Raw genomic sequence first — 114212 nt, forward strand, 5'->3', positions numbered from 1 at the left:
TAGGGCCCGGCTCACGATCATCTGGTCCAGCCATCCCCATTCGCCTTGGTATTGGTAGCTGCCGCTGTTGGGCGGCTGATCCATGCACATCAGGTTGAAGAGATCTGCTTTTTCGGAAAGCTCACAGACTACACGCAATCCATTGCGGATGCTGACATCGTCCGGATAGTCGTTGAAGTCGCCCATGATGAGCACTTTGGCCTTCGGGGTTGCGGTGAACAGATCGTCAAGTTTGGCGCACACCACGCGGGCAGCGGCCATCCGTTTGGGCGCGGAAACGCGCTCCCCTCCGCCCCTGCTCGGCCAATGGTTTTGGAACACGCGCAACGTATCACCGCCTGCGAGTTGCAGTTCCATATAAAGCACGTCGCGCGTGCGGTCGCTCCCGAGATCCACATGCAAAGGTCCCGCGTGCAGCACATTCGCGTAGGCTGAACGCACCAACAGGGCCACGTCGATCCCGCGCTCATCCGGCGAATCGAAGTGGACGATGGTATATCCCGCGTTCTTCAGCGGGCCGGTCCCGATCAGGTCCTTCAGTACCGTGGCATTCTCCACTTCCGCCAGCCCGATGATCACGGGTTGACCATCGCCGGCCCAGGTGATCGCCCCGGCCAGATGGTCCAGCTTTTGGCGGTAGCGGGCATCGGTCCATTGGAGCTTTCCTTTAGGCAGGAAATCTTCGTCGTTGATCGTGGGATCGTCCTTGGTATCGAAGAGGTTCTCCACGTTGTAGCTCACAACAGCCTGCCCTTTCATGGACTTCAGGGACTTCACGGGAACCGCCTTTCGCTGTGCAACGCTAGTTTCCTGCGGCACGGCCATGCCACAGCCGACACCGATCACCAAGGCGACAAGAAGCAGCCCCGGCCCATGCAACGCATTCATCGGCGGGACTTCACGCCCAGCACACCCAGTAGCCCGCGGGTGAGTTCGCGCAATGCGGTGCGGCCGAGCTGCCGGACCATGGTGTTCTTGCTGATCTTGTCCAGCACGCCGGGTTCCTCCTTCGTCGCTTTATTCTTCTTGGTCGGCGTTTCTTTCGAATCCGGTCCCCTTTCTTGATGTTCCTTCAAGCGTTTTTCGAGGATCTCCGCCGCACTCTCCCGATCGATCACCTCATTGTACTTCGGCGCCAGCTCGCTCTTGGCGACAAGGGCTTTCAGCTCGTCGGGCGTTAGGATGTCCATGCGTGTTCCGGGTGCGCGGACCAGCGTATGCGCGAGCGGAGTGGGCATGCCCTTGTCGCCGAGCACCGTCATCATGGCCTCGCCGATGCCCATGGAGGTGAGCAGTTCTTCGGAATTGTAAAAGTCGGTGAGCGGGTAGTTCTGCGCGGTCCTCTTGATGGTGGTGCGGTCCTTCGCTGTGAAGGCACGGAGGGCGTGCTGCACTTTCATGCCGAGCTGGCCGAGCACACTGTCCGGCACATCGCTGGGATCCTGCGTGCAGAAGTAGATGCCCACGCCCTTGGAGCGGATCAATTTGATGATGCTTTCGATCTGGTCCAGCAAGGGCTTCGTGGCGTTGTCGAAGATCAGGTGGGCCTCATCGATGAAGATCACGAGCTTCGGCTTGTCGGCGTCGCCCACTTCGGGGAAGGTGGAGTAGATCTCCGCCAGCAGGCAAAGCATAAAGGTGCTGAAAAGGCGCGGCCGGTCCTGGATGTCCGTGAGGCGCACGATGTGGATCACGCCCTTGCCATCGCGGAGCTTCAGCATGTCCGCCGGGTCGAAGCTGCGTTCACCGAAGAACGTGTCCGCGCCTTGCTGCTCCAGCTCGATCAGTTTGCGCATGATGGTGCTGACAGAAGCGCCGCTCACCTGGCCATACTCCTTCGCGATGTCGTCCTTGCCATCGCCGGTGGTGTAGATGAGCATGCTGCGCAGGTCCTTGATGTCCAGCAGCGGCCAGCCTTTGTCATCGCAATACTTGAAGATCAGGGACAGCACGCTGCTCTGCGTGTCGTTCAGCTCGAGGATCCGGCTCAAAAGCACCGGGCCGAACTCGCTGGTGGTGGCGCGGAGCTGCGCGCCGGGTTCCATGCTGAGGCTGAGCAGTTCCACAGGCAGAGTGAGGGGTTCCCACGCGATGCCCATCTTCTGCTGTCGTGCATCGATCTTGGGATTCCCTTCCGCCGGTGCAGCGATGCCACTGAGGTCGCCCTTGATGTCCATCAGCAACGTGGGCACGCCTTTTAGGGAAAGCTGCTCAGCGAGAACTTGGAGCGTTTTCGTTTTACCCGTTCCGGTGGCACCGGCGATGAGGCCGTGCCGGTTCATCATCTTCAGTGGCAATTTCACGGTGGTGCCGGGGGGGCATTCGCCGTTGAAGAGCGGGCCGCCAAGCTCGATGGTATCTCCTTTGAAGGTGTAGCCCGCCTGCATGGCGGCGGTGAGATCGGCGATGGTGGGCATGGTCACATACGATTTGAGGGAACGAAGGAAAAGAGAAAAGGGGCCAAAGCCCCGTTCCCCAGTAAAGAAAGTACTACCGTTCACCTGCCTGTGGTGCGGGCGATCGGCAATGTGATCACTTAAAGAGCTTTCCCAGCATGCCTTTCGCCATATCGGCCATGCCGCCGCTGTTGCCTGTGAGATCGCCGAGCATGCTGCTGAGCTTACTCGTGTCCCCGCCAACATGCTTGGTGATGAGGTCGGTGACAATCGGGAGCAACATGGCCGATACACCGCCGGCTTTATTGGCGTCCAAGCCCACTTGGCCGGTGAGTTTGCTCTGGAGCAACGAACCGACCTTGCCCAGGATACCATCGGCACCGGTGGTGTTCTGGCTGTTGCTGAAGAGGTTGGCAAGGTCGTCCATGCCGAATCCACCGCCGCCGGAGATGACCTCCTTTACGCTGGACGCGGCCGCATTGACCGAGCCGGAAGCCTGTTTCTGGTCGAGACCCAGCTTGGCCATCAGCGCGGGAGCGGCTTCTTTTTCGAGGGTTTGCAGGATCTGGTCGAACATGGTTGAGCGTATTGTGGTGGAAGGCCACCAAGTGAATGGAAGGAAAGCCGATGGGCGGCGCGATCTGCGGAAACCATCAACGATCGGTGAAGGTAGCCTGCGTCACCACGCCTCTCGCCCCGCTTGGGATTTTTAGCAGGTGCAGGGCTTCCGGAACGGCTGCCCGGAACACGCGATCGTTCAAAAGTATCCGGGCAGCGGCACCGGGACCGGGGTGGATGGCGGGCTACATTCGCCCCGTCAAAACGTTGACCCAACGGCTTCTGGAAGCCCGCAAGTGATCAACAGTTCAGCATGAAACTCACCTACTACGGACATAGCTGCATCGGCATACAGACCGGTGATGCGCAGTTGCTGTTCGACCCCTTCATTAGCGGCAATCCTTTGGCGAAGGCGATCGACATGGAAAAGATCCCTGCCACGCACGTGCTCCTCTCCCACGGCCACGGCGATCATGTGGCCGATGCCCAAGCCATCCTCAAGCGCACGGGGGCCATGTTGGTGAGCAACGCGGAGATCTGTTCCTGGTACGAGGCCAAAGGCATCAAACACGCCACCCCGATGAACATCGGCGGAGAGGCGGACCTTGGCTCTTTCCGTGTGCGCCTCACCGTGGCACAGCACAGCAGCACCATGCCCGACGGTGGTTCCGGCGGGGACCCGTGCGGCTTCGTCATCCGCACCGGCGAGGGCAACATCCACCACGCGGGCGACACCGGCCTGATGCTGGACATGCAACTGCTCAAGCGCTACAGCCTTCGCTTCGCCTGCCTGCCCATCGGCGACAACTATACCATGGGCTATGCGGACGCGGTTGAAGCCGCACGCTACATGGGCGTGAACACCGTGGTGGGCATGCACTACAACACCTTCCCGGCGATCACCATCGACATCGAAGCCGCCAAGACCGCCTTCGCCGCGGCCAATATCAACCTGCTCCTTCCCGCCATCGGGGAGACCATTGAACCCTGATCAAGAAAAACAAAGCACCCATGGCCAAGATCATCGCCATCGTCAACCAGAAAGGTGGGGTCGGAAAGACCACCACCGCGATCAACCTCGCCGCTTGCTTAGGCATCCTCGAGCGGCGGACGCTGATCGTGGACGCGGATCCGCAGGCCAACGCTACCAGCGGCACCGGCCTGGACCCGCGCGAGACCCAGTCCAGCATTTATGAGAGCATCGTCAACGGCGCCCCGGCAAAGGATGTGATCCAGACCACCGACAACCCGAACCTCGATATCCTGCCCGGCTCCATCGACTTAGTGGGCGCGGAGATCGAGATGATCGACATGGAGGAGCGCGAGCACCGCATGAAGAAAGTACTGGACCCGCTGCGCGAACTGTACGACTTCATCATCATCGATTGCTCACCGTCCCTCGGCTTGGTGACGGTGAACGCACTAGTGGCCGCGGACAGCGTGATCGTACCTGTGCAATGCGAGTACTTCGCTCTGGAAGGACTTGGCAAATTGCTGAACACCATCAAGATCATCCAACAGCGCCTGAACCCGGAACTGATGATCGAGGGCATGTTGCTCACGATGTACGATAGCCGCCTTCGCTTGGCCAACCAAGTGGTTGAAGAGGTGAAGACGCACTTCCAGCAGCTGGTGTTCGACACAGTGATCCACCGCAACGTGGCCTTGGGCGAAGCGCCGAGCCATGGGCAGACGATCATCATGCACGACGCCAGCAGCAAGGGCGCGGTGAACTACCTGAACCTGGCCCGCGAGGTCCTCCAGAAAAATGACCTGACGCGCATCAAGGAACAAGAGCGCACCATCGCCATCGCCGAGGAACAATGAGCAAAAAACGAGGCCTTGGGCGCGGATTGAGCGCCCTGCTGGAAGACCCCGGCACGGACATCACCGCGCGACATCCGGTACAAGACCCGAGTGCCCAACGCGTGGCGGGCAACACGGCGGGAATACCGGTATCGCAGATCGAACCGAACCCGTTCCAGCCACGCACTGTCTTCGCTCCGGAAGCCATTCTGGAGCTGGCACAGAGCATCAAGGAGCTGGGTATCATCCAGCCCGTCACCGTGCGCAAGTTGGGCTACGACCGCTACCAGCTCATCAGCGGCGAGCGCCGTTTCCGTGCTTCACAGGTGGCCGGCCTGGAAATGATCCCCGCGTACATCCGCATCGCCAACGACGAGAGCATGCTGGAAATGGCGCTGGTGGAGAACATTCAGCGCGAAGAGCTCGATGCCATCGAAGTGGCCATCAGTTTCCAACGGCTGCTCGATGAAGTACACCTGACGCAAGAAGGACTGAGCGAAAAAGTCGGCAAGGACCGCGCGACCGTCGCGAACTACCTGCGCCTGCTGAAACTTCCTCCGGAGATCCAACTGGGCCTTCGCCAACGGCAGATCGGCATGGGCCATGCCCGGGCTTTGATCACCATCGGCGATCCCCAAAAACAAGCCGAGCTCTACCGCCGGATCGTGGAAAGCCAGCTTTCCGTGCGCCAAGTGGAGGAACTCGCCCGTGAGGACAAACGCCCTGCGGGACGTGGATCCTCCACCGGCAAGAAGCTAAGCGCCACGCGGCACAAAGACCTCGGCAAAGAACTTTCCAACATGTTCGGCACGCGCGTAGCCGTGAAGCAGGCGGACGCTGGCAAAGGACGCATTGAGATCGCCTTCCGCAACGACGAGGAACTGGAGCGGATAAAGCGCTTGCTGGAGAGTCGTTGAGTTTCACTCAGGTACTCCGCCTCGGGACCCTGAGCTCATAAATTCCAACTCTTCCTGTCCGACCTTCGCACCATGGAGCATGCCACATGGATGCAACGTTGCTTGCAGCTGGCCGCTAACGGTGCGGGATCGGTGGCACCCAATCCCATGGTGGGCGCGGTGCTCGTGCAGGGCGACCGCATCCTTGCCGAAGGCTGGCACCGCGCACATGGCGGACCGCATGCCGAGGTGGAGTGCCTGTACACGTTCGGTGATGGCGCGATCCCGGCGGATGCCATGATGTACGTGTCCCTGGAACCCTGTTCACACACCGGCCTCACACCTCCTTGCGCGGACCTGTTGATCGCACGCGGCCTCCGCACCGTGGTGGTGGGTTGCACCGATCCCGATCCGCGCGTGGCCGGCCAAGGCATCGTCACGCTTCGCGGAGCGGGCATCGCCGTGATCACCGATGTGCTGGGTGAAAAATGCCGATGGCAGAACCGGCGTTTCATTACTTCCGTGGAACAACAACGTCCTTACATCATTCTGAAATGGGCGCGTTCCTCGGACGGCTTCCTCGATCAACATCCACGCAAGGGCCGCGCAGTACAGCGCATCAGCTCGTTCACTTCGGACGTGCTCATGCACCGCTGGCGCAGCGAGGAGCAGGCCATCATGGTGGGCAGCCGCACCGTGTTGAATGATGACCCACGGCTCAACGTTCGGCACGTGGCCGGGCGTTCGCCGATGCGCGTGGTGCTGGACCGGTACGCGGCTTCCCCTACGGCCTCCAAGGTCTTCACAGATGGTGCTCCTACCCTGCTCTTCACCGCGCAGAAGCGCACGGACGTGGAAGTGGAACAGGTGGTGATCGCGCCCGAAAGCGATCCGTTGTCGACACTGCTGAAGGAGTTGCATCGTCGCAAGGTGCGTTCCGTTCTGGTAGAAGGCGGCGGTGAACTGCTGGGGCATTTCATCGCTGCGGGTCTGTGGGATGAAGCCCGTGAGATCGTCAGCGACGTGCTCCTGCAACAGGGAACAGCCGCACCGAGGATGACCACCACTCCATTGCGATCGTTCACCTCGGGCAGTGATCACATCCACCTGTACACGCGTACGGAAGCACCTGACCCCGCATGGCATTGGTGATGCTCTCCGCGCTGTTCGGCGCGGTGCTCTTCGTCTTCTTCAAGCTCTTCGACAGGCGGAAGGTCCCGCTACTGCCGGCCATTGTGGTGAACTACTTAGTGGCGTTCCTTTTCGGCCTCGTTTACTCTAAGCCGTGGGCTGCGGGCGACATCAGCCTGTTGTGGATGCCTTCGGCATTGCAAGGCGGGCTCTTCATCCTGCTCTTTCAGTTGATCGGTCTTGCATCGCAGCGGATCGGCATATCCCCCACTACCGTGGCCAGTAAGATGAGCCTCGCCCTTACCGTGTTGATCACGGTCCTCATCTTCCGCGAACAGCCTTCTGCACTGGCGTGGAGCGGCATCGCACTTGCCGTGCTGGGCGTCACTTTCAGCAGTTGGGGCGGCGGCACGCGCGGCGCGAAAGGCTGGTGGTTGCTCCCGGTGATCTTCTTCGCCAGCGCCATCAGCGACGTGCTGATCAATGCCGCGCAACGCACCCGTGTCACGCCGATGACCGAAGCGGTCTTCCCCACGATGATCTTCGGCTTCGCCGCGCTCTTCGGCCTGGGCTGGCTGGTTTTTCGAACGGACCGCGTCGCGCTTCTCCATCCGCGCACTTGGTTCTGGGGTGCGCTGTTGGGCGGTGTGAACTACGGCTCCATCTACTTCCTGGTACTGGCGCTCTCACGTGGCGGTCTGCAGGCGAGCATCGTATTCCCGCTGGCGAACGTGGGCGTGATCCTCATCGGCACAGCCGCGTCCGTCGTGTTGTTCAAGGAGCGTCTCCACTTGGTGCATTGGGTGGGCATCGCACTCTCGATCGTTGCGCTCTGCCTCATCATTTCAGCACCGGCATGAGCAGCGACCGCTACTTCACACTGGCCGGGGAAAGCACGGGTGAGGTGCGCGAAAAAGCGAGCAAGTTCTTCGCCTACGCCTTCCCGATAGCGGATGAGGAGGACTTCAAAAAGCAACAGGTGGAGATCACGCGGACGCATCACACGGCCCGTCACATCTGCCATGCCTGGGTGCTCGGTGATGCCGGCGAACAGTACCGCTCCTACGATGCGGGCGAGCCTTCCGGCAGCGCGGGCAAGCCCATCCTCCGCCAGCTACAAGGCGCTGATCTCACCTACTGCGCGGTCGTGGTGGTGCGCTACTTCGGCGGAACCTTACTGGGAAAGGCGGGACTATCCCATGCCTTCGCGGACGCGGCGAAAGCAGCGCTGGCGAACAACAGCATCGTGGAACGTGTGGTACGTACGGAGCTAACGGTACAGTGTTCCTATGCGCAAGTAGAAGAGGTGAAGCGTGACGTGCTGCTCCGTGAAGGTGAAATTCTACAAGCGGATTACGCGGAACGCTGCCTGTTGCGCGTGGCCGTTGCACGCAGTGCAGTGGAAGGGCTTACGGAGAACTGGACGAGGATAGGTGTCGAGGTCAAGATGGAACACAGATGACGCAGGAAGATCAGATCAACACAGATCAAGTTTGGTGATCCGCGGATAGTGATCGGTGCCCCGATACATATCGGGGGGACTGCTGCCAACTGCCAGCTACAACCTCGTCAGCTATTTCAGCCTTCACGAAAAATGCGGCGCCAGCGCGACCAACAGCTCCTCCGGCGCGTGGCATAGCTTGTTCGTTTCCCGATCAATGAAGACTAAGGTGGTGACCGCCTCGTTGATCAATTCCCCCGCTTCATTGCGCACCTCGTATGCGAACTGGATGCGCACGGAAGGCATCGCTACGATGGTGGTGCGCACGGTGAGCAGATCATCATAGAAGGCCGGCTTGTGGTAGGTCACCTTGAGGTCGCGCACCGGAAGCATCACGCCTTCCTCTTCCATGCGGCGGTACGACATTCCCAGGCTCCGCAAGGCTTCCACGCGGCCCACTTCGAAATACTGTGCATAAGTACCATAGTAGACGTAGCCCATTTTGTCGGTCTCGGCATATCGGACGCGTACGGTGGTCTGGTGGCTGAACATGGGTCGGAATATAGGAAGGGATCTGCACAAAACAGTGCTCGACAACGTGGCTTGTATCCACTAACTTCACCGCCAAGCACCCTCCACCATGCAACTCCACGACCCTTCCAAAAGCACCCTGGGGGAGGTTCTTGAAAATAGGCGTTGCACATTCGGCTTTCCGCTTAGGCCCACGCATGTAATGCCTCTTGCCGGGATTCCCACACCCTTCGGAAACCCTTGGTGGGCGCGGGATACAGAAAACAGCACACTCGAGGCGGTTATCGCAAATAATTCGATCCGCGCAAATGCGAATGCACTTTTTTTTTCACCGTTCGCTGCTCATATTTGCCTCCCTTCTGAAAGAGGCCGACGCTTGAAGCGATCCGATACACACATCCCCACCAGAGTAAACCCACCGGTAGCACTATGAAGAAAGACCACGAAAAGATCTGGGGGCGGTGCCTCGATGTGATCAAGGACAACGTTAGCCAGCAGAGCTTCAAAACCTGGTTCGAACCGATCCGGGCGGTGAAGATGGCCGACAACGTCCTGACCATCCAGGTGCCCTCGCAGTTCTTTTATGAATGGCTCGAAGAGCATTACATCGGCCTGCTTAAGAAGATCATCCGCAAGGAGATCGGGGCCGAAGGGCGCTTGGAATACTCCATCATCATGGAGAACCGCATCAAGAGCACCAATCCATACACCGTGCGGGTACCGACCAGCAACGCACGCGAAGTGAAGAACCCGGCGGTGAGCCTCCCGATCGATGTGGCGAACAGCCCGATCAAAAACCCGTTCATCATCCCGGGCCTCCGCAAAATCAAGATAGAGAGCCACCTCAACCCCAACTACTCCTTCGAGAACTTCATCGAAGGCGACTGCAACCGGCTCGCGCGCAGCGCCGGGTTCGCCGTTGCCCAAAAACCCGGCGGCACCGCCTTCAACCCGCTACTGATCTACGGCGGCGTGGGCCTTGGAAAGACACACCTCGCCCACGCCATCGGCATTGAGATCAAACGCAACCACCCGGAGAAGACCATTCTCTACGTGCCCGCCGAGAAGTTCACCCAACAGTTCATCGAAGCGGTGAAGAACAACACCATGGGCGATTTCCAGCAGTTCTATCAGATGATGGACGTGCTGATCATCGATGATGTGCAGTTCCTTGCCGGAAAGGAAAAGACACAGGATGTCTTCTTCCACATCTTCAACCACCTGCACCAAAGTGGCAAGCAGCTGGTGATCAGCAGCGACAAGGCACCCGTGGAAATGAGCGGCATGGAGCAACGCCTGCTCTCCCGTTTCAAGTGGGGCCTTAGCGCCGACCTGCAGACGCCCGGCCTCGAGACGCGCATCGCCATCCTCCAGAAGAAGATGTATGCCGAGGGCATCGACCTGCCCAAGGACGTTGTGGAATACTTGGCGTACAGCATCACCACCAACATCCGTGAACTGGAAGGCGCCATGATCAGCCTCATCGCGCAGAGCTCCCTCAACAAGAAAGCGGTGAACCTGGAGCTCGCCAAGCAGATGATCGACAAGTTCGTGAAGAACACCGCTCGCGAGGTGTCGATCGACTACATCCAAAAAGTGGTGTGCGACTACTTCGACCTGCCGATCGAACTGCTGAAGAGCAAGACCCGCAAGCGCGAAGTGGTACAGGCCCGCCAGATCGCGATGTACTTCGCGAAGAAGATGACCAAGAGTTCACTGGCCAACATCGGCGCGCACTGCGGCGGAAAGGACCACGCTACCGTGCTTCACGCCTGCCGTACGGTGAACAACCTGCAAGAGACGGACAAGCAGTTCCGCGGCTACTTGGAGGACTTGGAGAAAAAGTTGAGCATCCACTGAAGGCGATAACGATCGCATTGGAAAAGCCCTGGAGTGATCCCGGGCTTTTTCGTTTCATGGACACTATTCAAGTAGCTCGCGCTCGGTTCCCTCCCCCTCAAATCGTGCGAGCGTCCGATATCCATCTGACCACGCGCGTCCGTTTACCTAGTTGAGGCGGTTTGTTCCCCCCTCCTGAGAAACGTCAACCGGCAGCACCGCGGCCCTCCCTACTTTGCCCGGCGGCAATGAGCTACTGCCGCAAGCGAACATGAGCGACCCCGTCCACCTTCACCAAGAACTCGACGTGCGCGTAATGGTGCCCATCGACCGGCACCGCACCCTGCTGAAACTGTTCAAGGAACTGCCCGTGGGTGAACGCTTCATCTTCATCAACGACCACGACCCTTTGCCGCTGTACTACGAGTTCCGCTCCATCCACGGGGATGTGGTGGGCTGGGAATACCTGCAGAGGGGCGGACACGATTGGAAGGTGATGGTGACGCGCCAAGAGGACTCCGTGGGGCGCGAATTCACCGATATCTCCACGCTGATGGACCTGCGCAAGATGGATCCGAAGGACCTGCGGCACGTGGTCTTCCATCGCTACGGCATGATGGAGGAGGGCCACATCATGGAACTTATCGCAGCGACGGATCCCACCGAGATCCACAACATCTTCCGCGACAGTTTCGATGGTGAATACACGTGGACGTACCGCAAACAGGAACCCGGCGAGTTCGTGGTACATGTCCGCAAGGAAGTAGGGAAGAAGCCGACGGAGGCGGCCACGAGCAGGGTGGTGAGCACCTTCGATGTGCGCCCGTACCACCCGGCCAAGCGCCACGAGATGGTCTTCGATTCGTTCGCTGAACTGGAGCCCGGCGAGGCCTTCATCTTCACCAACGACCACGATCCCAAGCCGCTCTACTACCAGATCGAAGCGGAGAACAAGTTGCCCTTCACCTGGGAATATCTGCAGGCCGGGCCGGAGGTGTGGCAGGTGAAAGTGGCCAAGACGAAGGCCTGAAGCGGAGCTTGCCGCTTCGACTCTTGTATTCCTCTTAACACGCATTGCCCGAAGGCCGTCGACCGGTTCCAGCGCCTCGGATCCTATAAAAGCATTGCAATACTTGTATTGGTCGATCCATGCTAACTTGCGCCCGATCATCCGATCACAAAGCAGAACCATGGAAACAACGACCGAGAACATCCTGGACGTGACCCAGCTGGCGCCGCCGGTGAAGCACTCCACCATCTTCGCACGCATCGCCGAACTGAAGGACGGTGAGAGCCTCATCCTCCACAACGATCACGACCCGGCACCGCTGCGCCACCAGTTGGGGCACACGCACCAGGACACCATTGGCTGGGAATACCTGGAAAAAGGCCCACAGTCGTGGAAGGTGAAACTGACCAAGCAACAGCCCCGCAACAACGAGGCGGGCCGGAACATCCTGGACGTGACCAAGCTGCCACCGGAGATCAAGCACTCCACCATTTTCGGGCGCCTCGACGCGCTGCAAAGTGGCGAGAGCCTGACCATCCACAATGACCACGACCCCGCCCCGCTGCGCTACCACTTACAGGCCGAGCATGGCGACGCCTACGGCTGGGAGTATTTGGAGCAGGGACCCGATTGGTGGAAGGTGAAGATCACCAAGCGCATCACCAAGGAGAATTCCGCCGAAGGGAACAACCTGGACGTTACCAAGCTGGCGCCCCGCGAAAAACACCCCACCATCTTCTCACGCTACCATGCCTTGAAGGAGGGCGAGAGCCTCACCATCCACAACGACCACGACCCCAAGCCGCTCTACTATCAGATGCAGGGCGAGATGGGCGACGTGTTCACTTGGGAATACCTGGAGCAGGGGCCTGCATGGTGGAGGGTGAAGATCATCAAGCGGCCTAGTGGCCAAGGCGCCGAAACGCTGGCGGAGATCGTGACCAAGGACATGGGGAAGGCGGAGGTATTCAAGAAGTACGGCCTTGACTTCTGCTGCAATGGGCACCTCACCGTGCGCGAAGCCTGCGCTGCCAAGGGTCTGGATGTGGTCCGGATTGAACAGGAACTGCGTGAAGGGAACCACGCGAGCACGTCAGCGGCACTGCCCTACAACGATTGGGGGATCGACTTCCTGGCTGACTTTATCGTGAACACCCACCACGCCTACCTGCGCAAGACCCTGCCCGACCTGCAGAAATATGCCGCCAAGGTGGAGGAAGTACACGGGATGAACCACCCCGAACTGCACCTCGTGCGCCGCTATGTGGATGAGGTGGCTGCGGAATTCAACGCACACCTGCCCGAGGAGGAGCGCAACATGTTCCCCTACATCAAGCAAATGGTGGCCGCCAAGAACAGCGGACAACCCTTGCCCGCCAGTACCATGGGGCGCTTCAAGGACAACCTGGACGCTTTGATGAAAGAGCACGCGCTTGTCGGTAGAAAGCTGGACCAGATCAATGAGGTGACCGAAGGCTACGGCCTGCCGGGCGATGCCTGCGCCAGCTACACCCTGCTCTACCGCATGCTGCACGAGCTGGAGGACGACACCCACGTGCATATCCACTTGGAGAACAACATCCTCTTTCCCAAGGCGACGGAACTGGAGAAGTCGTTCCACTAAGAACGGCAGCATTGATGAAGCGGGAAGCGATGCGCTGCCGTGCAGGCAAGGAGGTGGCCTCTTGCGCCCCGCTCCATCCATGATCCATCGAACACCCATGATCACGATCAACGCCAATACGAAGATCTCCGCGCTGCTGAAGGAAGATCCTGCGGCCTTGGAAGCCATCATCAGCCTCTCGCCCAAGTTCACCAAGCTGCGCAACCCGCTGCTGCGCAAACTGATGGCCTCGCGCGCCACCATCCGCATGGCCAGCAAGATCGGGGGCGTTAGGCCGGAAGCCTTCTTCGCCAAGCTGGAACCCTTGGGCTTCGTCATCGACAAGGCGGAGGCCGTGGAGGAAACCGTAGCGCCCACGCCCATGCCGGAGTTCATGAAGCACATCACGCCGGAGAACGTGCTGGAGCTGGACGTGCAGCCCATCCTGAACGAAGGCAAGGACCCCTTCACCCTGATCCTCGGAAAGGTGAAGGCCTTGGAGCCTCGGCAAACGCTGAAGATCATCAACGACTTCGAGCCCATCCCGCTGATCCTGCTGCTGGAAAAACAAGGCTTCAAGACCTACTCGGAGATGGTGGACGGTGGTTTATACCACACGTGGTTCTTCAAGGCGGATGCCAGCACCATCCCGAGCGCCACCGTGAAGGGCAATGCCGATGACTTCGATACGTGGGTGAAGAAGTTCGAGGGGCACACCACCACCATCGACGTGCGCCACTTGGAGATGCCCTTGCCCATGCTCACCATTCTGGACGAGTTGGATAAGCTCCCAGACGGCCAAGCACTCTACGTGGACCACAAGCGGATCCCCGTGTTCCTGCTGCCCGAACTGGAAGAACGGAAGTTCGAGTACCGCGCCAAGGAGATCAGTGAGGGCAACGTGAAGCTCTTCATCTTCAAGCCCTGAATGATAGGTCCGGCCCTGAGCAGCAACGTGGCCCGTACCACCTCGCACAAGGTGGTGATCCCGTTCTATGTCTATGCGGCGGTATCGTTCCTGGTGGCCACCGTTCTGCTGCTCACATCGCGCGGTGCCTTCACCGGCCATTATTTCCAGCCGCACATCCTGGCCATCACCCATGTGATGGCGCTTGGCTGGGCCACCATGATCATCTTGGGCGCCAGCCACCAACTGGTGCCGGTGCTGATCGAGAACGACCTCTACAGCACCAAGCTGGGCCATCTGTCCTTCGGTCTGGCCGCCGTGGGCATTCCGCTGCTGGTGTATGGTTTCTACACCTTCGACCTGGGTCTTGTGGCCCAATTGGGCGGCTCGTTGGTTACGGCTGCGGTGCTCGTCTACTGCGTCAACATCGCCCTCAGCATTTCCGATAGCAAACGGAAGAACGTCCACGCGGTGTTCGTCTTCACGGCCACCCTTTGGTTGCTGCTCACGGTGTCGCTCGGGCTGGCGATGCTCTTCAACTTCACTGCGTTCGTGTTGCCCCAGGACTCCTTGTACTTCCTCTCCCTGCATGCCCACCTCGGTCTGGTGGGTTGGTTCCTGTTGCTGGTGATGGGTGTGGGCTCGCGGCTGATCCCCATGTTCCTGATCTCCAAATACAGCGCCCCCCGGCTGCTGTGGGTGGTGTTCGCGCTGGTGAACACGGGACTCGTGCTCTACGGCCTGCTGTTCCTCTTCCATGCGGCGCCGGGCCTCAGCTTCGTACCCGCAGGCATGGTGCTGTTGGCCTTGCTGCTCTTCGCGTACTACTGCAGGCAGGCCTACACCCAACGCATCCGGAAGAAGGTGGACGACCAGATGAAGATCTCGTTGTTGGCCGTGGCCCTGCTGCTACTGCCCACGGTGGTGCTGCTGGCACTGATCGGCGTGCTGCTGGCCTCGTCCAGCGCACATGCCAATGTGGTGCTGCTCTACGGCTTCACCATCTTCTTCGGTTGGCTTACGGCGATCATTCTGGGCATGACCTTCAAGACCCTGCCCTTCATTGTCTGGAACAAACTGTACAGCCACCGCGCCTCACTGGGTAAGATGCCCAGCCCGAAGGACCTGTTCAGCGAGCGGGTGTACCGGGCCATGGCGCTGGCCTACCTGTTGGGCTTTGTCCTCTTCGGCTGCGGCATCCTCTTCGCTGCACCGATCCTGCTGGTGACAGGCAGCATCGCTCTGCTGACCACCGCGGTGCTGTACAACTGGAACGTCCTGCGTTTGGTGAACCACAAGCCTTTCCGAAAATGAACATCAAGACCAACAACGACGAAAAGTGCGAAACCGGCTTGGCCGCCTTGCGGTTCGTGGACGACCCCGAGATCGGTCTGAACATCGTGGACCTGGGCCTCGTGTACGGGCTGGAGTTCGGCGAGGAGGACGAGCACAAGGTGACCTGCACCATGACCCTCACCACGGAGTTCTGCCCCATGGGCGGATCCATCCAGACCAACATCACGGAAGCCTTGAAGATGGCATTCCCCGGCTATGAGGTGGTGGTGATCCTCTCCTTCGATCCGCCGTGGAGCCAGCAGCGGATCTCGGAGGCAGGACGCTTATTCCTTGGCGGTTAGTACACGATGCTCAGCCTCAGTTGCAAAGCCGCCATCAAGGCCGTGGTCTTCCTCGGCTCCAAGCTCTCGTCCGGCGAACGGATGGGCCTAAAGGAGGTGGCCGCGTTCATCGGTGAGAACGAACACACCGTGGGCAAGTTGCTGCAACGGCTGGTGAAGGAGGGGCTGATATGCAGCGTAAAAGGGCCGCGTGGTGGATTCTACCTCACGCCCGAACAGGTGGACTTGCCAGTGATCCGGATCGTACACGTGATGGATGGGGAGGACGTTTTCAAGCAATGCGGCTTGGGCCTCAGCCAATGCAGCGACAGCCACCCATGCCCCTTCCACGATGGCTTCAAGCCCATCCGCGAGGAGTTCCGCGAGCTGTGTGAAGCGCACCGGGTGCGCGATCTGTATGAAGGCGTGAACGACGGGCTGACGCATCTGGTGGGGTAAGCTGATCTGCCCGGGATCACTGGGACAGAAATTCAGGGCAACGCCCCGGTGGCCCATAGAACCCACATGGCCAAAGCACAGGCACTGCCCACCAACGCCAGCTTGAACCCCAGTGAGGAACGTTTGATACTGCCGGGGGAGTATTCCATTTTGCGTTGCTTGGAGCGGCCCACCAAATAAAACGCGATCGCGAGCACGCCCATGATCAACGCCGGGGCGCAGAGCTGCCGCGCAAAAGCCAATGGGATGCTGAGCACGCCGAAGACGAGCGTTACCAAGCTGAGCGGCAATATGCGCTGGTCCGTCATGAGCGGGCTTTCTTCAGCAACTTCCCATGCACGGCAAGTACCTGCGGGATCACCATGGATTCTCCGTCGTTCACAATGATGGAATCCGCCACGTCGGCTCGTGCCGCATCATCCATTTGGTTGCTCATGCGGGCGCGCACATGCTCCTCCGTCGCGCCATCCCGGCGCATCACACGGGCAATGCGCTCCCCTTCCGGTGCGGTCACCACGATGAGATGGTCCAGTTGCTTGTAGGCACCGGTCTCCACGAGGATGGCCGCTTCGTTGATCACGTAGGGTGCTTGTTGCTTTTGCGCCCATGCGCTGAATGCTGCGCGTACGGCAGGATGCACGATGGTGTTCAGCCGGTCCAACGATGCGCGATCACTGAACACCACAGCGCCCAAGGCTTTCCGGTCGAGCACATCGTTTACGAAGATCTCCGGGCCGAACGCCGCTATCAACGCGCTACGCACCTCCGGATCTTCCGCGAGGAGGCGCTTGCCTTCATCATCGGAGCTGAACACCGGGATGCCGAGCACGCCGAACATGCGGCACACGGTGCTCTTCCCGCTGCCGATGCCACCGGTGATGCCGACCTTCAACATGGATCAGCTGAAGCGGATCAGGCGGACTTGGCCGTCTCCTCGGTGAGCTGCATGGAATTGTCCATGGCTACAGCGCTCTTCTCGAAGCGCATTTTCACACCTTCGGTGACCTCCAACAAAACGGTCTTGTCGTTCACCTCCACCACTTTACCATGCATACCGCCAATGGTCACCACTTTGGCGCCCTTCTGCAGGTTCTCGCGGAACTTGCGGGCATCCTTGGCCTTTTTTTGCTGTGGGCGGATCATGAAAAAATAGAACACGACGAACAGCAATACCATCATGATGATGGTGGACATGCCGGAGCCGCCGCCGGGTACTTCTGCTTGAAGGAAGATCGAGAGAACGTTCATTGCTTGTGTTTCGAGGTTTTTTCGCGTTGCGCGGGTTCGGTTTTCTGTTATTCGGTCGGGGGCGCCACCACTTCACCGCTGAGGGTGAGGACGGAAGTGGGCGGATCGGTGTTGGCCACCACCGTGATGGTCTTGTGCTGCACGCCGGGCCTGCCCTCACTGTTGAAGGACACGGTGATGGCGCTGCGTTCACCGGGCCCCACAGGCATGCGCGGCCAGTTTTTGGCCACCGTGCAGCCGCAGGAGCCGCGCACATCGGTGATCACGAGGTCGCTTTTGCCGTTATTTATAAAACCGTATGTCTTCTCCACTAGCACACCTTCGGCGATCTTGCCCATGTGACGTGCGGTGCTGTCGAAAGTCAGTACGGGGCGCATCGAAGGGTCCGCGTTCTTATAGCCCGACACGGGCACCTCCACGGCGTTCGTGGTGATGCCGTCGGCATCTTCCTCCGTGTGGTCGGTGATGCGGCATGCCGTGAACGTGAGCGATGCCAGCGCTATGAGCACGGCCAACGTTGCGGTCCGCTTCGGATGTTGGTGGCGGATCTCCGCCTTTTTCCCGTGTTCCATTTGCGTTCAACTTTCCAGCAGTCCGCGGCCCACCTTGTGGATGGCGCCGCTGTCCTTCATCTCTGCGAAGAGCTTATCGAGGATGCCATTGATGAAATTCTTGCTCTTGGGCGTGCTGTACGCCTTGGCGACCTCGATGTATTCGTTCAAGGTCACTTTCACTGGGATCAGGTCAAAGCTGCGGGCCTCCGTGAGCGCCATGCGCATCAGGAGCATGTCGCTGAGCGCGATCCGGTCGGCCTCCCAATTGCTGGCCCGTTCGGCGATGATCTTTTCGTCCGCCTCCTGGTGCGCGATCGTATCGCGATAAAGCGTGGTGACAAATGCGCGCTCCTCGATCGCCTCGCTCCCCGGCTCCATCAGCATCAGGTCGGGGTCTTCGATCTTCATGGTCTCGATGACGCGCTTCACCATGGAGCACGCCAGGTCCAGATCCTCCAACCAATGGATGCTTTTGGCCTCCACGTGCTCGTGCAGGCTTTCGAACTGGGCGATGTGCTCCACGAACAGGTCCAATATCACCGCCCGGTCAATGGCCGGCGTGGTTCTGGGGGCAACGATGTAGGCTGCGTACTCGTCGCTGGCGAGGATCACCCGCTGGAGTTGCATGAGCAGGTCCCTGTCACCGACCCAGCCCGTTTTGCGCTTTTCGGATTCCTGCAGCAACAGCTTGCTCTCGCTCAGTTTCACCAGGAACGGGTTGTCCACGAAGCGTCTGCTCGGGGCCAGGTCATCGCCAGTGGGCATACGCTTCGCCTTACGCTCCTCGAGCCGTTCCTCCGCCAAGCGCCGCATTTCCCCGAAGAGCATCATCACATGGATGAACAGGTCGTAGGTGCGTTCCACTCCCAGCAGGAGCTCCTTTTCATTCTTGGCCGCACTGCCCCCGGCGCTCTGTGCATGGGCATAGAGCGCTTGGTAGACCTTGATACGGAGAAAGCGGCGATTGAGCATGGATGTGGGTCAGAAGCCGAGGCCGGCCTGGCGGACGCTTTTGATGCGTTGTTCGGCGGCCTGATTGGCCGCCAGATAAGTAGGGATGTTCTCTTCGCGGCTACGCTTGAAGATGGTCAAGGCCGTGTTGTAGATCTCCTCGGTCTGTGCCAGAGCAGCCTTTTGGTTGTAGCCGCGGCGCTCCCAGAAGCAATTGATGATACCCCCTGCATTGATCAGGAAGTCCGGCGCGTAGAGAATGCCTTTCTCCATCAGGGCCCTGCCGTGCTTATCCTCGTCGGCCAACTGGTTGTTCGCCGCCCCGGCGATCACGCTGCACTTCAGAAGCGGCAGTGTTTCATCATTCACCGTCGCGCCCAAGGCACAGGGTGAATAGATGTCCACGTCCAGCCCGATCACTTCGTCCGGCTTCACCAGGTTCACCGCGGAATGCTCCGCCTTGATCGCGGCGAGCTTGTCGTCATGGATGTCCGTCAAGTAGACCGTGGCGCCTTCCTTCAGGAGGTGCCCGACGAGATTCCTACCAACGTTGCCTGCTCCCTGCACAGCCACCTTTCGCCCGCCGAGGTCATCGGTACCGTATGCGGTCTTAGCGGCGGCCTTCAGGCCACAGAACACACCATACGCCGTAACCGGGGAAGGATCACCGCTGCCCCCCATGCTCTCAGGCAGGCCGACCACATTGGTGGTCTCCTTGCGGATGTTCACCATTTCGGTAACGCTCATGCCCACGTCCTCCGCAGTGATGTAGCGCCCATTGAGGCTTTCCACGAAGCGGCCGAAACGGCGGAACATCGCCTCCGTCTTGTCGGTGCGTGCATTGCCGATGATCACGGCCTTTCCTCCGCCGAGGTCAAGCCCCGCCAATGCGCTCTTGTAGGTCATGCCGCGGCTCAACCGGAGCACGTCCTCCAAGGCATCGGCCTCACTGACGTAAGGCCACATCCGTGTTCCGCCCAGTGCGGGCCCGAGCGTGGTATCGTGTACAGCGATGATGGCCCGGAGGCCCGTGGTGCTGTCATTGCAGAACAGGATCTGTTCATGATCATGTTCCTTCATCCTGTCGATCACGACTGCGCTGGCGGTCGGTATTTCGCTTACCAATGTCATGGGATCATTTGAAGTTAAGGGCGCGGTCCGGCTTGGGCGCGCCTTTCCGGCCGAACCGCCATCGCCGCAGGGCCATGGAACGCACCGGTTTGGTTGAACATCTGGGTCATCACTTCGTTGCCGGCCAAGGCCGTTCTACTTTTGCGGACACCCCCGCAAGCCTTTTTCAAGGCGTGCAAAGGTAGCAAGCCCGGCCATGCGTTCCCTCCTTCCCCTTCTTCCCTACTTCGGCCGGTACTGGGGCCGATTGTGCTTGGGGATCCTGTTCATCATCCTCACCGGCCTGTTCGCCGTCTTCACGCCACAAGTGGTACGGGAGGCCTTCAACCTTATCGGCGAAGGCATCGCCCAGCAAAAGCTTCCCGTTGACCAACGCCATCTGGAGGTTTCCGAGCAGCTGCGGACGTGGACCGGTTGGACGGGCATCGACCTACAGGATAAACTGGACGGCCCCTTGGACGACGCCTCACTGCATCGAAAGGTAATGTGGTTCGCGATGTTTTATGCCGGGCTGTTCATCATCTTCACGCTCATCAGCGGCTTCTTCCTTTTTCTCACGCGCCAGACCATCATCGTGGTGAGCCGGCTGATGGAGTATGACCTGAAGAACGCCGTCTACACCCACTATCAGCGGCTGGACCGTGCTTTCTACAAGCAAAACAGCACCGGCGACCTGATGAACCGCATCAGTGAGGACGTGAGCAAGGTCCGGCAGTTCATCGGCCCGGCCGTGATGTACATCATCAACCTGGTGGTGCTCACGGTGCTGATCGTGTGGGTGATGCTGGAAGTGAACGTGGAGCTGACGACCTGGTCCTTAGCGCCGTTGCCCTTGCTCAGCGTGGCCATCTACTTGGTGAGCGACACCATCAACAAACGCAGCATGGCCACGCAACAGCAACAGAGCCGCCTCAGTTCCATGGCACAGGAAACCTTCAGCGGCATCAGGGTGGTGAAGGCATACGCGAAGGAAGAGCTGATCATCGACCGCTTCCGCCGCGCCGCGAAAGACTACCGGAAAACAAGCCTCGCCCAGGCAAAAGTGGACTCGCTGTTCATGCCGGCCATCATGCTGCTGGTGGGGCTCAGCACGGCCTTGGTGATCTTCGTCGGTGGCACCTTGCTGATCCGTGGCGGCACGGGCGTCACCGTGGGCAACCTTGCCGAGTTCACGCTCTATGTCACCAAGCTGACATGGCCGTTCGCCAGCTTGGGCATGATCACCTCACAAGTGCAACAGGCCGCGGTGAGCATGCAGCGCATCAACGAATTTCTGGACACCGCGCCCGCCATCACCTCCCAACGGGACATGCTCCCTGAGGTGAAGGGCGGGATCACGTTCAAGGACGTCAGCTTTACCTATCCGGAGACCGGCATAGAGGCCCTCAAGCACGTCAGCTTCAGTGTGCCTGCGGGCAGCACCTTGGCGATCGTGGGGCACACCGGCAGTGGCAAGAGCACCATCGCGGACCTGATCGGCCGGCTTTACGACCCCACATCGGGCATCGTGCTCATCGATGGGGTCCCCCTTCCCGATGTGGCCATGGAAAAGCTGCGGGACCAACTGGGCATCGTCCCGCAGGACGTCTTCCTCTTCAGCGACAGCATCACCAACAACATCGCTTTCAGTCTGGACGCCACCCCGGACCTGCAACAGCGCGTGGAGGACGCGGCGCGCACCGCCCAGGTCCATCAGGACATCAGGCAGTTCCCGAAAGGCTACGGCACCTTGCTCGGCGAGCGGGGCGTCACCCTCAGCGGCGGTCAGAAGCAACGGGTGAGCATCGCCAGGGCCATCGTGCGCAGGCCGCGCATCCTGATCTTCGATGATCCGTTGAGCGCGGTGGACACGGCTACGGAAGAGGCCATCCTTTCCGGCCTGCGACGCGTAATGAAGGGTCGGACCACCGTGATCATCAGCCACCGGATCAGCGCAGTGCAGGCGGCGGACCACATCCTGGTGCTGGAGCACGGAAGTATCATCGAGGAAGGCCGCCACGCCCAACTGATCGATCAAGGCGGCACTTATGCCCAGCTCTATGAGGAGCAATTGCTGGAGGAAGCAGCGGACGAGGGCTGAACACGCCGTTCCGGGAACATTTCTGCGAGGATCCTATATTTGATTATCCAAGCAAGGGAATTACCATGGCGGACGATCGGGAGGATGTGTATTCGAAAGTGGTACGGGCGGGAAAGCGCACCTACTTTTTCGATGTGCGGAGCACACGTGGAAACGACCTGTTCCTCACCATCACCGAAAGCAAGAAGCGCACCCACGAGGACGGCGGGGTGAGCTACGAAAAGCACAAGATCTTTCTCTACAAGGAAGACTTTGAAAAGTTCATGGACGGGCTCAACCATACACTGGACGAGCTGGATCGGATCCGCGAAACCGGGGAGCGCCCAGCACTGGACAGTCCGCAACCACACGACGATACCGGGGACGACAAGGCACAGCCCGGATTTAAGGACATCGACTTCGACGACTTGGGCAAGCCTTGAGCGGGGTCTTGCCTCACCACTGCCCCCGAGTTGAATGAAGAAAGCCCCATTCGGGGCTTTCTCGGTCTTGGGAACACGTTCAGTGCCCGTGCCTTCGATCACTCCGCGATAGGCTCGTTCGTCTTGATGTTCTTCTTTCTGATCTCGGCTTTGATCTCCGCGAGCTTCTTGTTCTGCTCCGGAGTAAGAATGCTGTCGATCATTTTCTCATGCTTTTGCATCAGGCGCTCCTGCTTGGGATCACGCTCCTCGGGGTCCAGCATTTCCAATTCGTTGCTCTGCTTGTTGATGTCCGCCTCAATGCTTTTCAACTTCTCCGATTGATCGTTGCTGAGCCCGAGTTCCTGCGTCATGTACTCCGCGCTCAGGACAATGGGGGCCTCGTCCTGCATCTTTTGCCGTTCCTGCACGGCCTTGTTCGTGGGCTCCACGGCCGGGTTGTTCGCCTTGTCCTGCGCGAAACCGGCCGTGGCCAGGAGGAGGCCACCAAGAATGGCCGCGTTACGGATGAATGTGCTCATGGGTTTGTGGGTTGGTTTTATAGTGAAGGACCTGAGCAATGCTCGTGCCAATGCGTGTATCAAAAGTATTCGATCCGGTCCAATTTCCACTACAAATACAAAACGAGGCGACATGCAAGATCATTTCGATGGTACCTCACCGGCCCGTGCATTCGGGCATGATCCCGCTCAATGCCGAACTTTGTACCCATGAAACAGTTCCTGATCCTGCTCGCGATGCTTCCCATCGCCTTTACCGCCTATGCCCAAGGCAACGGTACCAGCTTGGGCACCAAGGCCTTCAAGGCGGCCATTGACAAGGACGACGCGCTCTTGCTCGACGTCCGCACCCCCAAAGAGTTTGCCCAAGGCCACATTGAAGCGGCCGCCAATGCGGATTGGCTCGGTGGCGAACTGCTGAATGATGTCTCCGGTATCGACAAGACCAAACCTGTGCTGCTTTACTGCGCGGTGGGCGGTCGCAGTGGCAAGGCCATGGCCGCGATGATCAAGGCCGGCTTCACCGATGTGCATGACCTCAAGGGCGGCTTCAACGCTTGGGAAGCGGACAAACTACCGGTGATCACGCAATGAACTTCCGGATGAACAGAAATACCCGGCGAGGATCGTTCACGGGGGTCGCCGCTTTCCTTGTACTGGCCACGTTCGCGCAGCCACCGGCAGGTTATTACGACAGCGCCGAAGGACTTTCCGGGCAACCCTTGCGCATCGCCTTGCACAACATCATCGACAACCACGCCCCCCTCTCGTACAACGGCCTTTGGAATGCTTTTGAGTCCACGGATGCCAAACCGGGGAACAAAGTTTGGGACATGTACAGTGACATTCCGGGCAGCACGCCTCCCTATGTCTACACATTCGGCACCGACCAATGCGGAGAGTACAACAGTGAGGGGGATTGCTATAACCGCGAACACGGCTTTCCAAATAGCTGGTTCAACGGCAGCAGCCCGATGTACACGGACCTCTTCCACATCTATCCCACGGATGGCTGGGTGAACAACAAGCGTGGCGATCTACCATACGGCGACGTCGGCAGCGCGGACTGGACCGGTCAGAATGGATCGAAGCGGGGTCTTTGTATCAACCCGGGATACAACAGCACCGTCTTCGAACCGATCGATGCCTACAAAGGCGACTTCGCCCGCAGCTATTTCTACATGATGACGCGCTACTACGGCGAGATGTCCAGCTGGAGCACGCCGATGATGCAAGGCGGTGATCTCGCCCCATGGGCCATGGCCGTAATGGTTGAATGGAGCGACCTTGATCCGGTGAGCACGAAGGAGACCGCCCGCAACAATGCCGTCTTTGCCATCCAAGACAACAGGAACCCCTATATCGATCGGCCCGAATGGGTGCATGCCATCTGGGGCACGATCCTCGGGATCCCGGAGAGCACAGGCCCGGAGATGAGCCTCCGCCGGGATGCCACAGGCCTTCACGTACAACGCGGAACAGCATTGCCCGGAACGCTTTTCGTGCATGACGTGGCCGGTCGCACCCTGTTGACCAGCCCGGTCGGAAGCGGGAGCAGCGACATCGCGTTCAGCGGCCCCGGTGGCATCTACGTCGCTGAAGTGATCTCGCCCGATGGCCGCTCGATGCAGCGCTTCGTGTGGTGATCCATGCCGAACCTCCCCAAGCCCGAACAATTTCTATCGAGATCCCGATGACCTACGAACAGATCCAGTACACCGCTGCGGAAGGGGTGGCCACCATCACCCTGAACAGACCGGAAAAGCTGAACAGCTTCACCGCGCGCATGGCGGAGGAGACCTTGCACGCGCTGGATGCCGCCCACGCTGACAAGGCCGTGCGGGCCGTGGTGCTCACCGGCGCGGGGCGTGCCTTCTGCGCCGGGCAGGACCTGGCGGAGGCCACAGTACCCGGTGTACGCATCGAGGACCTGGTGGAGAAACAATACAACGCCATCGTACGGCGCATACGCACCCTGCCCAAACCGGTGATCGCGGCGGTGAACGGTGTGGCCGCCGGTGCCGGTGCCAACATCGCCTATGCCTGTGATCTGGCTTATGCTGCGGAAAGTGCGGTGTTCGTGCAGAGCTTCATCCACATCGGCCTCATCCCCGACAGCGGCGGCACCTATACCCTACCGCGCCTTGTGGGCATGCAGCGCGCTTTCGGGCAGATGATCCTCGCCGACAAGGTTCCCGCCAAGCGAGCGGAGGAATTAGGCATGATCTGGAAGGCCGTGCCCGACGCGGACCTCACTGGGGAGGTAGTGACGGTGGCGAGAAAACTGGCCACCATGCCCACACTGGGGATCGCGCTCACCAAACAGGCTTTGAACCGCTCCCAAGGATCAACGTTGGAGGAGCAATTGCTGGTGGAAGGTGAATTGCAGGCCATTGCCGGTGCCAGTCACGACAGCAAGGAAGGTGTGGCGGCGTTCTTGGAAAAGCGCAAGCCCGTCTTCAAGGGCGAGTGAACCGGGTGCGCCATCTTTGGCGCATGAAGGACCAGATCCGTATCGGCGTTATCGGTGCCGGCACCATGGGGACGGGCATCGCGCAGGTAGCGGCCCAAGCCGGGCATCCAGTGGTGCTGTTCGACACCCGTCCTGGCGCGGTGGAAGCCGCCCTCAAAACGCTGGCCAACACGATGGACAAGCTGGTGGCCAAAGGAAAATTCACCCGTGCAGACGCGGACGCGCTCCTTTCCGCCATCGCACCGGCGGGCAAACTGGAAGACCTTTCCACGTGCGGGCTCGTGGTGGAAGCGATCATCGAAGACCTTGCCATCAAAAAGAAACTTTTCGCGGACCTGGAGGCCATCCTGGGGCCGGACCCGATCTTGGCGACCAATACTTCGTCCTTGTCCATCACCGCCATCGCGGCAGCTTGCAAGAAGCCGGAACGTGTGATCGGCCTGCACTTCTTCAATCCCGCACCGGTGCTTCCCTTGGTGGAAGTGGTGCCCGGCATGACCACGGACCCTGGCCTGCCGACCCGATGCGTCACGTTGATGCACGCATGGGGCAAAGCACCGGTGATCTGTAAGGACACGCCCGGTTTCATCGTGAACCGGGTGGCGCGCCCGTTCTACGGGGAAAGCATCCGCATCTACGAGGAAGGCATTGCGGACATGGCCTCGATCGATCACGCCCTGAAAAGCATCGGGGGATTTCGCATGGGGCCTTTCGAACTGATGGACCTCATTGGCAACGACATCAATTTCGCGGTGACGCGCAGTGTGTGGGAGGCCTTTTTCTATGACCCGCGCTACAAGCCTAGCCTTACGCAGCAGCGCCAAGTGGAAAGCGGAAGACTGGGGCGCAAGAGCGGAAGGGGCTATTATCAATATGGTGATGCGGTGGTGAAGCCGGTCTTCGAGGTGGCCCCGGAGACCGCGGAAGCCATTACTGAACGGGTGCTGGCGATGTTGATCAATGAGGCCGCTGACGCGCTGTTCCTGCAATTGGCCACCAAGGAGGATCTGGACTTGGCCATGACGAAAGGCGTGAACTATCCCAAGGGCTTGTTGGCCTGGGCCGACGAAAAAGGGGCCGCTCATTGGTTGGGCCGATTAGAAACGCTCCAAGAGGAACATGGCGAGGACCGCTACCGTCCCTCACCCCTTCTTCGGCGCATGGCCAGATCAGGAACTCGTTTTCATTGATCCCTTTCACGTTGTCGGCCCAATATTTTCCATGGAGAATAAATGAATACCTTTGCACGCTCAAACAAACACCCATGATGATCCTGAACCGCTCACTGATCCTTGGATCCGCCCTGGCCACCTTCCTATTTGCCTCTTGTGGAACCTCCGAAACTGCATCCACCGATGCATCTGCGGACACGACGCTCGCTAAAGCAATGGACTACGCGATCGACACGGCCACCAGCGCCGTGGATTGGAAAGGGACCATGGTGGGCGTGAAGAGCCACACCGGGACGCTGCATTTCACCAACGGCGACCTGCAGACCAAGGATGGCAAGCTCACCGGCGGCTCCTTCACCGTGGACATGCATAGCTACACCTTTACAGATACCAACTACGCCAAGCCCGGCTCCGCCCAAGGCACGAAGCAAAATCTCATGGGGCACCTGATGTCCCCGGAATTCTTTGCCGTGGACAGCTTCCCGACCGCTCAGTTCACCATCAGCTCGGTGGAAGGAACCACGGCGACCGGACAAATGACCGTCCGTGGCCACACCAGCGAGGAGAAACTGGAGAACATCGTCCTCACGGCTGACGGCAAGACCATCAGTGCCTCGGGCGACCTCACCTTCGACCGTCAGAAATACGGTGTTTCCTGGGCTTCACCGATGAAGGACATGGTGCTCTCCAACGACATCGTTCTGCACATCGAGTTGCAGGGACAGGCACGTTAAACTATTCCTTTTCGTAGCCTGTACGAAGAAGCCAAGCGTACCGCAGGGCATGTTCCTTAAGGACGAATGTCCTCTCCCGTACTGTTGGACGGGGTGCCGAAACGCGATGTTCCCGGAAGGGCAGGTTGCTCCCCGGTGCCGGTGTTCACCCGGGCCTTGCTGCTATCCTTGTCCATCTCCATGGATGCGAGCCGGACATGGCTTCCGACTTCCTCCACGACGTGGAAATCCGGGATGCCGTGGAGGGGCACATAGGCCGTGGCTTGTCTGATCTTGCGCGGTAATTCCGTTCTGTCGGATCCCTTTTGTGTCATCTGTTCCATTGTCTTAGATCATTTACCGATCTCACTGGAAACTCCATCCCGTGGTACCAGCGGTATTATTGGCCGGGTTCAGCAGCATCACAGGGATCATGGCGGTATTGGTGATGATCTTCTCCTCATACGGCACGCCCAGCACACCGAAAATATTGCTGCCCACCATGTTCATCACGGCGATCAGGTCGGCGTCGATCTTTTCGGAATAGGCCAACACCGCATCCACGAAACCTCCGCTCCCGGAATCAGCGACCACGGCCTCCATGGCGATGCCCCGCTCTCCGAAGTATTTTTTCGCAAATGTGATATTATCCTGAAGCTGGTGATGCAGGAACTCGTCTGACTCCTTGGGGACGATCACATGCACCTTGCCCTTGAAGTACGCGGCCATGCCGGCCACTAGGCCAAGTTTTTGCCTTGTTTCGCGCTGGAGGTCCATCGGCACCACGATGTCATGGTAACCGTCCGCCTTCAGGCCGCGCTCTTGCACCACGATAAAGGGGATATCGCTGTTGGTGATCACCCGTAGAGCACGGCTTCCGGTGATGAACTGCATCCCCCGCATTCCGTGGGTGCCCATAATGATGAGCTCCGCCCCGATCTCTTCCGCGGCCGAACCGATCCCCGCATAGACCTTCCCTTCCCTGATCAGGGATTTCACCGCAACGGAGCTTTCGATGGCCTTGGCCCGTTGCATCTCGGCATCCAATCTGCGCTGCGTCACTTCCTGCTCGTCCATGTCTGAGAGCATATGCAACAAATACACTTCGCCGCCTTGGGTCTTCGCCAGTTTAACAGCGTGGTCCATCGCATAGTCCACCACTTTGGTGAAATCGGTCGGGACCAATATTTTCTTCGTCCCAGTGACTTTGTGTGTCATTGTGGTGGGTCTTATGATCCTCGCATGGCCACAGATCGCGTGCCCGGCAGCATGAAAAAAACGACCATTGAGCCGCTGGAAATACAAATAATGGGGGGATATGGATCAATCACGCACCGCCTGCATGTCCAAAACCGGGGAGGTCCCTCCACAATGCCATCGCCATCATGGGGCCAAAAACGGGAAAGGAGGGCCGAGGCCCTCCTTTCCGTCAATGGTTGCTGTAACACCCCCTACTTCAGGAAAGTCACTTTGAACTCCACACGGCGGTTCTTGGCCCTGCCAGCGGCGGTGGCATTGTCCTCAACGGGCATGGTCTCGCCATGGCCGAAGCTCTGGAGGCGGTCCGCACTGACACCCTTGCCAATGAGGTACGTGCGCACAGCGGCAGCGCGCTCCTCGCTCAACTTTTGGTTCTTGGCATCATCGCCCTGGCTGTCGGTATGTCCGTTGATCGACAGGTCATAGCTGGGGTTTTCCGTCATCACGTCCACCACTTGGTCGAGAATGCTATTACTTGAGCTCTTGATGGTGCTCCTGCCGGAATCGAACTGGATGCCGGTAAGGGCTTTTTCAAAGAGCTTCTTGGTCTTCTCGGAAAGTTCCGGGCAGCCCTGCATACTGGCCACGCCTTTCACGGTCGGGCAGCGGTCGAGGTTGTCGGCGATACCGTCGCCGTCAGTGTCGGGGCAACCGTGCATTTCCACCGGTCCGGCCACATCGGGGCAGGCGTCCATGGAATCGGCCACACCGTCGCCGTCAGCATCCGGGCAACCGCCCAATGCCTCGATACCGGGCACATCGGGGCAGCGGTCGACCGCGTCCGGCACGCCGTCGTGATCGCGGTCATCCTCCGGATGCAGCGTAAGGCTCACACCATCGAGGTAGTAATACGCACGCTGGTTGTCCGCGCCATCAATGACCTTGGAGGATTCAAACCCTCCGTTGGTGAAGGCGCCGATCACCACGTACTTCTCATTTCCCTCCGCCGTGAACGTGCCGGTGACCACGGTCCAATCCTGCTTGTTGTCCACGATCTTGGCGGTGGACACCTGAGGTTTTTCCTCCAGGAAATGGCGGTGGTTGTATTTCAGCTCGATCGGTGAGAGGTAAGCGCCGATACCACTGACGGCACGGTCGCTGCCATTGGCGAGCTTCACCCGAAAGGTGACATCATACTTCTGCCCAGCGGTCAATGGGGCGTCCAAGGCGGTCTCCAAGTATTCGGAGTACTTCTGATAGGCCGGGCGGAAGGGGTCCTCCTTACCGCTCAGGAACCGCTTCCAATTGTGGCGCTGGTCATCCTTGTAGGCGACGAAGCCGGCGAAGTGCTCGCCTTCAAATGCGGAGGCCCCGGTGCCCACTTCGCCGTCCGGAATGCCCACGGTGGTCGGGCAGGCATCCTTGGAGAACAGGTCCGCACTGGCGATGTTCGCGTTGGACCATCCGGAGGCATGGTCAAGTTGATCCCAAGTCCTTACGGGCGTGGTCAATTCCTCGAATCCTCCGTTCCTGATCAGGTTCACACCGGCCTCTTGGGCCATTGCCGCTACGGAAAGCAGCGAACCTGTCAGCAGACTGAAGTAGTGGATCTTCATATGAGTGGTTTGTTTTGCCATTAACGCTTTGGCGCGTCAAATTGATCGGAACCTGATGTTTTTTCTGTTCCAGCGGCGAAAGTACGTACCAGAGCCTTATTTCATCTCTTCCTGTTCCACCTCATTCACCACAATATGGTCCAAGTAGTAGTACGCAAACTGGTTATCCGGGCCTTCGATGATGCGTTTCGTCTCAAATAAGGCCGTCGGGAAAGTGCCGAGGATCAAGAAGCGCTCGCCTCCGTCGGCTTTGAAGGTGCCCTTCACCTCCACCCATTTGTCCCGTTCCTCCAAGATCTTCACTTCTACCACTTGGGCCCTTTCCTTCAGGAACATCCGGTTCTGATACTTCAGCTCCACCGTTGAAAAATACGCCCCGATACCGGCCACGGCGCGATCGCTGTTCCCGGCCAGCGCCACATGAAAGCTGACCTCGTAGGTATGCCCTTCCTTCAAAGGTGCGGTCAATGTGGTCCAAGGATATTCCGAATAAGCGTTCCAGCCCGGTCTGAAGGGATCCTCCGGGTCGCCGTCAAAGTCGAAACGCTTGTCGTCCTTCCACGCGAAGAAGCCCGCATAATGTGCTCCTTCCTGCGGCTCGATATGTCCGTAGAAATTGTCCGGGATGCCAACGGTCTTCACTGAGGCTGTTTTGCTGAAGAGGTCCGAAAATCCAATGGTGACATCATCCCAGCCCTCGGCCCTGCTTAATTGATCGAAGGTGTTGGGTTCCTTGCTCAGTTGCTCAAATCCTCCGTTCTGTACCAGGTTCCCACTTTCGGCGGATTGTGCCATGAGGCCGGAAGCCGAAAGACATGCAAGCGCGGTAGATCCGGCGAGACGCATCCAGTGTGAGACCGTCCCGTAGTGATGTTCTGCTGTCATTTCAATTTGTCTTTGAACGCGGACCGGAACTTCTCCAATTTGGGCCTGATGACCATTTGGCAATAGCCTTGGTCCGGGTTGTTCGCAAAGTAATCGTGGTGATAATTCTCCGCCGCATAAAAATCGGAAACCGGCACGATCTCCGTGACGATAGGCCGGTCCCATGCGCCGCTTTGGTCCAGATGTTTGCGCTGTTCCTCCGCTTTGGCCTGTTGATCGGCGTCCGTGCAGAAAATGACGGAGCGGTACTGGGTGCCCACGTCTCCGCCCTGCCGGTTGAGCGAAGTGGGGTCGTGTGTTTTCCAGAAGACGTGCAGCAGCTCGTCGAATGTGATCACAGCGGGATCGAAGACGATGCGGGACACCTCCGCGTGCCCCGTGCTGCCGGAGCAGACTTCCTTGTAGGTGGGATCCAGCTTGGACCCGCCCATGTAGCCGGGCGTCACCTTCTGGACGCCCTTCAATGCGGTGAACACCGCTTCGGAGCACCAGAAGCAGCCGGTTCCGAACACGGCGGTCGCGGTCGGGTTTTCAGGTCGTGCGGGATCGAACATGCAGGTCTATTCGGAAAGATGCAAAGTTCGCCCATGCGGATCGACGCATGATCCAGGAGAACAAAAAAGCCCCGATCGCCATGGACCGGGGCCATGAGCGGGAAACGGGATTCGAACCCGCGACCCTCAGCTTGGGAAGCTGATGCTCTACCAACTGAGCTACTCCCGCTTGGTGGCCGCGAATGTAGTACGGCGGCCGTGTTTCCCGATCAGCGCCGTTCCTGCTCCGGAGCAATGCCGGGGCAGGAATAGGGGAACCTGCGGCCAATGTTCACATCCGCACGTCCGGAGCCTTTCAGCCGGATCGCCGAAGCTTCTATATTTGCCGCCCCAAAGTGGGCTACGGGGTGTAGCTCAGTCCGGTAGAGTGCTACGTTCGGGACGTAGAAGTCGGAGGTTCGAGTCCTCTCACCCCGACCAGTGTGAAGCCCTTGCGACGAAGTTGCAGGGGCTTTTTCATGCACACCAAGTAGTCTTGAGCGAAGCGAGCAGGGGCGGAAGCAGTGTAGCTCCACCATGTAGGAATGCCCGCATAGGTGATCCTTACCATCTGGCCTGTGGGAAGCACCGCTCCCGCCTCCAAGCCCGCCGTTACTTAAATCGATCTTGGCAGAGGCATCCCTATACATGGTCCAAGCGTCTATAGAGCATACACGATGTCACGCTCCTACAAAATAGCCCTCATCCTAAAGAGCCGAAGCAGCTTGGCAATCTACACGGACCTGTCGCGGCTGAGCGATACTGAACTGGAGGAGCATGTGCGCTCCATGGTGCGCCGCATGCGGGCCAATGAAAGCCACGTGATCGCCCGGATGGTGTTGCGCCAGCCGACGTTCAGCCTGAACTGACCTCTGGGGCCGGAACTCTCCTTGGTGTCCCTCAGTGGGAAGGTTGTTGATCCCGGCTCACTTCCCCGCTTTATATTCGCCGCACAAAACACGCGCATACCATGTCGGACCACGAGCAGGAAGGTCATTTCCCGGAGGAGGCAGAACAGAACGAGATCGGAGGTCCCGTGGTGCTGGCGATCATGATCTTGGCCATGGTCGTCCTGATCCTCTGGGCCAGTTGCTGACCGACTTTCCGGTTTGATCGAAGTTCTGGTACCGGGTACCGGGTGCTGCCGACTGTCGCTGCCAACTGCTTGCTGCCACTGCTTACTGCCACTGCCAACTGCAACACTGTTGCCCCGTTTCAGCTTTCAACTTTCCAGTTTTCAGCTTTCCCTCAGTTGTCCCCCGCCCTTTCCAAGTATTCGTCGCGGCGTACCAGTGCATACCAGTTCTCGCTGAGCTCGAGGAATCCGTGCTCGAAGCAGAACACGTAGACATTGCCCACCTTGGTGCGGTAGATGTTGGTGTGATACATGAAATTATAGCCGCGTTCCACGAGCTTATCGCGGTGTACCTTGACTTTACCTCCGGGATTCAGTTCGCTTAGGATACGTCTGTTGCGCTTGAGCGTGTTCACCACGTTGCGCACATAATTGATGGGCGCGTTGTTGGTGCGGTAGTGGAACAGGTTGCGGCAGGCATCGGAGCAGAACTTCTTGTCCGTGCGGCCCTGGATGGGTTCCCCGCATTCCAGACAGACCTTTTTTTCGGTGGCGCGTTCCGCAAGCATGAAGCCGAATGTATGGTTTGTCCACGAAAAAGCCCCCTCCGGTTCTGGAGAGGGCTTCGATCTTAGCGTTGTTGAGCGTTACTGGGCAGCTTCCTCGCCGCCTTCCTTCTTCTCCTCCTTCGCCTCGGGGGCGGCGGGAGCGGCGTTCTTCATTTCGGCATGCTTGGCGAAGCGCTTCTTGAACTTGTCCACGCGGCCGGCGGTGTCGATGAGCATCATCTTGCCGGTGTAGTATGGGTGGGAGCTGCTGCTGATGTCGAGCTTCACGAGCGGGTATTCGTTGCCGTCCTCCCACTTCATGGTATCCTTGGTGTTCGCACAGCTCTTGCCGAGGAACATGTCGTCATTGCTCATGTCCTTGAAGATGACGATGCGGTAATTCTCGGGATGGATGCCTTGTTTCATGGGGTCTGCTTTACAATGCGGCCGAAGACATTCCGGCGAACGCGGGCGCAAATGTAATGAAAAATGGAACTCCAAAAGCGCGTAAGACAGGTGCTATCACATCCCTCCTTCTCACATGCCAACGTGAGGTTTGTCGCAGGCCCTCATCGTTTTGTCCATTTCACCGTTCGCCGGCCTTTATCGGTGCGTACCTCCACAAGGTACACACCGGGCGCTAGTGTGCCGCAGTCCAGTTCCATTGTATCCTCCTTGCTGCTAGCGGCCATTACCGCCCGTCCCAAGCCGTCCAGCACCCGTACCCTTATGGAACCTGACATTCCACTTTCCACATGCAGCATCTCGCTACCGGGATTTGGAAAGACCCGCAACCCCGGCAACCCCGCTTCCTGTTCCAGCACCTCGGTGGTAAGCCCGTGCAATTTGCAGATCATACGCTGCTCCGGATCGTTCACCGTGCCGTCATCAAAGCCCTCGAAAGCCCCGGCCAAAAAGATGCTCCCGTCCGGTGCTGGAGTAATAGAGGTGATCCCACTATACATGAACGTGGAGTTATAATCGTGCGTAAGGCCGCAGCCCTGCCCGGTAAAGGCCGTATTGAGCAAATGGCCCGTGCTGTCCAACAGGGCGATGCCGCGTCGCAACTGCCCGTCGATGTGGGTGAAGCTGCCCCCGACCATGATCGTTCCATCCCCCAATTGCAATACAGCATCCACACTAATACCGAAATCCCCGAAAGAATACGTCGGAATGTCCTTGTACTCCGCGTGGTTGTTGAAACTGAGGTCCAAGGCCCCGTCCGGCATAAGCCGGATCAGGTGCATGGTGTCCGGATCGTTCGGGAAGACGAACTGCCCTCCCGCAATGATGCGCCCATCGGGCTGCTCCAGCAGGTATTTCGCATAACCCCGGCTGATGTCGGAATGGTAGGTGCTGTCCAAGCTGCCGTCCGGCCAGATGCGCAGGATGCGTCCTGCCGGTCCGCCCTCGTAAGTGCTGTACACCCCGCTCAGCGAAAGCGCCCCAGGGTGGTGGGTTCGATGGTCCAGATCACCCCGTTGGTCTTCCGGTAATGGTAGGTGCTGTCCAATGTGCCATCGGTGTTCAGACGCAGCAAGGAATAGTAGCCCGGTGCATTGGGGCCGTATGGGTAACCCAAATGATGGTCCCCGGTAAATAGCACCTTGCCGTCCGTTTGGATGAAGATCCCGCCATTATTGAGAAAGCTAAGATCCGGGTAGGGTTGGTTCACAGTGGTGGGTCGGAACCCATAATCCAATTCCCCGGTCGCTTGGAAATACCTTGATGGAAAGCTGTTTCCGGAAGTATAGAAGTACGGACCAACAGGATGGATATCCCCCCCCATTGATCCCCCAAAAGACGTCCAGGTCGCCAACGGGAAGCAGCTTCACCATCCAGCTCGAAAAATAATTGGTGGTGAGGCCGAACCAACCGGTAATGACCACGCTACCATCGGCCAAGGGGAGGGCGTCCGACAGGCCCGGCGGGTAGGTTACCGGAGTGCAGCGGAACGAGGTGTCCAAGGTGAGCGGTACCTGCGCCCCGCTTGGGCTGGCCAACAAAGTGGCCAGCCCAGCGAGCAACAGGGTTCTCATGGCTGCAGGAAAATACTTCATCGTTGGTTCGGACCCGCTGAGTGATCCCACTACCCGAAGATAGAAATGTTCAACCACTTGCCCTTATTCCGGATCCTTCCGGCAAACATTCCAAGGCAATGATCCGCCCCCTATCCCGTAATAGCCCCGCGCCCCATCTTTGCCCGGCTTTGAAGATCCTCCGCCCCACCCTCCTGCTCATCCTGCTGGCCGCCGTCCTCTTCGGTTGCCGCAAGGACCAGCTCTTTACCGATTCGCCGAGCGCGCAGCTGGAGTTCTCCCAGGATTCTGTACTGTTCGATACAGTGTTCACCACGGTGGGCACGGTGACCAAGCGCTTCACCGCCCGCAACCGGAACAGCGAGGGCGTGCGGGTGAACATTGTGTTGGAAGGCGGTTCCCCATCCCCGTTCCGGATCAATGTGGACGGCAGCTCGGGCCTGAGCTTCAGCGATGTGGAGATCCCCGGCGGGGATAGCATCTACATCTTCGTGGAGGCCACGCTGGGGGCCGGTGGCGTGAACACTCCGTTCATCATCGAGGACCACATCCTGTTCAGCACCAACGGCAACGAGCAGCAGGTGACGTTGAACGCCTGGGGACAGAATGCGCACTACTTCAGGCCTGACACCCACGTGCAGGGCTTTCCGGCGTTCAGCTATATCGCGGGGGGCTACGACAGCTTAGGCAACCAGATCTGCGAGACGGTACATTGGACCAACGACTTGCCGTATGTCATCTATGGATACGCGGTGGTGGATTCCTGCTGCACGCTGATCATCGACCCCGGCGTGAAGGTGTATTTCCACGGCGGTGGCGGGCTATGGGTATACCAAGGAGGGAACATCCAAGCGAACGGGACCTACGAAGATCACATCACCTTCCAAGGCGACCGCTTGGAAGCCACTTATGCCGACCTGCCCGGCCAATGGGACCGGATCTGGATCAACGATAACTACGGACCAACGAACAACGTCTTCGAACACGTGGACATCAAGAATGCGTTGGTGGGCATCCAGCCGCAAAGCTGGATCGGCACGCCGGGCCAGCCCACGAGTGTGAACAAGCTCATATTGAACAACGTGAGCATCCGCAACTGCTCGGCGGCGGGGATCCTCTCGGAAAACTACCGGATCACGAGCACCAACCTGCTGGTGGAAAACTGCGGCCAATACTGTGTTGCGCTCACCGGCGGCGGCGAGTACGTCTTCAACCACAGCACCATCGCCAACTACTGGACCTACGATGTGCGCCAGGAACCGGCCTTCATCCTCACCAACACCTTCGTGGACATCACCGGGGCCACGCAAGTGCGGGACGTGGAGGCGAGCCTTTTCCGCAACGGCATCATCTACGGCAACAACGGAAATGAATTCCAACTGGCCTTCGACGACCAGCTTTCACCCGACTTCATCTTCAAGAACTTCCTCTTTCGCACGGATCAGAACACCAGTGATGCCGATCATTTCGAGCAAAGTAGTGTTTACCGGAACCAAAGCCCGGGCTTTGCGGATGCGAACAACGGGGATCTCCACATCACCGTGAACGCATATGCGCGCAACAAAGGCTTGGATGATTTTGGTGCCGACCCCGAAGCGTTCAATGATCTGGACAATAAAGTGCGGGCGTGGGACGGCGGGTCCGACCTGGGCTGCTACGAGTACACGGAGGAGTGATCCAGGCCCAGTAAAAACTCCAGCGTATCCACATTGTCCGCGTATTCGCCGGGGCCGGGGTATTGGGCTTCACCGAAGGGAATATGGCCGTGGCCCACGACACACTGGAGCCTTCCCTCCTCTTCCTTCAGGAGCGCTTGCACCGCTGAGGCATCGGCATACCGCTCATAGTAAAGCGCGGCCACCGGGCTGTTGAGCGCTTTTTCCTCCTTCAGGATCAGGAAACCGTTCTCCGTGATCGGCGCACGGTCCAAGAGCCACACGGCCTTGTTGTAGTCGTAGTTGTTCGCGTACTTGTTGTGGTTGATGATCTCCTTCCACGGAAAGAGCGCACCGAAGAGCCGGTCCAGGTCGAAGTCCTGCGGGATGAGGACCTTGCCCACGTTGCGGCAGCCAAGGCCGAAGTAGCGGAAGACGTCCTCGCCGAGCGCTGCCAGTTCGGCTTCCGATTCGCTGCCGTCCAGCACGGCCACGCTGGTGCGGTTTTTACGTACGATGCGTGGCAGTTGGCCGAAGTAGTGCTCGAAGTAGCGGGCCGTGTTGTCACTACCGGTGGCGATGATGGCGTCCACCTCCCCGAGCTTGCCATTGGGCATTTCCACCTTTGCGGCCATTTCCGGCGAGAAGCACGCAAGCAATTGGATCAGCGCCGGGGTGAGCCCCGCATCGTCGGAAGCGACCTTCACCTTGGCGCGATGTCCGCAGAGAAGCACGCACAGTAGGTCATGGAAGCCCACGAACGGGATGTTGCCCGCCATGATGATGCCGACGATCTTGAGCGCGTGCGGCTCGTTCAGCGCTGGATAGTTCGCCAGCCATGTTTCCAGCGATCGTGGGTCCAGCATCATCGAAAGCCCCTTCGCAGCGAAGCGGACCTGCTCCTCCGTGAACCAGCCGTTTCTCACGCGGGCATGGACAAGTGCGCTATCGAACGCGTCGTATTCATCCTCGGTGGATCCACAGGAATGGCCCGGCCACGCGGCCTTGGTCGAGAATTGTTCCAGCGCACGGCCTAACTGCGCGAACGCGGAAATGCGCGTTGCCAGTTCGGAAGTTCCGGAAAGGGATGTACGATTGCTCACAGGATATCTACTTTTGCGCGATCCAAGCCAAGTGACCTGCACAAAGCCGGTACCTGGATGGCGGGGATGCGAAATTACCAGTATTGCCATGGCTATCATCATCACGGAGGAATGCATCAATTGCGGGGCCTGCGAACCGGAATGCCCCAACAACGCCATCTATGAGGGCGGCGCGGAGTGGAGGTTGAGCGACGGCACCAGCCTGAACGGCCAGCAGACCGTGCCCACGGGCAACAGCTACGACGCTGATGCCGCCCAAGCACCGATCTTGATGGACATCTATTACATCGTGCCGGACAAATGCACGGAATGCACGGGCTTCCACGATGAGCCGCAGTGCGCCGCCGTTTGCCCCGTGGATTGCTGCGTGGACGATCCGGACCACCGCGAGACCAAGGAGGAGCTGCTCGCGAAGAAGGAGTTCATGCACTTGTGAGGGGAACTATCGGGTTGTTTTTCACCACAGAGACACAGAGGCACGGAGGGGATCCCACTCGGGGTCTTCCGAATAATACCCTGAGCTGAGAACTTGTAGCGAAATACTCCGGGCAAGCCCGTTAAGCAAGACTCCTTTCAACATTACAAGCGTGATACTTTGACCTGAAAGCCCGCCTGTCCCGCTCGCGATCCGGCCATCTTGCGTCCATGGCAAAAGCCAAGGTCACCGTCGGTAGGCTGGAGTACATCGCCTTGCCCAAGCTGGGCGTTGCCCGGGTGCATGCCAAACTGGACACCGGTGCCTATCGCAGCGCGCTGCACTACCAGAAGCTGAGCGTGCGTGCGGCGGATGGCCAACAGGAACTGGTGGTCACCTTCAACATGGGGCGCAAGCGCACCAAGGTGGTATTCCATGAATTCCAACGGGTAACGGTAAAAAGCAGCACGGGGCAACGCACCGAGCGCTATTTGGTCACCACCACGGTGAAGCTCAATGCGCATGCGGTCAGGACCCAGTTCACCCTGTTCGACCGCAGCGACATGAAGTACCAGGTGCTGTTGGGCCGGAAATTCATGCAAGGTCGGTTCGTGGTGGATGTTGCGCGGAAGAACGTGCTGGACCGGACCGAAGAACCGGGTAAATGAAGGATCTATTCAGCCTGAAGCAGGCGATGCATGCGGCGTGCGTAAGCGCCCTTCAGGAACGGATCAGTGAGGCGCAGGCCGGCGTGGAGCAGGCACGCGAGGCAGGAACAGCCGATACCAAGAGCAGTGCCGGCGACAAGCACGAGACCGCTCGCGCCATGGCCCAGCAGGAGCTGGAAAAGCAGGCTTCAGCGCTGCACAACCTGCGGGAAATGGAGGACCACTTGGCCCGGATCGATCCCGCTCACCGTTGCCCGAAGATCCAGCCCGGCGCGCTTGTGGCCACGGACAAAGGCCTGTTCTATGTGAGCGCCGCCATGGGCAAGTTTGAGGTGGACGGGAAAGTGGTCCTTGCGATCTCCATGCAGGCACCGCTGTTGAGCGCCTTGAAGAACTTGGCGATCGGCGAGACCGGAACCTTCAATGGCCAAGTCCATCGCTTGGTGGGGATCGCATAGATCAATTCTGCGGAGCTGGAAAGTCCGAGCAACGTGGCGAGTTCCGCTGACTATTCTGATCCGTCGATCTCAGATTCCTAATTCCTGATCCAGCCTGCCGCCGAGGCTTGTTGGAAATCAGGAATTAGGAATATCTACTTCGCCAGTAGAAATGCGCTCATCGCGGCCATGGCGTGGTAATGTTCCATGAGAACATCGGGCAGCTTGGGGCTGGTCACCATCTTAGGCGGCAGCTCCGCACCGTAGTAGAACTGTTTGTTGAAGAGCAGGGGCTCCTTGGCGGCGGCAGCTTGGAATTCCGGAGGAAGGCGCTTGTTCGCTTCGCCTTGAACGGTCCCGAAGTGCTTCACGAACGCCTTGTCCTCTTGGAGTTTCTTGAATTTGGGGAGGTCCTTCGCGATGCGTGACCGGATGCGCAGCAGCGCTTCCTTGTCCGGCATGTAGGCGCCGCCATAGATGCGCACCGCCTCCGGCCCCAGCTCAAAGTAGATACCGGGAGCGTTCATGTCCTTCTTGCCCGCAGGTGTAATGAGGGCGGAACGGTTCAGTTTATACGGCGCCTTGTCCTTACTGAAGCGCACGTCCCTGTTGATGCGGAAGATGGCCTCCTTCGGCCCGATGCGCACATTGGGGTCGACCTTAGCGACGCGCTGGATCATCTCGCCCACGAAGACCTCGAAGGGCTTCTTCACCTCCTTCTCGTAGCGCGTTCGGTTCATGTCGAACCATTCCTTGTTGTTGTTTGCCGCAAGTTCGATGAAGAAGCGGTTGAAGTCGGGGCTGAACCAGGCCATTGATCTGTAATTTGGCCCAAGATACCAGCGCAGCATGCCCCCCAAGGCCAAGAACAAGGAGCTTGAACTCTTCGGGCCACAGTACGTGGCTTCTTTGGAAACGCCCATTGGAAAGCTCTGGGTGGAATCGGACGGTACGCGGATCACGCGCGTATCGTTCAACAACCCGGGGCGCGGGCGGCATGCGCGTAGGCCCAAGGTGCTGACCGAGGCCTTGGCACAGCTAAAAGCCTACTTCGCCGGGCGGCGGAAAAAGTTCGACCTGCCGCTGTACCATGTGGGCTCGGCCTACCGGAAGAAAGTGTGGGCGCGACTTGAAAAGATCCCCTTCGGCTGGGCAGTGACCTATGCGGACCTGGCTGCGGAGGTGGGCGGTGCGGCACGGTCCACGGGTTCAGCCTGCGGTGTGAACCCTTTGCTGATCGTTGTGCCCTGCCACCGGGTCGTGGGATCCGATGGGCTGTTGACCGGCTATGCGGGCGGGCTTTGGCGAAAGAAATGGCTGCTGGAGCACGAGGGCGTGTTGGCGAGGGAATTGTTCTGACGCACGGAACGTCGACGGGCCAGAGGCCTAGTGATGAGAAGACCTATACCTCCCATGCCTTCCCGGTACGGAAGACCGTGCCCTTGAACAGCGCCACCGTCGTTCCTTCCTGGTTCACCACAGGGATCTGGTAGACCGCGATCCGGTTGCTGCGGCTGAGTTCCTCTGCCTTGGCCGTGAGGACATCCCCGCTGTGCACAGGCTTGACGTGGGAAATGGACGTCTCAATCGAGACCGACCGGATGCCATGGGAATTTGAGGCGAAGGCCAGAGCGCTATCCGCAACACAGTAGGAAATACCGCCATGAGTGATCCGGAAGCCGTTGTTCATCTCTTCGCGCACGGTCATCCGCAGCTCGCAAGCACCTGGGGTTACGGAGATGACCTCGATGCCGAGCCATTGGCTGAATGCATCCTCTTCCATCATCAGCGCCACCACGCGCCGAGCGAGTTCCTGTGGATCCATGTCCGCGAAAGTAGGAATGCGGAAGATGGCGAAGGTCCACTGTCGGTATCTCTGGTCTTGTGGGTAATGGAAGTCAAGGAAGTCAGGGAGGCAAGGGATGAACGCACACCTTCCTTACCTCCCTGGCTCACCTCCCTTACCTACCTCTCCTCCCATACCACTTTTACCTCTCTTACCTCCTCTTCTCCCCGTTTTCCCGGCAAGAACGACCTTTGGCCCCATGAAAGACGCATTCATCATCGATGGCATCCGCAGCCCGATCGGCTCTTTGGGCGGTGGACTGTCCGCTGTTCGCGCGGACGACCTGGCGGCGCACGTGATCAAAGCCTTGGTGGAACGCCATCCCGATCTGGACCTCGGGGCCATCGACGACGTGATCATGGGCTGTGCCAACCAGGCCGGCGAGGACAACCGCAATGTGGCCCGCATGGCGGCCTTGTTGGCGGGTCTTCCTGTTTCCGTTCCCGGCGAGACGGTGAACCGGCTCTGTGCCTCCGGCATGAGCGCCGTGGTGCAGGCCGGGCGGGCGATAGCCGTGGGCCATGGCGACGTTTTCATCGCTGGCGGCATGGAGCACATGACGCGCAGCCCCTGGGTGATGAGCAAGACCAGCACGCCCTATGGCCGCGATGCCAAGCTCTACGACAGCAGTTTCGGCTGGCGTTTTGTCAACCCGGTGATGGAGGAAAATTTCGGCATCGAGGCGATGGGCGGGACGGCGGAGAACCTGCTGGAAACGCGCAACATCACCCGCGAGGACCAGGACCGCTTTTCCTTGTGGAGCCAACAAAAAGCCGCAGCCGCACAGCAGGAAGGCCGGTTGGAACAGGAGATCGCGCCGGTGAGCATCCCGCAGCGGAAAAAGGACCCGGTGCTCTTTGCCAAGGACGAATTCATCAAGGCCTCCACAACGCTGGAGGTACTGGCCGGTCTTCGTCCTGCGTTCCGCAAAGGCGGCAGCGTGACGGCCGGGAATTCCAGCGGATTGAATGACGGTGCGGCGGCTTTGTTGGTGGCCAGCGAGGCCGGTATGAAAACCCACAAGCTGAAGCCGTTGGCGCGCATTGTGAGCAGCGGCGTGGCCGGCGTGGAGCCACGGATCATGGGCATCGGCCCCGTGCATGCCACGGCTTTGGCCTTGAAGCGCGCCGGGCTTACACTGGACCAGATGGACGTGATCGAGCTGAACGAGGCCTTCGCGGCACAAGCTCTTGCCTGCACACGTACTTGGGACATTGCCGATGACGACCCGCGCCTGAACCCGAACGGCGGCGCGATCGCCTTAGGCCATCCATTGGGCATGAGCGGCGCACGGCTGCTTCAAACCGCCGCGCTGGAGCTGCACCGGACGCAGAAGCGGTATGCCCTTTGTACCATGTGCATCGGCGTAGGGCAAGGGTACGCCACCGTCATTGAACGTGTCTGATCACCGCGCCCGGCTAACTTCACACTCCCAAACAGACCCAATACCCGTATGACCACCACTTCTTTGCTCCGCCTATTCGCCCTTGCCATCCTTGCCTTCATCGGCTTTTCCAACCTACATGCCCAAGACAGCAAAGTGCGGGTGAAGGTGAAAGTCGACTTCGATGCTCAACCCGACCGTGAGTTGGCTGTGGCCAAGACCGTGTATGGCGACGAGGGCAGCTTCGTAGCCCTGAAGACACTGGGCGGGAAGTCGGTGATCGGCGGCATTCCCGGTGCCGACCTCGGCTGGCAGCTTTTCGTGATCAGCTCCGACAAAATGTACGAGGTCAAGCACGACCAACCCAAGTTCGTCTGGGGCATCGGTCCCGTAGCGATGGAGACCATCGAGACTTTCAACAAGACCTTCCGCGTGATCCTGACAAAGCCGGACCCGGATCATGGTAAACTTCTTCTCCTGCAGCAAGTGCTCAGCCCGCGCAGCCTCACCGGGCGGGCAGCGGCGTTGGTGGCGGAAATTCCATACGACCGGTTCGGAAAGAGCCCGGATTATTTCAAGCCGGGCATGGCCGTGGGCTTTACCACCACCAAGGCGGGGGACGGCAAGCACATGTTGATCGGCCTCAGCCCCGCCTCCACCACGCGCTCCACCGGCTGCCCTATCGTGGGCGTAATGGTGGACGGGGCCATGAAGCCGATCTGGACCAACACCCTTGGCACGGAGCCGGGCAATGTCCGCACCGACGTGGTGAGCACCTTGGTGGACAAGACCGGCGCGGCCTGGTATCTGATCAAGAACGTGACCGACGCGGCACCCAAGACAAAGGACGTCGTTGGATACACATACAGCCTTTACCGCATGGACAGCCTTGGCCAGCAGGGGTTCCCGCTGGACCTGGGCAAGAAGGACTTCGTGCAGGAAGCGGCATTCACCATACTTCCCGACGGCCGCTTGGCCTGTGCAGGTATCTACTCAAACGGCGACGTCGGCCGCAACGAATCCATCGGGATCTTCGAGACCACCTTGGACACCGCAGCGGGAAAATGGTCGGTCGCGGAGCGCACACCGTTCGAGCTGCAGACGGTGAAAAAAGTGGAGCGCCTACAGACCAATATGCACTTGGAGCGGATCTGGCCGAAAAAGGACGGCGGGCTATATGTGGTGGCGGAGCGCTCGGGCATCGAGACCCACCAAGTGAGCGACCTCGGTGGCAAAAAGATGGACAAGACAGAGTGGGTGAACGGTGCCTTCCACGCGATGGAACTGGACGCATCCGGGGAAAAGAAGTGGTACACCGTGGTACCCCGGGACATGAGCTTCACCAATGACGGCCCCGGCAAGACATTTTCGATCGCTTACAGCGATGTCCTGTTCCTGTTCTACAACGATGCGGATTCCAACGTGGAACTGCGGAAGAAGAAAGAACCCGTGGAATCTGTGGACAAGCCGAAGGAAGCGTTGATGCTGGAGTTCAAGGGCGATGGCAGCTATAAGGAAAAGGCAGTGCTTCAGGACGGGTACAAACAGGGCTATTTCAATGCGGACACGGTATGGCCGATGGGTGACGGCCTCTATGGCATGTCCGGCGCCCCCGACTTCCGGAAAGACCGGACTTTCCCAGTGGTGATCGAACTGAGCGACGGGGGAAGCCGGTAAGCCGCATATTCGCACCCCATAAACAGAACACCATGCTGATCCCCGAACAGATCAACCTCTACATCGCCGAGCACCCGGAATGGCAGCGCAAGCTGATGGTACGGCTTCGCCAATTGGTGCATGCCGTGAATGATGAGGTGGAAGAGACCTGGCGGGCGCAGAGCCCCCATTTCGAGCTGGCCTCCATGCCTGTTCTGGGCATTTGTGCCTCAAAGACCTCGGTGAGCGTCATGTTTCCCAAGGGTGCGCAGTTCAAGTCCTCGCGCATGCCCTATGAGCCTTGCTCGGAGGACAAACCGGGCAGGACGGTAAAATTCCGTGAAGGCGACACGATCAATGAGGCCGCCTTCAGCGCCTTGGTCCAGCGGGCCATGGCCCTGAATGATAAACTGGCCAAGGCCGAAGCTGAAGCAAGCGGCAGGAAACAACCGGTCCACGCCGAGCTCGAGAGCGTTCTGCGCAAGGACCCCAGCGCATGGGCGAACTGGGGATCCTTCCCCGCCTCCACACGGAAGGAATACGCGGAGTGGATCTCCGACGGAAGGAAGGAGGAGACGCGCAAACGCAGGATCGCACAGGCCTTGGAATTGATCCGGGAAGGCATCACCAAGGAAGAGGCGGAGCACCGCGTGAAAGGAGCTTGAATTCTCTGCCTTGACCGGGACGAGGACCGGTCCACCGCAATTGCCGATGGACATCCGCACCGAGGAACTCACCAAGCGCTACGGTACGCAAGTAGCCGTGGACCATGTGGGCTTCAGCGCCCGCAAGGGGGAAGTTTTGGGTTTTCTCGGGCCCAACGGCGCGGGGAAGACCACCACTATGCGCATGGTCTGCGGGCTGACGGCCCCGGATGCCGGAAAGGTGTTGATCGACGGTCAGGAAATGACACCTACCGCGGTGGAACTCCGCCGCGCCATCGGCTATCTGCCCGAAGCCAATCCACTTTATGAGGACATGCCCGTGCTGGACCTGCTGCGTTTCGGTGCCCGGCTGCAAGGAGTTCCCCGCAATGCGATCAACGGGCGGATCGCCACCATGGTGGAGGTCTGCGGCTTAGGCGATGAAAAGCACAAGCGCACGGGCGAGCTCAGCCGCGGCTACCGGCAACGCGCAGGGCTGGCGTTCGCCATGGTGCATGACCCGGCGGTGCTGATACTGGACGAGCCCACCACGGGCCTGGACCCCAACCAGATCATCGAGGTGCGCGCCTTGATCAAAGAGCTGGGCAAGGCGAAGACCGTGGTCTTCAGCACGCACATCCTCCCGGAGGCGGAAGCCGTTTGCGACCGTATCCTCATCATCAACAAGGGCCGGATCGTCGCTGATGGCACTTCGGAGGAACTGCGTGCGCGCGTGCTGGGCCGGGGTGTGTTCGTGGTGCGTATCGGCGGTGCGGCACCCGAGGCTGTTCTATCGGTGTTACGCGGCATGGACGAGGTGGTCGCGGCCGAAGCAATGCCCGGTGAAGTAGGCCGCTATGAGATCCGGATGGCCCAGCCTGCCGGTGAACTGATCGTCGCCATTTGTTCCAAGCAAGGTTGGAGCCTCGGCGAGTTGCGACCGGTGGAAAGCCGCCTGGAGGATGTATTCCGTGACGCCACGAGCAAATGACCCCCATGCGCGCCGCCTTCCTCATCGCCCGCAAGGAACTCGCTTCCTTCTTCGATTCGCCGATGGCCTATCTCGTCATCGTGGCCTTCTTGGGCGTGAGCGGCTTCTTCACCTGGTGGTTCGGCACGGACGTTTTCATCCGCGGCATCGCCGATCTGAGCACCTTCTTCAACGTGGCGAACTGGTCGCTCTTCATCCTGATCCCGGCGCTCACCATGCGCACCATCGCGGAAGAACGCAAGAGTGGCACGCTCGACCTGTTGCTCACGCGGTCCATCACGCCGCAGCAGGTGATCGCGGGCAAATTCCTCGCTTGCTTGGCGTTGATCGTGCTCACCCTGCTCTGCACCCTTCCCTACTATGCCACCGTGGCCATGCTCGGCCCGATCGACCATGGCACCGTGATCTGCGGCTACCTCGGCCTGGCACTGATGAGCGCCGCGTATATCGCATTGGGCATTTTCGCCAGCAGCCTCACGGCCAACCAGATCACGGCCTTTATCCTGGCCCTGGTCATCATGGCGCTTTTCCATTTCGGCACTTCGGTGCTGGCGGCGAACCTCACTGGCCTTACCGGACAGGTGTTCCGTTACCTCAGCACCGGCAACCATTTCGAGAGCATGGGCCGCGGGGTCATCGACAGCCGGGACCTGGTCTATTTCCTCAGTCTTACCGCAGCGGGCCTGTTGTTGGCCGGCCATGAGCTCGCCCGGCGCGGGGCACGCCACGCATGAGGAGGCGCACCACATCCTTGATCGCCTTGCTGCTGCTGTTGGCGGCTCTCGTGCTGGTGAACATGTTGGCGCAGCGCTACAAATTCCGGATGGACCTTACCGGCGACAAGCGCTACACGCTGGACCAGGCCACGCTGGACCTGCTTCACGGGCTTCCGGAGACGGTGACCGTGACGGCCTATTTCACGGGAGACCTGCCGCCGGAACTGTCCGTGGTGCGCCAGGACTTCAAGGACCTGCTGGTGGAATATGCGGAACGTTCCGGCGGAAAACTGGTCTTCGAGTTCGAGGACCCGGGCAGCTCCGAGGCGGTCACGGCAAAGGCCGTGGAGCTGGGTGTGCGGCCCTTGCTGGCACAGACGCGCGCAAAGGACAGGAGCGAGAACATCCAAGTGTTGATGGGCGCCGTGGTGCGTATGGCCACGCGCAAAGCCGTGATACCCGCATTGCAGAAAGGACCCGGCATGGAGTGGATCCTCTCCTCGGCGATCGCCCAAGCGGCCACTGTGGAAAAGCCGCTGATCGGGGTGATGCAGGGCCATCAGGAACCGTCGCTCCAGGCCTTGGACGAGCTGGCGGTGCAGCTCAACGCCCAGTATGATGTGGAGGCCACGGCGATCTACGACTCATACCCCATCAACGAGCGCTTTGCCTCCATCTTGATCATCGATCCGAAGGACAGCATCCCCCCACTGCACCAGAAGCGGCTTGACGAATACATGGCGAAGGGCCACGGCGTGGTGCTGGCATATAGCGCGGTGGCCACGGACCTGGCCGTTTCCCCGGAGGCACAGCAGCGGGATATCGGCATCGCACGGTGGCTGGCGGAACACGGCGTGCGGATCGGACCTGGCGTAGTGGTGGACGAGCAGTGCGGGCAGGTCGGCGTGACACAGAGCGGCGTCCAAACGCCGATCTCGGTACAGTTCCCATTTTATCCGCTGCTGAACGAATTCAGCAAGCATGCCGTGGCTCACGGGCTGGACCTCGTGATGTTCCAGTTCGCGACGCCGATCACCTTCATCGGCGACAGTGTGACAACCGGGTACTCCCCCATCCTTTCCACAAGCGCAAATAGCAACGTGCTCCCCACGCCGCTGACCATCGACCTTCGAAGGACTTGGGCCGCTGCGGACTTCCCGCTTGGCCCGCAAGTGCTTGGCGCAGCCTTGGAACGCAAGGACAGCATCAGGGCACGCCTCGTCGTGTTCAGCAACGGGAACTTCTGCACGGGAGACCAAGGTGGACGGCCGGTGCAGCTGCCCAAGGGCAATCTGGACCTGATGGTGAACGCCACGGACTGGGTCACGCACAACACGCAACTGCTGTCGATCCGCGGGAAGGAGAAGGACTACCGCCCGATCGCCGACCCGGGCGAGGCCCGGCGCACGACACTCAAATGGTTGAACCTGCTGCTGCCGATCGCGGTGGTGCTGCTCTACGGCCTGTTCCGGGGGCAATGGCGCCATCGCCAGCGGAAGCGCCGCATGCGCCCCGGGGATGTCCGATAAGACGCGCATCGGCCTGCTGGCGGCCTTGGTCATGGTATTGGCCTTGTTCTGGTGGCTTGGAGGGCGGACGCCGGAAGAGGCCGAACAAAGGAGCTTCAGGGAGCACTTGATCCAGGTGGACACGGCACGGTTGAACTCGTTCACGATCATCCCCGCACCTTCGCAGAAGGCGCCCGCCCTGCACTTTCAGCGCGAAAGCATGGGCTGGACGGTCTCGGCGGGCGGACATGTGACCCGGGCCTTCAGCCGTCCGTTGAACACGCTGCTTTCCACACTTGCCGACGTGAAGCCCTTGCGCATGGCCGGCCATACACCGCCCATCATCGAACGGTACGGCCTGAGCGACAGCCTTGCGGCCCGTGTGGAACTTAGCAGCCCCATGAACACGGTATTGCACATCGGCACGTCCAGCAGCAGCACACAACTGAGCCTCACGGGGTCGGAGACCACCACTGCCGTGATGTTGGGCGGCGACCCTAATGTCTACTTGGTTCCGGGGGCGCTCGACCCGATCACCGACATGCGCTTCGAGGACTGGATACCGAAGCCCATGGTGAACGGGGATCCGGCGGACTGGACGTTCATCACCTTCGTCTTCCCGGGAAGCCGCAGTTATTCCTTGGAACGGAACGAGAACGGTTGGACCGTGAACGGCCAGCCCGGTGACAATGAGAAGGTGGAGAAGTATCTGTGGGCATTGTCGCGTTACTACGGCGACGCGCTGACGGACCCTGCGGACACCTTGAACGCGGTGTTGATCTACAGCATGCGCGTGGTGGACAGCTCGCGCAAAGACCCGATCATCCTCGGCGTTTTCAATGCGGGGGGCCGCTTGATCGCGCGCAGCACCTTGGCCCCGTCGTGGTTGGTGATGCCCTTCGACCCGAAAGAAGAGCTTCCCCGGATATTCCGCCCCCCTGCCGCATTCCTGCCTACGGAACCACTGCAAGGTCGATAAACCGGTTCTGCGGACCTTTCCGATGAACAAGCCGATGTGAAAGAAGGCGCAGCGACGTGTTCAACGGTGGCCGGTCCGCATGAACTTTGCCCCCCCCGCAGGTGACATAATTCCACCGGCGGGAACCCGCGGAGCCACTACGCCCGAACACCATGCGCAACTTCAAGATCGAAGCCCAGCCCGATGATGACACCTGTGGCGCCACGGCTCTTCACGCGGTATACGGCCATTTCGGTGATGCACGGCCGCTGCAACAAGTGATCCATGAGGTGCATCAATTGGAAGATGGCGGCACGTTAGCGGTGCTACTGGGGATCCATGCGCTGCAGCGCGGTTACCAAGCCCGGCTGTACAGCTACAACCTCGCGGTGTTCGACCCCTCGTGGGACGGCCTTTCCCCGGAGGCGCTGGGCAAAAAACTGATCGCTCAGACGCGGATCAAGGACGGCAAAAAGCTGCACGCGGCCTGCTTGGCATACGCACGGTTCCTGAAAGAAGGCGGCGAGATCCGCTTCGACGATCCAACGCCGGACCTGCTCCGCTCCTACTTCGACGCGAACCTGCCCGTGTTGTCCGGCTTGAGCGCCACATACCTGTACAAGAGCAAGCGGGAATATGCGGACTCGAAGGGCCGTAGCGTCTATCACGACCTGCGCGGCAAGCCCATGGGGCACTTCGTGGTGTTGCGCGGCATGGAGCGCAAGCGCGTCTTCGTGGCGGATCCCTATCACGACAATCCCATGGCCGAGGGCCGCACCTATGAAGTGCCGGTAGGCCGCTTGATCAACAGCATCATGCTCGGTATCGTCACCTATGACGCCAACATGCTCGTCCTGTCCCCAACGCCGTTCACCTTATGAGGAAGATCATCGTCGTACACGACCCCAAGGCCTTCAAGCTCGGTGCGCCTAATGTGGAAGTGGTCTCCAGCAAGGACTACCTCACGGACCCACGTTTCGCGCAACTGAAGAACACACGGATCTTCAACCTGGCGCGGAGGTTCGTGTACCAGAGCCGGGGCTACTACGTGAGCCTCCTTGCCGAGGCACGCGGCCAAAAGGTGATACCCAGTGCCAAGACCATACTGGACCTGAAGAACCCGAGCATCGTGAAGGTGCTCTCGCGCGATCTCGATGAGGTCATCCAGCACAGTCTGCAGCACAAGGACAAGCACGATTTCACACTGAGCATGTACTTCGGCCGGAACGTGAACCCGCGTTACGACAAGCTGGCGCACGAACTCTACAAAGTCTTCGAGGCGCCCCTGTTGCGTGCCCGCTTCGTGAAGGGCGAGAAATGGGAACTCCGCTCGGTGCGCCCCGTTCCCTACACCGACATCGAAGAGGAGCACATCCCCCTTGCTGAAGGAGTTCGCGGCGGAATACTTCGGCAAGAAGCGTTACGACACCGCCCGCGAGGACCGCAGCGCCTACGACCTCGCCATCCTGGTGAACCCGGAGGACAAGGCCGCGCCATCGAACAAGCGTGCCATCGTGAAATTCAGGCAGGCTGCCGAGGAAATGGGGTTCCGGGTGGACATCATCGGGCCGGACAGCATTGACCGCATCGGTGAATACGACGCGCTGCTGATCCGTGAGAACACGCACGTGAACAACCATACCTACCGCATGGCGCGGAAGGCGCAGCAGGAAGGCCTTGCGGTGATGGACGCGCCGGACGCCATACTCAAGTGCAACAACAAAGTCTACCTCGCCGAGGTGATGGAGGCGCATCACGTGCCCACACCGCGCACCATGATCGTCCACAGCGAGAACCGGCACGAAGTAGGGAAATGCCTGGGCTTTCCAGTGGTGCTGAAACTGCCGGACAGCACCTTCAGCATCGGAGTGGAGAAGGCGAAGACACCGGAGGAACTGGAGTCCAAATTGGACAAGATCCTCGCGGAAAGCGACTTGGCCGTAGCCCAGGAATACATGCCCAGCGACTTCGACTGGCGCATCGGCGTATTGGACGGAAAGCCGCTCTATGCGTGCAAATATTACATGGCCCGGGGGCATTGGCAGATCTACAACTGGGGCAGCGCCACCAAGGACGGCGAGACCGGGAACTTCGACACGGTGAAGGTGGACGAGTGCGCCAAGCACGTGATGGACGCCGCGCTGAAGGCCGTGCGCGCCATGGTAGGGGACCACGGACTTTTCGGCGTGGACGTGAAAGAGCATGAAGGAAAGGCGTATGTGATCGAAGTGAACGAATGCCCCAACATCGATCACGGCATCGAGGATGTGGAACTCGGTGATGAGATCTACCGGCGCATCATCGGATCATTGAAGAAGAGAATTGAAAAGAAGATCGGAATACCGCAAACCACCACCGGGAGCAACGCCCCGGCCAAGGCATGAGCGACAAGAAACCTTACGGCCTCTTCGAGGTAACCGGCATCGAACTGGAATACATGGTGGTGGACCGCGAGACCCTGCGCGCCAGCCCCACCGTCGACCTGCTGTTCAAGGACGTCACCGGTGGAATCACCAGCGACGTGGAGCGCGGCGACGTGGAATGGAGCAACGAACTGGTGGCCCACGTGGTGGAGCTGAAGACCGCACGGCCTACCACGGACATCCCTTCCTACAAGGAGAAATTCGCATCCGAGGTGCGGGCGATCGATGCGATCCTCGCCAAACGCGGGCTTATGCTCCTGCCCACGGCGGCCCATCCCCTCTTCGACCCGTTCACCGAAACCGTGATCTGGCCGCACGACAATAACGAGATCTACGCGCTCTACAACCGCATCTTCGATTGCCGCGGCCACGGCTGGAGCAACCTGCAGAGCGTCCACCTGAACCTGCCCTTCGCGAACGACGAGGAGTTCGGCAAGCTGCACACCTCCATCCGCTTACTGTTACCGATCATTCCGGCCCTCAGCGCGAGTTCCCCCATCCTGGACGGCAAGGCCACCGGTTACATGGACGCCCGCATGGAAGCCTACCTGCACCACCAGGACCGCCTGCCCCAGCTCATGGGTTCCTTGATACCCGAGGCCGTTCTTACGGAAGAAGAATACTACCGCGATGTTTTCGGCCCGATAGGAAAAGCCATGGCCCCCTTCGATCCGGACGGGATCATGGACCACCAGTTCGCGAACTCCCGCGGGGCCATCGCACGCTTCGACCGAAATGCGATCGAGATCCGCGTGGTGGACATCCAGGAATGCCCCGGTGCCGACCTCGCCATCGCGGAACTGCTCGTGGCCACCCTGAAAGCCTTGGTGGACGGGCGCTGGGCGAGCAACTACCTCCAACGTGCTTGGCACCAGAAGGACCTTCTCGCCATTTTCAAGACGGTGATCAAGGATGCCGGGGCCACAACGATCAACAGCATGGAATACCTGCTGATGTTCGGCCTTGACCGTTCCACGGCCACCGCTAAGGAACTCTGGTCACACATCTATGCGGAAGTGGGTACCGAACTGAGCGCCGATGCTCGCAAAGCGATCTCGCACATCCTTCAACACGGTTGCCTCGCAAACCGTATCCTGGTCCGCACCGGCCCGCATCCCAATGCGGCGTTGATCACCGAAGTGTACAAGGAATTGGCCGCCTGCTTGCGCGAGGACCGGCAACTAGCATGACCACCTTCGTCCTCAGTTGCGAGCATGGTGGCAATGAGGTCCCGCCGGACCTGCGCCCCTGCTTTGCCGGGGATGAAGAAGTGCTGCGGACCCATCGCGGGCTCGACATTGGCGCACTGGACCTTTTCAAGCAATTGGCCCCGTTCGCCGCGGAAAGCACCTCAGCGACATGCACACGTCTCTGCATCGAGCTCAATCGCTCCGAACATCACCCGAAACTCTTTTCAGCCTACACGCGGGACCTCGATCCCACATGGAAGCAGGAACTGTTGGATTTCCATCGTGCCTATCGCAGCGAATTCACTGCGCGCATCAAGCAACGGATCGCTGCAAAAGAGAATGTCGTGCATGTCGCGGTACACAGCTTCACCCCGGTGCTGGACGGCGTAAAGCGCACGATGGACATCGGTCTTTTGTACGATCCATCACGGGCAAACGAACGCGCGTTCTGCATGGCCTGGCGGAAGGCATTGCACACCCGCGCTCCGCAGCTGGTGGTCCGGATGAACCAGCCGTACAAGGGCACTTCTGACGGCTTTCCTACGCATTTGCGCAAGTTATTCCCGAAGCACTACGCGGGCATCGAGCTGGAGGTGAACCAGCGCTTCGCTAGCAATGGGCGGATGGACCCGGGCATTACGGGCATTCTGAAGGAAACACTTCAAGAGGTGCTGTCCACGATCAGCGAAAGTGCTTGATACGCACAAGGAAATTGAAGAAGGGGCACCACCAAATTTAAGATCCGCACTTTCACGCCTTGTAAACACAACGCCTATCCGATCCGCATGCGTTCCATCCTCCTCCTCGGCGCCGGCCGTTCGGCCTCTTCCCTGCTTCAGTACCTGATCGAACACGCCGCCGAGCAGGAGTGGCACATCACCGTGGCGGAACGCGACATCGCGATCGTGCAAAAGCTGACGCAAGGCCGGGACGACGTGGCGACGCCGGTCGAGCTGGACGCGAGCGACGCAGAAGCCCGTGGGGCGCTGATCGGGAAGCACGATCTGGTGATCAGCATGCTGCCCGCCTTCATGCACATGGACGTCATGAAGGACTGCCTGCGGCTGAAGAAGAACGTGATCACGCCGAGTTATGTGCCCGAGGAATTATGGCCGCTCAGCGCGGAATTCAAGAAGGCGGACCTCACCGTGCTGAATGAGATGGGCGTGGACCCCGGTATCGACCACATGAGCGCCATGCGGATCATTGACGGCCTGCGCGCGAAAGGCGCACGGGTGGAAGCCTTCGAGAGCTACTGCGGCGGACTGGTGGCGCCGGAAAGCGACAATAATCCCTGGGGCTATAAATTCAGCTGGAACCCGCGCAACGTGGTGCTGGCCGGGCAAGGCAATGCGGCCCGTTACATCCACGACGGCGACCTCAAGTACATCCCCTACCATAAGCTCTTCCAGCGGACCGAGCGCGTGGAGATCCCCGGTTTTGGTGCGTACGACGGTTATCCGAACCGTGATTCGCTGAAGTACCGGGAGATCTACGGCATCAATGAAATCCCAACGATGAAGCGCGGCACCTTGCGCAAGGGCGGCTTCTGCGCGGCGTGGGACGTTTTCGTGCAATTGGGCTGCACCGAGGACGGCTATGCGATGGAACTTCCGAAGGACGCCACTTGGCCGGAATACATCCGCGCCTTCCTCACCGAGGACAAGAGCAGCAAGGATGTTCGGTCGAGCTTGGCAGCCTACCTCGGCCTCGACCCCAAAGGCGAGGTGATGCAGAAGCTCGACTGGCTCGGTCTCTTCGGCAATGGCACCATCGGCGAAGCAGGACTTTCCCCGGCCGCCACCTTGCAGCGCCTGCTGGTGGACAAGTGGAAGCTCGGCCCCAACGACAAGGACCTGCTGGTGATGTGGCACCGCTTCCGCTACGCGTTGAACGGGAAAAATTCCGAGATCCATGCCACCTTGACGGTGACGGGTAAAGACACCGTTTACACCGCGATGGCCCGCACGGTGGGCCTGCCGATGGCGATCGGTGCAAAGCTGCTGCTGAACGGGAAGATCAAGGAGCGCGGCGTGCTGTTGCCGGTAAAGCCTGAGCTCTACGACCCGATCCTTGATGAACTGGCCACGTTGGGGATCGCCTTCACGGAAAAGGAAGTGGAAGCCACTGCCTAGAAGCGGAGTTTCAGATCACGGAGCAACGCTTTGTATTCCAGTGTGTACTCGCCAGGTTCACGCTCCACCGCCATTTCCGCCGTCATTAGCTCGAGGTCGAAGGTGTGGGAGAGTTCCACCAGGACCCGCTTAGGCCTCTTGTTGGCCCTATAGCTCACCAAGCATTCCCGCGAAAGGACAAAGCCATTGGCACCTGTGAGTGATTTGAGTTCAGGAAGCCGGTCAAGGGGCATGATCATGCAAAGGCGTCCGTGAGGGTTGCAGAAACGATCGGCCTCCCTCACCAGTTGCCCGAGGCTTAGCGCATGCTCATGCTTGGCCAATGCAGTGCGCGGATCGTGCGAGGTCAGATGTCCTTTGAAGAAGGGCGGGTTGCAGAGGACCAGGTCATAGCCTTCCGCAGGTTTCCAATTCCGCACATCGGCCCAATGCACACGGATGCGATCGGGCCACGGACTGGCAGCGACATTTTCCCGTGCTTGTTCCATCGCCTCTCGATCGATCTCCACCGCATCGATCACCGCCCTGTTGTTGCGCTGGGCGGCGATCAAGGCCAATACGCCCGTGCCCGTTCCGATGTCCAGGATCCGCAAGGCATTGGCGTACCGGGTCCACGCGCCCAGCAACATGCCGTCAGTCCCCACCTTCAAGGCACAGCGGTCCTGCCTAATGGTGAACTGTTTGAACTGGAAATAGTCGTTCGGCATTCCAGACGACAACAGCTTTCAGCTCCCGCGGTAGAGGTCCACCAGTCCGGGCGGGGTGCGCACCACGAGGTGTCCGGTATCAAAATCGATGCCCGTGATCATGTCGTCCACCATGGGGATCAGGATCTCCTGATCGCCCTTTCGGACCACCATTACCGGGTGGTCCTCGGTGCCTTCGGTGCCGACGATCTCGCCCAGTTCGCCATGCTCCTCGTCCAACACGCGCATGCCGATGAACTCGTCCGGATCGAGGTTCTCCTCTTCCTCAAGTTCCTCCAATTCAAGCCGGATATGCCCGGGCGGGGCGAACACCTCGCAGTTCACCAGGAAACCCACGCTTTGGGGATCATCGAAGTCCTCGAACTTCACCACGGCACCGGTGCGGGGATGCTCGCGGAAATGGCTCACGTGGAAAGGGACACGCTGTCCGTCCAGGCCGGCAAAGAGCACGCCCAAGGCGAGCACCTCCTCCAGGCCGGAATCCTCCAAATAGAGCGTAAGCTCACCGCGGTGCCCCCATGGCTTTCCCAAGCGGCCGATACGATGCAATGCTCCCAATTCCATCTGATGGCCGTGAAATTAGGGCGGCTCCGGCATTCAGCGGCAATGCGCCTCGTAAAAACGGAAAAGCCCGGCTCTGATCGGAGCCGGGCTTCGGTAGTTTCTCCGTTTGAATGCTTATTCCTTTTCTGCGGCCCCACCTTCGGCAGGTGCTGCGGCCTCACCGGCTTCCGGTGCTGCTTCGGCAGATGCTACGGCCTCACTGACTTCCGGTGCTGCTTCCGCTTCCGGAGCGGCTTCAGCCTCGGCTGCAGGGGCCTCCTCTTCGGCAACGGGAGGCGGCGTCATGGATGCGGCCAACTTCGCGGTCAAGGCATCCGCCCTGTCGTTCGATTTCTTCATCTCGACGGCCAGGCGGTCCTTGAAGGCTTTAGTGGCATCATTGACCAAGCCGGTCTTCTTAGCCTCGACCTTCGTGTTCTTCGCGCTCATCCAAGCCTCGAAGCGGCGATCGGCCTCTGCCTGGTCGAAAGCACCTTTCTTCACGCCGTTCTGCAGGTGGTTCTTGTAGACCACACCGCTGTAGCTGAGGATGGCGCGGGCGGTATCGCTGGGCTGTGCGCCTTTCTGAAGCCAATCCATCGCCTTTTCACGGTCTACTTCCACCAAGGCAGGGTTCTGGTTGGGATCGTAGGCACCGATGCGTTCGATGTATTTTCCGTCGCGCGGGGCGCGTTGGTCAGCCACTACCAAGTGGTAGAACGGCTTGCCTTTTTTGCCTTTTCTCTGAAGGCGGATGCGGGTCGGCATGTCGCGGTTGTTTTTAGGTCCCTTTTCGTTAAGGGGTGGCAAATGTCGGGATTTTCCCGGAACTGACAAACAGGACAGAATAGAACGCTGATAACGCTGAAAAATGGATCTACGCGGATCAAGATCAGCGATCGGACGGCTGCCGACTGCCAACTGAGTACTCGAAGATGCACATCTTTACCGCATGCGCCTCACGCTTACCCTCCTTATCCTATTGGCTTCCAGCGTCAAGGCCCAAACACCCATGGCCCTGCCGGGTTTGATCCCACTGCCCGCGGAAATGGAATTGACCGGAGGCACTTGTTCCCTGGAATGTCCAGGGCACCTTCGGCCCGATCCCACGATCAGTTCCGGATTCGTGGGATTGCTGACTGCTGATATTGAACCACTTCACCCCGTGACCAACAGCCCTTGTGAGGTTCCTTTGCGCATTGAACTCCACCTGATCCAGCCGGATACGCTTCTCCCTGCGGAATGGTACAGCCTCCAGGTGGCTTCGGACCACATCGCGTTGACCGCGACCGATGAAGAAGGGCTTTTCCGTGGAAGTCGCACGCTGATCCAACTTTTGGAACAGGGGAAAAGCACGGGATCCATTCCCTGCCACACCATTACGGACCAGCCCCGTTTCGCATGGCGCGGGATGCACTTGGACGTGGTACGCCACTTCTTCCCGGTGCCATTCGTGAAGAAATACATTGACCTGGTGGCGCGTTACAAGATGAACAGTTTCCACTGGCACCTCACGGACGACCAAGGCTGGCGGATCGAGATCAAGAAGTACCCGAAGCTCACCGAGGTCGGTGGTTGGCGCAAAGGCAGTCAGGTGGGGCCGTACGGCCGGCGTGAATACGACAGCATCCCTTACGGTGGTTTCTACACGCAGGAGCAGATCCGCGAGGTGGTGGCCTATGCAAAGGCACGGCACATCAATGTAGTTCCGGAGATCGAGATGCCGGGACATGCGATGGCGGCTCTGGCAGCTTACCCGCAACTGGGCTGCACCGGTGGGCCATACGAAGTGCAACGCGGTTGGGGCGTGTTCGATGATGTGTTCTGTGCGGGCAATGACAGCGTATTCACGGTGCTGGAAGATGTGCTCACCGAGGTGATGGACCTCTTCCCCAGCCCGTACATCCACATCGGTGGCGATGAATGCCCCAAGGAAAGCTGGAAGGTCTGCCCGAAATGCCAAGCGCGGATGAAGGCGGAAGGGCTGAAGGACGAGCATGAACTGCAGAGCTGGTTCATCCAGCGGATCGAGAAGTTCGTGAACAGCAAAGGGCGGAAGATCATCGGCTGGGACGAGATCTTGGAAGGCGGTCTGGCACCGAACGCCGCGGTGATGAGCTGGCGCGGCACCGAAGGCGGTGTGGCAGCCGCAAAGAGCGGGCACTACGCGGTGATGAGCCCCGGTAGCCATTGCTACTTCGATCACTACCAAGGCGACCCGGCGAACGAGCCGTTGGCCATCGGCGGGTATACGACCGTGCAGAAAGTGTACAGTTACGAGCCGGTGCCCACGGAATTGAACGCCGAAGAAGCGAAGTACATCCTCGGCGCGCAAGGCAATATCTGGACGGAATATATCCTCACGCCGGAGCATGTGGAGTACATGTTGACGCCAAGGATGCTGGCGTTGGCGGAAGTGCTCTGGACGCCGAAGGAGAAGCGGGATGAAGCGGATTTTATTAAGCGTCTGGAGGGGGAGTTCCCGAGGCTGGACGCGATGAAGGTGAACGCGAGTAAGAGTTTGTACCAAGTGCGATTCAAGCTAATCCAAGGCCGCACACTTGGATCTATCACCGTGAAGACTCCTTATGACGGCGGAGGGGGAGTAAAGGTTTGGCAAGACCCCGAATCGATGCTCAAATCGGATGCGAATGGCCTCAACATCCAGTCAGATGCGGTTCTCAAGGCACATGGTTACGTTGATGGCGGACCGGCCCCTGCTGACACGTCGACAGTCACTATCAGGTTCAACTTCGCCACCGCCCGGTCCATCACCTTGAGCGGACCACCCGACGAGCAGTACAGCGAAGGCGGCGCGTTCACTTTGGTGGACGGCATCACGGCGCAGGAGAAGCGCGTGGACACAGAATGGTTAGGCTGGCGCAAAGGCGTCACCATCACCGTGGACCTGGGCAGTGTGCAGGACATCTCGCACATCGGCATCGGTGCCTTGAACGAGATGCACAGTTGGATCCACCTGCCCAAGCAAGTGGCGTTCAGCGTGAGCAACGACGGGAAGAACTTCGTTCCCTACGGCATTGCGAAGGGCATGGACGGAGCGGGCCGGAACGAATTCGGCATGGACAAAACCGGCAGGGCGCGCTATGTGCGGATCGATGTCGAGTACATCGGCAACATTCCGGCAGGCTTTCCAGGTGCGGGGAATCCGGCTTGGCTGTTTTTGGACGAGATCGACGTTAGGTGATCATCGATGTGCGGCCTGCTTACTCCGTCCTAATTTTGGGCCATATGCGCCCTCCCTACGCGATCGCCGTTTGGCTTCTCGTCTCCACTCCCGCCGTCGGCCAGCCGTTGAGCCATGCCCATGTCTTCACGCATGCGGACACCCTGCGCGGAAGCAACGGTCCGTACCGGGCCTGGTGGGATGTGACGCACTACGATGTGACCGTGCGACCGGACTTTGCCTCCAAATCCATCGAAGGCACCACGCGCATCACCTTCCGCGCACTGGCGGTCGGCCAGCGGATGCAGATCGACCTGCAACAGCCTCTGACCTTGCAGTCCGTTTCGCTCCATTCTTCCGACGGGGAAAGCGACCTTCATTTTTCGCGTGAAGGCAACGTGGCCTGGGTGGACCTTCCACAGGAAATGGCAACGGGTGCCTCCGCGTATCTCACGATCCAGTACACCGGCATTCCCCGCGAGGCCCGCAACCCGCCATGGGACGGCGGCTGGATCTGGAAGAAGGACCCGCAAGGCAACCCATGGATGAGCGCGGCCTGTCAAGGTCTGGGCGCCAGCATGTGGTATCCGTGCAAGGACATCCAGAGCGATGAACCGGACAGTGCAGCAATGCACATCATAGCACCTGATAGCCTGCAAGCGGTGGGCAATGGCCGACTGCGCAACAAGGTGAACAACGGCGACGGGACCACCACTTGGAGCTGGGCCGTGGTGAACGCGATCAACAACTACGACCTGATCCCGGCGATCGGGAAATATGCGCACATCCACGTGGACTATATCGGTGTGGACGGCCCGCTGGACCTCGACTACTGGGTGCTCCAGCAGAACGAGGCCAAGGCGCGGGAGCATTTCAAGCAGGTGCCCTTTATGATGAAGTGCTTCGAGGAACACTTCGGGCCATACCCGTTCTATACGGACGGCTACAAATTGGTGGAAGGACCCCAGTTGGGCATGGAGCATCAGAGCGCCATCGCCTATGGCAACCACTTCATGAACGGCTATCGGGGCCGGGACCTCAGCGGCACGGGTTGGGGGCTGAAATGGGACTATGTCATCGTCCACGAGAGCGGCCACGAGTGGTTCGGCAACAGTATCACCACGGCGGATATCGCTGACATGTGGGTGCATGAGGGCTTCGCCGACTATGCCGAAACGATCTACACACAGTGCCAATTCGGGGATGCCGCCGGGGATGACTATTTGATCGGCCTGCGGAGAAACATTGCCAATGACATCCCGATCATCGGACCGGACGGCGTGAACCAGGAAGGCAGTAATGACATGTACTACAAGGGCGCGAACATGATCCACACCATCCGGCATATAATGGCGGACGACTCCCTGTTCTTCGTGATGCTGCGTGAGATGAACCACAAATTCCGCCACGGCATCGTGACCAGCGCTGAGGTGGAGGCGTTCATCAGTTCATTCAGCGGGCATGTCTTCGGCACGGTGTTCGATCAATACTTGCGCACCGTGAAAGTACCCGAGCTGGAATGGACCGTGAAGAAAGACGACCTCTTCGTGCGTTGGTCGAACTGCGTGGCCGGGTTCAACATGCCTGCTGTGATCATGGTGAACGGGGAGGAAAAGATGGTCCCGATCACCGATCAATGGAGTTCACCGGCCCATGGCCTGAACGCCAAGACGGCAACGTTGCGGCCGGACCGCAACTGGTACGTGACTTCGGAACGGGTGGACAAGAAGGCACTGAAGAAGGCACGGCGGAAGTAACCACTCCCCCATTTGTGGGATGGACAGTGGCCCAAAGCGGGGTATTTTAGCGGCATGCGTCGCATCACCCCGGTCCTGCTGCTGGCACTCGTTATTGGACCAGTGCATGGCCAATTGGGTGAAAAGGTGCGGAACACGCTGGTGAACGTCTCAACAACTCTGCCGGACTACGACACGACCTACGTCGCGGCCTACCGGAGCAACTTGGTGATCAGCGTAGTCAGCAATTGGCATGACATTGATCTTAGCCTTGAACGGGATGAAGGCGGTGACCTCTCGTACTCCACCAACAGCCGTGGTCAATACGGGTTCAGCCTTAACTACAAGTGGCTCAGTGCAGAAATCACATTCGGCGTGCCTGCTCTCGACGGCCATGATGCCAGCTACGGGAATACGAGCTCGCGCGGCTTCGGGCTGGGCTACACCGGCCGGCGGCTTTGGGGCCGCATCTTCTGGGACAAGACTCAGGGATTCTACCAGAACGACCCCGAACGTTGGACGGCAGGCTGGGAGACGGGAGATCCACAAATACTGCGCCCCGACCTGGCTTGCAATACTTACCTGCTCTCCTTGAACTATGCCCTTAGCAACAATAAGCGCTTCAGCCAGAACGCCGCCCTATTCCAGATGGAACGGCAGAAGAAGAGCGCCGGCACCATGGTCACGGGGCTTTCCGCTTGGTACTCACATGTCACGGCCGATACGTCCATCCTTAGTCCGGCGTTGGTGGACACCTTCCTATTAGACACCGGTTTCAAGGACGTTGGCCGGTTCATCATAGGCGGCACATTCGGATATGCCCATACGTTCGCTTTCTGGAAAAAGGGCTTCATCCACACGGCGCTCGTGCCCGGCGTCACCTACATCCATCAGACGATCGAGACCCCGAATGGCACCTTAAGCGGAGACGGCGGGGCGTTCATCCTCGAATTCAAGCTGGGCGCAGGGTTCAATGGTGATCGCTGGTACTCGGCCATCACCACCGCCTACTATTACAGTTCGGCACAGATATCGGAAAAACTTTCACTCAGCACCAACTACGGCTTTGTGCGCTTCGCGGTGGGCATCCGGCTGGGAGACCCGGGGATCAAGGCGTTGGGGAAGGTGGGGCTTTGATCACTACCCTCCCATCGCCTTTGCCAAACGCTTCGCCGCCATGCCGCGCACTTTGCCCCGCAGCATTGAACTCCAGCCTAAGAGCAAGCCGGAGATTCCCAACGCTTGTCGCGACCAGCGCCAGAAGTTGAATGAATCCTTCTGCACCAAGATCAGGCCGTCCTTCAAGACAAGGGTGGATGACACCCGGTTGTGGACCTTTCTTCCGGTCGCGCCGAACGTGTACCAAGCATCCCATTCCACGCGGCCCTCGGTAGCCGTTTCCTCGATCACCCGGAATTCCACCCGCAGATCGGTCCCGCTGATCAGCAACATCTTCCACATGGCACGCACATGGGCCGCGTCGAGATGTGGAAATACAGGATCGCTGAATTGTGCTTCCGGATGATAGCATGCGCCCATCGTGGCCCAGTCGTGCCGGGCGAAGGCGGAATAGAATCGGGCGAGCAACGTCATCGGGCCAAGGTAGGACCGGCGCTTTTCCTGCTGGCGCGAAACTGGCCACACATCCACGGCAGCAGTGCCGAATTTCAAACCGATCAACAGTTGGTGGGGTGGTGGTGAATTGAACATCCGCATGAAAAGATGATCACTGCCAATACCGCCAGTACCATTGCCGGCACCCGATCCCCGGAGCAATCTGGGCCGGACGTGGAGAAATACCCGAGCATTTCCGGCACGTTGCTCCTACCTTTGCGGCCTTGATCCAAGGCATTATACACCGATGATCACCACCGACCAGCAACGGGTGCAGCTGAGCGCCAACCAGAAGGCACGGCGCATCAACGCCGACCCGGACCTTTACGGCACCTTCGCTGAGATCGGCGTGGGACAGGAGACCGTCCGCCATTTTTTCCGCGCCGGCGGGGCCTCGCAGACCATCGCGAAGGCCATGAGCGCCTACGACAAGGACTTCAGCAACGCCATCTACGGCGCGGAACCCGGCAACCGCTTCGTATGCGAGAGCAGGCTCCGGAACATGATCCGGCACGAATACAGCCTGATCGTGGAGCGGCTGGACAGGAAGGAGCATCCCACGAAACGCTTCTTCAGCTTCGCGAACACGGTGGCCAGCAGCACCTACGATCGCCCCCACAGCGGGCACGGCTGGTTGGGCGTGCGTTTCCAGACCGCCCCGGACCGCCCAACGAACGACGTGATCATCCACATCCGGACGCATGACCCGGACATCAGTCTGCAACAGGAAAGCGTCGGGATCCTGGGCGTGAACCTTATCCACGCCTGCTTTTTCCATCACGACGACCCGCAGGAGCTCATGACGGCCCTGTACGACAACGTAAGCCGGCACGTGGTGGAGATCGACATGATCCAGATGAACGGGCCGGACTTCAGCCAGGTGGACAACCGCCTGCTCAGCCTCCAGCTGGTGAAGCGCGGTTATACCGACGCGGTGATCTTCGGCCCCGACGGGCAGAACCTTCAGGCGAGCCAGGTGCTGTACAAGAAGAACATTCTGGCCATCCGCGGCAGCTTCCGTCCCGTGACGAAGGTGAACATCGACATGATCATGAACGGTTACAACATGTTCATCAAGGAACAGCGTGTGGACCGTCAGAACCTGCAAGTGCTCTTCGAGATCACACTCAACAACCTGCAGACCGACAGCGGGGACGTGGACGAGAAAGATTTCATCGACCGTGCCGATATCCTCTGCTCACTCGGCCAGACGGTGTTGATCAGCAATTACCAGGAATACTACAAGCTCGTGGAATACTTCAGCCGCTATACGAAGGCGCGCATGGGCCTGATCATGGGCGTGAACAACCTGATCGAGGTGTTCAACGAGAAGTACTACCGGAACCTCAACGGCGGCATGCTGGAAGCCTTCGGCATCCTCTTTACCCGCGACCTGAAGATCTACGTGTATCCCAGCAAGCCCAGCAAGGACGCGCCGGTGATGACACTGGACAGCATGCCCGTCCATCCGCGCCTGCGGCCGTTGTACGATTACCTCATGAGCAACAAGCGCATGGTGGACATCGAGACCTACGACCCCACGGTGCTGCACATCTTCAGCCAAGCGGTACTGAAAATGATCCGCGAGGGCCATCCGGAATGGGAAAAGCTCGTGCCTCCCTACGTGGACAATATGATCAAGGACAACAGGCTCTTCGGGTACAAGCCCGGCAATGGGCAGCCGAAGGCGGGGAAGGCCAGTGTGAGTGAGGCGTAGTTGTCCATTGTGAGTTGTCAGGAAGCGCTTGGCTTGGCCGTGCTAGCTTTGAGCCTTGATGCTGTTGGCAACGGTGTTGCAGTCGGCAGTCGGCAGTCGGCAGTGGGCAGTGGACAGTGGACAGTGGACAGTCGGCAGTAGGCAGCAGCGCTCCCTGAAAAGCACAACGTACCAAAGCCGCAAGATCTCGCAAGTCCCGCCCCGACAACTGACAACTGACAACTGACAACTACTCCTTGATCTTCTTCAACACGCCCGAAGGGATACCCTTCTTGTTCACCATGAACGAAGTGGTCTTGTACCGCACGAAATTCTTGCTCATGTAGAGGTAACCCTCGTGGTCGTTCTTCTCACCCCAGGAGTTCTTCACGATGTACCATTCGTTGCCGTCCTGGTCCTTGGCGATGCCCGTGAGCTGCATGCCGTGGTCGTCCTGCGTGGTGTAGTTGTCAAAAGCCTGCTGGCGCAGCTCCGGGGTGATCGTCATCTCCGGCTTGGGGCCGGTGAAGAGGTCCGCTTTCTCCTCCTTGGCGAGATCGTCCGCAGGCGTGACGGGCACGTAGGCGATGCCGTTCTTCCAGCTAAATGAAGGCTCGGAAACATCGCCGCCCCAAGCCACGGTGTAGCCTTTGTGCAACGCATTGTCGATGGTGGCGATCATGTCCTCCATCGGGATGTTCCAGTCCCACTGGAAGGCCCAGTTGTCCGGCACCATCATCATGGCCTTCTCCCAGTACGGCGCGCTGGTGACGGAGATGAATTCCACATAGTCCTTCGGATCCAGCTTCACCACGTCCTTGGCGAAACTCTGCGGCGTGTAGCTCTTGCCTTTGTAGGTGATCGTTTCCGGCACGGGGCCGAGGTAGGCGTCCAGTACGGCACTGAATGCGTTCTTCCACACGGGTGTGAGCTTACCGCGGTTGGGGGCCTTCACCACCGCTTCGAGCATGCCCGTCAGCACGGCCTGCATCTCAGCGGTCTGGTTCTTTGTGGTGCCGTAGTTCAATCCGGTGTAGTCCTCTTCCGGCATGGTGCCGTACTTGGCGAACATGTTGATGACGTCGTGGGGCTCGCCCCCATCGCCGTAATTGAGGCTTCCGTGCATACGCACGTATGAGACCGCCTTGTCCTCGTACGACTTGCGGGCCGTGTACATCTTGGAGAGGTGGATGGCCGGCCCTCCGTTCTTGATCATCTCGGATTCCAGAAAGCTGTTCGCTGAATAGCTCCAACAGGTTCCGGAAGAGGCCTGGTTCTCCACGGGCGTTGCCTCTGCGCTCACCACCGTGGTGAAGCGGTAGGCGGCCTGGGCGCTGTCGTTCTTGTACTGGCTGGCTTTCTTCACGAGGTCGTCCTGGGCGTGGAGCGCACCGGCGAAGAACACGGGAATAAGGAAGGTTGAGATGCGGAATTTCATGCGATGCAATTTGAGGAAGATGAATTCACCGGCCGCAAAGAAAAGCACCACCGCTTGAAGGCGCCGGGGAAAAGTCGTTTCCCTGCCCAGTGGCGGTGCGGCTTAGTGAAGATTAACGTTCCATGGCAAAACTGTTTCATCTGTAACTGTTTAGTTGCTCAACTTTGCATCCCTTCCTCGGAACCGGCATGAACAACGAACACTCCTTGGGCTATTGGTGCTCCCGCATTGGCCAGCAGTACTTCTTACTGCTAAGTGACCGGCTGCGGCATCTTGGACTTGACCGTTGGTACTTCGCGCTGGTGGTGATCTCCGAGGCGGAAGGCCGTATCAGCCAACAGGAATTGGCCGATGCCTTGCACCAGGACAAAGTGACCATTACGCGCGCCATCGACCACTTGTGCGAGCGGGGCTTCGTGAAACGCGAGGTCTGCCCCAATGATCGACGTAAACACCATTTGAAGTTGTTGCCCAAGGCCGAAGCCGCGGTCATCGAGATCAAGGCCGCCTATGCCGCTATCAACCGCACTGCGTTGAAGGGAATGCCTGCCGTGGAGCGGCGCCAAATGACGGAACAGCTCCGGAACACACTGGGCAACCTGAGCCAAGCCGTGGAGAAGATCCCCGTAGCGCCCAAGAAACAACGACCCTCCTGATATGTGCCGAACGCGCCCTTCCCTCCTATCCGTCCTCGCCTGCGCTGTGCTGCTTTCCGCATGCGGCAGCGATGAGGACACTGCTATGCAACGCGGCTCTCAAGGCCCCATGCAAGTACGTGTCGCCGTGCTGCGACCGCAAATGCTGGAAAACACCATCGAAGCCACCGGCAGCCTGCTGGCGAACGAGGCCATCGAAGTGCGGAGCGAGATCGCGGGGCGCGTCACCCAGATCGGCTTCACCGAGGGCGGGGCTGTGACGAAAGGCCAAACGCTGGTCCGTATCAACGACGACGACCTGCAGGCGCAGTTGCGCAAGACCGAACTTGCCGTGCAATTGGCCACCGATGACGAAGGCCGCAAGAAGCAGCTCTTGGAGGTGAAGGGCATCAGCCAGCAAGCCTATGACGATGCGCGCATCGCTCTACAAAGCGCTGAGGCCGACCGGGACAACCTGCGCGCCCTGATCGCCAAGACCGTGATCCGTGCGCCTTTCAGCGGGAAGATCGGCCTGCGCCAAGTGAGCGAGGGCGGCTATGTCTCGCCGAACACGTTGATCACGGACCTCCAGCAGGTATCGCCCATCAAGGTCGAATTCTCCGTGCCGGAGCGCTTCGGGCGGGAAGTGGCCGTAGGCAAGAAGATCATCTTCACCCTGGACGGCGACACCGCCCGGTACAACGCCGAGGTGTATGCGATCGACCCTACGGTGGACGTGGCTTCCCGAACGATCACGGTCCGTGCACACAACCCGAACACCAATGGAAAGCTGCGGCCGGGAGCCTTCGCGCACATTATCCTGCAACTCTCCAAAGTGCCGAGCGCTTTACTGATCCCCACGGAAGCGTTGATCCCCGACATCCAAGGCCAGAAAGTGCTGTTGATCAAAAATGGGAAGGCCACGTCGGCCCGCGTCCAGACCGGCACACGTACCAACACACAAGTGGAACTTACTGCCGGCGTACAGCCCGGCGATACAGTGATCACCACGGGACTGCTTCAGCTCCGCGAAGGCATGCCGGTGAAGGCTGCATTGCCGGAAGCAAATGGATCAACGGAGGAGGCAGATAGTTCAGTGATAGATCCGGAATGATGTGCTTCGTTGATAGTCCCATAGCCGTCAGCCGCAAGCTGCAAGCCTCAAGCTTATGGCTTGTGGCTTTTGGCTTGGAGCTTACCCTCAACCGCCGGCCCTCTAAATGAACATCAGCTCCATCAGCATCAACCGGCCCGTCCTGGCGTCGGTGATCTCCATCCTGATCGTGCTCTTCGGCATCGTGGGCTTCAGCTACCTCGGCGTGCGCGAATTCCCCAGCGTGGACCCGCCGGTGATCACGGTGACCACCAACTATACCGGTGCCAATGCGGACATCATGGAGAGCCAGGTGACCGAGCCGCTGGAGGAATCCATCAATGGCATCGCCGGCATCCGTTCGCTCACCAGCATCAGCAGTGACGGACGTAGCAGCATCACTGTGGAGTTCGAGCTGGACGTGGACCTCGAGGCCGCCGCCAACGACGTGCGCGACCGTGTGAGCCGTGCGCTCAAGACCCTTCCGCAGGACGTGGACCCGCCGATCACCGTGAAGAGCGACGCCGACGCGGGAAGCATTGTGAGCATGACCATCCAGAGCGACCAGCGATCGCTGTTGGAACTCACGGACATCGCCACGAACCAGTTCAAGGAACGGTTACAGACCATCCCCGGCGTAAGCACCGTGCAGATCTGGGGCGAGAAGAAGTACAGTATGAAGCTATTGCTGGACCCGCTGAAGATGGCGGGCTTCGGCATCACACCGCTGGACGTGAACAACGCGCTGGCACGGGAAAACGTGGAACTCCCCAGCGGCAGCATTGAAGGGGCCAATACTGAACTCACTATCCGCACGCTGGGCCGGCTCGAAACGGAGGACCAGTTCAACGCCATGATCATCCGCGAGGACGGCGGCAACGTGGTGCGTATGCGCGACATCGGCAAGGCCGAACTGCTTCCGGAGAACGAGAAGACGCTGTTGCGCGGTGATGGCGGCGTGCCCATGGTGGCCGTGGCCGTTACGCCGCAGCCGGGCAGCAACTACATCGCCATCGCGGACGCCTTCTACAAGCGCGTGGCCGAGATCAAGAAGGACATGCCATCGGACCTGCGCTACACCATGGCGCTGGACACCACCGTGAGCATCCGTAAGGCCATCAGCGAAGTGGAGGACACCATTGTGATCGCCTTTCTGCTTGTGGTGATCATCATCTTCGTCTTCCTCCGCGATTGGCGCACCACGCTGATCCCGGTGATCGCGATCCCGATCTCGCTGATCGGCTCCTTCTTCATCATGTACGTGGCGGGCTTCAGCATCAACATCCTGACGCTGCTGGCGATCGTGCTGGCCACGGGCATCGTGGTGGACGACGCGATCGTGGTGCTGGAGAACATCTATGCCAAGATCGAGGGCGGCATGGACCCCGTGGAAGCGGGCCATCGCGGCAGCAAGGAGATCACCTTCGCCATCATCAGCACCACCGTCACGCTGGCAGCGGTCTTCCTGCCCGTTGTATTCCTCTCCGGCCTCACCGGGCGCTTGTTCCGCGAGTTCGGCGTGGTGGTGGCGGGCTCGGTGCTCATCAGCGCGGTGGTCTCCCTCACGCTTACGCCCATGATGAGCGCGCGCTGGCTGAAGCACCGCGACAAGCCGAGCAAGTTCTACGCCAGCACTGAGCGCTTCTACGAGCGGCTCACCGACAGCTATTCACGCTTGCTTGAACGCTTTGTCAAAAGGGTGAGCCTCACCAGCCTGTTCGTCTTCATGTTGGGCATAGGCGGGTTGATCTGGTACGGGATGAAGAACCTCCCCAGCGAGCTCGCACCGAACGAGGACAAGAGCCGCTTCATGCTGATGAGCACCGCACCGGAAGGCACCAGTTTCGACAAAATGGACGATTACCTGTCCAACATCATCGGGCTGGTGGACACGATGAAAGAGACACAAAGCACCTTGTCCGTCACCGCGCCGGGCTTCGGCTCCACCGCGAGCACCAACACGGGTTTCGTGCGGGTATCGCTGGTACCGCCCGAGGACCGGACGATGACGCAGGACCAGTTGGCGAAGCGCACCATGGGCTTGGCGCAGCAGTACAACTTCGCGCGCAGTTTCGCCGTTCAGGAGGCCACCATCGGCGGGGGAAGATTTGCCGGGCTGCCCGTGCAATACGTGATCCAGGCACCCGATTTCAAGCAACTGCGGGAGGTGATCCCGAAGTTCATGGAAGCGGCACAGGCGGATTCCACCTTTTCCGTGGTGGACCTCAACCTGAAGTTCAACAAGCCGGAACTGAACGTGGAGATCGACCGCGACCGCGCGAAGGCATTGGGCGTGAGCGTCCGCGACATCGCGCAGACTTTGCAGCTCTACTTCAGCGGGCAGCGCTTCGGCTATTTCATCTTCAAGGGCAAGCAGTACCAAGTGATCGGACAGGCCGCACGGAACAACCGCGACAAGCCGCTGGACCTCACCAGCGCGTACGTGCGCAACGACAAAGGACAACTGGTGCAGATGGACAACCTCGTCACGCTCACCATGCGCAGCAATCCGCCGCAGCTCTACCGCTACAACCGCTACGTCAGCGCCACCGTGAGCGCCAATACGGAGGAGGGCAAGACACTTGGGGACGGCATCGCGGCCATGGACCGGATCGCGAAAGAGACCCTGCCCAGCAACTTCAGCACCTCGCTTTCCGGAGTGAGCAAGGAATTTGCGGAAAGCTCCAGCAGCCTGCTCTTCGCCTTCCTGCTCGCGCTGGCGTTGATCTTCCTCATCCTTGCCGCGCAATTTGAAAGCTGGGTGGACCCGCTCATCGTGATGTTCACCGTGCCGTTGGCCATCGCCGGTGCCTTGCTGAGCTTGTGGTTGGGCGGGCATACGCTGAACATCTTCAGCGAGATCGGCATCATCGTGCTCATCGGCCTGGTCACCAAGAACGGCATCCTCATCGTGGAGTTCGCCAACCAGCGCCAGGAGCACGGACTGCTGCGCACCGCCGCCGTCCTCGATTCCGCACGTCAGCGTTTCCGCCCCATCCTGATGACCACGTTCGCCATGGCGCTTGGATCGCTGCCCATCGCACTGGGCTTGGGCGCGGCCTCCAAGAGCCGTGTGCCCATGGGCGTGGCCATCGTCGGCGGCTTGCTCTTCGCCTTGGTATTGACACTCTTCGTGGTACCGGCGCTCTACAGCAAGTTGGCCAGCGGCACCGACATCCCGGACGATAGCGCGACCGACAACGACATCGAAAGTCCAACACCGCTCCTTGACGCATGAGACGCATCGCCTTCGCCATGGCCGCCGCGCTGATGTTGCCGGCCGCCGCACAACAACTCACGGCGGACGGTGCCGTGCGCATCGCCCTGGAGAACAACCACGGCGTGCGTATCGCCCGCAACTCCGCCGCCATCGCCAAGTTGGCCAATAACCCGGGTGCTGCGGGCATGCTCCCTTCCGTGGACGCGAACGGTGCATACAGCGTGGACAACTCAGCCACCAAACAGGAATTCTTCACCGGAGAAAACCGCGAAGCCGACAACGCCAATGCGAAGTCCCTCAGCGGTGAGGTGGAACTGAACTGGACGCTCTTCGACGGGTTGTCCATGTTCGCTGCGAAGGACAGGCTGGAAGCCGTGGAACGCATCGGTGAAAGTCAGCTTCGGCAGGAGGTGGAAGGAACGACCTACGATGTGCTCACCGGCTACTACCAACTGGTGCAGCTTGAAAAAGCCGTGCTGGTGCAGCGTGAAGCCATGCAGACCTCACGGGAACGGCTGAAGATCACCGAGACCGGAGAGCGTGTGGGCGCATCCTCAGGCCTGGAACTGGTGCAGGCACGGCTGGACCTCAGCACGGACAGCGCACAGATGCTGGCACTGCTGCAACGGACCGCCATGGCCCGGACCGGCCTCAACACACTGCTCGCCCGCGATCCCGGCACTGCTTTCGAGGTGGACACGATGATCCCTCCTGCGGAAGCATTGGAGCTGCCCGCGCTGCAAGAGGCCGCACTGGCCGCCAACACCACGCTGCAACAGGCCCGCGAGGAGCGCATGGTGGCCGATCTTTCCGTGAAGGAGCTGCGCGGCACCTTGCTCCCCAAGCTGAACGGCTTCGCGAACTACGGCTATTCGCGCAGCACTTCCGAGGTGGGCTTCCTGAAGAGCAATCAACGCCTCGGCCCGCAATACGGCTTGACCCTGAGCGTGCCCCTCTTTCGTGGCGGCGCCATCAAGGCCGTGAAACAGGCGAAACTGGCCGTCGAGCAGGCGGACCTTTCGCTTCAACAAACACAACTGGAATTGCAGCGCGACATTTTGGACACCTGGAGCCAGTATGAAAATGCCCGGCAGCGCGTGGCCTTGGAGGAAGCGAACCTCGGCGGGTCACGCACGCAAATGCAAGTCGCGCTTGAGAGCTATCGCATCGGTGTGAGCACGGCGGTGCAGCTCCGCGACGTACAACAGGGCGTGGTGACCGCGGAAAACCGCCTGCTCACCGCACAGTTCGAGGCGAAAGTCGCCGAACTGCAATTGCGTTGGCTGGCCGGGAAACTGTTCTGATCCGGATCGTGAAATAGGATCCCACGCTTACATTAGCCAAGCAACAAGGACCGCTCACGCCGCATGGCCCGCATGACCATTCCCTTCGCGCTGTTCCTGCTCGGGATCGGCTGTTCCATGCCTCCTTACGGACCAGGCGACCAGCACGTCACGGACTCAACATCTTCCACCGCGAACAGAGCAGTGGACACCCAAAAGGACCGGCATGCACACGCATGGTATACCGTGCCGGATGAACCCTCCACTTTGGTCTTTGACAATGGTGACACACTAAGGACCGGACTTCCGGAAGTGGAACTGATCGCTGAATTCCCCAACCCTCTGGGTCGCAAATGGTTCATATTCAGTGGCCTGAAAAGCACTTCAAACAAGTATGAGACCTCGCTGTTCGTCCTTTCCCCCGGCGACAGCTCAGCGGCACAGGCGATCCAACAGCCATGGCACATGCCCGGTCGGCTGAACGATGCCAAAGGCAAAGAGTGCTACTACGAGGCCGAGGTCTTCGCCGGAGAAGTGCTGCGCGACACCATCGGCGTGATCTGGTATGAGCGCTCCCTGATGCCCGATGGGACATGGAGGCTCAACACCACCATATTGGATCTGACCGGTCCACGACCAGACACGCTGATCCTCTTTGGCCATGGCCGCAAGAGCGCCACGATCGACCTTGCCTTCCGCGGTAAATGCCAACTGCTGGACAGTCTGGACCAGCATCTCGACCCTTAATTTCGGCACCATGCGATCCACAGCGATCACGGTGACCAACTATCTGCAGCAATTGCCGCCCGATCGGCAGGTACCGATGGAGAAGTTGCGCGCCACCATCGCGGAGAACCTGCCAAGCGGGTTCACGGAGACAATGGGCTATGGGATGATCGGCTTTGTGGTACCTCATGAACTCTACTCTGCTGGTTACCATTGCGACCCGAAGCTTCCCCTCCCCTTCATCAACATCGCCTCGCAGAAGCACTTCATCGCCTTGTACCACATGGGGCTATATGCGGACACGGAGTTGTTGGAGTGGTTCACCTCGGAATACAGCAAGCAGGTGCCGACCAAGTTGGACATGGGCAAGAGCGGTGTGCGGTTCAAGAAGCCCGAGCGGATACCGTTTGCGCTGATCGCCGAGCTGGCGGGAAAGATGACGGTGCAGGACTGGGTGGAGCGCTACGAATTGAGCTTCGGCCGATAACGGCCCTTCAGCGCAAGCCTGCCACACGCGTGCTGTCCGTTGTTCCGGCCGGGCCGGAAGCCGGAATGGTCTCCGGCGCGAAGAGTTCCCCGGCAAGCCGGGCGTCATGCCCGTATACGTCGTCGCGGAAGTTGAGCCTGCCCTTGCTGTCCACCCACGCAGTGAAATAGCCGATCGTCACGGGCATCGGCGGCCGTAGGTTGATCACCTTCTCCTTGTCCGCGTGCATGGCCTTGTCGATGGCCTCCGGTGTCCAGGTGGTGTCGTTGCGCAGGAGATGATCCGCCAACTTCTTCGGCTCGCTCAAGCGGATGCAGCCATGGCTGAAGGCGCGCTTCTCCGGAATGAACCTGCTCTTCGCCGGTGTGTCATGGAGGTAGATGCTGAACTCGTTGGGGAAGAGGAATTTCACCAGGCCCAAGGAATTGTCAGCTCCCGGACGCTGCCTCACACGGAAAGGACCGCCTCCCTCCCAGGTCTTCCAATCAACACTGCTTGTGGGGACGACCTCGCCACCGCGCACCACCTCCATGCGGTGCTTGGCGAGGTAGTTCGTGTTGCGGCGCATGGCGGGCGCGATCTCATTCCTGATGATGCTCTTCGGAACGTTCCAGTAAGGCGCAAATGCGATCTGGGAAAGTTCGCCGCTGAAGATCACCGTGTGCGTGGCCACCGCGCCCACCACCACCTTCATGTCCCAAGTCTCCTTACCGTCCTCGAACACATGCAGGCGATACTCAGGGATGTTCACCAGCAGTTGATCCTTCGGTGGCAAGGGGTTCACCCAGCGCAGGCGTTCCATGTTCAGCAGGATAGTGCGGATGCGGTCGGTGATGGGCACGTTCAAGGCCGCCGCCAATTCGGCGTCCAGCTTCCCGGTGCCTTCCAGCCCGTGGCGCTCCTGGAAATTCACCACGGCCTTGAAGAGCGTGCTGTCCATGGTGTAGGCGATGGAGTCCACCCACAGGTCGCCCAGTTGGAAGAGGCGGTGGCGCAGTTCGCAGTATTCCGGCAGCGAATCGCCCATGGCGAACGCGCTTTTCCGGAAAGCGAAGGTGTCCAGATGCCCTTCCGCTTCCACCTCGAAATAGCGCTGCAAGCGGTACTTGAGCCCTTGGTACTGCTGATGCACCGGCTCGATCGGCGAGAGATCAGTGCGCCCCGCTACTAGGGAGTCCAGCAGCATGGTGTAGTTCTTCTTGCGGCGTGGGATGTACCAATCGAGCTCCCGCAGATCGCCTTGCACATATCCACCGTATTCCTTGTGCGCCATGAGGAAGAACTGCGCGGTGAGGCCCAGCTCCACGTGCAGGCGCAGGCTGTCGTTCCCGGTGGTGTCCGCGCGCGCTTCGGCCAGCAGATTCCGCCAAGGATCGGCCACGGTGTCATTGGCCAACGGGTCCAACAGGTTGAGCATCGCGTCCGCGGCGGTGGAGAGGCTGTCGTTCACGAACCAGGCATACTGCAGGCCCCGCCCCTTGTAGAACTCGCGGATCTCAGCCGAATCACCCCGGTACTGCGGGTTCCTGTCCAGGAAATCGAGCACATCGGCACTATCCAACCGGCGGGTTGTGTATGGCTTGCGCGTCTCAAAGAAGGTGTTGATCACCTTGGCCTCCTGGGCGATGGTCGGGCGCGGCGTTGGCTTATTCTCCCCACAGGAGGTCAATAGTAGCGCGGCAAATCCGATCAAGGTGACGAGGGTAGATTTCATGCAGGAAATTGAACAGGGCCCAAAGGTCGGCGGAGATGCCACCGTGAGCAAGCCGGATGAAGTGGCCAAGTAGCGAATGAACTAGCCAAGCGCATCATCAGCTAATCGGCTGATCAGCTGATCAGCTGATCAAATTTTCACTTCGCAAACACATAAAGCAACTGCCCCTCCAGCAGGTCGATCACCTTGGGCATCACCTCCTGAGCCACCGCAGGGCATCCAAAGCTCCGGCCCAAGCGGCCATGTGCTGCAATGAAGTCCGCGCCCACATAGCTGGCGGCGTGCATGATGATCTCACGCTTCTCCGCGGCGGAATTCACACCGGCGTCAAGGCCATGGAGCAACAGCGCATCGCCGTGCTTGGGGCTGAAGATCTTCTTTCCCACGCGGTACAGGCCCTTGCTGGTCTGCAAGGATCCGCTCTTGTTGCTCACCGAATTGCAGTACAGCTCACCGGAGTTCTTGCCATGGGCCACCCACGTACGCAGCAGCAACTTGCGCGCATCGAGGTCGATGATGAAGAGGCGCTTCTCCGAGGAAGGGCGCGTCATGTCCGCCACGGCGATGATGTGGCTGGCCGCGTGATGAGCACTGCGACTTTGAAGGGCTTTAACAAAAGCTGTTTCGTCCAAAATTCCGCTCAGGCCACAATCCACAAACAGCGCTTCAGCCGTGGTGTTCGTGGCAGCCTCCACCACCGGAGCCGCTGGAAGCGGGGCCGAGGGGGCGGGCGCAAAGAAGCTTGCGAAGCTGATAAGGAGCAGGTAGGACAACGGCATACTGAAGGAGCACGAAGCTAACGATCGAATTCACCGAGCCGTGCCTACGTCGACCAACGGGTGAAGGTTGTCGGTGAAGGCGCCAAGGAGCCAACGAATACCACCGTTCAACTCTTCATCCACCAGCCACGGGGGGCTATTGTGAAGAACATCGCCTGCCTGAGCTTGGTCTTCTTCGTGAAGTACATGAAGCCGAAGCAGGGAGCGAAGGTGGCGATGGCGCACGAGTACGCGTTTCGGGGAGAGGAACCTGCGATGGCGAACTTCCGCTACATTCACATCTTGCGGGGCCATTCGAAACAAACGAGGGAGGCGCAGGGTCCTCGCCGAGAGACCCTGCGGGAGATTAATAGTTCAGTAACTTTACCGGTGATGGACCTCCTACAATTGAAACTGGATCTGGTGCAGCGGCTGCTGGCGGTATCGGATCCGTCCTTTTTGGAACGGTTGAGGAGTGTGTTCCTGCGAAAGGAAATAGGGATGCTGTCACCGACCAGGAAATGGAAGACATGATGGCAGCGGTCAACACCTTCGGGGCTACATCGAACGGAGAGGATGAGCCGGACATCAGCAAGTTGGTGCTGAAGGAACCCAATCGGGAAATAAACGAAGATCGTCGTTAACCCAACGTTGGTGGCAAGCTAAAACAAGACAGATATGAGAACTTTACTAATTTTTCTGACCTTAATTATGACCTTGCAAGCATTTGCACAAGTTAAGGTCAAAGGATATTACAGAAAGGACGGAACTTATGTTAAACCACATTACAGGTCTAACCCAGACGGAAATCCTTATAATAATTGGAGCTACCCAGGAAACACAAACCCATATACGGGCAAGACTGCAACAGGGAATCCTGATACTTACTTAAAAAATTATAATAATCGTTCTTCGAGTAGCTCAAGTTCTTCTTCATATACCTATCCTTCAACGACATATTCAACTCCTTCAAGTAGTAGTTATAATGGAACAAGCAGTTCCTATTATTCAAATAATTATGTGACTGCAAATACCTTAAATGTACGTTCAGGTCCTTCCACTAATTATTCTGTTATTGGTTCAGTAACTTATGCTGACAATGTAAAAGTGGTCGAATCTTACACTAACGGATGGAAGAAAATACAATATACATATTACGATATGGACTCATATTCAACCAAGACAAAATTAGGATATGTTTCAGGCAGTTATCTAAGCTCATCAAATCCTTACTTCAAAGACAATACTATAAATTATAGTAACTATTCGAATTCCACTTCAAACAGCTATTCCACTTTAAGTTCTACATCTTCACCATACGGAAATGGAAATGGCAGAATTACAATTTGGACTAATTGTGGCACGGACGGTGAGATTAAAATTTATTTGGATGGTTCTTATATTGGTAAATTAACTCAATTTTTTACTGATGGAACTCCTGATTGTGGTGAATCAGGAACTTTGTCAATAAATAAACCAGCAGGAACTTATAAGATTGAAGCAAAAGGTAGTGAAAATGTTTGGAGCGGAACAATTACAATAAGCAAAGATAGATGTTTAATTCAAGGACTTGAAAAATAAAGCCAGCCACCAACAATGTATAAAAATAATAGCCGAGACAGTAGTAATTCCGGGGGTTGTAGCCCGCTTCAACTTTCGTGTAACCTGACAGGAAAGTGCCCCGCAGTCGGCTACTATTCTTATACTATACGTTAACGTAAATTTGGGTGACAATAAAATAACGACAATTGATTTGGCTAAAACAAACGAAAATAAAAACAGAAAATTAATCAACTATACTTATGAAATATTGTAAAACCTTTATCATTCTGTCTCTTCTGCTTTGCATTTCATCATGCAACAGCCAAAATGCAGACTTTGCAATAAGCACAGACAAAACACATATCCATTTTAAAACATTCGGAACTGGGAAGCCACTGCTATTAATAAATGGCGGTCCTGGTATGAATAGTAACGGATTTCAAAGTCTGGCGGAAAAGTTAGGAAATACTAACCTCTCTATCATTTACGATCAAAGAGGAACTGGGAAATCAATTTTAAACGTGTTGGATTCGAGTACTATTACTATGAAATTAATGATAGATGATATTGAATCCATTCGAAAAAAAATGAAAATCGAGAAATGGTCGATATTGGGTCATTCATTTGGGGGAATGGTTGCGTCATATTACGCAACGCTGTATCCTGAACACATTGATAAAATTATATTGTCATCATCTGGGGGTATTGATTTGGATTTACTTACTTATGTTCAAACAGAAATTAATTCTAAATTAAGTAAAGACGACTTGGACTCAGTGAATTACTGGACAAACAAAATCAGTGAAGGGGACACAAGTCATTATGCAAAACTTGAAAGAGGCAGACATTTAGCACCTGCATATGTAATTGACAAAAATTTTATTCCAGCAATAGCAGAGAGATTAACGCAAGGAAACCCAACCGTAAGTCAACTGATATGGACAGACCTTGCAAAAATGAACTTTAATTGCGAAAATAAATTAAGGTCATTTAATAAACCTGTATTGATTATTCAGGGCAAACATGATATTATTAAAGCGGAAACTGCTGAAAAAGCACATAAAGTTTTGTCAAACTCAAAAATCGTTTTCTTGGAACATTGTATCCATTATGGCTGGTTAGACAATGAAGAAAGTTATTTTCAGAATATAAACGATTTTTTAAGTTCATAATACTATGATGGAAATAGAAACTACCGCTAACACGGGTTTTGCGTTAGTAGGCGGACCGTGCGAATAGAAACATTTGAGCAAATAATAAACGTTGGTGCTGGCAGACAGTTTTCGGTTTCAAAAGCCCACCAACGCAAAGCCCGAACCCAAAACTGGCGCGAGCGTCCACGCTCGTGCCCACGCATCAAAGCTCACTCCCCCAATACCCGCCGCAGCTCCTTCTCAAACTCTTCCGGCTTTTCGATGTTGGCTACATGCCCGGCCTCCGGAAAGATGATGAGGTGGTCAGCAGGTAAGTGGTTCCGCGCGGCGATGCCCTTGCCCACGGATAGGGGGATCAAACGGTCGCCTTCGCCCCAGAACACGTAGACGGGCATGGGCCAAGTGTAGGCCTTGTGGGCGTATTGGTCCTCGTGGTTCAGCAGGTCGTGCAGCAGCGCCGATGTCTGCGGGGCCTTGGCCTTCATCATGTCATTGATCTGCCGGAACACGAAGCCCGGTGCCTTGACGGGCTTGTACAACACAAGTGAGAGCAGGCGTTTTTGCTCCACTTTGTTCTGCGGGTTGAAGAGGTCGCCGATGTCCTTCGCCCCTACTGAGCGCGCCACGCTGTCCGCCATGGCCACGGTGTAGTCGCTGGCGGGGCCGTCGTCGATCACCAACGTCTTCACGCGGTGCGGGTGCTGCTCCGCGAAATTCGCCGCGATAGCGCCGCCATAGGAATTGCCCACCAGATCTACGGGCTTTTGAACACCCAAGCTGTCGAGGATCAGTTGCAGATGTGCCACCTGCGCATCCACGCTGTTGCCGCTCCATTCCGAGGTGCTGTGGCCGTGGCTGATCAGGTCCGGTATGATCAGGTCGAAATCCTTGGACAGGTCCTTCACGTTCTTGGCCCACATCAGGCTTTGGCTGGTGATGCCATGGACGAGCATCAGCTTGGGGCGGCCATCATCGGCGCTGCCGGGCGCAGTGCTGCTCCATGTGTAGTGCGGACCGGCCGTGTCGGTGAAGGTGTAGGATCGCAGGCCGCTTTTCTGAAACACCTTGGCATCATGGCGGAAGCTCATCTTCACCACGTTGCAGGAGGCGAGAATGCCTGATAGTCCGAGGCCGAGCAGGATGTGATGGATGCGCATGGTGGAAAGATATGTCAGAGAACCAGCGGACGCGGGCCGTGTAATTTAGGAAACCACGGATCAACACGGATGGGCACGGATATTCAGCGGGTGGTGCATTGAACATCTTGATCAGTGTTCATCGGTGTCCATCCGTGGTTCCGCATTTCAGAATTCGTCATGGCCGACCTTTGCCGCCATGGAGCCGAAAGCACATTTCGAGAAGACTTTCACCAAGGTGAAGTGGAGCAACCAGTCCGTGCCCGACCGGGAATTCGAGGCCTGCACCTTCACGCAGTGCGACCTTTCCCATAGCGATTTTTCGCGCAGCAAGTTCGCGGAATGCACTTTCATCGGCTGCGACCTGTCGATGGTCAAATTGGCCGAGGTGTCCTTGCGCGATGTGGCCTTCAAGGAGTGCAAGCTGTTAGGCGTGGACTTCAGCTTGTGCAAAGAGATGCTCTTCAGCCCTTCCTTCGATCAGTGCATGATGGACCACGCGGTCTTCCACAAGCGGAAGATGAACGGCACGCAGTTCATCCGCTGCACCATGAAGGGCGTGGACTTCGAGAATGCCCACTTGGAGAACGCCGTCTTCGAGCGCTGCGACCTTGATCGTGCGGTCTTCGTGAACACGCACTTGCAGAAGGCTGACCTCAGCACGGCGTTCAACATCGCGATCGACCCGGAGCGGAACAAGTTGAAAGGCGCCAAGTTCTCCGTGGAAGGCGCGCTGGCGTTGCTGACGAAGTACGGGGTGAGGATCGAGTAAAGGAACCACGGATCCACACGGATAAACACGGATGCCCCGGACTGAAAGTGTGAACTTTACGGCAACTCCTATCCGTGTTTATCCGTGTCCATCCGTGGTAAAAAAAGGGTGTCGGCTTGCGCCGACACCCTTGGTCAAGCTTTCAGCGCCACAGGGGCCATCACTCTTTGCAGCACTTCCACCGCGCGGTCCACTTCGGCCCCGGTGTTGAACTTGCTGAAGGAGAAGCGGATGTTCGCCCCGGTGCGCCCGGGGTACAGCGCCTCGATGACGTGGCTGCCCTTGTTGCTGCCGCTGCTGCAAGCGCTTCCGCCGCTGCACGCGATGCCTTCGATGTCCATGTTGTAGATCAACATCTCGCCCTTGCCGTCATCGGGGAAGTGGATGTTGAGCACGGTGTACAGACTGTCCGAGCTGGGATCCCCGTTCACCGAGGCCTCCGGGAAGGCTGCTTTGATGGCCTTCATCATGCGGGTCTTCAGGCCCTGCACATGCTTGATGTGCGCATCCAGGTCGCGATAGGCCACTTCCATCGCTTTCGCCAATGCCACGATACCGATGATGTTCTCCGTGCCCGCGCGCATGTTGCGCTCCTGTGTGCCGCCCACGAGCATCGGTTTCAACACGGATCCATTCCGCATGTAGAGGAAGCCCACACCTTTCGGGCCGTGGAATTTGTGCGCGCTGCAGGTGAGGAAATCAACGGGTAACTGCTCCAGGTCGAAGTGGTAGTGGCCCATGGTCTGCACCGTGTCCGTGTGGAATAGGGCGTCGTACTTGCGGCACAGGTCCCCGATGGCGACCAGGTCGTTGCGCGTGCCCAACTCGTTGTTGGCATGCATCAGCGAGACAAGGACGCGGTCGTGCGCCTTCAGCAGTTCCTCCAAATGTGCTAGGTCCGCCTTGCCATCCGGCATCAAGCGCAGCCAGTGGACTTTGGCAGCACCTGAGCGTTGGAGATCCAGCGCCACATGCTCTACGGCATGGTGCTCGATCGGCGAGGTGATGATGTGCTTCACGCCGAGATCGCGCACGCTGCACATCAGGGCCATGTTATCCGCTTCGGTGCCACAGCTGGTAAAGACGATCTCGCCGGGTGCGCAGTTGATGAGTTTCGCCACCATTCGCCGTGACTGTTCGATGCCCGCGCGCGCCCTTCGCCCGAAGGCATGCACGGCGCTGGGGTTGCCGTAATGCTCGCGCAGGTAGGGCAACATGGCGTCGATGACCTCGGGGTCGAGCTGGGTGGTGGCGGCGTTGTCGAGATAGATGCGTTCCATAGGGGAAATGTTACCGGCTTGAACACCGGGAAAGGATGCAAAAGTAAAGGCTTACAAGAAGATCGGTAGCGGCACGTATTGGCAGTTGCCACGATACGTGCTACCTTCGTTGCATGGCAACCAAGGAAGGTCGCAAGACCAAGAGCAAGCTCACACTGAGCGTAGCACCGAAATATGTGGCCATGCTCCGCCGCGCCAGCGCCCGTTGTGGCCGTTCCATCACGGAACTGGTTGAGGAATATGCCGAGAAGTTGGACAAGTTTTCGGGTCCCGGCAGCCGGGGCGAAGAATTCCTGAAGCGCAATCTCGGAGTGCTGGACGGAAAAGTAAAACCCGAGGAATGGGACAGGGACGACCGCATCGGCGACATGCTCCGCAAACACGTGCCCCGTGCTCCGCGTTCTGCTTGACACCAACGTTCCACTGAACGTCTGGCTGCACAGCAGCACCACACCTCGTCCCATGTCAATGGAAAGCGGCCTGGTGATCGCGGCTGCCGCCGACGGTGGGTTGGAAGCCTTTCTAACCCCGACCTCCTTCAGCAACGCGTTCTATTTCCTGAGGAAACACCTGGGCCGGGCCAAAGCGATCGAATGCGCCACCGACCTTTTGGACTTTACCGCGATCATTCAACAGGGCGAGGATATCTTCCGAAAGGCGCTTCAAAGCGGCTGGACCGACCTTGAAGATGCCCAACAGTACCACGCCGCGTTGATGCAACCCCGCATCACCCACATCTGCACTTCCAACGTGAAGCACTACAAAGCAGCGACCGGCATAAAGGTGGTAAGTCCGGCGGCCTTGTTGAAGGTATTGTGAGTCCTTCCCGAAGAGGTCAGCCGGGCATGCCCGCCGCCGCCAATTCCTGCATCTCGCCCATGATCCTACGGGCCAGCGTTTCGGCCTTTTCGGCACTATCGCTCTCCGCATAGATCCGCACGATCGGCTCCGTATTGCTCTTCCGAAGGTGTACCCACTCCTTGCCGAACTCGATGCGCAGGCCGTCCACGGTGCTGTGCTTCTCGGCCTTGTGGCGCTCCTGCATGGCATCCACGAGTGCTTGCACGTCCATGCCGGGCTGTAGCTCGATCTTGTTCTTGCTGATGAAGTAGTCCGGGTAGCTCTTGCGCAGTTCGCTGGTCTTCACGCCCTTCTTCGCCAGCAACGTGAGGAAGATCGCGATGCCGACCAGCGCATCACGTCCATAGTGCAGTTCGCTGAGGATGACGCCGCCGTTGCCTTCGCCGCCGATGGGCGCATTCACCTTACGCATCAGTTCCACCACGTTCACCTCTCCCACTGCGCTGGCGTGGCGCTTCCTTCCGTGCCGCTCGGCCACATCGTCCAGTGCGCGGGTGCTGCTGAGGTTGCTCACGGTATCGCCGGGGCGGCTCGCCAACACATGATCCGCGCAGGCCACCAAAGTGTATTCCTCGCCGAAGAGGCTGCCGTCCTCGCTGACCAGCGCAAGCCGGTCCACGTCGGGGTCCACGGCGATGCCGAGGTCGGCATTGTGCTTCACCACCGTGTCGCAAAGGTCCTTCAGGTGCTCCGGCAACGGCTCCGGGTTGTGCGGGAATTCGCCGGTGGGATCGCAGTACAACTTCACTATTTCGGCCACGCCCAACGCTTTCAGCAGCTCCGGCACCACCGTTCCGCCCACGGAATTTACGGCATCCACCACCACGCGGAAGTTGCGTGACCTGATCGCCTCGACATCCACGAGATCCAGGCCCAGGATCGCCGTGATATGCTTCTTCGTCCAGCTATCATCGGTCCGGACGCTGCCGAGCTCGTCCACGGGGGAGAACTCGATCGCATCGCTTTCCGCAAGGCGCAACACCTCCGCACCCTGTTCCGCGCTGATGAACTCGCCCTTTGCGTTGAGCAGCTTCAAGGCGTTCCATTGCTTGGGATTGTGGCTGGCGGTGAGGATGATGCCAGCGTCGGCCCCTTCGCCCGCAACGGCCAATTCCACCGTGGGCGTGGTGGCCAGCCCGAGGTCGATCACCTCGAAGCCCAGCCCGACGAGCGTGCCGCGCACCAAGTCGGCCACCATGGGCCCACTGAGCCGGGCGTCCCGGCCGATCACAGCCTTGGGGGCCGCCTTCCCGGAAGCCTTCTTCATCAATTGGCCGAACGCCGCAGTATAGCGGACCACATCAAGGGGAGAAAGGCCTTCACCGGGAGTGCCGCCGATAGTGCCACGAATGCCGGAAATGGAGCGGATCAAGGTCATGCTTCAGAATTCATTCAAAGTTTCACACTGACGCTGGCCGCCCAAAGTGGCCAGCGGGCCGCAAAAGTACCAAGAGCACCAAGGAGTTGGCTAAAATTGGGTACACCGGCCCCTGTTCAAAACAACCCGACGACAAGGGGGTCGGCCCGCACTTGTCTACATTTGAGGATCTTATCCCGATCAGCGTATGAGCGAAGCCCCCCGATCCATGCCTGAACGCAATGCCGACCAGGAGCATTGCGTGCAGCGTTACGAGGCCATGGAGGCCACGCGCGACCAGCTCTTCTTCGACGTGGAGGAGCTTGAGATGATCATCGATCACTACCTGGAACGGAACGAAACGCGGCGCGCGGAACGGGTGCTCCTTTTCGCCAAACAGCTTCACCCTGCTTCCATCGACATCACTTTTTGCGAGGCCGTGGTGATGATGGCCTTGGGTCGCTTGAGCAAGGCTATGGAGCTTCTGGACGCCATCGAAAAAGTGGAGCCCTACAATGAGGAGGTCCAGTTGCACAAAGCGGGCATCTTCAGCCAACAGCGCAACCACCGCCGCTCCGTGGAGCACTATAAACGCGCGTTGGAACTGGCCGAGGAAGGCCTGGACGAGATCCACCTGGACCTGGCCTTCGAATACGAGAACCTGGAGGAGTACGATGATGCCATCGCCTGCCTGAAGAACGCCTTGGAGCTGAACCCGGAGAACGAGGCCGTGCTCTATGAACTGGCGTATTGCTACGATCTGGCCGGGGCGGACGAGGCCTGCATCACCTTCTTCCGGAACTTCACCAATGAGCAGCCCTATTCCAGTGTCTCGTGGTACAACCTGGGCAACGTGTTCGCGAAGTTGGAGCGCTACGAGGAGAGCAATCAGGCGCTGGACCTGGCCATCGCCATCGATGAGCGCTTCAGCTCGGCCTACTTCAGCAAAGCGCGCAACCTCCTGATCGGCTCGAAGTTCGAGGAGGCCGTCGCCTGCTACGAGGAGACCTTGGTGTTCGACGGTCCGCAGGCGATCACGTACAGCTTCATCGGGGAGTGCTATGAGAAGATGGACCGCTACGAGCAGGCCTTGATCAACTACGATCAGTCCATCGCGCTGGACCCCGAATGGGTGGACGCCTGGATCGGGCGCGGCGTGGTGATGGACATGCAGGACCGTATTCCGGAAGCTGCTTCGTCGTTGCTGCACGCGGTACGGATCAGCCCGGAAAACCCGGACGCTCTGTATTACTACGCCTCCGTACTTGTCCGCGCAAAGCAGCACAAAGAGGCCTTGGCCACCTATGAGAAGCTGAACGCGATGGAACCGCAGAACCTGGACGGTTGGCTCGACCATGCCGACCTGTTACTGGATCTGAAAGGCGCAGAGGCCGCCTTGACGAAATTCCATGAAGGCGCCCAGGTACACAAGTTCAATGCCCGCTTCAAGTACCGCATGGTGAGCTATCTGCTCCGTGCCGGCCGGGAGCAACAGGCCTTGCTGGAGCTGGAGGAAGCCCTGATGGCCGACCATGCCGCCCACGTCCAACTGCTTGAGCATTGGCCCGAGGCCGCGAAGATCCCTCAAGTCATCCACCTCCTCGAGCTGTACCGCCGATGAACTTCAGGCTGGACCACGTACCCTCCCGCAGCTCCAAGCCCCGGGAGGAAGGGCTGACGATGGTGATGGACAAAGGCTTGAGCTTGCGCCAGGCCGAGAACCTCATCGAAGGTGCCGGCCACCTGACCGACCTGGTGAAGCTCGGCTTCGGCACCAGCTTCGCCACCCCCAATTTGAAGGAGAAGATCGCGCTGTACCAGCGTGCGGACATCAAGGTCTACCTCGGGGGCACCCTGTTCGAGGCGTTCATCGCACGCGGACAGTTCGATGACTACCGGAGGCTATTGGCCGAGCTGAAATGCGATGCCGTGGAGGTGTCGGACGGGTCCATTGAGCTGAACCATGACGTGAAGTTGAAATACATCAACACTTTGGCGAAGGAGCTCATCGTGCTGAGCGAGGTGGGCAGCAAAGAGACGGGCATCCTCATCAGTCCGGCCAAGTGGGTACGGATGATGAATTCCGAACTGGACGCGGGCAGTTGGAAAGTGATCGCCGAGGCCCGTGAGAGCGGCACCGTGGGCATCTACCGTCCCAGCGGCCATGCACACACCACCTTGGTGAACAGGATCATGGCCAAAGTGCCCGGCCAGGACATCATCTGGGAGGCTCCGATCAAAAGCCAGCAGACGTGGTTCATCAAACAGGTGGGCGCGAACGTGAACTTGGGCAACGTTTCCCCGGACGAGGTGATCGCCTTGGAAGCGCTTCGGCTCGGCCTACGCGGCGACACTTTCTTTGAATACCTGCCGGGCGACATGGCGGAGAACCTGCGTCAGATAAAAACGGAGAAGCCTGATCATGCCGCGAAGGAAAAGACCAAGGAGGCAGAAAAGCCCAAAGCAAAAGCCAAGGTGAAATGAAGGAAGTGACGGCACCGGAGCTCAAGCGGATGCTCGATGTCGGTGAGCAATTCGAGCTGTACGACATCCGAGAGCCTTATGAGGTGGAAGTAGCCACCATCGGGGGGCGGTCGCTGCCCATGAGCCAATTAGTGGACCGCCTCGATGAGATCCCGAAGGATGTTCCCGTGGTGATCCACTGCCGGAGCGGTTCCCGCAGTTGCGCGGTCATCGATGCGCTCTCCACGCGCTACGGCTTCGGCAATCTCATCAACCTGAGGGGCGGCATCCTCGCATGGCAGGCCGAAGTGGACCCGACTTTGGTCTGCGAATGACCCCGTTCCACGTTTTTCATTCCCCATTTCTCATTCCCCATGGAACTCCTCCTCTCCTTTTGGCATTTCATCACGCATCTCAACGAGACGCTTCCGGTTTTCATCAGCGACCATGGCAACATGGTGTACCTGCTGTTGTTCATGATCATCTTCATCGAGACCGGCTTGGTGGTGATGCCCATCCTTCCCGGGGATTCGCTCTTGTTCGTGGCAGGCTCCTTGGCCGCGATCGGCTCGTTGAACATCTTCTATTTGCTGGGCCTGTTGATCGTAGCCGCGATCCTGGGTGATAACATCAACTACTGGGTAGGCCGGTACTTCGGGGAGCGGGTCACGGAATGGAAGCTCTTCGGAAAACGGTTGGTACGGGACAAGGATCTAGAGAAAACACACGGTTATTTCGAGAAATACGGGGTGCGCACCATCATCATCGCCCGCTTCGTGCCCATCGTGCGCACCATCACTCCTTTTGTGGCGGGTGTGGGTAAGATGGACTATCGCAAGAAGTTCCTGCCCTACGACATCATGGGCGGCATACTGTGGATCGGCCTCCTGCTCTCGGCCGGCTTTATTTTCGGGCAGCATCCGTTCGTACAGAAGAACTACGAAGTGGTGATCCTGGGGATCGTGTTCATCTCCGTGCTCCCGATGATCATCGAGTTCGCCCGGATGCGGCTCGCGCCAAAGGCAGAGAGCTGAGGTTGACGACCAGTGTTGGATCGGCCACAGACCGTGCTACGCCGAATCTGCTACGCCCAAGTGAGGGCGCAGTGGCGCAGAGAAATGCGAAGTAGTGCCTGATGAATGGCGATGGGTGATCAGTCGGCTGCCGACTGCCTGCTACCACTGCCAACTGCCACCTCCGTACCTTGCACATATGCAGCGCTACGGCCTCATCGGGCGGAAACTGGGGCACAGCTTCAGCAAAGACCATTTCACGAAGGTCTTCGCCAAGGCCGGGTTGAAGGACCACTGCTACGACCTGTTCGAGCTTGCCGACATCTCGGAGTTCCCTGACCTATTGAAGAAAAAGCCGGACCTGCGCGGGCTGAACGTGACCATTCCCTACAAAGAGGCGATCATCCCTCATCTGGACGAGCTCGACCCGCTGGCAGCCGCCGTGGGCGCGGTGAACACGATCGTGATCAAGGACGGCAAGACCAAGGGTTATAACACCGATGTGGCCGGTTTCCGATCCTTGATCGGACCGATGACGGGCACCTTGACCGACCCCGGCAGCGACATTAAGGCCCGGGCCCTGGTGCTCGGCAGCGGAGGGGCCAGCCGCGCGGTGGCCTTTGTGCTGCGCGAGATGGGCATCCGCTTCCGCATCGTGAGCCGGAGCAGGGAGCGCGGCGATCTTACTTGGGACCTGATCGACCCGACCGTGCTGCGGGTGTGCCGACTGATCATCAACACCACACCGTTGGGTATGCACCCCGAAGTGAAGGAAGCCCCGCCCCTGCCCTATTCCGCCTTGACCGCCAAACACGCGCTGATCGACCTGGTCTACAATCCGGTGGAAACAGTGTTCCTGCGCCACGGCGAAGCACATGGGGCGAAAACCATGGGCGGGCTGGGCATGCTGAAGGCGCAGGCCGAGGAGGCTTGGATAATCTGGCAGGAAGCGACAGCGTGAGCGCTGAACTGTGTTCGGCAATCATCACGTAGTCTGATCCAATTCCCGCAGAAGGCCCTCCAAGTCCAGCCTCCGCGTGAACATGGTCAATCCGCCTTCGGCCTCGTGCGGCCATTGGTCGCGTGGCCGATCCCAGTACAGTTCCACCCCGTTGCCATCGGGGTCGTCCAAGTATAACGCCTCGGACACGCCATGGTCCGCCGCGCCCGTCAAAGGTTGGTCGGCCTCGTACAATCGGTGCAGGATGGCTGCCAGGTCGCGACGCGTAGGATAGACGATGGCGGTATGGAACAAGCCCACCGAACGCGGCGAAGCCGGGGGTGATCCTTTACTGTACCAAGTGTTCAGGCCGATGTGGTGGTGATAGCCCCCAGCGGAAATGAATGCAGCCTCCGTCCCGTAGCGCATCATCAGCTCAAAGCCGAGCAGTCCGCAGTAGAAGGCCAATGAGCGCTCCAAGTCCGCCACTTTCAAGTGTACGTGCCCGATATGGGTCTGTGCGGGGATGGTATAGTTGGTACCCATTGCTGTCACTTCCCGATGCAGAACCGGGAAAATATGCTACCTAACAGATCGTCCACAGTGATCTGGCCGGTGATGGCACCGAGGTGATACTGCGCCTGCCGAAGGTCCGTGGCCAGCAGTTCCCCGCTGATGCCGTCCTCTACTCCCTTCTTCGCAGAGAGCAGTGCCGTCCGCGCGTTCGTCAAGGCTTCCACATGGCGGGCGTTCGTTACCACGATGTCGCTTTCACCGGTGTTCAGCTTGCGCACGTGCTCCGTGAAGCGATCCTTCAGCTCCTCCAGCCCGGCCCCCTGTTTTGCGGAAATGTGCATCACCTCCTTCGCGTCCCTCACCTCCTTCACCTCCCTTCCCACCTTCTCCACCTTCACCTGTTCCACTGGAATAAGATCGGCCTTGTTCAGCACGGGAATGATCACCGGCCCTTCACCGACTTTCTTCCGGAGCATGTCGGCCTGGGTGCGGAAAGCGCCTTCGCTCAACGTCGCTGCGTCGCCCAAGAGCACCACGATGCTGGCCTCCGCAGCTTTCTTGTAACTGCGCTCGATGCCGAGTTTCTCCACTGTGTCCTGCGTTTGCCTGAGACCTGCCGTATCGATGAAGCGGAACAACACGCCGCCGAGGCTGATGGTCTCCTCGACGGTGTCGCGGGTGGTGCCGGGCACGTCGCTCACGATGGCACGGTCCTCTTGCAGCAGTGCGTTCAGCAAGGTGCTCTTCCCGCTGTTCGGCGCGCCGACGATCGCCACGGGTACGCCCTGCTTCACCGCATTGCCGTACCGGAAGCTGCCGATCAGCCGGTCGCAGACGCTGACGATGCCGTCCAACAATTTGGTCAGCTCGGCACGGTCGGCGAACTGCACGTCCTCCTCCCCGAAGTCCAGCTCCAGCTCCACCAAGGCGCTGAGGCTGATGAGCTGCTCGCGAAGGCCTTCGATCTGCTGGCTGTATCCGCCGCGCAGTTGTTGCAGCGCGAGCTTGTGCGCGGCCTGTGAGCCGCTGGCGATAAGGTCCGCTACGGCCTCCGCTTGGCTGAGATCGAGCTTCTTGTTCAGGAAGGCCCGCTGGGTGAACTCGCCGGGTCGGGCCAAGCGCGCGCCTGCGGCCACCAAGGCTTCCAGCATGCGTTGCTGGATGTAGGGCGAACCATGCACGCTGATCTCCGCCACGTCCTCGCCGGTATAGCTGTGCGGCCCGGGGAACCACGTGAGCAGGCCCTCGTCCACCGCGCCCGCGGCATCGCGCAGCTTCACGAAGACGGCTTCGCGCGGTTCCGGCGTGAGCAGCATGGAGGGTGCAACGGCGTGCATCACCTGCTGGGTGTCCGGTCCGCTGACGCGCAGCACCGCGATGGCGCCCGTGCCCGGTGCCGTGCTCAATGCCGCGATGGTGTCCGGCTCGTACATGGTCGCAAAGGTGCGCATGGGGAGAGGATCGTCTCCCCTCCTTCCTAAAAGGAGGGGTTGGGGGTGGTCCGCTCAAGGAATGCACCACCCCTGCCCCTCCTTGAAAAAAGGAGGGGAAAACTCAGGAGTCCTGACGAACCTCAGCGGCACATCGGTGTTGACTGAACAACTTTGTTCTAGGATGTCCACGCCAGACCGTGCTGCCTTTGATGCCCTTGATTTTCCCACCGTGGTGGTGGTGGGCGGCGGATTCGCCGGCTTGGAGATGATCCATCGCCTTGCCGGCAAGCCCTACAAAGTGATCTTGCTGGACAAGAACAACTACCACTGTTTCCAACCGCTCCTCTACCAAGTTGCCACCGGCAGCTTAGGTGCGGACAGCATCGCGCACCCGTTCCGCCGCACCGTGGGCCCCATGTCCAACGTGATCTACCGCATGGGCGAAGTACTTCGTGTGGTGCCCGAAGGGAACCACGTGGAAACCGACCATGGCCATGTACACTACGATCACTTGATCCTCGCTACCGGCACGGTCACCAACTTCTTCGGCAACCGGCAGATCGCAGAGGAGGCCATGCAGCTGAAGAGCATCAACCAGGCATTGGACATCCGGAGCGACTTTCTTCAGGACTTCGAGGCCGCACTGTACTTAGAGGATGAGCATAAGCAGCGGCAACGGCTCAACTTCGTGATCGTGGGCGGCGGCCCTTCCGGCGTGGAACTGGCGGGTGCCTTGGCGGAGATCCGCAAGACCATCGTGAAGCACGAATACCGGGAGATGCACAACGAACGGATGCAGATCCACCTCGTCGACTCCAATCATACCGTGCTGGGCAGCTTCTCTCCCAAGGCCCAGCAGTTGGCGCTGAAGTACCTGAAGAAATTAGGCGTGAACGTCATCTTCGGGCAGCAGGTCACCGACTATGACGGTGAAACCCTCACCTTCAAGGACGGCACCACCATGGACACCAACACGGTGATCTGGACCGCCGGCGTGAAGGGGCGGCCCATCCCCGGCATCGAGGGCTCCGTTGAAGAACGTTCCGGCCGCTACAGGGTGGATGCGTTCAACCGGGTGGTGGGCACCAAGAATGTTTACGCCCTCGGCGATATCGCGCAGAACACCGCTGATCCCCAATGGCCAAAAGGGCACCCGCAGATCGCACCCGTGGCCATTCAACAGGCCAAGAACCTGGCGAAGAACCTGGGTCAAAAAAGTGCTGTGGAATGGAAGCCTTTCGGTTACCGCGACAAGGGATCCATGGCCACGATCGGGCGCTACAAGGCCGTGGTGGACATCGGGAAACTCCATTTCGGAGGCCCCTTCGCGTGGTTCATGTGGCTCTTCGTCCACCTGATGAGCCTCGTGGGCTTCCGCAGCCGTGTGATGGTGCTGACGAACTGGGCGTGGAAATACCTGAGCTGGAAGAATACCATCCGGTTGATCATCCGGCCTTTTGTGCGGAAGGTCTCCGTGGAACAGGTGGCCAGTGAATTGGACACTGAGGGGCAGAGGCGCTGAGAAATCCCAATTGGGCGCAGTGATCGGTGCCGCCAACTGCCATCTGCCGCTGCTGCTGACTGCCATCTCCCACTGCCGACTTCTTCAGCCGACTAAGAACGCAATAGTTTCGCGCCCCCATGGACCGCAAGCTGTACATCCTCTACCTCACGGTCTTCATCGACCTGTTAGGTTTTGGCATCGTGATCCCCATCCTGCCGATCTACGCCACGGAGCTTGGCGCGTCGTCGTTCACGGTGGGCCTCATCATGGCGGTCTATGCGCTGATGAACTTCATCTTTTCGCCGTTCTGGGGCAGCCTGAGCGACAAGCACGGACGCAAACCGGTGATCGCCGGCACGGTGTTCATCACCGCCATGGCCTTTCTGCTGCTGGCGAATGCGCATACGATCGCGGTATTGCTAGTAGCCCGCGCGCTGGCCGGGATCGGCTCCGCGAACATCGCCACCTCGCAGGCTTACATCACGGACGTCACCCCGCGGGAGAACCGTGCCAAGGCCCTGGGCATGATCGGTGCGGCTTTCGGGCTGGGCTTCATCTTCGGCCCGCCCGTGGGCGGCTTCATCAAGCAGCACTATGGGATGGACGCGGTGGGCTATGCCGCCATGTGCCTCAGTTTGGTCAATTTCGCACTGGTGGTGGCCTTTTTGCCGGAAAGCCACCCCGAGCCCGACAGCACGCACAAAGTGCAGATGAAACCCGTGACACAGACGATCAAGGCGTTGGCCAACCCGCGCTACCGCGATCTCTTTCTCACCAGCTTCATCTACATCACGGCCTTCAGCATGATGACGATCACGGTGGCCTTGCTCTGGGAGCAGCACTACGGCCTGAACGAGGCGCACATCGGCTACATGTTCGCCTTCATCGGCTTCAGCTCGGCTATCGTGCAGGGCGGCCTGGTGGGCATGCTGGCACGGAAGTTCGGTGAGCAGAAACTGATGGTCTATGGCTGCATCCTGATGGGTCTGGGCCTGCTGGGCATCCCCTTCGTGCCGACGGGCCATTTCTTCCCGTGGGCACTGATCCCCATGGTATTGCTGGCGGGCGCCAACGGCCTCATGATGCCGAGCATCTCCTCCCTGCTGAGCAGCTTGGCCAGCGGCAAGGAACAAGGTCAGGTGCTGGGGATGAACCAGAGCTTCGGCTCCTTGGCACGCATCGCAGGCCCCTTGTTGGGCGGGGCGCTCTATGGGCTGCACTTCACTGCCCCGTACATCGGCGGAGCGGTGCTAATGGTGGGCGCACTGCTCTTCGTGCTGGCGTTCCAGCGGGTGGGGCGCAGGCAGACGGCGGTGGATCAGCAGATGGGATGACGGGCTGATAGCCGATCGGCCGATCCCAGAAAGTTTCCTCGCGCATCAGTAGTTTCGCGGCCCTATCATCGCAAAAAGCAGAACGGAACATGAGCGTACTCGTCAACAAGCAGAGCAAGGTGATCGTCCAAGGCTTCACCGGCAGTGAAGGCACCTTCCACGCCACGCAGATGATCGAGTATGGCACCAACGTGGTGGGCGGCGTCACCCCCGGCAAGGGCGGGCAGAAGCATTTGGACAAGCCCGTGTTCGAGACGGTAAGCGAAGCGGTGAAGGCCACCGCTGCCGACGTCAGCATCATCTTCGTTCCGCCACCGTTCGCCGCGGACGCTATCATGGAGGCCGCCGAGGCCGGCATCAAGGTGATCGTCTGCATCACCGAGGGCATCCCCGTGAAGGACATGGTGATGGCCCGCGAGTACATCAAGGGCAAGGATTGCACGCTGATCGGGCCCAACTGCCCCGGCGTCATCACGGCCGACGAATGCAAAGTGGGCATCATGCCCGGCTTCGTCTTCAAGAAAGGCAAGATCGGTATCGTCTCCAAGAGCGGCACGCTCACCTATGAGGCCGCAGACCAAGTGGTGAAGGCCGGCTTAGGGATCAGCACCGCCATCGGCATCGGTGGCGACCCGATCATCGGCACCACGACGCTGGAGGCCGTGCAGCTCTTCGCGAACGACAAGGACACCGAGGCCATCGTGATGATCGGCGAGATCGGTGGTGACCTCGAGATCCGCGCGGCGCACTGGATCAAGGCCAACTGCAAGAAGCCCGTCGCGGGCTTCATCGCCGGTGAGACCGCTCCCGCAGGGCGCACCATGGGCCATGCCGGCGCCATCGTAAGCGGTGCCGACGAAAGCGCCGCCGCCAAGAAGAAGGTGATGCGCGAATGCGGCATCCACGTGGTAGACAGCCCGGCTACGATCGGTGCTAAGGTGAAGGAGGTGCTTGGTCGGTAGTTGTCAGTTGTTGGTCCGATAAGTATCGGACGTCAGTTGTCAGGCGCGGCCGCGATTTGGCCACGACGCTGCTGTGTATTGCAATGCAACCACGGCCGGACACGTCATGCCAACACTGATCAGGCTCACTCACGCGAACAGGATAAGGCTCACGGTCCCGAAACGGAAACGTTACTGAAGCACTAACGCCGCACGAACGCCCGCGCGGCGTTCATCAGTTCCGCACCGGCCCCATCAGCTTACGGTCCTCCTCCGTCACGTGGGGATTGAGGTAGATCGCCCTGTAGTAAGCGAAGTTCATCCGATCGTAGTGCAGGACCCCGTTGTTGTATTGCTTGATCTGGAACAGGTTCACGGCGAGGAGATAGGCGCAAAGCGGTAGGAAGACGTACTTCCACCGCGTGGCCAATGCCCGTTCCGCCACTGCCGCAAAGGGTAAGGCGAGCACCGGATAGCTCTGCACCAGCGCCCTTGCGGAATAGCTACCGCCGTAGTGCCAATCATGCCATGCGATCACGATCCAAAGATTGAGCAGCGTGAAGGTGAGCACGCTTTTCCTCCACGGCCGTCCGCGCATGAGGAAGAGCCCTGCGATAAAGAGCACGGTGACCGGCGTGTAGATGAACCAGCCCTTTTCGCCGCCGAAGAGTACGCGGAAGTGCGGCAGGAGAAAATCCCATTTGCTGCCTACGTCGAAGACCCAGGAGCCGGTGACTACCTTCCAGTAGACCAGTTGGGGAAGGACCGGCAGGAAGGCGGCCCCCATGGCCCATGCGATGTGCGTCCGGTGGGCGCGCACCTGTGCCCACTTCACCTTCGCTTCCGCTTTGGACCCTGTGTTCCACAGCAACGGGATGAAGAGCATGATCGCCTCCGTTGGACGCGCGACCATGGCCAGACCGATGATGGCGCCGATGACCACGGCATGGCGGATGCGCGGCACCTCGTGCCACTTGATGGTGGCCCATAGGACCAAGGCGTACAGCGCGAAGAGGTATCCGTGGCTCTGGGCATTGTCCACGCTGATGTACTGGACGGCATTGGTCGCCAGCACCAGCAGCAGGAGCGTCAGCGCCACGGTGGCTTCGCTGAAGAAGCGCTTCAGCACGCGCCGGAGCAGGAACAGCGCAAGGATGCAATAGAAGACCGGGCTGAAGGCGATGGCCCATTGGTAGGGTGGGGAAAAGCCGTCCTGCGGATGGCCGAGCATCCCGGCGGACCAATGCCCGATAAAGAAGAACGGGAGCTGCATCTGCGCCACGCCGCACAGGTACTTCGTCGCGCGGTTGCCGTTGTCCAAGTCCATCACTTGGTAGAGACCGCCCGTCCCCACCACATGGTATGCGCTGTCGATGGGAGCCAGCCAGTCCTGCCGCTTGATGTCGTGAAAAATGAAGGTTGCCGGGAGGTATTGGTAGTAGCCGAGCGCATCCCATTGCGTCGCCTTTATCGGCGACCAGCCCCGCATTTCCGAATAGTCGAGGCGCGTCCAGATGAGGACGGTGGAGACGAGGATCACGGCGAACAAGGAGATCCGTTGGCGCATGGTGGACCAAGTCTACGCATGATCTTGCTGAATTATCTTCGCCCCATGGCACTACTACAAGGCAAGACGGCCCTCGTCACCGGCGGTACGCGGGGCATTGGAAGGGGCATCGTGGAGCGCTTTCTGGAGGAAGGCGCGGACGTGGCGTTCACCTACGTGAGCAGTCCGGAAAAGGCGAACGCACTGGCAGAAGAGCTGAGCAAGGGCGGCCGCAAGGTGCTCGCGATCCATAGCAACGCGGGCGACTTCAACGCTGCACAGGCCGCCGTGGACCAAGTGGTGGAAGCCTGGGGCAAGCTGGACATCCTGGTGAACAATGCGGGCATCACGAAAGACCAGTTGCTGATGCGCATGAGCGAGGCCGACTTCGATGCGGTGATCGCCACCAACCTGAAGAGCGTGTTCAACATGACCAAGGCGGTGATGCGCACCATGCTGAAGCAGAAGAGCGGCAGCATCATCAACATGAGCAGCGTGGTGGGCGTGAAGGGCAATGCGGGCCAAGCCAACTACGCGGCCAGCAAGGCGGGCGTGATCGGCTTCACGAAGAGCGTGGCACTGGAGCTGGGCAGCCGCAACATCCGCAGCAACGCGGTGGCACCGGGCTTCATCGAGACGGAGATGACCGGCGCACTGGACGAAAAGACGGTGCAGGGCTGGCGCGAGAGCATCCCCTTGAAGCGCGGGGGCACACCGACGGACGTGGCCAATGCCTGCGTCTTCTTCGCCAGCGACCTCAGCAGCTACGTCACCGGCCAAACGCTGCATGTGTGTGGCGGTATGCTGACGTGATCCACGGAGGAAAAACCGCAGATGGCGCAGATGTGCGCAGATGATGTTGGATCAGAACCGCAACGGGCGCGACGGTCCGATACCTATCGGACGCAACGGAATGCAATGTTCCTTCAGATAGCACTCCTGCCATCATTTCCAAGATCATCAGTGTTCCTCTGAATAGCGCGATCTTCGCACCCCGTGACACTTACCACCGCTTATTCCCTTTGGCTGGCGCCGCTGTGCGTGCTGCTTGGCGCCCTTAGCGCTTGGCTGCTCTATCGACGCACGCGGGAAAGCAATGGTTGGGGCCCTGCGCTGCAATGGACCATGGGAACGTTCCGCGCGCTGGTGATCGCACTGCTGGCCTTCTTCCTGCTGGAGCCGATGGTGCGCATCCTGTTGAGGGAAGTGCGCAAGCCCGTGGTGGTGCTGGCGCATGACGGCTCCTCCTCGCTGCTGGCCACCGGTGATACCGTGGCTTTTCGCACCACCTACGCCAAGCAACTGCAAGACCTCTCCGACAAACTGGGTGACCGCTACGAGGTACGCCCCTTCACCTACGGCAGCGAGGTGAGCGATGGGCTGCAGTTCACGCAGCAGGAAGGCCAGACGGACATTGACCAGCTGTTCCGTGCGGTCTACGATCGCTTCGCCGGACCGGACCTCGGCGCGGTGGTGATCGACGGGGACGGCATCTACAACCGGGGCCGTGACCCGCGCTTGGCCGCTGAGCGCTTGGGCGTGCCGGTCTTCGCCATCGCTCTGGGCGACACCACCGTGAGGCCGGACCTGGTGCTGCGCGACGTGGAGCACAACAAGATCACCTACCTCGGCAATGAATTCCCGCTGCTGGTGCGGTTGCGGGCGGATCACCTACGTGGAAAATCCACCCGCCTCTCCGTGACCAACAACGGCAAGGAGGTGACCGGGAAGGACATTCCGATCAACGCCGATCCGATGTTGTCCGAAGTGCCGTTGATGATCAAGGCTGATGTCGCAGGCCTCCAGCGCTACACCGTCTCGCTCCGCGCCGTGGAGAGCGAAGTGAGCACCGCGAACAACAGCAGGGAGATCTTCGTGGACGTGCTGGACGACCGGCGAAAGGTGCTGATCCTGGAAGCTGCGCCGCACCCGGACGTGGCCGCGATCAAGCTGGCCATGGACGCGATGGAAGGCTATACCACCACAGTCTCCGTGTCCACGAAATTCGATGGGCACGTGAAGGACTACGACCTGATCATCCTGCACCAGCTCCCCTCCTCCTCCATCGCCATCCAGCCTTTGCTGAAGCAGATCGAGGAGCAGGACATCCCGACCTGGACCATCCTTGGCCAACAGAGCGATCTGCGCCAAGCGGCGGCCATGGGCAACGGCGTGGACATCCAAGGCGGCCGCGGCTCGTACACGGATGTACAGGCAGCCTTCGTCCCGGATTTCAGCCTGTTCACGCTGGACCCGGAGGATGCGCGCGCCTACGACCGCTTTCCACCGTTACAGGTGCCCTTTGCACAGTATTCCCTCGGCCGTTCCGCCACCGCGTTGATGACGCAGCGCATCGGTTCGGTGCGGACCCAGTACCCGCTCTTCGCGTTCCAGGCGCAGACGGCGCGGCGCACGGCGATCACCTGCGGGGAAGGGCTGTGGCGTTGGCGTTTGGCGGACATGCAGCAGAACAACACGAACACGCACTTCGACAAGCTGGTGCAGAAGACGGTACAGTTCCTGGCGCTGAAGCAGGACAAGAGCCGCTTCCGCGTGCGGGCGGAGCGGGAATTCGCACAGAACGAAAAAGTGGTGCTGGACGCGGAGCTTTACAATGCGAGCTACGAGACGGTGAACACGCCGGAGGCCACCATCACGCTAAAGGACGACGAAGGCCGCGAGTTGGCGTACACCTTCAGCCGTTCCGGCACGGGCTATCACTTGGACGCGGGCGTGCTTCCCGCAGGCCGCTACGCATGGACAGCAGGCACCACCTTGGACGGCGAGCGCCTCACGGCAAAAGGCGAATTCTTGGTAAAGCCGCTGATCGCCGAGCGGATGAACACGGTGGCCGACCATGGCCTCTGGGCGAACATCTCGGCGCGCACGGGCGGCATCGCCACTTCCCCGGGGGACATGGATAAGATCGTCAACGCAATGAAGGACCGCCCGGAGATGGCGGCCCGCTCGTACTCACACGCCAGCTTCAGCGACCTGATCGGCCTGCGCTGGCTCTTCTTCCCCCTGTTATTGCTGCTGACCTTGGAGTGGGCGTTGCGCCGAAGAAGCGGGGCCTACTGATGGGTATGGGACGATCCATGGAAACACAGAAGGTATGCCCTCGTTGGCGGCGATGCCTTCTACGGGCAGGACGCTGGGCGCTTGTCCTGCTGCTCGTGGCGGTCCTGTTCTGGCGACTGCGCATACCGATGATGGAGGCCCTCGGCGACCACTTGATCTCGGAGGACCCCGTGGCGCATGTGGATGCGGTGTTCGTCCTCGGCGGTTCCATCCTTGACCGTGGCAAGGAAGGGGCACGGATCTATGAGCGGGGCTTCGGTGATCACTTCTATTTCACCGGCGCTCCCATCCCGAGCGCGCTCGAAGCCTTGGGCATCGACAGCACCGAGGCGGAATGCACAAGGACCGTGGCTGTGGAAGCCGGATTACCCATCGGGTTGACCACGGTGCTCAACAAGGGCACCAGCACCTTCGAGGAAGCGGAGGCATTGCTGTCTCAGGCCATCGCCGACAATGCCGACACGGTGATGATCATCTCCAGCCGCTTCCACCTGCGCCGGGTGGGCTTTGTGTTCAAGGACCGCTTCCGAAAGAAGGGCATCACGGTGCTGCTGCACGGCGCGCCCTGCTCCACCTTCGAGGAAGAGACGTGGTGGAAGAGCGAGGAGGGCCTGATCATGCTCAACAACGAGTACGTCAAGTTGGCCTACTACCACTTGAAGTATTGATCCGCTCTAGCTCAGTGTCTCCTTTGGAAGACCGCTGAGTGGAAGAGTTTTGCTTACAGGAATGCACCACCTAGCCCCTCCTTGAAAAAAGGAGGGGAAACAAGTGGCGGAGCCGTCTCATCGAGAGCCTATCAGAGGATCAATTTGAGAGTCGTCTCCCCTCCTTCCTAAAAGGAGGGGTTGGGGGTGGTCCGCCCTCACTCAGGGTCTCCTTCTGAAGACCGTTGAGCGCGAGAGTTCCGCTAACGCTGGATCACCAAGCGTTGCACGGAGCGCGCTCCGGTACCTTCCGCTACCAGCAGATACGTTCCTTCGGCAAGTCGCCCAAGATCGAGATCGAGGCGTTCCATACCCGCAGAAGCTTTGCCCGTCCACACGATGCGGCCCAATGCGTCCTGAACTCGAAGATCAAGCGGGCCGGCGGTCGTGGGCAGGTACGCTGTCAACTGCCCGTTGCTCGGGTTCGGCGCCAGATGCAGGCTGCTGCCCTCCACCTCGTTGATGCCTACCCAATTCACACAGAATTCATCGCTTACCGAGAAGAAGAAGTCCCCATTGCCTTCCAGCAGGGACACGCCCAGTGTATCCAAGATCCGGAAATCTCCTTCGCCCCATTCGCAGCACATGCCGTCGCCGATGGCATCCTCCACGGTGAAGGTGTAGCAGGTGTGGGCCAGGCAGACCTCCTCATTCACCGTGTAGCCGTTCGGGCTGTTGATGTATGGCCCTCCGCTGTACACGAGAAAGCCTTCAGGTGTCTCGATCTTCCAAGTGGTCTCGGTGCCGAAACGGTCAAGATCCAACTGCACGACCCCGGTGATCCCCGGGCTGTTCACCATGAAGGTGAGGCTGTCGACGTCATTCAACGGGTTGGTGTCGCCTTCATGGTTCGGGTCCGAGACCGAGACACGCAGTTCGTGCAGGCCGCTGGAGAGATGTATGGTAGGCAATGTGACGTTCACCGTCTGCACGGGCTGGATCGCTCCATACCAAGGGATCGAACCGAGCAGGACACCGTCCACTTGGTAATGGATGTTCGCAAAAGTGATCGGCCCTTCCCCGTTGTTCTTCAACGTGACGCGGGGTGAGATGCTATCACTGTTGCAAACCACATGCGGCACCTGCGCGATGCTGGTGATGGCCGCATCCAAGGGGATCGGCACATAGGCCCCCGGATCGAAACCCTGTAGCGTATCCCCGCAGACACCGAGCCATTGCTTGATCAGCGGATAGGTAAGGTCGAAGCGGCCGAAATAGTCATTGACATTGTTGGAGCAGGACGCTTGGCCACCATAAAGTTGGCCGATGAGGTGGTGGTGCTGGTCCCAAAGGCCACTGCCGCTGCTTCCCGGCTCGGTGGTGCCGGAGGTCCATTCCGGGATGTGCCAGCAATCCGCAGGGCCGTTGCCCACATCGATGTTCTGCTGGTCGATCGGTCCGGGTGCGCTGCTGATCTTCTTGATGTCACCTGCGGGATGATGGATACAACGCACCGAATCAGGAGCCGTGCCGGTGGTATCCCAGCCGCTGAAGTAGGGTTGGAAATCCACTGGAGGGATGCTGCTAAGGCGCAAGAAGGAAGCATCCGTAGGCGAGTTTTCGAGCAATTTGTCGCAGCCCGTTACGCTGTGGTCCATGGGCGCGTTCTCCGTGGGATCGCAAACGGGGCTTTCCCAGTTGAAGACGAAGACCCACGAGGCATTGGTAGTATTGCCTTCCGTGCAGTGGTTAGCAGTGAGGAAGTAGGGAGTGCTGTCGTTGGCGCAGTTGTTCAACAGGGTGCCTGTGCATACGCCGCCGCCGAGGATCACATGGGCCACGGAGCGGATCTCCTGCCGCCAGAGATCGCCTTCCGGGCAGATGGTGTTCACGTTGCAGGGGCCACTATCGCCATAGCTCCGTTCTTCTCCCCCGCCCAACTTGCGGTATTCGTGGATCACACCGCTGATGGTGAGCTGCCCTTGGCCGGCCAACGCGGCAGGCTCGATGTACTCCACCGTGATGCGTTCACCGGCAAGCGGGATCGTGCCGAAGGCCGTATGGCCGGGATTGCTTTGGGCCGTGAAGCCGCCGAGCACTTTGCCCGCCTCGTTGTAGAGGAACATGCGCGCACCCTCCGGGATCACATAGTTGCTGAACTGCAGGTTGATGCCCAACGCCCCGGGACAATCCAACATGAGGCGCCATACGCGGTCGCCATTGGGCATGGTCCACCAGGATCCGCTGTTCGCCAGCGTGTAGTCCGTGGCATGGGTGAAGCCGAAGCGGTACGGTCCTTTGATGCCTTCGGCGGCGCGCGCGGCATCCTCGTTCATGAGCGCGGCCACGTCCACCTGCGGAAGATGCACCGCGGTCGCCGGGGGCATGCCCCGCTTCTCGGCCTTGTCCCCGTAGGGTTGACCACCGAATGAGATCTGCGCCGAAAGCGGAACGGCGAACAAAAAAGAGACGAACGATACAAGGGTAGGGATCCTGATCATGGGATAGGCTTTCAAACGGAAGGGGCAACTGTCCGAAGAATGACGTAGGCTGCGCCTCGTTAGTTGCAGCGAAAATAGGACAAGTCAACGGCAGAGATCCACAGGCCTTCAGTCCACCTTGGATGCCTTCGCCTTCTCGTCGATGAGCTTCCGCATGGCGAACAGCTCATCGCGCAACTGTGCCGCGGCTGTAAAATCTGGTCCTGGCGGGGACTCAGTGGTAGAGGGTTACGTGCGGGGCCCGGGGGGTGGAGAAGGTGGCCGGGGTGGTGGTAAAGGGGCCGCGGCCCCACCGCGGGCGTTTCTGTTTTGTGGTTTGGTTGTCCAAATATATACAAAATCTTTTCCTATTTGTGCATTAAGTGGTTCTTACTCTCATCAAATGGTCTAAAGCCTACGCCTGTCTCTTATCGCAGCCTCCGCTTATCGATCAGTTTCCGCATGGCGAAGAGTTCGTCGCGCAACTGGGCCGCGGAGGCGAAATCCAGTTCCTTGGCGGCTTTCTTCATCTGTGACTCCAGCAGCGCCGCGTTCTTTTCGAGCTGTTCGATCGGCATGTAGGCCACCACGGGATCCGCCGCAAGGCTCATGCCTTCCGGCTCCACGTAAGCCCTGCGTCCGCTGCCGTCCCCTGCGTCGATCACGGCGGTCTGCTGCATCACCGAGGCCCGGTCGCGCTTGATCTGCGTGGGCGTGATGCCGTGTTCTTCGTTGTAGGCCATCTGCTTCTCGCGTCGCCGGTCGGTCTCCTCCATGGTGCGCCGCATGCTGTCCGTGATCTTGTCCGCGTAGAAGATCACCCGGCCGTTGAGGTTCCGGGCGGCGCGGCCTGCGGTCTGCGTGAGGGAACGGTTGCTGCGGAGGAATCCTTCCTTGTCCGCGTCCAGCACGGCCACCAAGGAGACCTCCGGCAGGTCCAGGCCTTCACGCAGCAGGTTCACGCCGACGAGCACATCGAACAGGCCGAGGCGCAGTTGGCGCAGGATCTCGATGCGGTCCAAGGTCTCCACGTCGCTGTGGATGTACTTGCACTTCACGCCGTTCTTCCCGAGGAATTCCGCGAGTTCTTCGGCCATGCGTTTGGTGAGCGTGGTCACCAGAACCCGTTCGTCCTTTGCGCTGCGCTCGCGGATCTCGTAGAGCAGGTCGTCGATCTGGTCCTTGCTGGGGCGCACGTCGATCGGCGGGTCCAGCAAGCCGGTGGGGCGCACCACCTGCTCCACCACGATGCCCTCGCTCCGTTCCAGCTCGAAGTCGGCAGGTGTGGCGCTCACGAATACGGTCTGGCCGATCATGCTGTCGAACTCTTCGAACTTCAGCGGTCGGTTGTCCATCGCGCTGGGCAGGCGGAAGCCGTATTCCACGAGGTTCTTCTTGCGGCTGCGGTCCCCGCCGTACATGGCGCCGATCTGGCTCACCGTCACATGGCTCTCATCGATCACCATGAGGAAATCCTCCGGGAAATAGTCCAGCAGACAGAAGGGGCGCTGCCCTTGCTGGCGGCGGTCGAAATAGCGGCTGTAGTTCTCGATGCCGCTGCAATAGCCCAGCTCGCGCATCATCTCCAGGTCGTAGTTCACGCGCTCCTCCAGCCGCTTCGCTTCAAGGTGCTTCCCGATCTCCTTGAAGAAATCCACCTGCTTAACCATGTCCTCCTGGATGGAAGCGATGGCATCGTTCAAGGTCTCCTTGCTGGTGACGAAGATGTTGGCCGGGTAGATCGGCGATTCGTCGAGCGTCTCCAGCGTTTTGCCGTTCTCAATGCTGAAGCGTTCGATCTTTTCGATCTCGTCGCCCCAGAAGTGGATGCGCATGCCCTCGTCGGCATAGGCGAGATAGACCTCCACCACGTCGCCCCGCACACGGAAGTTGCCACGCGTCGGGTCGATGTCGCGGCGGCTGTACAGTGCGGAGACGAACTGGTGCAGCAGCGCGTTCCGCGAGATCTTCTGGCCCTTCTTCACATGCACCACGGTCTTGTGGAATTCCGCCGGGTTGCCAATGCCGTAGATGCAGCTCACGCTGGCCACCACGATCACATTGCGGCGACCGCTCAACAGCGCACTGGTGGTCGCCAAGCGCAGCTTCTCGATCTCCGAGTTGATCGAGAGGTCCTTCTCGATGTAGGTGTTCGTTACCGGCAGGTAGGCCTCCGGCTGGTAGTAGTCATAGTAGCTCACGAAGTACTCCACACGGTCGTTCGGGAAGAAGTGCTTGAACTCGCCGTAGAGCTGCGCCGCCAAGGTCTTGTTGTGACTGAGGATCAGCGTGGGCCGGTCCAGCTGCGCGATCATGTTCGCGATGGTGAAGGTCTTCCCCGAGCCGGTGACGCCCAGCAATGTCTGGTACTGCACGCCTTCGCGGGCGCTCTCCACCAGCTGGTGGATCGCCTCGGGCTGGTCGCCGGTGGGCGTGAATTCGGAGATGAGCTCGAAGGGCATGGGGAAAGGGTTGCAAATTTAACCCTTGGAGATCGGCTGACCGTATGCCCGAACTTGCAGGAGCGTAGAGGCTCCTACAAGTTCAGGGCTGTCCCAATGGGATGATGTGGCGAAGTTCTGTTACGAACGGCAACCGGCCCCTTGATCGATCATAGCTTGCACGCAGATGACCACATCATTCTTGAAGAATTTGGGAGCGGCGAGTTTGCTCCTGTTTGTCATATCGTGCCAGAACGCTGGATCAAAGGAGTTGGCAAAGGCAATGAACTACGACTTCCCCATCACCAACCTCTCGGACAGCGCCTATCCGGACGATCCGGACATCGGCCACCGGGCGAGCGGATATGCGGAACCCTATTTCAGCACGGGCGAGATCCAAGCCCGCGACAGCTCGTGGTCCATCGCTTTCCATGGGCTTAACGGGGACACTGTGACCATCGGGCACCTGCGGTTCGACCAGTTCATCCCCACGTTGCCGAACACGATCAAGGAAGACCCTTACCTGAGCCTGCTATCGCTGGTGAACCAGGAATGGAACAGGAACCAAGTGCGCTTCGGGGGAAAGGAATTCACCTCGACCAACAAAGCCATCGTGCGGGTTGATCTGGCGCGGAATTGCCTTAACGCCTACTTGTGGGAAGTGATCCTGTACGCGGATCAAGATGGCGAACAACTGCCCTTGGCACACGGTTGGTTCAACTTCCCGAAGCCGCTCTATGCCGAATTTTTCCAACGGTTCAACGGAGTTCCTTTCAGCACGTATGCGAAGTCGTTGGAGAATTGGGTCGATCCGCCTTCGAAGCCAGTGGACCTGGCTTTGCTCCGCACGGTGATCGACACCATGGGGACCACCTTCACGGATTCAAGCGATAGCATGTATCCGCTCGCCGGGGCGCGGAAAAAGAAGTTCAAGGAGATCATCCGGCCCTTCCCCTTCCGCACCATGCGCGACCTGCAAAGCGACAGCACGCAGTTCGCGACCTTTTCGCCACCCGGAATGTACAACCGGAGCGATCCGCGGCATACGGAACTGGGGCGGTTATATCACCTTAAGAACATCATCGCATTGAATGTGAAGAGCCGGATCGACGGTGAAACCTTGCAGGAACTGCAGCTCACCTTCCTGGACAGTTCCGGAACGCGGAAGACCCGGCTCATCATTGGCGGCATCGACCTCGCGTCCATGCCGGAACTCACGACCGCAAATGCCAACAACGGCTGGAAGGCGCCCATGGGATTCTCCACCCATACCTTTTACGAGACCTACGCAGAGCACGAACAATGCCGAACGGCCACCAACCCGTACTACGCCTTCATCGCCGATGCGGACGGCAATTGGTTGGACAGCCATAAGATCGGTGTGGACGGCCCCTTGATGCACTTCTCGGATACCGGCCACAAAGAGCTGGAGGTTTGGTTGCTCTCTTTCGAACGGCATGCGTTGATAGCCCATTTTGACATCCGCTTCGATCGGTCTCCAGCTCTTCCGGCTTCGTAGCCGCTTATCTTCACGCCATGTTCCTCAAGCGCATCCTCTACTACCTGAACCCGGCGACGCTCTTCGGCAGGTCCGAGAACAACGTGAACCTGCGCTTCATGCACGGCATCAACCGCATCAGCATCCTGATGTTCTTAGCGTGCTTGGTGGTGCTGGGGCTGCGGGCTTTCCTGCGGTAAGGGGCGTGGCTGCGGTGAATTCAGGAACGGTCCGTACAGGGCCAGATGCCCATTCCTCTATGGCCTTTGGGACTTTAGCATCAGTGGTCGATGACACTGTATCCGGATGGTGCCGGCTTTGCGGGAAGCTGACCGGACCGATCACAGGGATTCCATGTGCCCTCCTCATAGCCCGGATCCGGTAGAAAGCCGATAAACAAGGCAAAGGCTTCGATCTTTGTGCGCTATGGACCCGGCCCCGCTCTTTTCAGCATTCTACTTCGGTACCGTGGATCATTACCGCTTGATCGCGGGGAGCAAGCGTATCCTGATCGATGTGGGCGAGCACTATGAACGCCAGAGCTACCGGAACCGCACGGGTATCATCGGGCCGAACGGGCGGCAGGACCTGCTGGTATCGATCGATCGGCGCAGCGGGGAAAAGATGCCGATGCGCACGGTCGGGCTTTCCTATGCGGAGCATTGGAACCTACAACACGTGCAGGCCATCCGGAGCGCCTACGGCCAAACACCGTGGTTCATCCACTACATGCCCGATGTGGAGGAACTGCTCGTGAAGCGCTATGACAAGCTGATCGACCTTGACTTGGCCACGATGCACTTGGCGCTGAAATGGCTTCGGCTGCCGGTCGAGCTCGATGTGCAAGAGACATTCGTCGAGGACCTGACCGGCCTGGCGGACCATCGCAATGATCTTCATCCAAAGAAGCTATTACCCATTGAAATGAAGGCCGTCCCGAACTACACGCAGGTCTTTGCGGACCGACATGGCTTCGTAGGCCGCCTGAGCATCCTGGACCTGGTGATGAACACAGGACCGGATGCGGGAGCGGTTTTGAAAAGTTGAAAAGCTGAACCTGAAAAGCTGAAAAAGGACGAACAAGGTCGCAGTCGGCAGCAGCAGTTGGCAGTGGCAGTAAGCAGCCGTCCTATCACCTACCACCTACAACCTCCTTACTCCACGCTGAACACGGAATCGGCAATGCCTTGGTTCACGCTGATCTTTGTAGCGGTCAAGGTCATGTCCATGCCTCCCTTCTGCTTGAGGGTGTGCGGGAACAACACGCCGCCTTCCGGTGCGTAATCGGCATAGTCGGTGATCACTTGGAAGCCACCGGCACCTTCCTGAGATTGGAACTCCTTCTTGCGGATCTTCAAGCCGGAGGTGGTGTCGTAGTACTCATCGAACTGCCCACCGGCCAGCGTTTTCACGTTGAGGCGGTAGGCTTTCGCTCCATCGATGTCCACGATGCCCATCAGCTTGGCGACCTGCTCCATTTCGGCATAGTGCAGCTCCGGGAAGGCATACGCACTACCGCGCACCTCATCGAGGTCGGTATCGATCAGCTCCTTTTCGCCCCCCATGCCGCTCACCTTGCCCCGTTCCCCGTCGAACACAAGCTTCTGGAGGAGCATTTCGCCCATCTTCATTTCCATGGCATACTTGTTCGGCACTTTGTTGTATTCGGTCATCGTGGCGTCCATGCCTTGCACCTTGGTGGTGTATTCCTTCTTGAGGTCTTTCACCTTCTCCACGGCCTTGCCACCGATCGCCTTGATATAAGCGTCCATAACAACCTGTGCGGTCATGCCTGCCGGTGCCGGTGTGGCCCCTTCGGTCCTGTCCTCGCGGACAATGTCCCCGTTGACGTCATACAGGAAAACACGTCCGATGGTGCTCAAGGGCTTCAGCTTTTCCGCCACCTGCTCCTTGTCGCCCACCACGAGGATGGTCGCACTGTCGGGGTGCATGAAGCGCTCAGCGGCTTTTTGTACATCGGCCACGGTCACCTTGTCCAGGCGCTTCAGATAAGTCTCATAGTGGTCTTCTGGCAGGTCGTTGAGGTATGTGTTCAGCGCGAAGCGCGCCACGGTGCGGGGATCTTCCAAGGCACGCGCAAAGCTGCCGGCCATGTTGTTCTTCGCCAAGGAAAGTTCATCCGCGGTCACGGGCGATGTGCGGATCTTGGTGATCTCGTCCATGATCTGTACCGCCGCGCTGTCGGTCACGTCGTTGCGCACGCTGCAGCCTGCACTGAAGCTCCCGCACCAGCGGTCCGCATCGAGGCTTGAATAAGCCCCATAAGTGTAGCCTTTGTCCTCCCGCAGGTTCTGCATCAGGCGTGCGTTGAAGACACCGCCACCGAGGATGGTATTGAGCACCTGGGCCTGTGTGGCCATGGGGTCGTTCGGCTTCAGGTCTACGGGGAAGAGCACCTTGATCACGCTCTGCGCGCTCCCGGGGCGGTCCACGAAGGCCACACGCACATCCTTCGGCAGCCTTGGTTGTGCGCCCGCCGGTATGATGGGGCCAAGATCCTTTACCACGTCATGGCCCTGCTCGTCCTTGGTGACAGGCACCTCGGCGCCCTTCCACGTGCCGAAGTATTTCTTGGCCATGGCCTCTCCTTCCTTGGCGGTGATGTCGCCGACCAGTACCAGATAGCCCTGCTTAGGCTGGAAGAAGTACCGGTAGTATTGGTATACGTCGTCGCGGTCGGCCTTGCCCATGGTGGCCTCGGTGGTCACTTCCCCATGGGGATAGTTCTTGCCGAAGGTCAGTGCATGCCCTACCACGGAGGCGATCTGGTCCGGGTCGTCCGCGCGGGCACCGATCTGGGACATCATCCGGGTCTTCGCCTTCTCGAACTCGTCGTTGGGGAAGTTGGCACTGGAGACGACCTCGTACAGCAGGTCCATCACCTGCGTGAAGTTCCGCTTCAGGCTGCTGGCGTAGATACCGTCATTGGACCCGGCCAACTGGGCACCGAGCCCGTCCACCAGTTCATCGATCTGTTCCTTGCTGTGCCGTGCGGTCCCACTGGTGAGGAGCTCGCCCACGAGGTCTTGGTAGCCTGCGATATCGCCCTGCATGATGGGCGGGATATCAAAGCGGACCTGGGCGGTGACGATGGGGATCTTATGGTTCTCCACGATGATCACGCGCATGCCGTTATCCAGCAAGAAGCTTTTGTGTTCGCCGAGATGTACCTCGGGTGCCGGTCCTGCCGGAGGAGCTTTTGTACGGTCCACTTGTGCGGTCATCACGGCCGGTGTAAGGAGGGTTGCGGCCAGCGCAAGGGTATGAAGCAAGGGGCTTTTCATGGTCTTCCGTTGGCGGTTCATTTCTTCTGGTTCATGGGCAGGTAGTACAGCACCACCCGGTTCTCTGGGACGAAATATTTGCGGGCGACCCGTTGCAGATCGGCGGCGGTGACGGCGAGGTACTGTTGCACCTCGGTGTTCACCTTGTCCGTTCCGCCCAGGAACGTGTATGCGTTGGCCAAGTTGTTGGCGATGCCGGCCACGCGGCTGTTGTCCGTGGCATGTTCGGTCTCGATCTGCACTTTCAGCTTTTCCAGCTCTGTCTCAGGCACCGGTTCATCCCGTACCGCGGCGAACTGGCGGTCCATGCTGGCCTCAAGGCTGTCCGGGGCCACTCCCATATTGGCCACGGCAAAGGCAATGGCCAAGCCGGGGTCTTCGAAAGGAAGGCTGAACGAACCCACGAAGACCGCCTTTTGCTCGGCGTCCTTCACATTCTTCACCAAGCGGCTGCTGTTGCCATTGCTCAGCAAGCGGTTGAGCATGTCCACGGCATAGAAATCGGAGGTTCCGAGGGCTGGTATCCGATAGGCCTGTACCACGGCGGGCAACTGGATCTTATCGAAGACCGTGTCCCGGACCTCCCCTTTCATCGACGGCTCAACCACCTTGTTGCGTGCGATCTCGCCGCCCTTGGGGATGCCTTCGAAATACTTCTTCAGATCCGTTGTGGCCTTCTTGGGGTCAAAATCGCCTGCCAGCACAAGCACGGCATTATTGGGCACGTAGAAGGTCTTATAGAAATTCTTGTAGTCCTTCTCGGTCGCCGCGTTCAGGTCCTCCATGTAGCCGATGGTGGGCCACTGGTACGGATGTTCGGTGTATGCGCGCTTGAGCACTTCCGGAAGGATGCTCCCGTAGGGCTGGTTCTCATAGCGCTGGCGGCGCTCCTCCTTCACCACCTCACGTTGCGTTTCGATGCCCTTGTCCTCCACCTTGGCGTGCATCATGCGTTCGCTCTCAAGCCAAAGGCCCAGGTCCAATTGGTTGCTGGGCAGCACTTCGTAGTAGTAGGTGCGGTCCCCGGTGGTGTTGGCATTGAGCACACCGCCTGCCTTCTCCACGTATTTGGCGTATTCGCCGCGACCGATATTGTCCGATCCCTCAAAGAGCAGATGCTCGAAGAAGTGCGCGAACCCACGGCGGTCCCGGGCTTCGTCCTTGCTGCCCACGTGGTACATCACGCCCACGGCCACGATGGGGGTGCTGTGGTCCTCGTGGAGGATGACGTGAAGGCCGTTGGGCAGGTCGAACTCGCTGAATTGGATATCGCGGGTCTGGGCCACGGCGGTGATGGATGCCATCGTACAGGCTGTTAGAGTGATGATCGTTCTCATGCGGTTGTGCCTTGGTAGCGGGAAGGGGCTGCGAATGTATGATTCGTCGCCGATGGCGGACAGGCCCGTGGAGCAACGGCGAATGGGCGTGGTGAACGGTTTGATCTACTTCTCCTCGCTACCCTTCACATCATTTCCGTGAATTCCCCAGGCGATCACCAACTTCGCGGGCAATATCTTGCTGAACCCGCACCGATCGGCTTGCGTACAACGTGCCGCCTGCCCGGAATGCCGAACACGATATCCCCACCGATGATCGACCGCTTGCTGACACCTGCAACGGTAAAGCTGATGCGAGTGCTCACGGTCCGCTTCGGTGAGCGCCGTTTGGAGGTGCTTGCCCTGGGCGAGGCCCGGATGGCGGCTCTGCGGAACGGGGAGATCGATCTCTTGGCGGGCACAGCACGGATCCGAAAGACGGAATGGCAGGTGGACCCAGTACCGGCGGAATTGCTGGAACGCCGGGTGGAACTGATCGGCGGATGCAGCCGCAGAGAGCTCATCGAGGGCCTCAACGCCGGGGCGAAGAGCTATGTGGCCGACCTCTGGAACATGACGCCGAACGAGCCTGGCGCCATCCTGCGTGCGCATAAGAACATCGAACGCGCCACGGACAACCGGCTTGCTTATGTGGCCAGTGACGGGGACCGGGTGCGGATCAATCCCAAGAGCATTTCTCGGCTGATGATCGTCCCCCGGCCGATGCGGGCGATGGACCATGTGATGGAAGGGTTAGGCGGGCCGGTCCCTGCGGCCTTCTTCGACCTGGCCCTGCATGCCCAGCTCAATGCTGAAAAACTGCGGTTGCGGCAAGGAGGCATCTACCTTTATCTGCGCGGCCTGCATGGCCACGAGGAAGCCCGGCTGTGGAATGACCTGTTCAGCTTTCTTGAGACCCACCTCAACATGCCACAGGGCAGCTTCAGGGCCACAGTAATGATGGACAGCCTTGCCGCGATCTTGGAGGCGGACGAGATCCTGTTCGAGCTGAAGCACCATTCCGCAGGTCTTTCATTGGACCCGCAGGCATACGCCGCCGACCATCTGGAGTTGTTCAGTTCACCGGACCTGCCCATCCTACCGGACCGCGAGCACATCGGGCTAAATGCGAAATTCCTGCATAGTGCAAGCCTGAAGACCATCAGCATCTGCCATCGTCGACAGGCACATGCCATGGGCGGGTCGGCATTCATCCTGCCACCGGACACGAACGGCGTAGTGAAGCCCGGCTACTTGGAGATGATAGCCGACAAGGAACGCGAGGCGGTGGACGGCCATGATGGCACCTTGGTGGGCCACCCCGGCTTAGTGAACCCCGCGATGACCGAGTTCAACAAGAGCATGCCCCGGGCACATCAGATGTACTATCAGCGCCCGGACCTTACTACCCCGGAACTTCTGGTGGAGCCCCCGACGGGCGCATTGACCACCGAAGGGATCCAACGCTGCATCCGGACGGTGATCAAGACGCTTGTCACCTACCCGGAGAGCCAAGGCCTGATAACCCAAGGCGGTGCGCTGCACGACCGATCCTCGGTCCGGCTGTCCACCCTCTTGATGTGGCACTGGACCCGGAGCAAAGCCTGTTACATCACGGATACCGGCCTGGAAATACATGAGGACGTGGTGAAATACATGATCCGCAAAGAGGGCGAGAAGATGTTCGCGAAAGCCGCTCCGGAGATACGGGAGCGGTCCAGAGCGGCCGTAAAGCACTTCACGGAGACGGTGCTCTCACCGGAAGTACCACCCGATCTATTAGGTGAATAACGCCATCGGAATGACCTGTTCGCCGTCCTTGATATGAGCCAGCCCTGGATCCCGTGCACGGAACGCCTCCCGGCCGATGGCCAACGTGTGCTCTGCTGGTTGCCCGGCAATTCCGTGCATTTGCAGGGACTCGCGGAAAAAGAGGAACGCAACGTGGTGATCCTTCGCTTCGCCGAGGATTGGTTCATCAAGAACCCCAGCAAGACCGGCAGAAAGACCCACCGCCATTTCTGGTTAGGCGAAGGGAGCAGCAATTGCTTCTTTGAGCAGGTCACGCATTGGAAAGCGCTGCCGGATGGCCCTGGCACCGTGTGACCCCGGACCCGCGTCGCACAGGACCTGAAAACCAAAGAGGCCCGGATCGCTCCGGGCCTCTTTGCAATACGATGGATCAGCTTACTTATTAGTCGGGATGCTCAGGAGTTCCAGTTCAAAGACGACCACATTGTTCCCCGGGATATCCTGACCTGCTCCTCGTTCACCCCATCCCAGTTCGCTCGGAATGTAGACCTTGAAGCGGGAGCCGACGGGCATCAGCTCCACAGCTTCCGCCCAACCCGGTACCACATCCTGTAACGAGAAGGTGGCCGGCTGGCCATGCTTATAGGAACTGTCGAACTCCTTGCCATTGAGCAAAGTTCCCTTGTAGTTGACGGTAACACTGTCCGTGGCGACAGGCTTCGGACCCTTGCCCATTTGCAGAACCTCATACTGAAGCCCGCTGGCGGTGGTGGTCACACCTGGCTTCTTGCCGTTCTCCGCCAGAAAGGCTTTGCCGGCCGCAAGGCTTGCATCGGCTTCGGCCTGCTGCTTGGCCATCACTGTCTTTTGGGCCTCCATCATATAGGCCTGAACGATCGCCTTCACCTTGTCGGTGCTGATCCGCTCGGTGCTGTCCATGGCGTCGCGCATGCCAGAGAACAGGGCGTCCATGTTCAACGAATCCAGTCCGGACTGCTTGAGGTTCATCTGGAGGTTGTGTCCCACATCGCTGCCGATGCCGTAGCTCACCGAATCACGCGTGGACTTCAGTTCCACGGTGTGCTCTTTTTGGCCGGTGGCTTGATTGCCACAAGCGCTCAACAACACGGCAAGTACGGTGAAAAGAGAAAGTTTGAGGTTCATGTTATCTTTTTATTCTGGGGCGCGAAGGTACATTACTACTGGTCCAATGGCATCGCTTTGCGATCCTTAACGGGCCGGGGCAGGACCGCGGTCCATGGTCAAAATGGTCCGGAGCTTTTTCCGGAAACGCGGATAGCCCGCCAGATCGCTGTGGTAGCCCTTGGAAAAGGTGACCAGCTCGCGGTGTACCTCCACGGGGATGGAAGCATATAGGCGCAAGGCACTGCTATAAGGGACCAAAGGGTCGCGCTTGCCATGGAAGATGAAGACCGGGCATTTTACGCCCTTGATCGCCACATCGCTCCGAAAGCGGTACTTCAGCAACCAGCGGTATGGCAGGATGGCGAGATAATGGCGGGCCACGTCCAGAAAACTGGCATAAGGGGATTCCAAGATCAGCGAGCGGGGGGACCGTGCGGCGGCGATGGGCACTGCCATCCCGGAACCGAGAGACCGGCCGTAGATCACCACATTCCCTTCACCGTAAAGCTCCGCCAAGCGGTCGAACCAGGCGAGCGCATCCGCGTGCAAAGCCGCCTCCGAGAGCCTTCCCGAGCTCTTGCCATAGCCCCGGTAATCCGGCATGAGCACGGCATGGCGCAGGGTGGTGAAGCGCGGGGCCCGTTTCCCCCACCGTCGCAGGCTTCCTGTGTTGCCATGGAGGTACAGCACCGCCCCTTCGGGCTTCGGCACCGTAAAATGCAGTGCATGCAGGACTGCCCCGTCCGGCCGTTCCATCCGCAGTTCCTCGAAGGGCTGTGCAAAGTTGAAATTGAACCGCTCTGGCAGAGTAAAGCGGACGAAGATGAACTTCTCCTGAAAGACCCAATAGAACAAGCAG

Annotated in this window: 111 protein-coding genes, 2 tRNA genes and 3 pseudogenes (2 of these 116 only partly in view); 73 read left to right on the top strand and 43 right to left on the bottom strand. The window is 59.2% G+C overall.

Going from position 1 to position 114212, the window contains the following annotated elements; all coding sequences use genetic code 11:
- The 3 genes from IPP95_03815 to IPP95_03825 all read right to left on the bottom strand — a co-directional run.
- Positions 1-888, bottom strand: the 5' portion of a protein-coding gene (locus IPP95_03815; GenBank protein ID QQS73364.1) for a hypothetical protein. 165 nt of this gene lie to the left of the window's left edge; only the first 888 of its 1053 coding nucleotides appear in the window; its start codon is at positions 886-888; its stop codon lies off the left edge, out of view.
- A complete protein-coding gene (locus IPP95_03820; protein QQS73365.1) occupies positions 885-2417 on the bottom strand; it encodes a DUF853 family protein in 1533 nt (510 codons plus the stop codon). Before IPP95_03820 ends, IPP95_03815 begins: the two co-directional genes overlap by 4 nt.
- Positions 2418-2532: 115 nt before the next feature.
- Entirely contained in the window at positions 2533-2973 is a 441-nt protein-coding gene (locus IPP95_03825) for a hypothetical protein (protein ID QQS73366.1), read from the bottom strand.
- A 294-nt stretch (positions 2974-3267) separates the two neighbouring features.
- Here IPP95_03825 and IPP95_03830 point away from each other — a divergent pair, with 294 nt between their 5' ends.
- The 6 genes from IPP95_03830 (at position 3268) to IPP95_03855 (ending at position 8249) form a co-directional block, all read left to right on the top strand.
- Positions 3268-3945 (top strand): metal-dependent hydrolase, encoded by a 678-nt coding sequence (locus IPP95_03830; GenBank protein ID QQS73367.1) that lies wholly within the window; start codon positions 3268-3270, stop codon positions 3943-3945.
- A 20-nt stretch (positions 3946-3965) separates the two neighbouring features.
- The gene (locus IPP95_03835; protein QQS73368.1) at positions 3966-4781 is read left to right on the top strand and encodes a ParA family protein; all 816 of its coding nucleotides are present in this window, start codon (positions 3966-3968) and stop codon (positions 4779-4781) included.
- Complete coding sequence (locus IPP95_03840) at positions 4778-5677, top strand: ParB/RepB/Spo0J family partition protein (GenBank protein QQS73369.1); 900 nt, start codon at positions 4778-4780, stop codon at positions 5675-5677. Before IPP95_03835 ends, IPP95_03840 begins: the two co-directional genes overlap by 4 nt.
- A 72-nt stretch (positions 5678-5749) precedes the next feature.
- Complete coding sequence (gene ribD, locus IPP95_03845) at positions 5750-6808, top strand: bifunctional diaminohydroxyphosphoribosylaminopyrimidine deaminase/5-amino-6-(5-phosphoribosylamino)uracil reductase RibD (GenBank protein ID QQS73370.1); 1059 nt, start codon at positions 5750-5752, stop codon at positions 6806-6808.
- Positions 6796-7647 (top strand): DMT family transporter, encoded by an 852-nt coding sequence (locus IPP95_03850; protein ID QQS73371.1) that lies wholly within the window; start codon positions 6796-6798, stop codon positions 7645-7647. The genes ribD and IPP95_03850 overlap by 13 nt, the downstream gene beginning before the upstream one ends.
- Positions 7644-8249, top strand: a complete 606-nt coding sequence (locus IPP95_03855) for a YigZ family protein (GenBank protein QQS73372.1) — start codon at positions 7644-7646, stop codon at positions 8247-8249. The genes IPP95_03850 and IPP95_03855 overlap by 4 nt, the downstream gene beginning before the upstream one ends.
- Before the next feature lie 123 nt (positions 8250-8372).
- Here IPP95_03855 and IPP95_03860 read toward each other — a convergent pair whose 3' ends face one another.
- On the bottom strand, positions 8373-8780 hold the full coding sequence (locus IPP95_03860; protein QQS73373.1) for an acyl-CoA thioesterase: 408 nt from the start codon (positions 8778-8780) through the stop codon (positions 8373-8375).
- 408 nt (positions 8781-9188) lie between these two features.
- On the opposite strand from IPP95_03860, the gene dnaA reads away from it, so the two are divergent.
- From dnaA to IPP95_03905, 9 genes and pseudogenes are all read left to right on the top strand, one after another.
- Positions 9189-10619 (top strand): chromosomal replication initiator protein DnaA, encoded by a 1431-nt coding sequence (dnaA, locus tag IPP95_03865; protein QQS73374.1) that lies wholly within the window; start codon positions 9189-9191, stop codon positions 10617-10619.
- A gap of 250 nt (positions 10620-10869) precedes the next feature.
- Entirely contained in the window at positions 10870-11628 is a 759-nt protein-coding gene (locus IPP95_03870) for a DUF2249 domain-containing protein (GenBank protein ID QQS73375.1), read from the top strand.
- A gap of 160 nt (positions 11629-11788) precedes the next feature.
- Positions 11789-12019: pseudogene (locus IPP95_03875) on the top strand (DUF2249 domain-containing protein).
- Positions 12011-12265 (top strand): annotated as a pseudogene (locus tag IPP95_03880) (DUF2249 domain-containing protein). The pseudogenes IPP95_03875 and IPP95_03880 overlap by 9 nt, the downstream one beginning before the upstream one ends.
- Positions 12266-13231, top strand: a complete 966-nt coding sequence (gene ric, locus IPP95_03885; protein QQS74188.1) for an iron-sulfur cluster repair di-iron protein — start codon at positions 12266-12268, stop codon at positions 13229-13231.
- A gap of 97 nt (positions 13232-13328) precedes the next feature.
- Positions 13329-14138 (top strand): DUF2249 domain-containing protein, encoded by an 810-nt coding sequence (locus tag IPP95_03890; GenBank protein ID QQS73376.1) that lies wholly within the window; start codon positions 13329-13331, stop codon positions 14136-14138.
- Entirely contained in the window at positions 14139-15431 is a 1293-nt protein-coding gene (locus IPP95_03895; protein ID QQS73377.1) for a cytochrome C oxidase subunit I, read from the top strand.
- Positions 15428-15754: a metal-sulfur cluster assembly factor gene (locus tag IPP95_03900; protein ID QQS73378.1), complete on the top strand. Its 327-nt coding sequence runs from the start codon at positions 15428-15430 to the stop codon at positions 15752-15754. Before IPP95_03895 ends, IPP95_03900 begins: the two co-directional genes overlap by 4 nt.
- 6 nt (positions 15755-15760) lie before the next feature.
- The gene (locus tag IPP95_03905) at positions 15761-16192 is read left to right on the top strand and encodes an Rrf2 family transcriptional regulator (GenBank protein ID QQS73379.1); all 432 of its coding nucleotides are present in this window, start codon (positions 15761-15763) and stop codon (positions 16190-16192) included.
- Between the two features lie 32 nt (positions 16193-16224).
- On the opposite strand, the gene IPP95_03910 is transcribed toward IPP95_03905, so the two are convergent.
- Genes IPP95_03910 through IPP95_03935 form a run of 6 tightly spaced genes read right to left on the bottom strand, consistent with a single transcriptional unit; the run spans position 16225 to position 20076 of the window.
- Entirely contained in the window at positions 16225-16500 is a 276-nt protein-coding gene (locus IPP95_03910) for a hypothetical protein (GenBank protein ID QQS73380.1), read from the bottom strand.
- A complete protein-coding gene (locus IPP95_03915) occupies positions 16497-17087 on the bottom strand; it encodes a dephospho-CoA kinase (protein QQS73381.1) in 591 nt (196 codons plus the stop codon). Before IPP95_03915 ends, IPP95_03910 begins: the two co-directional genes overlap by 4 nt.
- A 17-nt stretch (positions 17088-17104) precedes the next feature.
- Positions 17105-17440: a preprotein translocase subunit YajC gene (gene yajC / locus IPP95_03920; GenBank protein ID QQS73382.1), complete on the bottom strand. Its 336-nt coding sequence runs from the start codon at positions 17438-17440 to the stop codon at positions 17105-17107.
- A 47-nt stretch (positions 17441-17487) separates the two neighbouring features.
- The gene (locus tag IPP95_03925; GenBank protein ID QQS73383.1) at positions 17488-18012 is read right to left on the bottom strand and encodes a DUF1573 domain-containing protein; all 525 of its coding nucleotides are present in this window, start codon (positions 18010-18012) and stop codon (positions 17488-17490) included.
- Positions 18013-18018: 6 nt separating this feature from the next.
- Positions 18019-18966, bottom strand: a complete 948-nt coding sequence (locus IPP95_03930; GenBank protein ID QQS73384.1) for a transcription antitermination protein NusB — start codon at positions 18964-18966, stop codon at positions 18019-18021.
- Positions 18967-18975: 9 nt separating this feature from the next.
- The gene (locus IPP95_03935; protein QQS73385.1) at positions 18976-20076 is read right to left on the bottom strand and encodes a Glu/Leu/Phe/Val dehydrogenase; all 1101 of its coding nucleotides are present in this window, start codon (positions 20074-20076) and stop codon (positions 18976-18978) included.
- A gap of 196 nt (positions 20077-20272) precedes the next feature.
- Between IPP95_03935 and IPP95_03940 the strand changes: the two genes are divergently transcribed.
- Entirely contained in the window at positions 20273-22156 is a 1884-nt protein-coding gene (locus IPP95_03940) for an ABC transporter ATP-binding protein (GenBank protein ID QQS73386.1), read from the top strand.
- 65 nt (positions 22157-22221) lie between these two features.
- The gene (locus tag IPP95_03945) at positions 22222-22578 is read left to right on the top strand and encodes a PUR family DNA/RNA-binding protein (GenBank protein ID QQS73387.1); all 357 of its coding nucleotides are present in this window, start codon (positions 22222-22224) and stop codon (positions 22576-22578) included.
- 98 nt (positions 22579-22676) lie between these two features.
- Here the strand turns inward: IPP95_03945 and IPP95_03950 are convergent, their stop codons facing one another.
- Positions 22677-23099 (bottom strand): hypothetical protein, encoded by a 423-nt coding sequence (locus tag IPP95_03950; GenBank protein QQS73388.1) that lies wholly within the window; start codon positions 23097-23099, stop codon positions 22677-22679.
- A gap of 189 nt (positions 23100-23288) precedes the next feature.
- Here IPP95_03950 and IPP95_03955 point away from each other — a divergent pair, with 189 nt between their 5' ends.
- The 5 genes from IPP95_03955 to IPP95_03975 all read left to right on the top strand — a co-directional run bounded on the left by IPP95_03955 (position 23289) and on the right by IPP95_03975 (position 27457).
- Positions 23289-23672, top strand: a complete 384-nt coding sequence (locus tag IPP95_03955) for a rhodanese-like domain-containing protein (GenBank protein QQS73389.1) — start codon at positions 23289-23291, stop codon at positions 23670-23672.
- Positions 23673-23680: 8 nt separating this feature from the next.
- Entirely contained in the window at positions 23681-24724 is a 1044-nt protein-coding gene (locus IPP95_03960) for an endonuclease (protein QQS73390.1), read from the top strand.
- Between the two features lie 47 nt (positions 24725-24771).
- Positions 24772-25551, top strand: a complete 780-nt coding sequence (locus IPP95_03965; protein ID QQS73391.1) for a 2-(1,2-epoxy-1,2-dihydrophenyl)acetyl-CoA isomerase — start codon at positions 24772-24774, stop codon at positions 25549-25551.
- A gap of 23 nt (positions 25552-25574) precedes the next feature.
- Positions 25575-26741 carry a 3-hydroxybutyryl-CoA dehydrogenase gene (locus IPP95_03970; GenBank protein QQS73392.1) on the top strand — a complete coding sequence of 389 codons (1167 nt, stop codon included), beginning with the start codon at positions 25575-25577 and terminating at the stop codon, positions 26739-26741.
- Positions 26742-26815: 74 nt separating this feature from the next.
- Positions 26816-27457, top strand: a complete 642-nt coding sequence (locus tag IPP95_03975; GenBank protein QQS73393.1) for a YceI family protein — start codon at positions 26816-26818, stop codon at positions 27455-27457.
- Between the two features lie 56 nt (positions 27458-27513).
- On the opposite strand, the gene IPP95_03980 is transcribed toward IPP95_03975, so the two are convergent.
- The 6 genes from IPP95_03980 to IPP95_04005 all read right to left on the bottom strand — a co-directional run bounded on the left by IPP95_03980 (position 27514) and on the right by IPP95_04005 (position 31860).
- Positions 27514-27771, bottom strand: coding sequence for a hypothetical protein (locus IPP95_03980; protein QQS73394.1), 258 nt, complete (start codon positions 27769-27771; stop codon positions 27514-27516).
- 31 nt (positions 27772-27802) lie between these two features.
- Positions 27803-28654 (bottom strand): universal stress protein, encoded by an 852-nt coding sequence (locus IPP95_03985; protein ID QQS73395.1) that lies wholly within the window; start codon positions 28652-28654, stop codon positions 27803-27805.
- 233 nt (positions 28655-28887) lie between these two features.
- Positions 28888-30273, bottom strand: coding sequence for an OmpA family protein (locus IPP95_03990; protein ID QQS73396.1), 1386 nt, complete (start codon positions 30271-30273; stop codon positions 28888-28890).
- A 75-nt stretch (positions 30274-30348) separates the two neighbouring features.
- On the bottom strand, positions 30349-31047 hold the full coding sequence (locus IPP95_03995; GenBank protein QQS73397.1) for a hypothetical protein: 699 nt from the start codon (positions 31045-31047) through the stop codon (positions 30349-30351).
- An 86-nt stretch (positions 31048-31133) separates the two neighbouring features.
- Positions 31134-31691, bottom strand: a complete 558-nt coding sequence (gene msrA / locus IPP95_04000) for a peptide-methionine (S)-S-oxide reductase MsrA (protein ID QQS73398.1) — start codon at positions 31689-31691, stop codon at positions 31134-31136.
- Positions 31692-31787: 96 nt separating this feature from the next.
- A tRNA-Gly gene (locus IPP95_04005) sits at positions 31788-31860 on the bottom strand.
- Between the two features lie 174 nt (positions 31861-32034).
- Here IPP95_04005 and IPP95_04010 point away from each other — a divergent pair.
- Together IPP95_04010 and IPP95_04015 are read left to right on the top strand one after the other, a co-directional pair.
- A tRNA-Pro gene (locus IPP95_04010) sits at positions 32035-32111 on the top strand.
- Positions 32112-32347: 236 nt separating this feature from the next.
- Entirely contained in the window at positions 32348-32539 is a 192-nt protein-coding gene (locus IPP95_04015) for a hypothetical protein (protein QQS73399.1), read from the top strand.
- A gap of 379 nt (positions 32540-32918) precedes the next feature.
- Here the strand turns inward: IPP95_04015 and IPP95_04020 are convergent, their stop codons facing one another.
- The 4 genes from IPP95_04020 to IPP95_04035 form a co-directional block, all read right to left on the bottom strand.
- Positions 32919-33314 (bottom strand): hypothetical protein, encoded by a 396-nt coding sequence (locus IPP95_04020; GenBank protein ID QQS73400.1) that lies wholly within the window; start codon positions 33312-33314, stop codon positions 32919-32921.
- A gap of 78 nt (positions 33315-33392) precedes the next feature.
- Positions 33393-33719: a type B 50S ribosomal protein L31 gene (locus tag IPP95_04025; protein QQS73401.1), complete on the bottom strand. Its 327-nt coding sequence runs from the start codon at positions 33717-33719 to the stop codon at positions 33393-33395.
- A 143-nt stretch (positions 33720-33862) separates the two neighbouring features.
- Complete coding sequence (locus IPP95_04030; protein ID QQS73402.1) at positions 33863-34720, bottom strand: T9SS type A sorting domain-containing protein; 858 nt, start codon at positions 34718-34720, stop codon at positions 33863-33865.
- A 5-nt stretch (positions 34721-34725) separates the two neighbouring features.
- Positions 34726-34968, bottom strand: coding sequence for a hypothetical protein (locus IPP95_04035; GenBank protein ID QQS73403.1), 243 nt, complete (start codon positions 34966-34968; stop codon positions 34726-34728).
- A gap of 534 nt (positions 34969-35502) precedes the next feature.
- Here IPP95_04035 and IPP95_04040 point away from each other — a divergent pair.
- Positions 35503-37008, top strand: a complete 1506-nt coding sequence (locus IPP95_04040) for a hypothetical protein (protein ID QQS73404.1) — start codon at positions 35503-35505, stop codon at positions 37006-37008.
- On the opposite strand, the gene IPP95_04045 is transcribed toward IPP95_04040, so the two are convergent.
- Complete coding sequence (locus IPP95_04045; protein ID QQS73405.1) at positions 36987-38090, bottom strand: acyl-CoA reductase; 1104 nt, start codon at positions 38088-38090, stop codon at positions 36987-36989. The two genes, IPP95_04040 and IPP95_04045, sit on opposite strands and share 22 nt — an antisense overlap.
- Positions 38091-38178: 88 nt before the next feature.
- On the opposite strand from IPP95_04045, the gene IPP95_04050 reads away from it, so the two are divergent.
- The 3 genes from IPP95_04050 to IPP95_04060 all read left to right on the top strand — a co-directional run bounded on the left by IPP95_04050 (position 38179) and on the right by IPP95_04060 (position 39631).
- Positions 38179-38526 carry a 4Fe-4S dicluster domain-containing protein gene (locus IPP95_04050; GenBank protein QQS73406.1) on the top strand — a complete coding sequence of 116 codons (348 nt, stop codon included), beginning with the start codon at positions 38179-38181 and terminating at the stop codon, positions 38524-38526.
- Positions 38527-38735: 209 nt separating this feature from the next.
- Complete coding sequence (locus IPP95_04055) at positions 38736-39173, top strand: ATP-dependent zinc protease (GenBank protein QQS73407.1); 438 nt, start codon at positions 38736-38738, stop codon at positions 39171-39173.
- Positions 39170-39631, top strand: a complete 462-nt coding sequence (locus IPP95_04060) for a 3-oxoacyl-ACP synthase (GenBank protein ID QQS73408.1) — start codon at positions 39170-39172, stop codon at positions 39629-39631. Before IPP95_04055 ends, IPP95_04060 begins: the two co-directional genes overlap by 4 nt.
- Positions 39632-39765: 134 nt before the next feature.
- Here IPP95_04060 and IPP95_04065 read toward each other — a convergent pair whose 3' ends face one another.
- Positions 39766-40425, bottom strand: a complete 660-nt coding sequence (locus IPP95_04065) for a DUF2461 domain-containing protein (protein QQS73409.1) — start codon at positions 40423-40425, stop codon at positions 39766-39768.
- A gap of 34 nt (positions 40426-40459) precedes the next feature.
- Here IPP95_04065 and IPP95_04070 point away from each other — a divergent pair, with 34 nt between their 5' ends.
- Positions 40460-40969, top strand: a complete 510-nt coding sequence (locus IPP95_04070; protein QQS73410.1) for a methylated-DNA--[protein]-cysteine S-methyltransferase — start codon at positions 40460-40462, stop codon at positions 40967-40969.
- Between the two features lie 43 nt (positions 40970-41012).
- On the opposite strand, the gene IPP95_04075 is transcribed toward IPP95_04070, so the two are convergent.
- The gene (locus IPP95_04075; protein QQS73411.1) at positions 41013-41435 is read right to left on the bottom strand and encodes a hotdog fold thioesterase; all 423 of its coding nucleotides are present in this window, start codon (positions 41433-41435) and stop codon (positions 41013-41015) included.
- A 220-nt stretch (positions 41436-41655) separates the two neighbouring features.
- On the opposite strand from IPP95_04075, the gene pcaF reads away from it, so the two are divergent.
- From pcaF to IPP95_04135, 12 genes and pseudogenes are all read left to right on the top strand, one after another.
- Positions 41656-42861, top strand: a complete 1206-nt coding sequence (pcaF, locus tag IPP95_04080) for a 3-oxoadipyl-CoA thiolase (protein ID QQS73412.1) — start codon at positions 41656-41658, stop codon at positions 42859-42861.
- A gap of 48 nt (positions 42862-42909) precedes the next feature.
- Positions 42910-44517, top strand: a complete 1608-nt coding sequence (locus tag IPP95_04085; protein ID QQS73413.1) for a hypothetical protein — start codon at positions 42910-42912, stop codon at positions 44515-44517.
- Between the two features lie 32 nt (positions 44518-44549).
- Complete coding sequence (locus tag IPP95_04090; GenBank protein QQS73414.1) at positions 44550-45161, top strand: YdeI/OmpD-associated family protein; 612 nt, start codon at positions 44550-44552, stop codon at positions 45159-45161.
- Positions 45162-45207: 46 nt separating this feature from the next.
- A complete protein-coding gene (locus IPP95_04095; GenBank protein ID QQS74189.1) occupies positions 45208-46131 on the top strand; it encodes an ATP-binding cassette domain-containing protein in 924 nt (307 codons plus the stop codon).
- Between the two features lie 5 nt (positions 46132-46136).
- Entirely contained in the window at positions 46137-46865 is a 729-nt protein-coding gene (locus tag IPP95_04100; protein ID QQS73415.1) for an ABC transporter permease subunit, read from the top strand.
- Positions 46862-48376, top strand: coding sequence for a Gldg family protein (locus tag IPP95_04105; protein QQS73416.1), 1515 nt, complete (start codon positions 46862-46864; stop codon positions 48374-48376). Before IPP95_04100 ends, IPP95_04105 begins: the two co-directional genes overlap by 4 nt.
- The gene (locus IPP95_04110) at positions 48366-49334 is read left to right on the top strand and encodes a DUF4340 domain-containing protein (GenBank protein ID QQS73417.1); all 969 of its coding nucleotides are present in this window, start codon (positions 48366-48368) and stop codon (positions 49332-49334) included. Before IPP95_04105 ends, IPP95_04110 begins: the two co-directional genes overlap by 11 nt.
- 152 nt (positions 49335-49486) lie before the next feature.
- Positions 49487-50194: a hypothetical protein gene (locus IPP95_04115; GenBank protein QQS73418.1), complete on the top strand. Its 708-nt coding sequence runs from the start codon at positions 49487-49489 to the stop codon at positions 50192-50194.
- Positions 50191-51697: pseudogene (locus IPP95_04120) on the top strand (RimK family protein). Before IPP95_04115 ends, IPP95_04120 begins: the two are co-directional and overlap by 4 nt.
- Positions 51694-52926 (top strand): glutamate--cysteine ligase, encoded by a 1233-nt coding sequence (locus IPP95_04125; protein ID QQS73419.1) that lies wholly within the window; start codon positions 51694-51696, stop codon positions 52924-52926. The pseudogene IPP95_04120 and the gene IPP95_04125 overlap by 4 nt, the downstream one beginning before the upstream one ends.
- On the top strand, positions 52923-53624 hold the full coding sequence (locus IPP95_04130) for an N-formylglutamate amidohydrolase (GenBank protein QQS73420.1): 702 nt from the start codon (positions 52923-52925) through the stop codon (positions 53622-53624). Before IPP95_04125 ends, IPP95_04130 begins: the two co-directional genes overlap by 4 nt.
- 87 nt (positions 53625-53711) lie before the next feature.
- The gene (locus tag IPP95_04135; protein ID QQS73421.1) at positions 53712-55061 is read left to right on the top strand and encodes a saccharopine dehydrogenase NADP-binding domain-containing protein; all 1350 of its coding nucleotides are present in this window, start codon (positions 53712-53714) and stop codon (positions 55059-55061) included.
- Here the strand turns inward: IPP95_04135 and IPP95_04140 are convergent.
- From IPP95_04140 to IPP95_04150, 3 genes are all read right to left on the bottom strand, one after another.
- Positions 55058-55768 (bottom strand): methyltransferase, encoded by a 711-nt coding sequence (locus IPP95_04140; protein QQS73422.1) that lies wholly within the window; start codon positions 55766-55768, stop codon positions 55058-55060. The genes IPP95_04135 and IPP95_04140 overlap by 4 nt on opposite strands.
- An 18-nt stretch (positions 55769-55786) precedes the next feature.
- Positions 55787-56332, bottom strand: coding sequence for a 16S rRNA processing protein RimM (gene rimM, locus IPP95_04145; protein ID QQS73423.1), 546 nt, complete (start codon positions 56330-56332; stop codon positions 55787-55789).
- A 114-nt stretch (positions 56333-56446) separates the two neighbouring features.
- A complete protein-coding gene (locus IPP95_04150; protein QQS74190.1) occupies positions 56447-57079 on the bottom strand; it encodes a 30S ribosomal protein S16 in 633 nt (210 codons plus the stop codon).
- Positions 57080-57263: 184 nt separating this feature from the next.
- Between IPP95_04150 and IPP95_04155 the strand changes: the two genes are divergently transcribed.
- Genes IPP95_04155 through IPP95_04165 form a run of 3 tightly spaced genes read left to right on the top strand, consistent with a single transcriptional unit; the run spans position 57264 to position 62368 of the window.
- Positions 57264-59516, top strand: coding sequence for a family 20 glycosylhydrolase (locus IPP95_04155; protein QQS73424.1), 2253 nt, complete (start codon positions 57264-57266; stop codon positions 59514-59516).
- Positions 59517-59560: 44 nt separating this feature from the next.
- Positions 59561-61252: a M1 family metallopeptidase gene (locus IPP95_04160; protein ID QQS73425.1), complete on the top strand. Its 1692-nt coding sequence runs from the start codon at positions 59561-59563 to the stop codon at positions 61250-61252.
- A 54-nt stretch (positions 61253-61306) separates the two neighbouring features.
- Positions 61307-62368, top strand: coding sequence for a DUF4421 family protein (locus IPP95_04165; protein QQS73426.1), 1062 nt, complete (start codon positions 61307-61309; stop codon positions 62366-62368).
- Between the two features lie 3 nt (positions 62369-62371).
- On the opposite strand, the gene IPP95_04170 is transcribed toward IPP95_04165, so the two are convergent.
- Positions 62372-62824, bottom strand: a complete 453-nt coding sequence (locus IPP95_04170; GenBank protein QQS74191.1) for a nuclear transport factor 2 family protein — start codon at positions 62822-62824, stop codon at positions 62372-62374.
- A 268-nt stretch (positions 62825-63092) separates the two neighbouring features.
- Between IPP95_04170 and IPP95_04175 the strand changes: the two genes are divergently transcribed.
- Positions 63093-64562, top strand: coding sequence for a TonB-dependent receptor (locus IPP95_04175; protein QQS73427.1), 1470 nt, complete (start codon positions 63093-63095; stop codon positions 64560-64562).
- Between the two features lie 229 nt (positions 64563-64791).
- Here the strand turns inward: IPP95_04175 and IPP95_04180 are convergent, their stop codons facing one another.
- Positions 64792-65979, bottom strand: a complete 1188-nt coding sequence (locus tag IPP95_04180; GenBank protein QQS73428.1) for an aminopeptidase — start codon at positions 65977-65979, stop codon at positions 64792-64794.
- 188 nt (positions 65980-66167) lie between these two features.
- On the opposite strand from IPP95_04180, the gene IPP95_04185 reads away from it, so the two are divergent.
- The 6 genes from IPP95_04185 to IPP95_04210 all read left to right on the top strand — a co-directional run bounded on the left by IPP95_04185 (position 66168) and on the right by IPP95_04210 (position 73423).
- Positions 66168-66635, top strand: a complete 468-nt coding sequence (locus tag IPP95_04185; protein ID QQS73429.1) for a winged helix-turn-helix transcriptional regulator — start codon at positions 66168-66170, stop codon at positions 66633-66635.
- Position 66636: 1 nt separating this feature from the next.
- A complete protein-coding gene (locus IPP95_04190) occupies positions 66637-67728 on the top strand; it encodes an efflux RND transporter periplasmic adaptor subunit (GenBank protein QQS73430.1) in 1092 nt (363 codons plus the stop codon).
- A gap of 106 nt (positions 67729-67834) precedes the next feature.
- Positions 67835-70945: an efflux RND transporter permease subunit gene (locus IPP95_04195; GenBank protein ID QQS73431.1), complete on the top strand. Its 3111-nt coding sequence runs from the start codon at positions 67835-67837 to the stop codon at positions 70943-70945.
- Positions 70942-72231: a TolC family protein gene (locus tag IPP95_04200; GenBank protein QQS73432.1), complete on the top strand. Its 1290-nt coding sequence runs from the start codon at positions 70942-70944 to the stop codon at positions 72229-72231. The genes IPP95_04195 and IPP95_04200 overlap by 4 nt, the downstream gene beginning before the upstream one ends.
- Before the next feature lie 63 nt (positions 72232-72294).
- On the top strand, positions 72295-72957 hold the full coding sequence (locus tag IPP95_04205; protein QQS73433.1) for a hypothetical protein: 663 nt from the start codon (positions 72295-72297) through the stop codon (positions 72955-72957).
- A gap of 10 nt (positions 72958-72967) precedes the next feature.
- Positions 72968-73423, top strand: a complete 456-nt coding sequence (locus IPP95_04210) for a DUF1801 domain-containing protein (protein QQS73434.1) — start codon at positions 72968-72970, stop codon at positions 73421-73423.
- Positions 73424-73430: 7 nt separating this feature from the next.
- On the opposite strand, the gene IPP95_04215 is transcribed toward IPP95_04210, so the two are convergent.
- A complete protein-coding gene (locus tag IPP95_04215) occupies positions 73431-75137 on the bottom strand; it encodes a L,D-transpeptidase family protein (GenBank protein QQS73435.1) in 1707 nt (568 codons plus the stop codon).
- 137 nt (positions 75138-75274) lie between these two features.
- Complete coding sequence (locus tag IPP95_04220; GenBank protein QQS73436.1) at positions 75275-75910, bottom strand: murein L,D-transpeptidase catalytic domain family protein; 636 nt, start codon at positions 75908-75910, stop codon at positions 75275-75277.
- 66 nt (positions 75911-75976) lie between these two features.
- On the opposite strand from IPP95_04220, the gene IPP95_04225 reads away from it, so the two are divergent.
- From IPP95_04225 to IPP95_04235, 3 genes are all read left to right on the top strand, one after another.
- On the top strand, positions 75977-76429 hold the full coding sequence (locus tag IPP95_04225; GenBank protein QQS73437.1) for a hypothetical protein: 453 nt from the start codon (positions 75977-75979) through the stop codon (positions 76427-76429).
- A gap of 177 nt (positions 76430-76606) precedes the next feature.
- A complete protein-coding gene (locus IPP95_04230) occupies positions 76607-77476 on the top strand; it encodes an SH3 domain-containing protein (GenBank protein ID QQS73438.1) in 870 nt (289 codons plus the stop codon).
- Between the two features lie 221 nt (positions 77477-77697).
- The gene (locus IPP95_04235) at positions 77698-78609 is read left to right on the top strand and encodes an alpha/beta fold hydrolase (protein QQS73439.1); all 912 of its coding nucleotides are present in this window, start codon (positions 77698-77700) and stop codon (positions 78607-78609) included.
- A 191-nt stretch (positions 78610-78800) separates the two neighbouring features.
- Here IPP95_04235 and IPP95_04240 read toward each other — a convergent pair whose 3' ends face one another.
- Entirely contained in the window at positions 78801-79748 is a 948-nt protein-coding gene (locus tag IPP95_04240) for an alpha/beta hydrolase (protein QQS73440.1), read from the bottom strand.
- A 178-nt stretch (positions 79749-79926) separates the two neighbouring features.
- Between IPP95_04240 and IPP95_04245 the strand changes: the two genes are divergently transcribed.
- Positions 79927-80499, top strand: a complete 573-nt coding sequence (locus IPP95_04245; GenBank protein ID QQS73441.1) for a pentapeptide repeat-containing protein — start codon at positions 79927-79929, stop codon at positions 80497-80499.
- Positions 80500-80633: 134 nt separating this feature from the next.
- Here IPP95_04245 and IPP95_04250 read toward each other — a convergent pair whose 3' ends face one another.
- A complete protein-coding gene (locus IPP95_04250; protein QQS73442.1) occupies positions 80634-81779 on the bottom strand; it encodes a cysteine desulfurase in 1146 nt (381 codons plus the stop codon).
- A 113-nt stretch (positions 81780-81892) separates the two neighbouring features.
- Here IPP95_04250 and IPP95_04255 point away from each other — a divergent pair, with 113 nt between their 5' ends.
- Both IPP95_04255 and IPP95_04260 read left to right on the top strand, forming a co-directional pair.
- Complete coding sequence (locus tag IPP95_04255; protein ID QQS73443.1) at positions 81893-82189, top strand: hypothetical protein; 297 nt, start codon at positions 81893-81895, stop codon at positions 82187-82189.
- Entirely contained in the window at positions 82170-82598 is a 429-nt protein-coding gene (locus IPP95_04260; GenBank protein QQS73444.1) for a hypothetical protein, read from the top strand. The genes IPP95_04255 and IPP95_04260 overlap by 20 nt, the downstream gene beginning before the upstream one ends.
- Before the next feature lie 16 nt (positions 82599-82614).
- On the opposite strand, the gene glmM is transcribed toward IPP95_04260, so the two are convergent.
- Complete coding sequence (gene glmM, locus IPP95_04265; GenBank protein QQS73445.1) at positions 82615-84018, bottom strand: phosphoglucosamine mutase; 1404 nt, start codon at positions 84016-84018, stop codon at positions 82615-82617.
- 187 nt (positions 84019-84205) lie between these two features.
- On the opposite strand from glmM, the gene IPP95_04270 reads away from it, so the two are divergent.
- From IPP95_04270 to IPP95_04290, 5 genes are all read left to right on the top strand, one after another.
- On the top strand, positions 84206-85618 hold the full coding sequence (locus tag IPP95_04270; GenBank protein ID QQS73446.1) for a tetratricopeptide repeat protein: 1413 nt from the start codon (positions 84206-84208) through the stop codon (positions 85616-85618).
- Positions 85615-86481 (top strand): phosphosulfolactate synthase, encoded by an 867-nt coding sequence (locus IPP95_04275; GenBank protein ID QQS73447.1) that lies wholly within the window; start codon positions 85615-85617, stop codon positions 86479-86481. Before IPP95_04270 ends, IPP95_04275 begins: the two co-directional genes overlap by 4 nt.
- Positions 86478-86795, top strand: coding sequence for a rhodanese-like domain-containing protein (locus tag IPP95_04280; GenBank protein QQS73448.1), 318 nt, complete (start codon positions 86478-86480; stop codon positions 86793-86795). Before IPP95_04275 ends, IPP95_04280 begins: the two co-directional genes overlap by 4 nt.
- 39 nt (positions 86796-86834) lie before the next feature.
- Positions 86835-87494 carry a VTT domain-containing protein gene (locus IPP95_04285; GenBank protein QQS73449.1) on the top strand — a complete coding sequence of 220 codons (660 nt, stop codon included), beginning with the start codon at positions 86835-86837 and terminating at the stop codon, positions 87492-87494.
- 178 nt (positions 87495-87672) lie between these two features.
- Positions 87673-88434 carry a shikimate dehydrogenase gene (locus tag IPP95_04290; GenBank protein ID QQS73450.1) on the top strand — a complete coding sequence of 254 codons (762 nt, stop codon included), beginning with the start codon at positions 87673-87675 and terminating at the stop codon, positions 88432-88434.
- 24 nt (positions 88435-88458) lie between these two features.
- Here the strand turns inward: IPP95_04290 and IPP95_04295 are convergent, their stop codons facing one another.
- Complete coding sequence (locus tag IPP95_04295) at positions 88459-88959, bottom strand: VOC family protein (GenBank protein QQS73451.1); 501 nt, start codon at positions 88957-88959, stop codon at positions 88459-88461.
- Positions 88960-88964: 5 nt separating this feature from the next.
- Positions 88965-90362, bottom strand: a complete 1398-nt coding sequence (gene mnmE, locus IPP95_04300; protein QQS74192.1) for a tRNA uridine-5-carboxymethylaminomethyl(34) synthesis GTPase MnmE — start codon at positions 90360-90362, stop codon at positions 88965-88967.
- Between the two features lie 181 nt (positions 90363-90543).
- Here mnmE and IPP95_04305 point away from each other — a divergent pair, with 181 nt between their 5' ends.
- The 3 genes from IPP95_04305 (at position 90544) to sucD (ending at position 94162) form a co-directional block, all read left to right on the top strand.
- Positions 90544-91884, top strand: a complete 1341-nt coding sequence (locus IPP95_04305) for an NAD(P)/FAD-dependent oxidoreductase (protein QQS73452.1) — start codon at positions 90544-90546, stop codon at positions 91882-91884.
- Positions 91885-92003: 119 nt separating this feature from the next.
- Positions 92004-93200 (top strand): MFS transporter, encoded by a 1197-nt coding sequence (locus IPP95_04310; protein QQS73453.1) that lies wholly within the window; start codon positions 92004-92006, stop codon positions 93198-93200.
- Between the two features lie 89 nt (positions 93201-93289).
- Positions 93290-94162, top strand: a complete 873-nt coding sequence (sucD, locus tag IPP95_04315) for a succinate--CoA ligase subunit alpha (GenBank protein QQS73454.1) — start codon at positions 93290-93292, stop codon at positions 94160-94162.
- A gap of 214 nt (positions 94163-94376) precedes the next feature.
- On the opposite strand, the gene IPP95_04320 is transcribed toward sucD, so the two are convergent.
- Complete coding sequence (locus tag IPP95_04320) at positions 94377-95708, bottom strand: glycosyltransferase family 39 protein (protein ID QQS73455.1); 1332 nt, start codon at positions 95706-95708, stop codon at positions 94377-94379.
- A gap of 45 nt (positions 95709-95753) precedes the next feature.
- On the opposite strand from IPP95_04320, the gene fabG reads away from it, so the two are divergent.
- From fabG to IPP95_04335, 3 genes are all read left to right on the top strand, one after another.
- Positions 95754-96500, top strand: a complete 747-nt coding sequence (fabG, locus tag IPP95_04325; GenBank protein ID QQS73456.1) for a 3-oxoacyl-[acyl-carrier-protein] reductase — start codon at positions 95754-95756, stop codon at positions 96498-96500.
- A gap of 183 nt (positions 96501-96683) precedes the next feature.
- Complete coding sequence (locus IPP95_04330; protein ID QQS73457.1) at positions 96684-98768, top strand: hypothetical protein; 2085 nt, start codon at positions 96684-96686, stop codon at positions 98766-98768.
- Positions 98769-98785: 17 nt separating this feature from the next.
- Positions 98786-99436, top strand: coding sequence for a YdcF family protein (locus tag IPP95_04335; GenBank protein QQS73458.1), 651 nt, complete (start codon positions 98786-98788; stop codon positions 99434-99436).
- Positions 99437-99678: 242 nt separating this feature from the next.
- On the opposite strand, the gene IPP95_04340 is transcribed toward IPP95_04335, so the two are convergent.
- Together IPP95_04340 and uvrB are read right to left on the bottom strand one after the other, a co-directional pair.
- Positions 99679-101916 (bottom strand): trypsin-like peptidase domain-containing protein, encoded by a 2238-nt coding sequence (locus IPP95_04340; GenBank protein ID QQS73459.1) that lies wholly within the window; start codon positions 101914-101916, stop codon positions 99679-99681.
- Between the two features lie 407 nt (positions 101917-102323).
- Positions 102324-104357 carry an excinuclease ABC subunit UvrB gene (gene uvrB / locus IPP95_04345; protein ID QQS73460.1) on the bottom strand — a complete coding sequence of 678 codons (2034 nt, stop codon included), beginning with the start codon at positions 104355-104357 and terminating at the stop codon, positions 102324-102326.
- Positions 104358-104619: 262 nt separating this feature from the next.
- On the opposite strand from uvrB, the gene IPP95_04350 reads away from it, so the two are divergent.
- The 3 genes from IPP95_04350 (at position 104620) to IPP95_04360 (ending at position 106881) form a co-directional block, all read left to right on the top strand.
- Positions 104620-105855, top strand: a complete 1236-nt coding sequence (locus IPP95_04350) for a hypothetical protein (protein ID QQS73461.1) — start codon at positions 104620-104622, stop codon at positions 105853-105855.
- A 17-nt stretch (positions 105856-105872) separates the two neighbouring features.
- A complete protein-coding gene (locus IPP95_04355; GenBank protein ID QQS73462.1) occupies positions 105873-106034 on the top strand; it encodes a hypothetical protein in 162 nt (53 codons plus the stop codon).
- 226 nt (positions 106035-106260) lie between these two features.
- Entirely contained in the window at positions 106261-106881 is a 621-nt protein-coding gene (locus IPP95_04360; protein ID QQS73463.1) for a WbqC family protein, read from the top strand.
- Positions 106882-106988: 107 nt separating this feature from the next.
- On the opposite strand, the gene IPP95_04365 is transcribed toward IPP95_04360, so the two are convergent.
- Both IPP95_04365 and IPP95_04370 read right to left on the bottom strand, forming a co-directional pair.
- Positions 106989-109160 carry an insulinase family protein gene (locus IPP95_04365; GenBank protein QQS73464.1) on the bottom strand — a complete coding sequence of 724 codons (2172 nt, stop codon included), beginning with the start codon at positions 109158-109160 and terminating at the stop codon, positions 106989-106991.
- On the bottom strand, positions 109157-110476 hold the full coding sequence (locus IPP95_04370; protein QQS73465.1) for an insulinase family protein: 1320 nt from the start codon (positions 110474-110476) through the stop codon (positions 109157-109159). The genes IPP95_04365 and IPP95_04370 overlap by 4 nt, the downstream gene beginning before the upstream one ends.
- A gap of 228 nt (positions 110477-110704) precedes the next feature.
- On the opposite strand from IPP95_04370, the gene IPP95_04375 reads away from it, so the two are divergent.
- Both IPP95_04375 and IPP95_04380 read left to right on the top strand, forming a co-directional pair.
- On the top strand, positions 110705-112246 hold the full coding sequence (locus tag IPP95_04375) for a hypothetical protein (protein QQS73466.1): 1542 nt from the start codon (positions 110705-110707) through the stop codon (positions 112244-112246).
- A 33-nt stretch (positions 112247-112279) separates the two neighbouring features.
- Entirely contained in the window at positions 112280-112561 is a 282-nt protein-coding gene (locus IPP95_04380; protein QQS73467.1) for a DUF551 domain-containing protein, read from the top strand.
- 81 nt (positions 112562-112642) lie between these two features.
- Here the strand turns inward: IPP95_04380 and IPP95_04385 are convergent, their stop codons facing one another.
- Together IPP95_04385 and IPP95_04390 are read right to left on the bottom strand one after the other, a co-directional pair.
- Complete coding sequence (locus tag IPP95_04385; protein ID QQS73468.1) at positions 112643-113371, bottom strand: FKBP-type peptidyl-prolyl cis-trans isomerase; 729 nt, start codon at positions 113369-113371, stop codon at positions 112643-112645.
- A gap of 66 nt (positions 113372-113437) precedes the next feature.
- A protein-coding gene (locus IPP95_04390) for an alpha/beta hydrolase (GenBank protein ID QQS73469.1) crosses the window boundary here: on the bottom strand, positions 113438-114212 show its 3' portion. 56 nt of this gene lie beyond the right edge of the window; only the last 775 of its 831 coding nucleotides appear in the window; its start codon lies beyond the right edge, outside the window; the stop codon is at positions 113438-113440.

This window comes from Flavobacteriales bacterium (genome assembly GCA_016700415.1).
Lineage (GTDB): Bacteria > Bacteroidota > Bacteroidia > Flavobacteriales_F > PHOS-HE28 > PHOS-HE28.

What these genes read in the sequence shown, in the direction of transcription:
- IPP95_03820 (QQS73365.1), bottom strand. Translation starts at nt 2,417, where the DNA reads ATGCCCACCATCGCCGATCTCACCGCCGCCATGCAGGCGGGCTACACC.
- IPP95_03825 (QQS73366.1), bottom strand. Translation starts at nt 2,973, where the DNA reads ATGTTCGACCAGATCCTGCAAACCCTCGAAAAAGAAGCCGCTCCCGCG.
- IPP95_03830 (QQS73367.1), top strand. Translation starts at nt 3,268, where the DNA reads ATGAAACTCACCTACTACGGACATAGCTGCATCGGCATACAGACCGGT.
- IPP95_03835 (QQS73368.1), top strand. Translation starts at nt 3,966, where the DNA reads ATGGCCAAGATCATCGCCATCGTCAACCAGAAAGGTGGGGTCGGAAAG.
- IPP95_03840 (QQS73369.1), top strand. Translation starts at nt 4,778, where the DNA reads ATGAGCAAAAAACGAGGCCTTGGGCGCGGATTGAGCGCCCTGCTGGAA.
- ribD (QQS73370.1), top strand. Translation starts at nt 5,750, where the DNA reads ATGGAGCATGCCACATGGATGCAACGTTGCTTGCAGCTGGCCGCTAAC.
- IPP95_03850 (QQS73371.1), top strand. Translation starts at nt 6,796, where the DNA reads ATGGCATTGGTGATGCTCTCCGCGCTGTTCGGCGCGGTGCTCTTCGTC.
- IPP95_03855 (QQS73372.1), top strand. Translation starts at nt 7,644, where the DNA reads ATGAGCAGCGACCGCTACTTCACACTGGCCGGGGAAAGCACGGGTGAG.
- IPP95_03860 (QQS73373.1), bottom strand. Translation starts at nt 8,780, where the DNA reads ATGTTCAGCCACCAGACCACCGTACGCGTCCGATATGCCGAGACCGAC.
- dnaA (QQS73374.1), top strand. Translation starts at nt 9,189, where the DNA reads ATGAAGAAAGACCACGAAAAGATCTGGGGGCGGTGCCTCGATGTGATC.
- IPP95_03870 (QQS73375.1), top strand. Translation starts at nt 10,870, where the DNA reads ATGAGCGACCCCGTCCACCTTCACCAAGAACTCGACGTGCGCGTAATG.
- IPP95_03890 (QQS73376.1), top strand. Translation starts at nt 13,329, where the DNA reads ATGATCACGATCAACGCCAATACGAAGATCTCCGCGCTGCTGAAGGAA.
- IPP95_03895 (QQS73377.1), top strand. Translation starts at nt 14,139, where the DNA reads ATGATAGGTCCGGCCCTGAGCAGCAACGTGGCCCGTACCACCTCGCAC.
- IPP95_03900 (QQS73378.1), top strand. Translation starts at nt 15,428, where the DNA reads ATGAACATCAAGACCAACAACGACGAAAAGTGCGAAACCGGCTTGGCC.
- IPP95_03905 (QQS73379.1), top strand. Translation starts at nt 15,761, where the DNA reads ATGCTCAGCCTCAGTTGCAAAGCCGCCATCAAGGCCGTGGTCTTCCTC.
- IPP95_03910 (QQS73380.1), bottom strand. Translation starts at nt 16,500, where the DNA reads ATGACGGACCAGCGCATATTGCCGCTCAGCTTGGTAACGCTCGTCTTC.
- IPP95_03915 (QQS73381.1), bottom strand. Translation starts at nt 17,087, where the DNA reads ATGTTGAAGGTCGGCATCACCGGTGGCATCGGCAGCGGGAAGAGCACC.
- yajC (QQS73382.1), bottom strand. Translation starts at nt 17,440, where the DNA reads ATGAACGTTCTCTCGATCTTCCTTCAAGCAGAAGTACCCGGCGGCGGC.
- IPP95_03925 (QQS73383.1), bottom strand. Translation starts at nt 18,012, where the DNA reads ATGGAACACGGGAAAAAGGCGGAGATCCGCCACCAACATCCGAAGCGG.
- IPP95_03930 (QQS73384.1), bottom strand. Translation starts at nt 18,966, where the DNA reads ATGCTCAATCGCCGCTTTCTCCGTATCAAGGTCTACCAAGCGCTCTAT.
- IPP95_03935 (QQS73385.1), bottom strand. Translation starts at nt 20,076, where the DNA reads ATGACATTGGTAAGCGAAATACCGACCGCCAGCGCAGTCGTGATCGAC.
- IPP95_03940 (QQS73386.1), top strand. Translation starts at nt 20,273, where the DNA reads ATGCGTTCCCTCCTTCCCCTTCTTCCCTACTTCGGCCGGTACTGGGGC.
- IPP95_03945 (QQS73387.1), top strand. Translation starts at nt 22,222, where the DNA reads ATGGCGGACGATCGGGAGGATGTGTATTCGAAAGTGGTACGGGCGGGA.
- IPP95_03950 (QQS73388.1), bottom strand. Translation starts at nt 23,099, where the DNA reads ATGAGCACATTCATCCGTAACGCGGCCATTCTTGGTGGCCTCCTCCTG.
- IPP95_03955 (QQS73389.1), top strand. Translation starts at nt 23,289, where the DNA reads ATGAAACAGTTCCTGATCCTGCTCGCGATGCTTCCCATCGCCTTTACC.
- IPP95_03960 (QQS73390.1), top strand. Translation starts at nt 23,681, where the DNA reads ATGAACAGAAATACCCGGCGAGGATCGTTCACGGGGGTCGCCGCTTTC.
- IPP95_03965 (QQS73391.1), top strand. Translation starts at nt 24,772, where the DNA reads ATGACCTACGAACAGATCCAGTACACCGCTGCGGAAGGGGTGGCCACC.
- IPP95_03970 (QQS73392.1), top strand. Translation starts at nt 25,575, where the DNA reads ATGAAGGACCAGATCCGTATCGGCGTTATCGGTGCCGGCACCATGGGG.
- IPP95_03975 (QQS73393.1), top strand. Translation starts at nt 26,816, where the DNA reads ATGATGATCCTGAACCGCTCACTGATCCTTGGATCCGCCCTGGCCACC.
- IPP95_03980 (QQS73394.1), bottom strand. Translation starts at nt 27,771, where the DNA reads ATGACACAAAAGGGATCCGACAGAACGGAATTACCGCGCAAGATCAGA.
- IPP95_03985 (QQS73395.1), bottom strand. Translation starts at nt 28,654, where the DNA reads ATGACACACAAAGTCACTGGGACGAAGAAAATATTGGTCCCGACCGAT.
- IPP95_03990 (QQS73396.1), bottom strand. Translation starts at nt 30,273, where the DNA reads ATGGCAAAACAAACCACTCATATGAAGATCCACTACTTCAGTCTGCTG.
- IPP95_03995 (QQS73397.1), bottom strand. Translation starts at nt 31,047, where the DNA reads ATGGCACAATCCGCCGAAAGTGGGAACCTGGTACAGAACGGAGGATTT.
- msrA (QQS73398.1), bottom strand. Translation starts at nt 31,691, where the DNA reads ATGTTCGATCCCGCACGACCTGAAAACCCGACCGCGACCGCCGTGTTC.
- IPP95_04015 (QQS73399.1), top strand. Translation starts at nt 32,348, where the DNA reads ATGTCACGCTCCTACAAAATAGCCCTCATCCTAAAGAGCCGAAGCAGC.
- IPP95_04020 (QQS73400.1), bottom strand. Translation starts at nt 33,314, where the DNA reads ATGCTTGCGGAACGCGCCACCGAAAAAAAGGTCTGTCTGGAATGCGGG.
- IPP95_04025 (QQS73401.1), bottom strand. Translation starts at nt 33,719, where the DNA reads ATGAAACAAGGCATCCATCCCGAGAATTACCGCATCGTCATCTTCAAG.
- IPP95_04050 (QQS73406.1), top strand. Translation starts at nt 38,179, where the DNA reads ATGGCTATCATCATCACGGAGGAATGCATCAATTGCGGGGCCTGCGAA.
- IPP95_04055 (QQS73407.1), top strand. Translation starts at nt 38,736, where the DNA reads ATGGCAAAAGCCAAGGTCACCGTCGGTAGGCTGGAGTACATCGCCTTG.
- IPP95_04060 (QQS73408.1), top strand. Translation starts at nt 39,170, where the DNA reads ATGAAGGATCTATTCAGCCTGAAGCAGGCGATGCATGCGGCGTGCGTA.
- IPP95_04065 (QQS73409.1), bottom strand. Translation starts at nt 40,425, where the DNA reads ATGGCCTGGTTCAGCCCCGACTTCAACCGCTTCTTCATCGAACTTGCG.
- IPP95_04070 (QQS73410.1), top strand. Translation starts at nt 40,460, where the DNA reads ATGCCCCCCAAGGCCAAGAACAAGGAGCTTGAACTCTTCGGGCCACAG.
- IPP95_04075 (QQS73411.1), bottom strand. Translation starts at nt 41,435, where the DNA reads ATGGATCCACAGGAACTCGCTCGGCGCGTGGTGGCGCTGATGATGGAA.
- pcaF (QQS73412.1), top strand. Translation starts at nt 41,656, where the DNA reads ATGAAAGACGCATTCATCATCGATGGCATCCGCAGCCCGATCGGCTCT.
- IPP95_04085 (QQS73413.1), top strand. Translation starts at nt 42,910, where the DNA reads ATGACCACCACTTCTTTGCTCCGCCTATTCGCCCTTGCCATCCTTGCC.
- IPP95_04090 (QQS73414.1), top strand. Translation starts at nt 44,550, where the DNA reads ATGCTGATCCCCGAACAGATCAACCTCTACATCGCCGAGCACCCGGAA.
- IPP95_04095 (QQS74189.1), top strand. Translation starts at nt 45,208, where the DNA reads ATGGACATCCGCACCGAGGAACTCACCAAGCGCTACGGTACGCAAGTA.
- IPP95_04100 (QQS73415.1), top strand. Translation starts at nt 46,137, where the DNA reads ATGCGCGCCGCCTTCCTCATCGCCCGCAAGGAACTCGCTTCCTTCTTC.
- IPP95_04105 (QQS73416.1), top strand. Translation starts at nt 46,862, where the DNA reads ATGAGGAGGCGCACCACATCCTTGATCGCCTTGCTGCTGCTGTTGGCG.
- IPP95_04110 (QQS73417.1), top strand. Translation starts at nt 48,366, where the DNA reads ATGTCCGATAAGACGCGCATCGGCCTGCTGGCGGCCTTGGTCATGGTA.
- IPP95_04115 (QQS73418.1), top strand. Translation starts at nt 49,487, where the DNA reads ATGCGCAACTTCAAGATCGAAGCCCAGCCCGATGATGACACCTGTGGC.
- IPP95_04125 (QQS73419.1), top strand. Translation starts at nt 51,694, where the DNA reads ATGAGCGACAAGAAACCTTACGGCCTCTTCGAGGTAACCGGCATCGAA.
- IPP95_04130 (QQS73420.1), top strand. Translation starts at nt 52,923, where the DNA reads ATGACCACCTTCGTCCTCAGTTGCGAGCATGGTGGCAATGAGGTCCCG.
- IPP95_04135 (QQS73421.1), top strand. Translation starts at nt 53,712, where the DNA reads ATGCGTTCCATCCTCCTCCTCGGCGCCGGCCGTTCGGCCTCTTCCCTG.
- IPP95_04140 (QQS73422.1), bottom strand. Translation starts at nt 55,768, where the DNA reads ATGCCGAACGACTATTTCCAGTTCAAACAGTTCACCATTAGGCAGGAC.
- rimM (QQS73423.1), bottom strand. Translation starts at nt 56,332, where the DNA reads ATGGAATTGGGAGCATTGCATCGTATCGGCCGCTTGGGAAAGCCATGG.
- IPP95_04150 (QQS74190.1), bottom strand. Translation starts at nt 57,079, where the DNA reads ATGCCGACCCGCATCCGCCTTCAGAGAAAAGGCAAAAAAGGCAAGCCG.
- IPP95_04155 (QQS73424.1), top strand. Translation starts at nt 57,264, where the DNA reads ATGCGCCTCACGCTTACCCTCCTTATCCTATTGGCTTCCAGCGTCAAG.
- IPP95_04160 (QQS73425.1), top strand. Translation starts at nt 59,561, where the DNA reads ATGCGCCCTCCCTACGCGATCGCCGTTTGGCTTCTCGTCTCCACTCCC.
- IPP95_04165 (QQS73426.1), top strand. Translation starts at nt 61,307, where the DNA reads ATGCGTCGCATCACCCCGGTCCTGCTGCTGGCACTCGTTATTGGACCA.
- IPP95_04170 (QQS74191.1), bottom strand. Translation starts at nt 62,824, where the DNA reads ATGACGTTGCTCGCCCGATTCTATTCCGCCTTCGCCCGGCACGACTGG.
- IPP95_04175 (QQS73427.1), top strand. Translation starts at nt 63,093, where the DNA reads ATGATCACCACCGACCAGCAACGGGTGCAGCTGAGCGCCAACCAGAAG.
- IPP95_04180 (QQS73428.1), bottom strand. Translation starts at nt 65,979, where the DNA reads ATGAAATTCCGCATCTCAACCTTCCTTATTCCCGTGTTCTTCGCCGGT.
- IPP95_04185 (QQS73429.1), top strand. Translation starts at nt 66,168, where the DNA reads ATGAACAACGAACACTCCTTGGGCTATTGGTGCTCCCGCATTGGCCAG.
- IPP95_04190 (QQS73430.1), top strand. Translation starts at nt 66,637, where the DNA reads ATGTGCCGAACGCGCCCTTCCCTCCTATCCGTCCTCGCCTGCGCTGTG.
- IPP95_04195 (QQS73431.1), top strand. Translation starts at nt 67,835, where the DNA reads ATGAACATCAGCTCCATCAGCATCAACCGGCCCGTCCTGGCGTCGGTG.
- IPP95_04200 (QQS73432.1), top strand. Translation starts at nt 70,942, where the DNA reads ATGAGACGCATCGCCTTCGCCATGGCCGCCGCGCTGATGTTGCCGGCC.
- IPP95_04205 (QQS73433.1), top strand. Translation starts at nt 72,295, where the DNA reads ATGGCCCGCATGACCATTCCCTTCGCGCTGTTCCTGCTCGGGATCGGC.
- IPP95_04210 (QQS73434.1), top strand. Translation starts at nt 72,968, where the DNA reads ATGCGATCCACAGCGATCACGGTGACCAACTATCTGCAGCAATTGCCG.
- IPP95_04215 (QQS73435.1), bottom strand. Translation starts at nt 75,137, where the DNA reads ATGAAATCTACCCTCGTCACCTTGATCGGATTTGCCGCGCTACTATTG.
- IPP95_04230 (QQS73438.1), top strand. Translation starts at nt 76,607, where the DNA reads ATGACCTTGCAAGCATTTGCACAAGTTAAGGTCAAAGGATATTACAGA.
- IPP95_04235 (QQS73439.1), top strand. Translation starts at nt 77,698, where the DNA reads ATGAAATATTGTAAAACCTTTATCATTCTGTCTCTTCTGCTTTGCATT.
- IPP95_04240 (QQS73440.1), bottom strand. Translation starts at nt 79,748, where the DNA reads ATGCGCATCCATCACATCCTGCTCGGCCTCGGACTATCAGGCATTCTC.
- IPP95_04245 (QQS73441.1), top strand. Translation starts at nt 79,927, where the DNA reads ATGGAGCCGAAAGCACATTTCGAGAAGACTTTCACCAAGGTGAAGTGG.
- IPP95_04250 (QQS73442.1), bottom strand. Translation starts at nt 81,779, where the DNA reads ATGGAACGCATCTATCTCGACAACGCCGCCACCACCCAGCTCGACCCC.
- IPP95_04255 (QQS73443.1), top strand. Translation starts at nt 81,893, where the DNA reads ATGGCAACCAAGGAAGGTCGCAAGACCAAGAGCAAGCTCACACTGAGC.
- glmM (QQS73445.1), bottom strand. Translation starts at nt 84,018, where the DNA reads ATGACCTTGATCCGCTCCATTTCCGGCATTCGTGGCACTATCGGCGGC.
- IPP95_04270 (QQS73446.1), top strand. Translation starts at nt 84,206, where the DNA reads ATGAGCGAAGCCCCCCGATCCATGCCTGAACGCAATGCCGACCAGGAG.
- IPP95_04275 (QQS73447.1), top strand. Translation starts at nt 85,615, where the DNA reads ATGAACTTCAGGCTGGACCACGTACCCTCCCGCAGCTCCAAGCCCCGG.
- IPP95_04280 (QQS73448.1), top strand. Translation starts at nt 86,478, where the DNA reads ATGAAGGAAGTGACGGCACCGGAGCTCAAGCGGATGCTCGATGTCGGT.
- IPP95_04285 (QQS73449.1), top strand. Translation starts at nt 86,835, where the DNA reads ATGGAACTCCTCCTCTCCTTTTGGCATTTCATCACGCATCTCAACGAG.
- IPP95_04290 (QQS73450.1), top strand. Translation starts at nt 87,673, where the DNA reads ATGCAGCGCTACGGCCTCATCGGGCGGAAACTGGGGCACAGCTTCAGC.
- IPP95_04295 (QQS73451.1), bottom strand. Translation starts at nt 88,959, where the DNA reads ATGGGTACCAACTATACCATCCCCGCACAGACCCATATCGGGCACGTA.
- mnmE (QQS74192.1), bottom strand. Translation starts at nt 90,362, where the DNA reads ATGTACGAGCCGGACACCATCGCGGCATTGAGCACGGCACCGGGCACG.
- IPP95_04305 (QQS73452.1), top strand. Translation starts at nt 90,544, where the DNA reads ATGTCCACGCCAGACCGTGCTGCCTTTGATGCCCTTGATTTTCCCACC.
- IPP95_04310 (QQS73453.1), top strand. Translation starts at nt 92,004, where the DNA reads ATGGACCGCAAGCTGTACATCCTCTACCTCACGGTCTTCATCGACCTG.
- sucD (QQS73454.1), top strand. Translation starts at nt 93,290, where the DNA reads ATGAGCGTACTCGTCAACAAGCAGAGCAAGGTGATCGTCCAAGGCTTC.
- IPP95_04320 (QQS73455.1), bottom strand. Translation starts at nt 95,708, where the DNA reads ATGCGCCAACGGATCTCCTTGTTCGCCGTGATCCTCGTCTCCACCGTC.
- fabG (QQS73456.1), top strand. Translation starts at nt 95,754, where the DNA reads ATGGCACTACTACAAGGCAAGACGGCCCTCGTCACCGGCGGTACGCGG.
- IPP95_04335 (QQS73458.1), top strand. Translation starts at nt 98,786, where the DNA reads ATGGAAACACAGAAGGTATGCCCTCGTTGGCGGCGATGCCTTCTACGG.
- IPP95_04340 (QQS73459.1), bottom strand. Translation starts at nt 101,916, where the DNA reads ATGATCAGGATCCCTACCCTTGTATCGTTCGTCTCTTTTTTGTTCGCC.
- uvrB (QQS73460.1), bottom strand. Translation starts at nt 104,357, where the DNA reads ATGCCCTTCGAGCTCATCTCCGAATTCACGCCCACCGGCGACCAGCCC.
- IPP95_04350 (QQS73461.1), top strand. Translation starts at nt 104,620, where the DNA reads ATGAACTACGACTTCCCCATCACCAACCTCTCGGACAGCGCCTATCCG.
- IPP95_04355 (QQS73462.1), top strand. Translation starts at nt 105,873, where the DNA reads ATGTTCCTCAAGCGCATCCTCTACTACCTGAACCCGGCGACGCTCTTC.
- IPP95_04360 (QQS73463.1), top strand. Translation starts at nt 106,261, where the DNA reads ATGGACCCGGCCCCGCTCTTTTCAGCATTCTACTTCGGTACCGTGGAT.
- IPP95_04365 (QQS73464.1), bottom strand. Translation starts at nt 109,160, where the DNA reads ATGAACCGCCAACGGAAGACCATGAAAAGCCCCTTGCTTCATACCCTT.
- IPP95_04370 (QQS73465.1), bottom strand. Translation starts at nt 110,476, where the DNA reads ATGAGAACGATCATCACTCTAACAGCCTGTACGATGGCATCCATCACC.
- IPP95_04375 (QQS73466.1), top strand. Translation starts at nt 110,705, where the DNA reads ATGCCGAACACGATATCCCCACCGATGATCGACCGCTTGCTGACACCT.
- IPP95_04380 (QQS73467.1), top strand. Translation starts at nt 112,280, where the DNA reads ATGAGCCAGCCCTGGATCCCGTGCACGGAACGCCTCCCGGCCGATGGC.
- IPP95_04385 (QQS73468.1), bottom strand. Translation starts at nt 113,371, where the DNA reads ATGAACCTCAAACTTTCTCTTTTCACCGTACTTGCCGTGTTGTTGAGC.